This is a genomic window from Terrabacter sp. AAH1 (assembly GCF_054456855.1).
In genome coordinates, this window is the sequence record NZ_JBTJJV010000001.1 from 621,437 (window position 1) to 734,484 (window position 113,048).

The 113,048-nt window shown below is 71.4% G+C and carries 102 protein-coding genes and 1 tRNA gene (2 of these 103 running past the window's edge); 39 read left to right on the top strand and 64 right to left on the bottom strand.

Annotation, left to right across the window (positions count from 1 at the left end; translation table 11 throughout):
- Positions 1-440, top strand: partial view of a 4-hydroxybenzoate 3-monooxygenase gene (locus ACXR8F_RS02940; RefSeq protein ID WP_458798654.1) — the 3' end only. The gene continues 769 nt to the left of window position 1, outside the view; the window shows 440 of its 1,209 coding nt (coding positions 770-1,209); its start codon lies off the left edge, out of view; it ends in the stop codon at positions 438-440.
- 4 nt (positions 441-444) lie between these two features.
- On the opposite strand, the gene ACXR8F_RS02945 is transcribed toward ACXR8F_RS02940, so the two are convergent.
- Complete coding sequence (locus ACXR8F_RS02945; RefSeq protein WP_458798655.1) at positions 445-1,005, bottom strand: TetR/AcrR family transcriptional regulator; 561 nt, start codon at positions 1,003-1,005, stop codon at positions 445-447.
- Positions 1,006-1,101: 96 nt separating this feature from the next.
- Here ACXR8F_RS02945 and ACXR8F_RS02950 point away from each other — a divergent pair, with 96 nt between their 5' ends.
- The 3 genes from ACXR8F_RS02950 (at position 1,102) to ACXR8F_RS02960 (ending at position 2,328) form a co-directional block, all read left to right on the top strand.
- Positions 1,102-1,284, top strand: a complete 183-nt coding sequence (locus ACXR8F_RS02950) for a hypothetical protein (protein WP_458798656.1) — start codon at positions 1,102-1,104, stop codon at positions 1,282-1,284.
- Between the two features lie 309 nt (positions 1,285-1,593).
- The gene (locus ACXR8F_RS02955; protein WP_458798833.1) at positions 1,594-1,836 is read left to right on the top strand and encodes a metal-sensitive transcriptional regulator; all 243 of its coding nucleotides are present in this window, start codon (positions 1,594-1,596) and stop codon (positions 1,834-1,836) included.
- Positions 1,837-1,962: 126 nt separating this feature from the next.
- A complete protein-coding gene (locus ACXR8F_RS02960; protein WP_458798657.1) occupies positions 1,963-2,328 on the top strand; it encodes a YciI family protein in 366 nt (121 codons plus the stop codon).
- A gap of 74 nt (positions 2,329-2,402) precedes the next feature.
- On the opposite strand, the gene ACXR8F_RS02965 is transcribed toward ACXR8F_RS02960, so the two are convergent.
- Complete coding sequence (locus ACXR8F_RS02965) at positions 2,403-3,779, bottom strand: adenylate/guanylate cyclase domain-containing protein (RefSeq protein WP_458798658.1); 1,377 nt, start codon at positions 3,777-3,779, stop codon at positions 2,403-2,405.
- An 81-nt stretch (positions 3,780-3,860) separates the two neighbouring features.
- Between ACXR8F_RS02965 and ACXR8F_RS02970 the strand changes: the two genes are divergently transcribed.
- Both ACXR8F_RS02970 and ACXR8F_RS02975 read left to right on the top strand, forming a co-directional pair.
- Positions 3,861-4,925 (top strand): maleylacetate reductase, encoded by a 1,065-nt coding sequence (locus ACXR8F_RS02970; RefSeq protein ID WP_458798659.1) that lies wholly within the window; start codon positions 3,861-3,863, stop codon positions 4,923-4,925.
- A gap of 76 nt (positions 4,926-5,001) precedes the next feature.
- A complete protein-coding gene (locus tag ACXR8F_RS02975) occupies positions 5,002-5,574 on the top strand; it encodes a DoxX family protein (RefSeq protein WP_458798660.1) in 573 nt (190 codons plus the stop codon).
- 186 nt (positions 5,575-5,760) lie between these two features.
- Here the strand turns inward: ACXR8F_RS02975 and ACXR8F_RS02980 are convergent, their stop codons facing one another.
- Complete coding sequence (locus tag ACXR8F_RS02980) at positions 5,761-6,921, bottom strand: fatty acid desaturase family protein (protein ID WP_458798661.1); 1,161 nt, start codon at positions 6,919-6,921, stop codon at positions 5,761-5,763.
- 31 nt (positions 6,922-6,952) lie between these two features.
- On the bottom strand, positions 6,953-8,083 hold the full coding sequence (locus ACXR8F_RS02985; RefSeq protein WP_458798662.1) for a flavin reductase family protein: 1,131 nt from the start codon (positions 8,081-8,083) through the stop codon (positions 6,953-6,955).
- 86 nt (positions 8,084-8,169) lie between these two features.
- Here ACXR8F_RS02985 and ACXR8F_RS02990 point away from each other — a divergent pair, with 86 nt between their 5' ends.
- The gene (locus ACXR8F_RS02990; RefSeq protein WP_458798663.1) at positions 8,170-9,393 is read left to right on the top strand and encodes a PucR family transcriptional regulator; all 1,224 of its coding nucleotides are present in this window, start codon (positions 8,170-8,172) and stop codon (positions 9,391-9,393) included.
- A gap of 95 nt (positions 9,394-9,488) precedes the next feature.
- On the opposite strand, the gene purU is transcribed toward ACXR8F_RS02990, so the two are convergent.
- From purU to glyA, 7 genes are read right to left on the bottom strand one after another with little or no spacing between them, the layout of a single operon-like run.
- Positions 9,489-10,376 (bottom strand): formyltetrahydrofolate deformylase, encoded by an 888-nt coding sequence (purU, locus tag ACXR8F_RS02995; RefSeq protein ID WP_458798664.1) that lies wholly within the window; start codon positions 10,374-10,376, stop codon positions 9,489-9,491.
- 39 nt (positions 10,377-10,415) lie between these two features.
- Positions 10,416-11,819: an L-serine ammonia-lyase gene (locus ACXR8F_RS03000; protein WP_458798665.1), complete on the bottom strand. Its 1,404-nt coding sequence runs from the start codon at positions 11,817-11,819 to the stop codon at positions 10,416-10,418.
- Complete coding sequence (locus ACXR8F_RS03005) at positions 11,819-12,496, bottom strand: sarcosine oxidase subunit gamma (protein ID WP_458798666.1); 678 nt, start codon at positions 12,494-12,496, stop codon at positions 11,819-11,821. Before ACXR8F_RS03005 ends, ACXR8F_RS03000 begins: the two co-directional genes overlap by 1 nt.
- Complete coding sequence (locus ACXR8F_RS03010) at positions 12,489-15,479, bottom strand: FAD-dependent oxidoreductase (protein ID WP_458798667.1); 2,991 nt, start codon at positions 15,477-15,479, stop codon at positions 12,489-12,491. The genes ACXR8F_RS03005 and ACXR8F_RS03010 overlap by 8 nt, the downstream gene beginning before the upstream one ends.
- Position 15,480: 1 nt before the next feature.
- Complete coding sequence (locus ACXR8F_RS03015; protein WP_045191418.1) at positions 15,481-15,768, bottom strand: sarcosine oxidase subunit delta; 288 nt, start codon at positions 15,766-15,768, stop codon at positions 15,481-15,483.
- Positions 15,769-15,789: 21 nt separating this feature from the next.
- Positions 15,790-17,010 carry a sarcosine oxidase subunit beta family protein gene (locus tag ACXR8F_RS03020; protein ID WP_458798668.1) on the bottom strand — a complete coding sequence of 407 codons (1,221 nt, stop codon included), beginning with the start codon at positions 17,008-17,010 and terminating at the stop codon, positions 15,790-15,792.
- 2 nt (positions 17,011-17,012) lie between these two features.
- On the bottom strand, positions 17,013-18,329 hold the full coding sequence (glyA, locus tag ACXR8F_RS03025) for a serine hydroxymethyltransferase (RefSeq protein ID WP_458798669.1): 1,317 nt from the start codon (positions 18,327-18,329) through the stop codon (positions 17,013-17,015).
- Positions 18,330-18,479: 150 nt separating this feature from the next.
- Between glyA and ACXR8F_RS03030 the strand changes: the two genes are divergently transcribed.
- Positions 18,480-19,139 carry a GntR family transcriptional regulator gene (locus tag ACXR8F_RS03030; protein WP_458798670.1) on the top strand — a complete coding sequence of 220 codons (660 nt, stop codon included), beginning with the start codon at positions 18,480-18,482 and terminating at the stop codon, positions 19,137-19,139.
- Between the two features lie 29 nt (positions 19,140-19,168).
- Here ACXR8F_RS03030 and ACXR8F_RS03035 read toward each other — a convergent pair whose 3' ends face one another.
- Positions 19,169-20,680, bottom strand: coding sequence for a PucR family transcriptional regulator (locus tag ACXR8F_RS03035; RefSeq protein ID WP_045191415.1), 1,512 nt, complete (start codon positions 20,678-20,680; stop codon positions 19,169-19,171).
- Between the two features lie 154 nt (positions 20,681-20,834).
- Between ACXR8F_RS03035 and ACXR8F_RS03040 the strand changes: the two genes are divergently transcribed.
- The 3 genes from ACXR8F_RS03040 to ACXR8F_RS03050 all read left to right on the top strand — a co-directional run bounded on the left by ACXR8F_RS03040 (position 20,835) and on the right by ACXR8F_RS03050 (position 24,593).
- Complete coding sequence (locus tag ACXR8F_RS03040) at positions 20,835-22,415, top strand: purine-cytosine permease family protein (protein ID WP_458798671.1); 1,581 nt, start codon at positions 20,835-20,837, stop codon at positions 22,413-22,415.
- Between the two features lie 96 nt (positions 22,416-22,511).
- Positions 22,512-23,330 (top strand): creatininase, encoded by an 819-nt coding sequence (locus ACXR8F_RS03045; protein ID WP_458798672.1) that lies wholly within the window; start codon positions 22,512-22,514, stop codon positions 23,328-23,330.
- 12 nt (positions 23,331-23,342) lie between these two features.
- Complete coding sequence (locus ACXR8F_RS03050; protein WP_458798673.1) at positions 23,343-24,593, top strand: M24 family metallopeptidase; 1,251 nt, start codon at positions 23,343-23,345, stop codon at positions 24,591-24,593.
- 83 nt (positions 24,594-24,676) lie between these two features.
- Here the strand turns inward: ACXR8F_RS03050 and ACXR8F_RS03055 are convergent, their stop codons facing one another.
- The 13 genes from ACXR8F_RS03055 to ACXR8F_RS03115 form a co-directional block, all read right to left on the bottom strand.
- Positions 24,677-25,369 carry a lysozyme family protein gene (locus tag ACXR8F_RS03055; RefSeq protein WP_458798674.1) on the bottom strand — a complete coding sequence of 231 codons (693 nt, stop codon included), beginning with the start codon at positions 25,367-25,369 and terminating at the stop codon, positions 24,677-24,679.
- A 201-nt stretch (positions 25,370-25,570) separates the two neighbouring features.
- The gene (locus ACXR8F_RS03060) at positions 25,571-27,292 is read right to left on the bottom strand and encodes a glycerol-3-phosphate dehydrogenase/oxidase (protein ID WP_458798675.1); all 1,722 of its coding nucleotides are present in this window, start codon (positions 27,290-27,292) and stop codon (positions 25,571-25,573) included.
- The gene (gene glpK / locus ACXR8F_RS03065; protein WP_458798676.1) at positions 27,289-28,863 is read right to left on the bottom strand and encodes a glycerol kinase GlpK; all 1,575 of its coding nucleotides are present in this window, start codon (positions 28,861-28,863) and stop codon (positions 27,289-27,291) included. Before glpK ends, ACXR8F_RS03060 begins: the two co-directional genes overlap by 4 nt.
- On the bottom strand, positions 28,860-29,585 hold the full coding sequence (locus tag ACXR8F_RS03070; RefSeq protein WP_458798677.1) for a TSUP family transporter: 726 nt from the start codon (positions 29,583-29,585) through the stop codon (positions 28,860-28,862). The genes glpK and ACXR8F_RS03070 overlap by 4 nt, the downstream gene beginning before the upstream one ends.
- A gap of 33 nt (positions 29,586-29,618) precedes the next feature.
- The gene (locus ACXR8F_RS03075; protein WP_458798678.1) at positions 29,619-31,046 is read right to left on the bottom strand and encodes an NAD-dependent succinate-semialdehyde dehydrogenase; all 1,428 of its coding nucleotides are present in this window, start codon (positions 31,044-31,046) and stop codon (positions 29,619-29,621) included.
- 42 nt (positions 31,047-31,088) lie between these two features.
- A complete protein-coding gene (locus tag ACXR8F_RS03080) occupies positions 31,089-32,204 on the bottom strand; it encodes a M24 family metallopeptidase (protein ID WP_458798679.1) in 1,116 nt (371 codons plus the stop codon).
- Positions 32,194-34,512, bottom strand: a complete 2,319-nt coding sequence (locus tag ACXR8F_RS03085) for a glycoside hydrolase family 31 protein (RefSeq protein ID WP_458798680.1) — start codon at positions 34,510-34,512, stop codon at positions 32,194-32,196. Before ACXR8F_RS03085 ends, ACXR8F_RS03080 begins: the two co-directional genes overlap by 11 nt.
- Positions 34,513-34,514: 2 nt before the next feature.
- Complete coding sequence (locus ACXR8F_RS03090) at positions 34,515-35,330, bottom strand: carbohydrate ABC transporter permease (RefSeq protein ID WP_045191410.1); 816 nt, start codon at positions 35,328-35,330, stop codon at positions 34,515-34,517.
- A 10-nt stretch (positions 35,331-35,340) separates the two neighbouring features.
- Positions 35,341-36,297, bottom strand: a complete 957-nt coding sequence (locus ACXR8F_RS03095; RefSeq protein ID WP_045191409.1) for a carbohydrate ABC transporter permease — start codon at positions 36,295-36,297, stop codon at positions 35,341-35,343.
- 1 nt (position 36,298) lies between these two features.
- On the bottom strand, positions 36,299-37,624 hold the full coding sequence (locus tag ACXR8F_RS03100; protein ID WP_045191408.1) for an ABC transporter substrate-binding protein: 1,326 nt from the start codon (positions 37,622-37,624) through the stop codon (positions 36,299-36,301).
- A 34-nt stretch (positions 37,625-37,658) separates the two neighbouring features.
- Positions 37,659-39,080: a hypothetical protein gene (locus ACXR8F_RS03105; RefSeq protein WP_458798681.1), complete on the bottom strand. Its 1,422-nt coding sequence runs from the start codon at positions 39,078-39,080 to the stop codon at positions 37,659-37,661.
- Entirely contained in the window at positions 39,077-39,976 is a 900-nt protein-coding gene (locus ACXR8F_RS03110; RefSeq protein ID WP_458798682.1) for an aldolase, read from the bottom strand. Before ACXR8F_RS03110 ends, ACXR8F_RS03105 begins: the two co-directional genes overlap by 4 nt.
- A gap of 121 nt (positions 39,977-40,097) precedes the next feature.
- Positions 40,098-41,027 (bottom strand): PfkB family carbohydrate kinase, encoded by a 930-nt coding sequence (locus ACXR8F_RS03115; protein ID WP_458798683.1) that lies wholly within the window; start codon positions 41,025-41,027, stop codon positions 40,098-40,100.
- A gap of 115 nt (positions 41,028-41,142) precedes the next feature.
- Here ACXR8F_RS03115 and ACXR8F_RS03120 point away from each other — a divergent pair, with 115 nt between their 5' ends.
- Positions 41,143-41,979 (top strand): DeoR/GlpR family DNA-binding transcription regulator, encoded by an 837-nt coding sequence (locus ACXR8F_RS03120; protein WP_458798684.1) that lies wholly within the window; start codon positions 41,143-41,145, stop codon positions 41,977-41,979.
- A gap of 119 nt (positions 41,980-42,098) precedes the next feature.
- On the opposite strand, the gene araA is transcribed toward ACXR8F_RS03120, so the two are convergent.
- The 8 genes from araA to ACXR8F_RS03160 form a co-directional block, all read right to left on the bottom strand.
- Entirely contained in the window at positions 42,099-43,619 is a 1,521-nt protein-coding gene (gene araA / locus ACXR8F_RS03125; protein ID WP_458798685.1) for an L-arabinose isomerase, read from the bottom strand.
- Complete coding sequence (locus ACXR8F_RS03130) at positions 43,616-44,302, bottom strand: L-ribulose-5-phosphate 4-epimerase (RefSeq protein WP_458798686.1); 687 nt, start codon at positions 44,300-44,302, stop codon at positions 43,616-43,618. The genes araA and ACXR8F_RS03130 overlap by 4 nt, the downstream gene beginning before the upstream one ends.
- On the bottom strand, positions 44,299-46,065 hold the full coding sequence (araB, locus tag ACXR8F_RS03135) for a ribulokinase (protein WP_458798687.1): 1,767 nt from the start codon (positions 46,063-46,065) through the stop codon (positions 44,299-44,301). The genes ACXR8F_RS03130 and araB overlap by 4 nt, the downstream gene beginning before the upstream one ends.
- Positions 46,062-47,093 (bottom strand): LacI family DNA-binding transcriptional regulator, encoded by a 1,032-nt coding sequence (locus ACXR8F_RS03140; RefSeq protein WP_458798688.1) that lies wholly within the window; start codon positions 47,091-47,093, stop codon positions 46,062-46,064. The genes araB and ACXR8F_RS03140 overlap by 4 nt, the downstream gene beginning before the upstream one ends.
- Complete coding sequence (gene yjfF / locus ACXR8F_RS03145) at positions 47,090-48,094, bottom strand: galactofuranose ABC transporter, permease protein YjfF (protein WP_458798689.1); 1,005 nt, start codon at positions 48,092-48,094, stop codon at positions 47,090-47,092. The genes ACXR8F_RS03140 and yjfF overlap by 4 nt, the downstream gene beginning before the upstream one ends.
- Positions 48,091-49,266, bottom strand: coding sequence for an ABC transporter permease (locus tag ACXR8F_RS03150; RefSeq protein ID WP_458798690.1), 1,176 nt, complete (start codon positions 49,264-49,266; stop codon positions 48,091-48,093). Before ACXR8F_RS03150 ends, yjfF begins: the two co-directional genes overlap by 4 nt.
- Entirely contained in the window at positions 49,263-50,858 is a 1,596-nt protein-coding gene (locus ACXR8F_RS03155; RefSeq protein WP_458798691.1) for a sugar ABC transporter ATP-binding protein, read from the bottom strand. The genes ACXR8F_RS03150 and ACXR8F_RS03155 overlap by 4 nt, the downstream gene beginning before the upstream one ends.
- A 130-nt stretch (positions 50,859-50,988) precedes the next feature.
- The gene (locus ACXR8F_RS03160; RefSeq protein WP_045191399.1) at positions 50,989-51,981 is read right to left on the bottom strand and encodes an ABC transporter substrate-binding protein; all 993 of its coding nucleotides are present in this window, start codon (positions 51,979-51,981) and stop codon (positions 50,989-50,991) included.
- A gap of 278 nt (positions 51,982-52,259) precedes the next feature.
- On the opposite strand from ACXR8F_RS03160, the gene ACXR8F_RS03165 reads away from it, so the two are divergent.
- From ACXR8F_RS03165 to ACXR8F_RS03180, 4 genes are all read left to right on the top strand, one after another.
- Entirely contained in the window at positions 52,260-54,812 is a 2,553-nt protein-coding gene (locus tag ACXR8F_RS03165; RefSeq protein ID WP_458798692.1) for an alpha-L-arabinofuranosidase C-terminal domain-containing protein, read from the top strand.
- Positions 54,813-54,821: 9 nt separating this feature from the next.
- On the top strand, positions 54,822-56,300 hold the full coding sequence (locus ACXR8F_RS03170) for a family 43 glycosylhydrolase (protein WP_458798693.1): 1,479 nt from the start codon (positions 54,822-54,824) through the stop codon (positions 56,298-56,300).
- Positions 56,301-56,376: 76 nt separating this feature from the next.
- Positions 56,377-57,372, top strand: a complete 996-nt coding sequence (locus tag ACXR8F_RS03175; protein WP_458798694.1) for an aldose epimerase family protein — start codon at positions 56,377-56,379, stop codon at positions 57,370-57,372.
- Between the two features lie 153 nt (positions 57,373-57,525).
- Complete coding sequence (locus ACXR8F_RS03180; RefSeq protein ID WP_458798834.1) at positions 57,526-59,778, top strand: heavy metal translocating P-type ATPase; 2,253 nt, start codon at positions 57,526-57,528, stop codon at positions 59,776-59,778.
- A gap of 22 nt (positions 59,779-59,800) precedes the next feature.
- On the opposite strand, the gene ACXR8F_RS03185 is transcribed toward ACXR8F_RS03180, so the two are convergent.
- The 6 genes from ACXR8F_RS03185 to ACXR8F_RS03210 form a co-directional block, all read right to left on the bottom strand.
- Positions 59,801-62,152 carry a hypothetical protein gene (locus ACXR8F_RS03185; RefSeq protein ID WP_458798695.1) on the bottom strand — a complete coding sequence of 784 codons (2,352 nt, stop codon included), beginning with the start codon at positions 62,150-62,152 and terminating at the stop codon, positions 59,801-59,803.
- Positions 62,153-62,270: 118 nt separating this feature from the next.
- Positions 62,271-62,975, bottom strand: coding sequence for a peptidoglycan-binding protein (locus ACXR8F_RS03190; RefSeq protein ID WP_458798696.1), 705 nt, complete (start codon positions 62,973-62,975; stop codon positions 62,271-62,273).
- A 121-nt stretch (positions 62,976-63,096) separates the two neighbouring features.
- A complete protein-coding gene (locus ACXR8F_RS03195; protein WP_458798697.1) occupies positions 63,097-64,776 on the bottom strand; it encodes a glycoside hydrolase family 13 protein in 1,680 nt (559 codons plus the stop codon).
- A 55-nt stretch (positions 64,777-64,831) separates the two neighbouring features.
- Positions 64,832-65,656: a carbohydrate ABC transporter permease gene (locus ACXR8F_RS03200; protein ID WP_458798698.1), complete on the bottom strand. Its 825-nt coding sequence runs from the start codon at positions 65,654-65,656 to the stop codon at positions 64,832-64,834.
- 5 nt (positions 65,657-65,661) lie between these two features.
- The gene (locus ACXR8F_RS03205; protein ID WP_458798699.1) at positions 65,662-66,567 is read right to left on the bottom strand and encodes a carbohydrate ABC transporter permease; all 906 of its coding nucleotides are present in this window, start codon (positions 66,565-66,567) and stop codon (positions 65,662-65,664) included.
- A complete protein-coding gene (locus tag ACXR8F_RS03210) occupies positions 66,564-67,928 on the bottom strand; it encodes an ABC transporter substrate-binding protein (RefSeq protein ID WP_458798700.1) in 1,365 nt (454 codons plus the stop codon). Before ACXR8F_RS03210 ends, ACXR8F_RS03205 begins: the two co-directional genes overlap by 4 nt.
- Before the next feature lie 235 nt (positions 67,929-68,163).
- On the opposite strand from ACXR8F_RS03210, the gene ACXR8F_RS03215 reads away from it, so the two are divergent.
- From ACXR8F_RS03215 to ACXR8F_RS03245, 7 genes are all read left to right on the top strand, one after another.
- On the top strand, positions 68,164-69,198 hold the full coding sequence (locus ACXR8F_RS03215) for a LacI family DNA-binding transcriptional regulator (RefSeq protein ID WP_458798701.1): 1,035 nt from the start codon (positions 68,164-68,166) through the stop codon (positions 69,196-69,198).
- A gap of 187 nt (positions 69,199-69,385) precedes the next feature.
- Positions 69,386-69,967, top strand: a complete 582-nt coding sequence (locus ACXR8F_RS03220; RefSeq protein WP_458798702.1) for a hypothetical protein — start codon at positions 69,386-69,388, stop codon at positions 69,965-69,967.
- Between the two features lie 59 nt (positions 69,968-70,026).
- Positions 70,027-70,476 carry a MarR family winged helix-turn-helix transcriptional regulator gene (locus tag ACXR8F_RS03225; RefSeq protein WP_458798703.1) on the top strand — a complete coding sequence of 150 codons (450 nt, stop codon included), beginning with the start codon at positions 70,027-70,029 and terminating at the stop codon, positions 70,474-70,476.
- A 211-nt stretch (positions 70,477-70,687) separates the two neighbouring features.
- On the top strand, positions 70,688-70,900 hold the full coding sequence (locus tag ACXR8F_RS03230; RefSeq protein WP_458798704.1) for a hypothetical protein: 213 nt from the start codon (positions 70,688-70,690) through the stop codon (positions 70,898-70,900).
- Positions 70,901-71,071: 171 nt separating this feature from the next.
- On the top strand, positions 71,072-71,443 hold the full coding sequence (gene trxA / locus ACXR8F_RS03235) for a thioredoxin (protein WP_045191387.1): 372 nt from the start codon (positions 71,072-71,074) through the stop codon (positions 71,441-71,443).
- A 71-nt stretch (positions 71,444-71,514) separates the two neighbouring features.
- A complete protein-coding gene (locus ACXR8F_RS03240) occupies positions 71,515-71,925 on the top strand; it encodes a DUF302 domain-containing protein (RefSeq protein WP_458798705.1) in 411 nt (136 codons plus the stop codon).
- 17 nt (positions 71,926-71,942) lie between these two features.
- Positions 71,943-72,209: a metal-sensitive transcriptional regulator gene (locus ACXR8F_RS03245; RefSeq protein ID WP_045191385.1), complete on the top strand. Its 267-nt coding sequence runs from the start codon at positions 71,943-71,945 to the stop codon at positions 72,207-72,209.
- Between the two features lie 157 nt (positions 72,210-72,366).
- On the opposite strand, the gene ACXR8F_RS03250 is transcribed toward ACXR8F_RS03245, so the two are convergent.
- The 4 genes from ACXR8F_RS03250 to ACXR8F_RS03265 form a co-directional block, all read right to left on the bottom strand.
- Positions 72,367-73,656 carry an MFS transporter gene (locus ACXR8F_RS03250; RefSeq protein ID WP_458798706.1) on the bottom strand — a complete coding sequence of 430 codons (1,290 nt, stop codon included), beginning with the start codon at positions 73,654-73,656 and terminating at the stop codon, positions 72,367-72,369.
- On the bottom strand, positions 73,656-74,465 hold the full coding sequence (locus tag ACXR8F_RS03255) for a sulfite exporter TauE/SafE family protein (RefSeq protein WP_458798707.1): 810 nt from the start codon (positions 74,463-74,465) through the stop codon (positions 73,656-73,658). The genes ACXR8F_RS03250 and ACXR8F_RS03255 overlap by 1 nt, the downstream gene beginning before the upstream one ends.
- A gap of 115 nt (positions 74,466-74,580) precedes the next feature.
- The gene (locus tag ACXR8F_RS03260; RefSeq protein WP_458798708.1) at positions 74,581-74,748 is read right to left on the bottom strand and encodes a hypothetical protein; all 168 of its coding nucleotides are present in this window, start codon (positions 74,746-74,748) and stop codon (positions 74,581-74,583) included.
- Positions 74,749-74,871: 123 nt separating this feature from the next.
- A complete protein-coding gene (locus ACXR8F_RS03265; protein WP_045191382.1) occupies positions 74,872-76,251 on the bottom strand; it encodes an MBL fold metallo-hydrolase in 1,380 nt (459 codons plus the stop codon).
- A gap of 190 nt (positions 76,252-76,441) precedes the next feature.
- On the opposite strand from ACXR8F_RS03265, the gene ACXR8F_RS03270 reads away from it, so the two are divergent.
- Positions 76,442-77,176 (top strand): DUF2202 domain-containing protein, encoded by a 735-nt coding sequence (locus ACXR8F_RS03270; protein WP_458798709.1) that lies wholly within the window; start codon positions 76,442-76,444, stop codon positions 77,174-77,176.
- Here the strand turns inward: ACXR8F_RS03270 and ACXR8F_RS03275 are convergent, their stop codons facing one another.
- Positions 77,177-78,397, bottom strand: coding sequence for a sensor histidine kinase (locus ACXR8F_RS03275; protein ID WP_458798710.1), 1,221 nt, complete (start codon positions 78,395-78,397; stop codon positions 77,177-77,179).
- Complete coding sequence (locus ACXR8F_RS03280) at positions 78,394-79,125, bottom strand: response regulator (protein WP_458798711.1); 732 nt, start codon at positions 79,123-79,125, stop codon at positions 78,394-78,396. Before ACXR8F_RS03280 ends, ACXR8F_RS03275 begins: the two co-directional genes overlap by 4 nt.
- 140 nt (positions 79,126-79,265) lie before the next feature.
- On the opposite strand from ACXR8F_RS03280, the gene ACXR8F_RS03285 reads away from it, so the two are divergent.
- Positions 79,266-80,546, top strand: coding sequence for an amidohydrolase (locus tag ACXR8F_RS03285; protein WP_458798712.1), 1,281 nt, complete (start codon positions 79,266-79,268; stop codon positions 80,544-80,546).
- Positions 80,547-80,617: 71 nt separating this feature from the next.
- Here the strand turns inward: ACXR8F_RS03285 and ACXR8F_RS03290 are convergent, their stop codons facing one another.
- Positions 80,618-81,409 carry an SDR family NAD(P)-dependent oxidoreductase gene (locus ACXR8F_RS03290; RefSeq protein WP_458798713.1) on the bottom strand — a complete coding sequence of 264 codons (792 nt, stop codon included), beginning with the start codon at positions 81,407-81,409 and terminating at the stop codon, positions 80,618-80,620.
- A 121-nt stretch (positions 81,410-81,530) separates the two neighbouring features.
- Between ACXR8F_RS03290 and ACXR8F_RS03295 the strand changes: the two genes are divergently transcribed.
- Entirely contained in the window at positions 81,531-82,025 is a 495-nt protein-coding gene (locus tag ACXR8F_RS03295; RefSeq protein WP_458798714.1) for a MarR family winged helix-turn-helix transcriptional regulator, read from the top strand.
- Positions 82,026-82,114: 89 nt separating this feature from the next.
- On the opposite strand, the gene ACXR8F_RS03300 is transcribed toward ACXR8F_RS03295, so the two are convergent.
- A tRNA-Tyr gene (locus tag ACXR8F_RS03300) sits at positions 82,115-82,195 on the bottom strand.
- Between the two features lie 137 nt (positions 82,196-82,332).
- Between ACXR8F_RS03300 and ACXR8F_RS03305 the strand changes: the two genes are divergently transcribed.
- A complete protein-coding gene (locus ACXR8F_RS03305; protein WP_045190851.1) occupies positions 82,333-82,827 on the top strand; it encodes a YajQ family cyclic di-GMP-binding protein in 495 nt (164 codons plus the stop codon).
- Positions 82,828-82,911: 84 nt separating this feature from the next.
- On the opposite strand, the gene ACXR8F_RS03310 is transcribed toward ACXR8F_RS03305, so the two are convergent.
- Positions 82,912-83,700, bottom strand: a complete 789-nt coding sequence (locus ACXR8F_RS03310; protein ID WP_458798715.1) for a DUF4031 domain-containing protein — start codon at positions 83,698-83,700, stop codon at positions 82,912-82,914.
- Positions 83,701-83,841: 141 nt separating this feature from the next.
- Between ACXR8F_RS03310 and ACXR8F_RS03315 the strand changes: the two genes are divergently transcribed.
- Both ACXR8F_RS03315 and ACXR8F_RS03320 read left to right on the top strand, forming a co-directional pair.
- Positions 83,842-84,132: a WXG100 family type VII secretion target gene (locus tag ACXR8F_RS03315; RefSeq protein WP_045190853.1), complete on the top strand. Its 291-nt coding sequence runs from the start codon at positions 83,842-83,844 to the stop codon at positions 84,130-84,132.
- Between the two features lie 296 nt (positions 84,133-84,428).
- Positions 84,429-87,623, top strand: a complete 3,195-nt coding sequence (locus ACXR8F_RS03320) for a hypothetical protein (RefSeq protein WP_458798716.1) — start codon at positions 84,429-84,431, stop codon at positions 87,621-87,623.
- A 280-nt stretch (positions 87,624-87,903) separates the two neighbouring features.
- Here ACXR8F_RS03320 and groL read toward each other — a convergent pair whose 3' ends face one another.
- The 3 genes from groL to ACXR8F_RS03335 form a co-directional block, all read right to left on the bottom strand.
- Positions 87,904-89,535, bottom strand: a complete 1,632-nt coding sequence (groL, locus tag ACXR8F_RS03325; protein ID WP_045190855.1) for a chaperonin GroEL — start codon at positions 89,533-89,535, stop codon at positions 87,904-87,906.
- Positions 89,536-89,749: 214 nt separating this feature from the next.
- On the bottom strand, positions 89,750-90,169 hold the full coding sequence (locus ACXR8F_RS03330; protein WP_458798717.1) for an HIT family protein: 420 nt from the start codon (positions 90,167-90,169) through the stop codon (positions 89,750-89,752).
- 73 nt (positions 90,170-90,242) lie between these two features.
- Positions 90,243-90,809 carry a hypothetical protein gene (locus ACXR8F_RS03335; RefSeq protein ID WP_458798718.1) on the bottom strand — a complete coding sequence of 189 codons (567 nt, stop codon included), beginning with the start codon at positions 90,807-90,809 and terminating at the stop codon, positions 90,243-90,245.
- Between the two features lie 162 nt (positions 90,810-90,971).
- Here ACXR8F_RS03335 and ACXR8F_RS03340 point away from each other — a divergent pair, with 162 nt between their 5' ends.
- Positions 90,972-91,838 carry an MBL fold metallo-hydrolase gene (locus ACXR8F_RS03340; RefSeq protein WP_458798719.1) on the top strand — a complete coding sequence of 289 codons (867 nt, stop codon included), beginning with the start codon at positions 90,972-90,974 and terminating at the stop codon, positions 91,836-91,838.
- 104 nt (positions 91,839-91,942) lie between these two features.
- On the opposite strand, the gene ACXR8F_RS03345 is transcribed toward ACXR8F_RS03340, so the two are convergent.
- The 7 genes from ACXR8F_RS03345 to ACXR8F_RS03375 all read right to left on the bottom strand — a co-directional run bounded on the left by ACXR8F_RS03345 (position 91,943) and on the right by ACXR8F_RS03375 (position 98,830).
- Entirely contained in the window at positions 91,943-92,947 is a 1,005-nt protein-coding gene (locus ACXR8F_RS03345; protein WP_458798720.1) for a type IV toxin-antitoxin system AbiEi family antitoxin domain-containing protein, read from the bottom strand.
- Positions 92,948-93,183: 236 nt separating this feature from the next.
- Positions 93,184-94,293 (bottom strand): P1 family peptidase, encoded by a 1,110-nt coding sequence (locus tag ACXR8F_RS03350; protein WP_458798721.1) that lies wholly within the window; start codon positions 94,291-94,293, stop codon positions 93,184-93,186.
- Entirely contained in the window at positions 94,290-94,754 is a 465-nt protein-coding gene (locus tag ACXR8F_RS03355) for a GNAT family N-acetyltransferase (protein WP_045190859.1), read from the bottom strand. Before ACXR8F_RS03355 ends, ACXR8F_RS03350 begins: the two co-directional genes overlap by 4 nt.
- Before the next feature lie 136 nt (positions 94,755-94,890).
- Complete coding sequence (locus tag ACXR8F_RS03360; protein ID WP_386054151.1) at positions 94,891-95,190, bottom strand: DUF3263 domain-containing protein; 300 nt, start codon at positions 95,188-95,190, stop codon at positions 94,891-94,893.
- 185 nt (positions 95,191-95,375) lie between these two features.
- Positions 95,376-96,737 (bottom strand): pyridoxal phosphate-dependent decarboxylase family protein, encoded by a 1,362-nt coding sequence (locus ACXR8F_RS03365; RefSeq protein WP_458798722.1) that lies wholly within the window; start codon positions 96,735-96,737, stop codon positions 95,376-95,378.
- 63 nt (positions 96,738-96,800) lie between these two features.
- Complete coding sequence (locus tag ACXR8F_RS03370) at positions 96,801-97,448, bottom strand: HAD family hydrolase (protein ID WP_045190862.1); 648 nt, start codon at positions 97,446-97,448, stop codon at positions 96,801-96,803.
- A gap of 215 nt (positions 97,449-97,663) precedes the next feature.
- Complete coding sequence (locus tag ACXR8F_RS03375) at positions 97,664-98,830, bottom strand: N-acetylglucosamine-6-phosphate deacetylase (RefSeq protein WP_458798723.1); 1,167 nt, start codon at positions 98,828-98,830, stop codon at positions 97,664-97,666.
- 44 nt (positions 98,831-98,874) lie between these two features.
- Here ACXR8F_RS03375 and ACXR8F_RS03380 point away from each other — a divergent pair, with 44 nt between their 5' ends.
- The 3 genes from ACXR8F_RS03380 to ACXR8F_RS03390 all read left to right on the top strand — a co-directional run bounded on the left by ACXR8F_RS03380 (position 98,875) and on the right by ACXR8F_RS03390 (position 102,981).
- Positions 98,875-99,552 (top strand): uracil-DNA glycosylase, encoded by a 678-nt coding sequence (locus ACXR8F_RS03380; protein WP_458798724.1) that lies wholly within the window; start codon positions 98,875-98,877, stop codon positions 99,550-99,552.
- Complete coding sequence (locus ACXR8F_RS03385) at positions 99,549-100,367, top strand: SGNH/GDSL hydrolase family protein (protein ID WP_458798725.1); 819 nt, start codon at positions 99,549-99,551, stop codon at positions 100,365-100,367. Before ACXR8F_RS03380 ends, ACXR8F_RS03385 begins: the two co-directional genes overlap by 4 nt.
- 241 nt (positions 100,368-100,608) lie before the next feature.
- On the top strand, positions 100,609-102,981 hold the full coding sequence (locus ACXR8F_RS03390; protein ID WP_458798726.1) for an immune inhibitor A domain-containing protein: 2,373 nt from the start codon (positions 100,609-100,611) through the stop codon (positions 102,979-102,981).
- A gap of 135 nt (positions 102,982-103,116) precedes the next feature.
- Here ACXR8F_RS03390 and gabT read toward each other — a convergent pair whose 3' ends face one another.
- The 4 genes from gabT to ACXR8F_RS03410 all read right to left on the bottom strand — a co-directional run bounded on the left by gabT (position 103,117) and on the right by ACXR8F_RS03410 (position 106,004).
- Complete coding sequence (gabT, locus tag ACXR8F_RS03395) at positions 103,117-104,454, bottom strand: 4-aminobutyrate--2-oxoglutarate transaminase (RefSeq protein WP_458798727.1); 1,338 nt, start codon at positions 104,452-104,454, stop codon at positions 103,117-103,119.
- Positions 104,455-104,650: 196 nt separating this feature from the next.
- Positions 104,651-105,091, bottom strand: coding sequence for a VOC family protein (locus ACXR8F_RS03400; protein WP_458798728.1), 441 nt, complete (start codon positions 105,089-105,091; stop codon positions 104,651-104,653).
- Between the two features lie 5 nt (positions 105,092-105,096).
- Positions 105,097-105,606 (bottom strand): SRPBCC family protein, encoded by a 510-nt coding sequence (locus ACXR8F_RS03405; protein WP_458798729.1) that lies wholly within the window; start codon positions 105,604-105,606, stop codon positions 105,097-105,099.
- Between the two features lie 2 nt (positions 105,607-105,608).
- Entirely contained in the window at positions 105,609-106,004 is a 396-nt protein-coding gene (locus ACXR8F_RS03410) for an ArsR/SmtB family transcription factor (protein ID WP_045190870.1), read from the bottom strand.
- Between the two features lie 199 nt (positions 106,005-106,203).
- On the opposite strand from ACXR8F_RS03410, the gene ACXR8F_RS03415 reads away from it, so the two are divergent.
- Genes ACXR8F_RS03415 through ACXR8F_RS03430 form a run of 4 tightly spaced genes read left to right on the top strand, consistent with a single transcriptional unit; the run spans position 106,204 to position 109,304 of the window.
- The gene (locus ACXR8F_RS03415) at positions 106,204-106,599 is read left to right on the top strand and encodes a TOBE domain-containing protein (protein ID WP_458798730.1); all 396 of its coding nucleotides are present in this window, start codon (positions 106,204-106,206) and stop codon (positions 106,597-106,599) included.
- Positions 106,596-107,435, top strand: coding sequence for a molybdate ABC transporter substrate-binding protein (gene modA, locus ACXR8F_RS03420; RefSeq protein WP_045190872.1), 840 nt, complete (start codon positions 106,596-106,598; stop codon positions 107,433-107,435). Before ACXR8F_RS03415 ends, modA begins: the two co-directional genes overlap by 4 nt.
- 37 nt (positions 107,436-107,472) lie before the next feature.
- The gene (locus ACXR8F_RS03425) at positions 107,473-108,258 is read left to right on the top strand and encodes an ABC transporter permease (protein ID WP_458798731.1); all 786 of its coding nucleotides are present in this window, start codon (positions 107,473-107,475) and stop codon (positions 108,256-108,258) included.
- Complete coding sequence (locus ACXR8F_RS03430) at positions 108,255-109,304, top strand: ABC transporter ATP-binding protein (RefSeq protein WP_458798732.1); 1,050 nt, start codon at positions 108,255-108,257, stop codon at positions 109,302-109,304. Before ACXR8F_RS03425 ends, ACXR8F_RS03430 begins: the two co-directional genes overlap by 4 nt.
- Here the strand turns inward: ACXR8F_RS03430 and ACXR8F_RS03435 are convergent.
- Together ACXR8F_RS03435 and ACXR8F_RS03440 are read right to left on the bottom strand one after the other, a co-directional pair.
- Positions 109,292-110,575, bottom strand: coding sequence for an MFS transporter (locus tag ACXR8F_RS03435; RefSeq protein WP_458798733.1), 1,284 nt, complete (start codon positions 110,573-110,575; stop codon positions 109,292-109,294). The two genes, ACXR8F_RS03430 and ACXR8F_RS03435, sit on opposite strands and share 13 nt — an antisense overlap.
- A gap of 143 nt (positions 110,576-110,718) precedes the next feature.
- On the bottom strand, positions 110,719-111,615 hold the full coding sequence (locus tag ACXR8F_RS03440; RefSeq protein ID WP_458798734.1) for a peptidoglycan DD-metalloendopeptidase family protein: 897 nt from the start codon (positions 111,613-111,615) through the stop codon (positions 110,719-110,721).
- 132 nt (positions 111,616-111,747) lie between these two features.
- Between ACXR8F_RS03440 and ACXR8F_RS03445 the strand changes: the two genes are divergently transcribed.
- Both ACXR8F_RS03445 and ACXR8F_RS03450 read left to right on the top strand, forming a co-directional pair.
- Entirely contained in the window at positions 111,748-112,893 is a 1,146-nt protein-coding gene (locus ACXR8F_RS03445) for an acyl-CoA dehydrogenase family protein (RefSeq protein ID WP_045190876.1), read from the top strand.
- A 25-nt stretch (positions 112,894-112,918) separates the two neighbouring features.
- Positions 112,919-113,048, top strand: partial view of an SDR family NAD(P)-dependent oxidoreductase gene (locus tag ACXR8F_RS03450; protein ID WP_045190877.1) — the 5' end (the start) only. The gene runs 647 nt beyond the window's last position; only the first 130 of its 777 coding nucleotides appear in the window; its start codon is at positions 112,919-112,921; the stop codon falls past the right edge of the window.

Below are 113,048 nucleotides of genomic sequence, written 5' to 3' on the forward strand. Positions count from 1 at the left end.
ACGGTTTCACCCTCAAGGAGGGGCCGATCACCGACCGATCCGTGCTGCGCTTCCGCAGCTTCGTCTGCGAGCCGATGCGCCACGGCAACATGCTGCTGGCGGGCGATGCGGCCCACACGGTGCCGCCCACGGGCGCCAAGGGGCTCAACCTCGCCCTCGCCGACGTCAAGGTGCTGGCCGAGGTGCTCGAGCAGGCGGTGCGCACCGGCGACAAGGACGTGCTCGACACCTACAGCCCGCGGGCCCAGTCGCGGGTGTGGAAGGCCCAGCACTTCTCCTACTGGATGACGAGCATGCTGCACTCGGTCCCGGGCGCCACCGACTTCGACCGTCGCCGCCAGCTGGGCGAGCTGGCCATGGTGACCGGCTCGGAGGCCGGTTCCCGGTTCCTGGCCGAGGCCTACACGGGCTGGCCGGAGCGCGCGTCGGGTCGCGGCTGAGCGGTCAGGTGCGCTCGACCCCGCGCAGCAGCAGGGTGACCACCCCGTCGGCCCAGCCGCGCCGGGCCCGTCCGTGCCGGAGCAGCTCGCCGAGGTAGGCGCCGAAGGCGAGCCCCGCCAAGGCATCGGCGTCGACGTCGGGTCGCACCTGCCCGTGCCGGATGTCGGAGTCGATCTCTTGCTGCAGCTGCGCCAGCCGCGCGCCGAGCATCCTGCGCAGAGCTGACGCGAAGGCAGGGTCGGAGCCGGCCAGCACGGCGGCGACCGCACCGCGACCGACCTGCTCCTCGACGAGCACACGCACCTGCTCGAGCAGCCAGCGCAGCTTGTCCGTCAGGGGCAGGTCCGCGTGCGGCAGGGAGGCCTCGGTCATCCGGTCCAGGGTGGCTGCGATGAGGGCGTCACGGTCGCGGTACCGGCGGTAGACGGTCGTGCGGGCGACCCCGGACCGGGCCGCCACCCCGTCGACGTGCACTGCCTGGGGGCCCTGCTCACGCATCAGCTGCAGGGCGGCTCCGGCGATGCGCTCGTCGACGGTGGCGTCGCGCGGTCTTCCGGCGGGCACCACGCACCTCCTCGGGAACAAACGACGCCTCAAATTCGCTACACCAAATGTAGCGTAATTGAGCTGCGGTGAGACACCGCGGAAGGAGTGGCACCCATGCCCCCCACCACGACCCTCGTCTTCGGCGCAGTGGCGATCCTCGTCGTCGTCGCCTGGTTCGTGTTCGGCGTCATCGACGGGACGCGCGCGGAGCCCGACCACGACTCCCGCAGCGACCCCCGCAGCGACCCCCGCACCGACGCCGGCACCGACCCGTCGCACCAGAGAACCGGCGGCTGAGCACCCCTCGCGCGGGACGGCGGGGCCGTCGGGGACGGGTGCGGGGACACCGCCCCCGACGGCTGACCGGGACGGCCCAGGGGAAGCCGTGGACCGGTCGGCACGAGCGGCATGTCAGGGGAAACATGATCACTCGAGGCGCGGGAAGAGGTCGCCAGCCCGCAGCGTACAGATACCCCATGAGGTATGTGCATGGAAAGGTTAATACCCCTTCGGGTATGTTCGTCAAATCGGGCTACGATCTCGTCCGTCTCCCTCACGCCCAACCCCACCCAGGAGCCTTTCGTGGTCACTCTCAACAGCGAAGACATGACGCCCGTCCTCAACCGGCTCCGTCGGGCCCAGGGGCAGATCGGCGGCGTCATCCGCCTCATCGAGGATGGTCGTGACTGCCGCGACGTCGTGACCCAGCTCGCGGCGGTCAACCGCGCTCTCGACCGCGCCGGGTTCGCCATCGTCTCCTCAGGACTGCGCGAGTGCCTGGCCTCGCCCGAGGGCCTCACCTCCGAGGACCAGGCCACGATGGAGAAGCTCTTCCTCACGCTCGCCTGACGGTCCGGGGCACCGCTCGTCGTACTCTCCCCGGAGACGTGTCGATTCCGGGCACGGTCGTTCGTGTAGCAGGTGTCGACGCGGTCCGGAGTCACCCGGGCCGCCACTGAGCGAAGGAGCAGACGCATGGCCGAGTACCTCCTGTACTTCAACCAGCAGTGGGTGGGCGACCACCCGGAGGAGTGGTTCCGAGGACGCGGGCCGCTGGCCATGGGCGTGGTCAACGACATGAAGGCCGCAGGCGTGTACGTCTTCGCCGGTGGCCTCGAGGAGGAGGACGGCCCCGTCTACCACGCCGACCCCGACACCGACAGCGGCACGGCGATGGTCACAGACGGCCCCTACGTCGAGACCAAGGAGTGGCTCGGCGGCTTCGCGATCGTGGACGTGCCCGACGACGCGACCGCCACGATGTGGGGCGCCAGGATCGCCGAGGCGTGCGGCTGGCCCCACGAGGTCCGCCGCTTCAAGCCCCAGCCGCCTACAGGTTGAGCGGTTCGAGGTGAAAGCGCGTCGCATCTGACGCGCTTTCACCTCGAACCCGGCGGGTGGCTCCGGGCGCGCGGCTACGGCACGCCGGCGACGGCATACAGCTTCCAGCTGCCGGGGACGCCCTTGAGCCGATGGCTCCCCCGGTCGCTGAAGGTGATGCCCGAGCCCACGACGAGGTCGGTCACCGTGCCCGACGCGAGGATCTCGCTCGGGCCGGCGAGGGCCATGACCCGGGCGGCGAGGTGCACGGCGATGCCGCCGATGTCGTCGCCGACGCGCTCGATCTCGCCCGTGTGGGCGCCCTGGCGCACCTCGAGCCCGATGAGGTGCATCGAGTCACGGATGCGTGCGGCACAGAGCAGCGCCCGCGCCGGACCGTCGAACGTCGCGAGGAAGCCGTCGCCCGTCGTCGCGACCTCGCGCCCCCGGAAGGCCGCGAGGTTGCGACGCACGATCTCGTCGTGGGCCGCCCGGAGCCCGAGCCAGCGGTCGTCGCCGAGCCGCGCCGCGAGGTCGGTCGAGCCGACGACGTCGGTGAAGAGCACGGTGGCGAGCTCGCGCTGCGTGGGGATCTCGGGCGACGTGCTCGGCGCCGCGCTGAGGAACTGCGCGACCTCGCGCAGGACGTCGTCGTTCTGCGGGGTGTAGAAGGGGTAGCAGTCGGCGCCGGGCAGCTCGTGCAGCGTCGCGGCCGGCAGGTGCTCGGCGAGGTAGCGCCCGAAGTCCGCCCGGTAGTGCACGTTGTCGGTGCGCTGCAGCACGAGCGTGGGGACCGAGATGGCAGCGAGGACGGCGCGCACGTCGAGCTTCGTCACCCACTCGTACATCGTCGAGGCGGCGCCCGGCGGCATCGCCAGGCGCTGGTAGCGCAGGAACCACTCCTGCCAGCGCGGGTCGTGGGCGATGGTCGGCGCGGTGACCTCGAGCATGCGGGCGTCCTGCCCCCACCAGGTCGAGTAGCGCTCGAGCAGGATCGCGTGGGCGCTCTCCGGCATACCGATCGGGTAGTCGGGCGCGCGCAGCCAGCGGGCGTAGGAGTTGACGAGCACGAGCTGGCGCACCCGCGCGGGATAGGTCGCTGCGAGCAGCATCGCCATCGGACCGCCCTCCGTGTCACCGATGACGACGGCCTGCTTCGAGCCGACGGCGTCGAGCACGAGCCGTGCGTCGTCCATCCACTGCTCGAGGGTCGGCAGCGAGCGCAGCGAGACGGGGTCGGAGACGCCGGTGCCGCGCTTGTCGAAGCAGATGACGCGGCCCAGGCGGCCGAGCCGGCTGAAGTAGTGGGCCAGGGAGGGCTCGTCCCACATCGCGTCGAGGTTGGTGCTCCAGTTCGTGACGAAGAGCAGGTCCCGAGGCCCCTCCCCGAACACCTGGTACGCGACGTAGCCGTCGACCGACTCGACGTATGTCGTCTGCGGGCGCATCCCTCCCCCTGCGTCGTGGTCCACGCCCAGTCTGCACCTTCGGGAAACGCCGGGTGGGTGTCATCGCACGCCTTGCGACGCCGTCGACGTGCCACCCTTGCAGCCATGACCGACGCGAACGCGCCCGACGCCGCCGACGTCGCCGACCACCAGGGCGTCGCGACCCGTGTGCTCATCGGACCGGGGGCGCTGCGGCACGTCCCGTCCGAGGTCGGACGCATCGGCGCGCGGCGCGTGCTGCTCGTGACGACGCCGTCGGCGGCCGCTGCAGGTGACGCGCTCGCCGCCGCGCTGGGCGGGCGGCTCGCGGCACGGTTCGACGGCCCGAGGGTCCACACGCCGGTGGACGTGACCGAGCGCGCCCTCGCGATCGTCACCGACCACCGAGCCGATGCCGTCGTCGCGGTGGGCGGAGGTTCCGCGGTCGGGCTCGGCAAAGCGCTCAGCGCGCGCACCGGCATACCCCAGGTGGCCGTGCCGACGACGTATGCCGGGTCGGAGGTCACGCCCGTCCTCGGCGAGACCCGGGGCGGGGTGAAGACCACCCGCCGCGACCCCGCGCTCGCCCCGGGGACCGTCGTCTACGACCCGGAGCTGACCCTGTCGATGCCGCGCGGGCTCACCCTGACGAGCGCCCTGAACGCGCTGGCGCACGCCGTCGAGGCGCTCTGGGCCCCCGACCGCACACCGGTGAGCGACGCCCTCGCCACGGAGGCCGCCCATGAGATCGTCGCGGCGCTGCCCGACGTGCTCGCCGACCTCGGTGACGTGCGCGCACGGTCCAGGGTCCAGGCCGGTGCGTGGCTCGCCGGGACCTGCCTCGCGCAGACGCGGATGGGCCTGCACCACCAGCTCGCCCATGCTCTCGGCGGCACCTTCGACCTGCCACACGCGGAGCTGCACGCGATGCTGCTGCCGCACGTCATGGACTTCGACCTGCCGGCTGCCCCCGATGCCGCCGGTCGCCTCGAGCGCGCCCTCGGCACCGACCCCGTACGCGTGGTGCGCGGACTCGCCGACGCCCACGAGGGTGCGCGCCGACTTCGCGAGCTCGGGGTCCCTCGGGCGGCACTGGCGGGCGTGGCCGAACGCGTGGTCGCAGCGCCCTACCCCAACCCCCGACCGCTCGACCTCGGGTCGGTGACCGAGCTGCTCGAACGCGCCTGGTGACACGGGCCATCCCGGATCTACGCTGGAAGGCGCAACCTGTCTCCGAGGAGCTTCGGCAGTCGCAGGAGGGGTGGTCATGAAGCGGAACGCGGTCGAGCTGCGTGACGTCGGCCTACTGGCACTTCGGCTCGGCTTCGGCGCAGTGATGATGGCGCACGGCGCCCAGAAGCAGTTCGGCGCCTTCGGCGGGCACGGGATCGAGGGGACGGCCGCGTTCTTCGACGAGGTCGGTTTCAGACCCGGCCGGCTCAATGCTCGGCTCGCGGCCGCCTCGGAGCTCGGTGGCGGCGCCCTGCTGGCCGTAGGCCTCGCCACCCCTGCGGCCGGGGCAGCCGCAGCCGGAACGATGCTGGTCGCGGGGTCGATCAGCCGCGAGCACGGCTTCTTCGCGCAGGAGGGCGGCATCGAGTACCAACTGGTCCTGGCCCTGGTGGGGGGCGCGTTGGCCCTGACGGGGTCGGGTCGTCTGTCGCTCGACCACAGCACTCGGCACGTCGTCGACAAGCCGTGGATGAGGGTCTTCGCCGCGACGTCGGTCGTCCCGGCTGCCGTCTTCGTGGTGTCCCGTCGTGAGAGGGCTTTGGCGGCGACTGCTGAGGATGACGACGCGCAGGCGAGCGACCAGCCGGGGTCCGCGTCGCAGGCGTAGGCGCTCGGTTCACGTCTACAGGCGGCGCGCCGAACCGGCACCTCGACGTGACCGCTCTCAGCCCTTCTCCGCGCCCGGCTTTGGGGCCTTCCCTCAGCGGTCGGTCATCCGGGAGTGCTCGCTCTGCAGTGCCGTGAGCGGATGCACCGCGTGAGCCCGGCGCTGCCGTTTCCCGGTGAGCACACCTCAGGCGGCGGCCGAGGACGTCGTGTCGGGTCGCGTGGCCATCGGGACGACCGTGGCCCGGCCCCGGCGCAGGAGGCCGTTGGGAAGCGACAGGCGGAAGACCTTCTTCCACGCGGACGCCACCTGACGCGGGAGCGAGCCCGTCGTGTAGGTCAGGCCGTACCTCCGGAAGAGCTCCTGCACCTGCGGGGCGATCTCCTGGTAGCGGTTGCTCGGCAGGTCGGGGAAGAGGTGGTGCTCGATCTGGAAGCTGAGGTTGCCGGTCATGAAGTGCATGGCCTTGCTGCCGCTGATGTTGGCCGAGCCGAGCATCTGGCGCAGGTACCACTCGCCGCGGGTCTCCCCCACGATCGAGCGTCGCTCGAAGGTCTCGACGCCCTCGGGGAAGTGGCCGCACATGATGACCGAGTGGGTCCAGAGGTTGCGGATGAGGTTGGCCGTGGCGTTGGCCGTCAGCGTGCTGAGGAACGACGGGCCGGACAGGAGCGGGTGGATGACGTAGTCCTTCGTCATCTGGTTGCGGATCTTCTTCAGCGTCACCTTGGCGCGCGCCCGGAAGTCGGGGTCCTGGCGTCGCTCCTTGGTGGCGAGGTTCTTGCCGAGCTCGAGGTCGTAGGCCGCGATGCCGTACTCGAAGAAACAGGCGTTGACGAAGTTCCACAGCGGCTGCGCGGCGTAGAGCGGCACCCAGCGCTGGTCCTCGTCGACGCGCATGATGCCGTAGCCGAGGTCGTTGTCCTTGCCGATGACGTTCGTGTACGTGTGGTGCAGCTCGTTGTGCGAGTGCTTCCACTGCTCCGAGGGGCTGGCGTTGTCCCACTCCCACGTCGTCGAGTGGATCTTCGGGTCGCGCATCCAGTCCCACTGGCCGTGCATGACGTTGTGCCCGATCTCCATGTTCTCGATGATCTTGGCGACGGCGAGGCCGGCGGTGCCGACGAGCCAGGCCGGCGGGAACATCGACACGAGAAGGACTGCGCGAGAGCCGAGCTCGAGCTTGCGCTGGGTGGCGATGACCTTGCGGATGTAGGCCGCGTCATCGGCGCCGCGGGTGTCGATGACGGACTGACGGATGGCGTCGAGCTCGACGCCGATCTGCTCGATGTCCGCGGCGCTGAGGTGCCCGATGGGGTTGTGGGCCTTCTTCTGCAGGACGGTCATGGTGACTCCTCTTGGGGTCTGGTCTCAGTGGTCAGTGGTCGATGACGCAGGCGCCGGCGGCTGCGGAGATGCACGTCTGGATCGGGACGCCCTGGCCCTCGGTCTCGCCCGGCGTCGCCGTCGTGACCTCGCCGGTGCGCAGGTCGCGCACGGCGCCCTCGCGCAGCGGCAGCACGCAGCCGAAGCAGATGCCCATGCGGCACCCGGACGGCATGAGCACGCCGGCGGCCTCGGCAGCATCGAGGATGGGTGTCGCGCCGTCGGCGTCGACCGTCGTGTCGGAGCCGGTGAAGTCGACGGTGCCGCCCTCGCCGACGACGAGCGTCGTCGCCCGGAACTGCTCGGTGAGCAGGCCCAGCCCGCGCTGGTCGTGGTGTCGCTGGAGGGCGTCGAGGAGCCCGCCGGGGCCGCAGGCGAGCGTCGTCCGCTCGAGCAGGTCGGGCACGAGGATGTCGAGGTCGTCGACGTCGAGCACGCCGTGCTCGTCGTCGTAGCGGGCGACGAGGCGGATCAGGCCTGCCTCGTCGAGGGCCCGGAGGTTGTCGATGAAGATCGAGTGCGGCTCGCTCGGCGCCACGTGCACGACGACGATGTCGTATGCCGCCGCGCGGGGCAGGCGTACGACGCCCCCATCGGCGACGGGGAAGAGGTTGCGCAGCATGCCGATGACCGGCGTGACGCCGGAGCCGGCCGTGACGAAGAGGAACTTGCCCCCATCGGTGGGCAGCACGAACTCGCCCTGCGCCTGCTCGAGGTGCACGAGCGTGCCCGGTCGGGACTCGCGCACGAGGTGGTTGCTGACCAGGCCGTCGGGCACGGCCTTGACGGTGATGGAGATGTTGCCGTCGGCGCGCGGGCCGTGGGTGAGGGAGTAGGCCCGCCACTGGCGTACGCCGTCGACGTCGACGCCGACGCGTACGTACTGCCCCGGCACGTGGCCGGCCCAGTCGGCGCCCGGGCGGATGACGACGGTGGCCGCGTCGACGGTCTCGGGGCTGACCTCGACGATGCGGCCGCGCAGGTCGGCACCGGGGCGCAGCGGGTCGAAGAGGTCGAGGTAGTCGGCCGGCAGGAGGGGCGACGTCGCGCGCTCGGCCAGGGCGACGATCCGTCGGCGCAGCGACGGTCGGGCGGCTCGGGTCGAGGGTGCTAGCAGGCTCATGTCTCCAGCATGACTGACAGACAAGGGTAAGATCCTGACCGCAGGGCGTGAAGAGTGTGGGAACTCTTGTTCGGAGGGAACAGTTGATGGCGTCAGAGCCTGCCCGGGCGACCGCTCGAGGCGCAGCAGACCTCCAGCTCGACCACGCCGTGCTCCGCCAGCTGCGTGAGCGCCTCCCCGCCATCGCTGCGACCACGGTCGCGGCGGTGGTCGACGAGGTCCCCGACTACCGCGGGGCGCTCGGCGGGGTAGCGGGCGACACCATCGAGCGCGCCGTGCAGATGGCCATCGCCGGCTTCCTCAAGCTCGCGGGCGGGGGCCGGGACGTCGACGCGAGCACGCCACTGGGCCCCACCCGCGAGGGCGCGTACGCCCTGGGGCGCGGCGAGGCGCGGGGTGGACGGTCGATGGACAGCCTGCTCGCGGCATACCGAGTCGGGGCGAGGGTGGCGTGGCGCGAGCTGGCCGCCGCCGCGGCCGACGCGGGGCTCACGGCAGCGACGATGGCGAAGTTCGCCGAGCTGCTCTTCGCCTACATCGACGAGCTGTCGGCGGCCAGCGTCGCCGGGCACACCGACGAGCTGACGACCAGTGGCCGCGTGCGAGACCGCTACCGCGAGCGGCTCGGTCAGCAGCTGCTCGCCCGTGCCGGTGCCGACGTTCTCGCCGCGGCCGCTGACCGCGCCGAGTGGACCCCGCCGGCGTCCCTGACCGCGGTGCTGCTGCCGGCAGCCGAGGCCCGCCGCGCCGTCGCCTCCCTCCACGCGGACACCCTCCAGGTCGGCGAGGACCTGCAGGGCATCGAGGACGCCGACCCCGACCACCCGCTCACCCTGCTGCTCGTCCCCGACGCGGACGGCACGGGGCGTCGGCACCTGCTGCGGCAGCTGCGGGGGCGCCACGCCGTCGTCGGGCCACCGCGCCCCTGGGCGGAGGCGCGGTCCTCCTACGACCGCGCCCTGCGAACGGCGGCGCTGGCGCGGCCGTCGCGCACCGGCGCTGCGGTGGACAGCGAGCGGCACCTGGCCGACCTCGTGCTGACAGCCGACACCGAGGCGCTGGCCGACCTGCGCGACCACGCCCTGGCCCCACTCGCCGATCTGTCGCCCAGCACGCGGGAGCGGCTCGCCGAGACCTTGCTGTCGTGGCTGCTGCACCAGGGCCGCCGCGAGGAGGTGGCCGCCGCCCTGCACGTGCACCCGCAGACCGTGCGCTACCGGATGGGGCAGCTCCGCGAGCTCTACGGCGACCGTCTGGCCGACCCAGCGGTGGTGCGTGAGCTCGTGCTCGCTCTCTCCCCGACCCGGTGACCCGCCCTGCTTGGCCGCGCGACCGACGGCCGGTCAGCGCACGATGACGCCATCGATCGGCCTGGGCCACCTGCGGGTCGTCGGGTTGGTCCGCGTCAGAGCAGCACGACGGTCCGGTTGCCGTGCAGGATGACCCGCCCCTCGCAGTGCCACTTCACGGCGTTCGACAGGGCCCGGCACTCGGTGTCCCGTCCCGCGGCCACGAGGTCCTCGGGTCCGAACGAGTGGTCGACCTCGCGCACCTGCTGGGAGATGATCGGGCCCTCGTCGAGCTCGCTGCTGACGTAGTGCGCCGTCGCGCCGACCGTCTTGACGCCGCGCTCCCACGCCTGGTGGTACGGCTTGGCCCCCTTGAAGCTCGGCAGGAACGAGTGGTGGATGTTGATGGCCCTTCCGGTGAGCTGCTCGGTGAGGTCGTCGCTGAGGATCTGCATGTAGCGCGCGAGCACGACGAGCTCGATCTCGAAGCGGTCGACGAGGTCGAGCAGCCTCGCCTCCGCCGCCGGCTTGGTCGCGGCAGTGACCGGCACGTGGAAGAACGGGATGCCGTGCCACTCGACGAGCGCTCGGTGGTCGGGGTGGTTGGACACGACGGCAGCGATCTCCATCGGCAGCTCCCCGACGCGGGAGCGGAAGAGCAGGTCGTTGAGGCAGTGCGCGAACTTCGACACCATGACGAGGACCCGCCGCTTCGCCGAGGCCTCACGCAGCTCGAAGCGCATGCCGTGCCGCTGCGCCACGGCGGCGAAGGCCTCGCGCAGGGCGTCGACGCCCGGGTCGGACTGGTCGCCGGCGATCGCGAAGTGCACGCGGAGGAAGAAGTGCCCGCCGCGTACGTCGTCGAACTGCTTGAGCTCGTGGATGTCACCGTGCTGGTCCATGAGGAAGCCGGACACGGCATGGACGAGGCCGGGGGCCTCGGGGCAGTCGAGCGTGAGGACGTAGCCCACCTGCTGGGTGACGGCACTCGTGACGGTGCTCATGCGAGACTCCTCTCGTGGACGGGCCTGACGGCCCGCGTGTCAGCACTCGATGACGTTGACGGCGAGGCCACCTCGCGACGTCTCCTTGTACTTGATCTTCATGTCGGCGCCGGTCTCGCGCATCGTCTTGACGGCCTGGTCGAGGGTCACCTTGTGCTCCCCGTCGCCCTGCATCGCGAGCCGCGCCGCGTTGACGGCCTTGACCGAGGCGATGGCGTTGCGCTCGATGCAGGGGATCTGCACGAGGCCGCCGACCGGGTCGCAGGTCAGTCCGAGGTTGTGCTCGATCCCGATCTCGGCCGCGTTCTCGACCTGTTCCGGTGTGCCGCCGAGCACGGCGCACAGGCCCGCTGCCGCCATCGAGCAGGCCGATCCCACCTCGCCCTGGCACCCGACCTCGGCGCCCGAGATCGAGGCGCCCAGCTTCACGATGATGCCGACAGCCGCTGCGGTGAGGAGGAACTCGACGATCCCGTCGTCGTCGGCACCGTCGACGAAGCGGGCGTAGAAGTGCAGGACGGCGGGGATGATGCCGGCGGCCCCGTTCGTCGGCGCGGTGACGATGCGACCGCCGGAGGCGTTCTCCTCGTTGACGGCCAGGGCGTAGAGGTTGACCCACTCCATGGCCCACAGCGGGTCGGGCATCGCCCCGCCCGTCGCAGCTCGCATGTCTGCCTCGTGGCGTCGGAGGCGGTCGCGCAGCTCCGGCGCCCGGCGACGCACCCGCAGGCCGCCGGGCAGCGTGCGCTCCTCGCGGGCGCAGCCGCTCTCGACGCACTCCTGCATGACGCCCCAGAGGTGCAGCAGCCGCTCGCGCACCTCGTGCTCGGGACGCCAGGCACGCTCGTTGGCCATCATCACGCCGGCGATCGACATCCCGGTGGCGCGACAGCGCTGGAGCAGCTCGGCCCCGGTGCTGAACGGGTGCGGCAGCGGGGTGGTGTCGGTGACGACCCGGTCCGCACCGATCGCCTCGTCGTCGACGACGAAGCCGCCACCGACCGAGTAGTAGGTGCGAGCACGGAGGGAGCGCCCTGCCTCGTCGAAGGCCTCGAAGGTCATCCCGTTGGGGTGTCCCGGCAGCGCGCGCCGACGGTGCAGCACGAGGTCCTCGTCGGGGTCGAAGTCGACCCGGTGGGTGCCGTCGAGGGCGAGCTTGCGGTCGGCCCGGACGGCCTCGACCCGCACCACCGCGTGCGACGTGTCGACGGTCTCGGGGTCCTCACCCTCGAGCCCCAGCAGGACGGCGCGGTCGGAGCCGTGCCCGTGGCCGGTCGCGCCCAGCGACCCGTAGAGCTGCACCTGCACCCGCGCCGTCCGGTCGAGCAGGCCCGAGTCGGCCAGCCCGGCGGCGAACCGCCGGGCTGCCCGCATCGGACCCACCGTGTGCGACGACGACGGCCCGATCCCCACCGAGAACAGGTCGAGGGCGCTGAGCGACATCAGCGGTACTCCCGCATCCCGTCGAGCAGCCAGCGCACCACGTGCGTCGCGAACGAGGCGCGCGGCATGACCCGCCACGTGTCCTCGCCCGTGCGCCACAGGATGACTCCGGTCGAACCGAGCAGGGTCGCGACGGCCGCCCCGACCGGGAACACGCGGGGGTGCAGGTCGAGTTCACAGCTCTTCTCGAGCACGGACCGTGCCCGTGACCCGGACAGCTCGAGCGTCGTGCGGTTGGCCGACACGTCGACCGCCTGCCCGCGCTCGGAGCCCAGGGCCTCGGCCAGCCCGCCGGCATACGCCTCCGGGGAGACGCCGCTCTCGGCCTCGTCCGGGCCGACGGCCAGGAACTCGTCGGGCGAGAGCCAGAGCACGGCGAGGCCGTTTCCGTCTCCGGCACCCGCGACCTCGCCGACGCGTGTCGGCAGGTCCAGGCCGAGCGTCTCGGTGAGGGAGCCGTCACGACCCGGCGTCGCGCGGATCGCGACCTGGGTCAGGAACGGGACCTCGCGGAGTCGCGCCGCCGCACCGGACCCGCGCCGCATCTCCTCATCGAGTCCCTGAGCGGGGCTGCGTCGCAGCGCGAGCACCCGGGCCCGGTCGACCGGCGGCACGTGCACCGCGACCTCGACCGTGGTGTCCTCCGGTGCCGTCATCGTCATCGTCTGCTCAGCCATCTCGCCTGGCCCCTTCCTTGTCGTAGAGCACCGCGTCGGCCACCTCGACCTCGGCGAAGCGTCCTTCGAAGGACGCGATGAGCGTCTGGCCGATCCGGTCCCGGCCGGCCTTGACGAGCGCGAGGCCGAAGGATCGGCCGAGCGCCTGGGAGTGGTAGCTCGACGTGACGTGACCGAGCATCGGGATCGGGCGCGAGGGCAGGCCCTCACCCGTGTAGTCGCCCAGCGCGCCGGGCTCGACGAGCTGCGCGCCCTCCGGCAGGCGCAGGCTCCGGTCGAGGGGCAGCACGCTGACGAGCTGCTTGCGGTCCGCGGCGCGGTGGGAAGACCTCGAGTAGGAACGGTTGCCGACGAAGTCCTTCGTCGTGGAGACGATCCAGCTCATCCCGAGGTCCTGCGGGGTCACGGTGCCGTCGGTGTCCTGACCGACGATCGGGTACGCCTTCTCGGCCCGCAGCACGTGCATCGTCTCGGTGCCGTAGGGCGTGATGTCGAAGTCCGCACCGGCCTCGGCGACGTCCTCCCACACCTGCAGGCCGTACCAGGTCGGCACGTTGATCTCGAAGGCGAGCTCACCCGAGAAGGTGATGCGGCAGATACGTGCCGGGATGCCCGAGGCGAGCACCGTCTCGCGGAACTCCATGAACCCGAAGCCTTCTCGCGTCACGTCGAGATCGGGCGCCATGCGCGCGATGACCTCGCGCGACCGGGGGCCGACGACGGCGATCGTCGACCACTGCTCGGTCACCGACGTGCACACGACGTCGAGGTCGGGCCACTCGGTCTGCAACCATTCCTCGAGCCACTCGAGCACGCGGGCGGCTCCGCCGGTCGTCGTCGTCGCGAAGTAGCGGTCCTCCGCCAGGCGCAGCACGACGCCGTCGTCGAACACCATGCCGTCGGGCTTGCACATGACGCCGTAGCGAGCCTTGCCGACGGCGAGCTTCTTGAACGCGTTGGTGTAGAGACGGTTGAGGAACTCCCCTGCGTCGCCGCGGATCTCGATCTTTCCGAGCGTGGTCGCGTCCATGAAGGCGACGCCCTCGCGGGCTGCGCGGCACTCGCGGGCCACGGCGGCGTCCATGTCCTCGCCCGGGCGGGGGTAGTACCACGGCCGCTTCCACTGGCCGACGTCCTCGAAGAGCGCGCCGTGCGCCTCGTGCCACGGGTGGATCGACGTCGTGCGTGCGGCGTCGAAGAGGTCGCCACGAGAGCGACCGGCCAGCGCTGCGAAGGCGACCGGGGTGAACGGGGCCCGGAAGGTCGTGTTGCCGATCGCGCCGGGCGTGGGCCGTGCCGCGCCCGCGGCGGGACCACCTGCGGTCTCGTCCTGGCCGGGCTGGCCGGGCGGGATGGCACGCGTGTCGTCACCCGACAGCACCCGCGTCAGCAGGCCGATCGTGTTGACCGCCCCGATCCGGCCCTGGTCGACGCCGGTGCTGATCGACGTGTAGCGCTTGACGTGCTCGACCGAGCGCATGCCGGCGCCGGTGGCGCGCAGCACGTCGGCGGCCGTGTTGTCGCGCTGCAGGTCGACGAAGTGCGTGGCATAGCCGCCCTCGCGCCCCTCGACGACCCACAGCTGACGGGTCCGCCCGGCGCGGGCGACCCGCTCCTCTGCGACGGCGTCGGCCCCGATCGCGGTGCTGCGCGATGCGGCCGAGAACCCTGCGGCGCGGGCTGCAGCGAGGCCTGCGGCATCACCCTCGGCCCGGCAGCCGTCGGTCCAGTACGTGCCGCGAACAGCACCGGCCAGGTGCTGGTTGCGCACGGCCGCGGCGGGCACGAAGCCGGCGAGGTCGTCGTCCCAGTGCAGCGCGCCCTGGCGCTGGCTGTGGAGGCTGACGTTGGGCGTCCAGCCGCCGGAGACCGCGACGAGGTCGCAGACGACCCGCTCGGCGTCGCCGACGAGAGCGCCCTCGGCGTCGATGCGAGCGACCCAGGCGCCCTCGACCGACGCGTCCCCGTCGATGCCGACGACGGCGTATCCGGTTCGCACCCTGAGGCCGGCGGCCTGCGCGGCCGACGCGACGACCGGGCTCGCGCCCTCGTCACGTGCGTCGAGGACCTGCACGGATGCACCCGCCTCGAGCAGCGCGTGCGCGGCGGCGTAGCCGGAGTCGTTCGTCGTCACGACGACCGCCTCGCGGCCGGGCAGCGCGGCATACCGACGCACGTAGGTGGTGACGGACGACGCGAGCATCACACCGGGAACGTCATTGTCGGCGAAGACGATCGGCCGCTCGAAGGCTCCGGTGGCCAGGACGACCTGGGCGGCCGTCACGTGCCAGATGCGCTGCCTCGGTATGCCGTCGCGCGCGGTCCCGTCGAGGTGCTCGGCGCGCTTCTCGACGGCGATGAGGTGGTTGTTGTCGTAGCTTCCGAAGGCGGTCGTGCGGATGAGGACGCGCACCTCCGGTGCGGCCTCCAGCTCGGCGCGGACCTGCTCGACCCACTGCGCAGCGGGCACGCCCTCGACGACCTCGGCGGGCGAGGCGAGGAGGCTGCCACCGAGGCGGAAGTCCTGCTCGAGGAGCACGACGCGCGCGCCGGTCGCTGCGGCAGCCCGCGCGGCGGCGAGGCCCGCGGGGCCGGCACCGACCACCGCGACGTCGGCGTGGACGTGCATCTTGTCGTACTCGGCGGGGTCGGGCTTCTGGTCGAGCACGCCGATGCCGTCGAGCAGGCGCACGTCCAGGCCGGGCACGAGCTCGAGGGTGGTGGCCGGGAGCATCGACTCGTCGTGGTCGCCGTGGACGAGCACGAACGCGTTCGGCTCCTCGACGCCCGCGGAGAGGATGCCGCGCGGGCGGCCGCGGTAGATGGAGTCGCCCACCCGTAGCCGGCCGTTCGCGACGAGGGCAGAGGCGACGGTGTCGCCTGCGAAGCCCGTCAGGGTGGCGCCGTCGACGACGAGCACGACGGGCGTGGAACGGTCGATGGCCCCACCGGCGTCGATGCGCCGGGTCTGGTCGGCTGCCATGTCAGGCTCCCTTCTGGGTCTCGGAGCGGGTCTCGCCGGTGCGGTAGACCGCCGAGATCTCGTAGGTGCGGGTGTCGCGGACCGCGTTGAACCACTTGCGGCAGCCGGCGGAGTGGACCCACCGCTCGGCGTAGTCGCCCTTGGGGTTGTCGCGGTAGAAGAGGTACTGCGCCCACTCCTCGTCGGTGAGGGCGTGCGGGTCCTCGGGGTAGGCGACGTGCGCCTGGCCGCCGTAGCCGTACTCGGTCTCGGGGCGGGGCCCGCAGTTCGGGCAGTCGATGATGAGCATCGGGGTCTCCTTGCGTGACGGTCAGTGGGCGACGGCTGCGGCGCCGTGCTCGTCGATGAGGGCGCCGCTGACGAAGCGGTCGAGGCCGAAGCCCCGGTTGAGCTCGTGCGGCTCGTCGGTGGCGATGGTGTGCGCGTAGGCGAAGCCGGCTCCGGGCACGGCCTTGAACCCGCCGGTGCCCCAACCACAGTTGACGTACATGCCGTCGACGGGCGACCTGCCCATCACCGGCGAGGCATCCATCGTCACGTCGACGATCCCGCCCCAGGTGCGCAGCAGGTGGGCGCGCGAGAAGGCGGGGAAGAGCTCGACGGCCGCCGACATCTGGTGCTCGATGACGTGGAACGAGCCGCGCTGGCCGTAGCCGTTGTAGGAGTCGATGCCGGCCCCCATGACGAGCTCGCCCTTGTGCGCCTGCGACACGTAGACGTGCACGTGGTTCGACATGACGACGGTGGGGTGGATGATCTCGTGCAGCTCGGAGACGAGGGCCTGCAGGGGGTGCGACTGGATCGGCACGCGGAAGCCGGCGAGCTCGGAGAGCACCGAGGTGTGCCCGGCCGCGCACAGCGCGACCTTGCCCGCGTTGATGCGGCCCCGGCTGGTCTCCACGCCGGTGACCCGCCCGCCGTCGATGACGAAGCCCGTCACCTCGCAGTTCTGGATGATGTCGACGCCGAGCTCGCTCGCGCGACGGGCGTAGCCCCAGGCGACCCAGTCGTGCTTGGCGATGCCGGCGCGCGGCTGGTACGTGCCGCCCATGACGGGATAGCGGATGTCGTCGCCGATGTTGATGATCGGGCACAGCTCCTTGACCTGCTGGGGGTCGACCCACTCGGCGTCGACGCCGTTGAGGCGGTTGGCCTCGACGCGGCGCACCGAGTCGCGCACGTCCTGCAGCGTGTGGGCGAGGTTGAGCACGCCGCGCTGCGAGAAGAAGACGTCGTAGCCGAGCTCCTCCTCGAGGTTCTCCCACAGCTTGAGCGAGTGCTCGTAGATCGCGGCCGACTCGTCCCACAGGTAGTTGGACCGGATGATCGTCGTGTTGCGGGCCATGTTGCCGCCGGCGATCCAGCCGCGCTCGAGCACGGCGACGTTGGTGATGCCGTGCTTGCTCGCGAGGTAGTACGCGGTCGCGAGGCCGTGGCCGCCGGCGCCGACGATGACGACGTCGTAGCTGCGCTTCGGCTCGGGGTTGGCCCAGAGGAAGTCCGGGTGCTCGGGGAGCTCACGCTGGTTCATGGTCACTGCACCTTCTCGAGGGTCGGGTAGAGGGGGAACCGGGCCGCGAGGGCGTCGACCCGCTGTCGCAGCGCGGAGAGCGTCGCCTCGGAGCCGTCGCCGGCGAGCGCCGTGGCGATGACGTCGGCGACCTCGGTGAAGGCGGCCTCGTCGAAGCCGCGGGTGGCGAGCGCCGGCGTACCGATGCGCAGGCCCGACGACACCATCGGCGGGCGCGGGTCGAACGGCACGGCGTTACGGTTGACGGTGATGCCGACGGAGTGGAGGAGGTCCTCCCCCTGCCGGCCGTCGAGCTGCGAGTGGCGCAGGTCGACCAGGACGAGGTGCACGTCGGTGCCACCCGAGACGACCCCGATTCCCGCGTCGGTGACGTCGGGCCGGGTGAGGCGCTCGGCGAGGATCGACGCGCCTGCGAGCGTGCGCCGCTGGCGGTCGCGGAACTCGTCGCCCGCGGCGACCTTGAAGGCGACGGCCTTCCCGGCGATGACGTGCTCGAGCGGGCCGCCCTGCTGGCCGGGGAAGACGGCGGAGTTGATCTTCTTGGCGATGTCGGCGTCGTTCGTGAGGATGATGCCGCCACGGGGGCCACCGAGCGTCTTGTGCGTCGTCGACGAGACGACGTGGGCGTGCGGCACCGGAGACGGGTGCAGGCCGGCGGCGACCAGCCCTGCGAAGTGGGCCATGTCGACGAAGAGGTACGCGCCGACCTCGTCGGCGATGCGCCGGAACGCCGCGAAGTCGAGGTGCCGCGAGTACGCGGACCAACCGGCGACGATCATCTTCGGCCGGTGCTCCTTGGCCAGCCGCGCGACCTCCGTCATGTCGACGACGTGGGTGTCCTCGCGTACGCCGTAGGCCACGACGTCGTAGAGGCGGCCCGAGAAGTTGAGGCGCATGCCGTGCGTCAGGTGACCGCCGTGGGCGAGGTCGAGACCGAGGATCGTGTCGCCCGGCGTGAGCAGCGCGTGCATGACGGACGCGTTCGCCTGGGCCCCCGAGTGCGGCTGGACGTTGGCGTGTGCCGCCCCGAAGAGCGCCGTGACCCTCTCGATCGCGAGCGACTCGACGACGTCGACGTGCTCGCACCCGCCGTAGTAGCGGCGACCCGGGTAGCCCTCGGCGTACTTGTTCGTCAGCACCGAGCCCTGCGCCTGCATGACCGCGAGCGGGGCGAAGTTCTCCGAGGCGATCATCTCCAGGGTTCCCTGCTGGCGCCGGAGCTCGGCCCCGATGGCGGCGGCGACCTCGGGATCGAGCTGCTCGAGGTCCTCGTCGAGCAGCGTGCCGGCGGCGGTCGGGGTGATGGTGAGCTGGGACATGAAGCCCTCCGGAAGTTGATGTCCTTGTTGTCGATGACTGATATATCATCGGGATCGCAATAGTATGTTTGCCGGGACGGGTCGTCAACGGTCTGTCCGGAAAGATCGACGATGTCGACCACACACCGTGGCCACCGACCGGGAGGAACCATGACCTTGACGGCGCCGGCACTGGCGTACGGCTCACTCGCCGAGCAGGCCTACCACGTGCTGCGCGACCGGCTGGTCATGCTCGACATCGCACCCGGCGCCCCGATCAACGAGGCGCAGCTGGGCAGCGACCTCGGCATCGGCCGCACCCCGATCCGCGAGAGCCTCAAGAAGCTCGAGCTCGACCACCTCGTCGTGTCCTATCCGCGGCGGGGCACGTTCGCGACGCAGGTCGACATCACAGACCTCGCCGCGATCTCCGAGATGCGCCACGTCCTCGAGCCGCTCGCCGCGCGGCGGGCCGCTCTGGTCGCGCGCGCGGACATCCGTGCCGAGCTCGCCGAGAAGGCGCGGCAGATCGGGTCGATGGGCGACGAGCCCGAGGACAAGCGTCCGCTGATGGAGTACGACATCGACGTGCACCGGCTCATCTACCGCGCCGCCGAGAACCCCCACCTCGAGGAGACCCTCGTCCGGCTCGACAACCTGGCGACGCGCATCTGGTGCCTCGTGCTCGAACGGCTGCCGTCCGTCTCGGAGCACATCAAGGAGCACGTGGCCCTGCTCGAGGCGATCGTGGCCAAGGACGCCGACCGCGCCGCCGAGCTGGCCGCGTCGCACGTCGAGCACTTCGAGGAGGCGGTCCGCGCCGTCCTCTGACGGCCCCGCCCAGCCGGCCGGCACCGCGGTCAGGAGCGCAGGTCGTCGCGCAGCTGGGCGCCTCCGCGCACGAGCCGGAGCGCGAGCGCCAACGCCGCGAGCTGACCCCGCCCTCGCGGGTCGCCACCGAGCACCTGGAAGATCCGGCGGAGCCGCTTGTGCAGGGACTGCCGCTCGAGGAAGAGGAGCTGCGCCGACTCGGTCGCGTTGCAGCCGGTGGAGATCCACACGTCGAGGGTGCGCACCAGCTCGCCGCCGGACCGCTGGTCGAGCCGCACCAGCTCACCGAGCGCCTCCTCGACGAGGGCGTCGACGACACTGCGCGACAGCGACCTCTCGGCCATCCGCTCCACGAGGTAGTCGGACGCGTCGTGGACGGCGGCCGTGCCCTTCGCCGACCGGCCGAGGCGCCACGTCGCGCGCGCCTCCGCGAGGGAGAGCGAGGCCTGCCGCACGGTCGGGGCCGTGGGGCCGAGTGCGCCCGTCAGACCGGTGCCGGCGATCGCGGCCCGCAGCGCCGTGAGAGCCCGCGCCCGCTCGGCCTGCGTCGCTGCCTGGAGCGGCATGAGGATCTCGAGCCAGTCCGCGTGGGCGACGACGAGCGAGGCCGGCAGGGCACGGCGGGTGCGCTGCTCCGTGTCGATGCGCCCGTCGGCCGGGCGCCGCACCACCGCCATGACGAGGGGCCGCTCGGGGTCGATCCCACCCGCCTGGCACAGCTCGAGGAGGCGCTCACCTCCCCCGCCGGCGCCGATCAGCCGCACGAGCTCGTCCTCGGCGAGCCTGACCAGGCTGGGCCGGCTGTGCCGGGCGAGCGCCAGCGCGACGATGCTGCGCACCCTGGCGAGCACCGTCTCCAGGGTCTCCCGGGTCTGCACGTCGGCCACCGGGCTGCCCAGCAGCTCGAGGTGGGCGACCCCGATCCCGCTGACCGACAGCTCGACCCCGAGCGGCTCGGCCTCCGCGTCCGGCTCCGGACCGGCCTGCCCGAGCAGGCCGCCGCGGGTGTCGAGCACCCGTACGTGGACCCCGAGCGTCTCGGCGATGACGCCCAGCAGCGGCTCGAGGGCCGTGCCGGAGCTCGCGAGCCGCTCCGTGAGGGCCTGGGAGAGCTGGTCCGCGACGCGGAGGGCTGCCACCTGCGCCGAGACGATGCGGCGGTTGACCTCCTCGGCCACCTCGACGAACGGGACCACCTGACGCAGCTCCAGCAGCGGCAGACCGGCCTCCTCGGCGGCGGCGACCAGCTCGGCAGGCAGGTGCCGGCCCGACCCGGCCGTCTCGACGGCGAGCGCGGCGACGCCCCGTGACGCGAGGCTCCAGACGTACTCCACCTGGGCCGCGGGCTTGAGCGCGAGCAGCGCGACCCCGCCGGTGAGCAGCAGCTCGCCGCCGGACAGCAGCGGCGCGATCTCGAGCACCTCGCTGGAGTGCACCCACCGCACCCGGGCCGTCCCTACGCCGCGCTGGGCAGCGACCACCTGCGGCGCGCCGGGGGCGAGGGCGCCACTGTCGAGGATCTCGCGCAGCAGAAGGGACATAGCAGTCACCCTCGCAGTGGTGGTGACACTTTGTCACCTGGTCGGGCCGTGAGAGGAGACAGTGTGAGTCTGGAAGGGACGGAAGGCAGATCCTACCGTTGTCGCAGCCGGCCATTCATCCTCAGGGGTTTTCAACGACGAAAGCAGTCCCCACATGAGCCTTTCCACCAAGAGTCACTCGGAAGACGTGACCCATTCCGTAGAGGACGTGCTCCAGCCAGTGCCGGAGTCCGCCCGAACGACCAAGGTCTCCGGACAGTTCTGGATCTGGGCCGGGGCGAACGTCGCTCCGATCAACTGGATCCTCGGCGCGCTGGGCATCCAGCTCGGTCTCGGCTTCGCCGACACGATGACGGTTCTCGTCGTCGGCAACATCATCGGCATGGTCGGGTTCGGCTTCTTCGTGCTGCTCGGGCAGAAGACCGGCGCCACCGGCATGCTGCTCGCCCGCGGTGCGTTCGGCCGGCGCGGCGCCTACCTCCCCGCCGCCATCCAGGCCGTCGTCGCGGTCGGGTGGTCGGCCGTCAACACGTGGGTCATCCTCGACCTCGTCATGGCGCTCTTCGCCAAGATCGGCTGGGTCGACCCGGACGCGTCCAACCTCGCCTGGAAGATCGGCGTCGCCGCCGTGATCATGAGCATCCAGGTCGGCATCTGCTACCGCGGCTACAGCGCCATCGCGAAGTTCGAGCGCATCACGATGCCCCCGACGATCCTCGTCCTCGTCGTCATGTCGGTCATCGCCTGGACCCAGCTGCCGATCGACTGGGGCTACGCCGGCCCTCCCGGGAAGGTGCTGACCGGCGGAGAGCGGTGGGCCGCCATGTCGGGCATCATGACCGCGATCGGGATCGGCTGGGGCATCGGCTGGTTCACCTACGCGCCGGACTACTCGCGGTTCGTCTCCAAGCGCATCCCGCCGTGGAAGCTCTACCTCACCTCGGTGCTCGGCCAGTTCCTGCCCGTCGTCTGGCTCGGCGTGCTCGGCGCCAGCCTGGCGACGATGCACGGCACCGCCGACCCCGGTGAGCTCGTCGTCAAGAGCTTCGGCGCGATGGCGATCCCCGTGATCCTCCTCGTGATCCACGGACCCATCGCGACGAACATCATCAACCTCTACACGTTCGGCGTCGCGTTCCAGGCGCTCGACATCCGCATCGGCCGCAAGAAGCTCTCGGTCATCGTCGGCTGCCTGTCGATGTGCGCCGTCATCGGCTTCCTCTTCGCCGAGGACTTCGCGACGCTGCTCGACGGCTGGATCATCGCCATCGCGGCCTGGGTCGCGACGTGGGGCGGCATCATGGCCGTGCACTACTTCGTCTTCGAACGCCGCCACAAGACCTTCGGCTACCTCTTCGTCAACCCGCGCGACACCCGCCTCAAGGCCGTCAACTGGGCGGCGATCGTCGCCTTCGTCTGCGGCCTCTTCATGACGTGGGTGTTCATGTACGGGGGTCTCCCGGCCTTCCAGGGCCCGGCGGCGACGGCCATGGGCGGCGTCGACCTGTCGTGGCTGGCGGGCACGCTGACGTCCGGGCTGCTCTACCTCGCCCTCGGCTACCCGCGCTTCCGCGACCGCATCCACCACGGCGTGCCGCTGGGCATCAGGACCGACCTGGCCGACGAGGACTACCTCCGCGACCACGGCGACGCGTGCGCGCACGACGCAGACCACGCGTACGCCCCCGGCCGACCGGCCACGACCCCGACCGAGGTCTCTGCGCCCGCGCACTGACCCCCCGTCACCGGCGCGCGGTGGGTGGGAACGCCCACGCCCACCCACCGCAGCGCTGGACCCTGCCCGCACCCCCGGACCCGTTCAGGAGCAGCCATGCCCACCACCGTCCTCATGGAGGAGCTCGACGCCTTCACCTACCGCGAGAAGATCGGTGGCGGTGCGCCCGTCATCGTCCCGGTCGGCGCGATCGAGCAGCACGGGCCCCACCTCCCCCTGCAGACCGACGTGCTGCTCGCCAAGGCCATGAGCACCCGACTGGCCGAGGCCGTCGACGGCATCGTGGCGGCGCCCGTCACGTACGGCTACAAGTCGCAGCAGCGCTCGGGCGGTGGCAACCACCTGGCCGGCACGACGAGCCTCGACGCGGCCACCGTCATCGCGATCGCCCGGACCCTGACGCTCGAGTTCGCGCGCCACGGGGCGCGGCAGGTCGTCTTCCTCAACGGCCACTTCGAGAACTACCAGTTCCTCTACGAGGGCGTCGAGCTCGCGACGACCGAGCTGCAGCAGCGAGGGCAGGACGTGTCGGCGATCCTGCTGTCCTACTGGGACTTCGTCGACGAGGAGACGATCGAGGAGATCTACCGCGGCACGTTCCCCGGTTGGGACGTCGAGCACGGCGGCGTGCTCGAGACCTCGCTGATGCTGCACCTGCACCCCGAGCTCGTCCACCTCGATCGCGTGATGGACCTCCCGGCAGCACAGCTGCCCCGCTACGACCGCCTCCCGGTCCGCCCGGAGCTCACGCCCATCTCCGGATGCCTCTCCTCCGCAGCCGCCGCCTCCGAGAGCGCAGGCCGTCTGCTGCTCGACCGGACGTCAGCCGCGCTCGCCGAGTCGATCGGCGCCGAGCTTCGCACCACCCCTGACCTGATCCCGGCCAACGCCACCCCCGGATTCACCACCCCCTGAAGGAGATCCACCATGTCCATCGCCACCCCCGTCACGTCGGTCAGCGAGCTCGAGCGGCTCAAGGAACTGCACAACGGCACCAAGGTCCCCCTGACCTTCTCCGACGCCGAGTTCGAGCGCCGCCTCTCCGGCCTTCGCCAGATCATGGCGACCAAGGGGCTCGATGCCGTCGTGCTGACCTCCTACCACGGCATCAAGTACTACTCCGACTTCCTCTTCACCTACTTCGGCCGGTCGTACGCCCTCGTCGTCACCCCGACCGAACAGGTCAGCGTCACGGCCAACATCGACGCCGGCATGCCGTGGCGTCGCAGCTACGGCGAGAACATCGTCTACACCGACTGGCGCCGCGACAACTTCCAGCACGGCGTCCAGGAGGCCCTCGCGCAGCGCGGCATCATGCCGCGCCGCGTCGGCGTCGAGTTCGACACCCTCTCGCTCGACGCCCACGCCAAGCTGCAGGCGGTGCTCGGCGGCGCCGAGCTCGTCGACGTGGCCCAGGACGCGATGCGCCAGCGGATGGTCAAGTCCGCAGAGGAGATCGAGGTCATCAAGCACGGCGCCCGCATCGGCGACCTCGGCGGCGAGGCCATCCGCGCCGCGATCCGCGAGGGCATCAGCGAGTACGAGGTCGCCCTCATCGGCACCGAGGCGATGGTCCACGAGATCGCACGCACCTTCCCCGACAGCGAGATCCGCGACACGTGGGTCTGGTTCCAGTCGGGCATCAACACCGACGGGGCCCACAACTGGGCGACCACCCGCACGCTGCAGCCCGGCGACATCCTGTCGCTCAACTGCTTCCCGATGACCTCGGGCTACTACACCGCCCTGGAGCGCACCCTCTTCCTCGGCGAGCCCGATGCGCGGTCGCTCGAGCTGTGGGAGATCAACGTCGAGGTGCACCGCCGCGGTCTCGAGCTGATCAAGCCCGGTGCCGTCTGCAAGGACATCGCCGCCGAGCTCAACGAGATCTACGTCGGACACGGGCTGCTGCCGAACCGCACGTTCGGCTACGGCCACTCGTTCGGCGTCCTGTCGCACTACTACGGCCGCGAGGCCGGCCTCGAGCTGCGCGAGGACATCGACACCGTGCTCGAGCCGGGCATGGTCGTGTCGATGGAGCCGATGATCACCGTCCTCGACGGCGAGCCCGGCGCGGGCGGCTACCGCGAGCACGACATCCTCGTCGTGGGCGAGGACGGCGCCGAGAACATCACGAAGTTCCCGTTCGGCCCCGAGCACAACATCATTCCCTGCTGACGCGGCGCACCGACAGGCGCCCGGTCCTCCGCTGGCGGAGGGCCGGGCGCCACCGCAGTAGGGCCGGGCTCAGCGGCCGGCTCTCAGCGTCGCGCGGCCGCCCGGGCATAGTCGTCGGCGATGTCGAGCACGCGCCGGACGTACGCGTCGGAGGCGTTGTAGCCGAAGACCGCTCGCGCCCAGGCACGCCCGTCGCTCAGGTCGACCCCGCCGGCGCACAGGTGCCGTGCCGCGCCCCACGCGGCGTCGTCGATGTCAGTCGGGTCGGCGACGCCGTCCGCGTCCGCGTCCGCGCCGAACCGCTCCCACGAGCTCGTCAGGAACTGCATGGGTCCCACGGCGTGGTCCCACGTGGGGTCCCCGTGCAGGCGTACGCCGGCGGCGTCAGGTCGTAGGGGCGCCACTCCTCCCTCGCCGTCGAGAGCAGGCCCGACGATGGGTCGGGAGGTCCGACCGCTCTTCAGCAGTCGTCCGCCACCGAGCGTGCCGTGCACCGACTCGACCCGGCCGACGGCGGCCAGCGTCGTCCAGCCCACGTGGCAGTCCGGGAGGTCAGCCACCGCGAGGATCGAGGCCCGCCCGTAGGCCCGCAGCGCCACGACGGGGATGCCGGTGCGCGACGAGATGCGCGACACCCAGATCGGGTCCGGTTGGACGGACAGCGGGGCGGCCCCCTTGCCCCCGCGCCGCCCAGTTGCCCGCTCGGCCGGTGCGGTCAGCGGCGTCGTGTCGACGACGTCGACGAGTGAGCCCGTCGCCGGCTGTTCGATCGGCATCTGGAGCCCATGACCGACGACCCACGCCGTGCCGAGGACGGCCAGGCCCACGGACACCCCGCCGCCCGGGACCCGTCCGAGCCGTCGCCGCCGGCCCGCCGGTCTGCCGGTCGCTCTCGATCCTCGACCGCGCACCCGGCCGAGGATACGCAGCGCGTCACCCGGCGCGCCGGAGGCGCGACCCAGTGTGGTGCACCGACGTCAGCCTCGCGGCCGCCCGTCGCCGTGGAGGGTGCGGGGATCGGCGGCAGCCCGTCGCACGGCGTCGGCGTCCAGGTCCTCGGCGTGGGTCTGCGAATCCCGCTCGGCGCGCACCCTGTCGGCGTACGCCCGCACCTCCGCCGTCGTCGTCGCCTCGTCCCAGCCCAGCAGAGGTGCGACGAGAGCCGCCACGCCCGACGACGCACCCACCCCGCGGTCGGCGACCTCGATCGAGATGCGGGTGCGCCGGGTGAGCACGTCGTCGAGGTGCAGCGCACCCTCGTGGGTGACGGCATACCGGATCTCGGCACGCAGGTACTCGTCTGCGCCGGCGAGGGGCTCGCGCAGGCTCGCGTCCTCGCGGGTCGGCTCGAGCACCTCGGCGACGAGGCTGCCGTAGCGGTCGAGCAGCCGGCGCAGGCGCCAGGTCGGAAGGGACCACTCGGCCGCCAGGGACTCGAGGGAGTTGCTCAGCGCCTCGTAGCCCTCGGCCCCCAGGATGGGCGTCCGGTGCGTGACGGACGGCGCGACGGGACGGTCGAGGTCGCGCACGGCTGCGTCGACGGCGTCGCGGGCCATGACCCGGTAGGTCGTGTACTTGCCGCCGGCGACGCTGACGAGGCCCGGCAGCGGTCGGGCGACGGCGTGCTCGCGCGAGAGCTGGCTCGTGGCCTCGGACTCCCCCGACAGCAGTGGCCGGAGGCCGGCGTAGACGCCGAGGATGTCGTCGTGCGTCAGCGGGGTGGTCAGCACCGAGTTGACTTGCGAGAGAAGGTAGTCGATGTCGGAGCGGCTGGCAGCCGGGTGGGCCTTGTCGAGGTTCCAGTCGGTGTCGGTGGTGCCGACGAGCCACTGGTTGCCCCACGGGATGACGAAGAGCACGGAGGTCTCGGTGCGCAGGATCAGGCCGGTCTCGGAGTTGATCCGGTCGCGCGGCACGACCAGGTGCACGCCCTTCGACGCCCGCACGCGGAACCGACCCCTCGTGTCGGCGAGCTCCTGCACGTCGTCGGTCCACACGCCGGTGCAGTTCACGACGACGGACGCGCGGACGGTCGCGCGCGCCCCCGTCTCCACGTCGCGCAGCTCCGCGCCGACGACCCGGCCGCCGTCGCGGACCAGACCCTCGACCTTCGTCGAGGAGCGGACGACGGCGCCGTAGTGCGCCGCCGTGCGCGCGACTGTCAGGGTGTGCCGGGCGTCGTCGGCCTGCGCGTCGTAGTACTGCAGCGCACCGACCAGCGCGTCGGGTCGCAGCGCCGGGCACAGGGCGCGTGCGCCGGTGCGGCTGAGATGGCGGTGCCGCGGCACGCTGCTGCGACCGGCAAGGGCGTCGTAGAGCGCGAGTCCCGCACCGACGTAGGGCCGCTCCCACACCCGGCCCTTGAGCGGGTAGAGGAACGGCACCGGCCGCACGAGGTGCGGCGCGAGCCGGGTGAGCATCAGCTCACGCTCGTGCAGCGCCTCGCGCACGAGGGTGAAGTTCAGCTGCTCCAGGTAGCGCAGGCCGCCGTGGAAGAGCTTGCTCGACCGCGACGAGGTGCCACTCGCGAAGTCGCGCATCTCGACGAGGGCGGTTCGCAGCCCGCGGGTCGCCGCGTCCAGCGCCACGCCCGCGCCGGTCACCCCTCCCCCGATGACGAGCACGTCGAAGGCGCCGTCCTGGAGCTCGCCCCACGTGGAGGCCCGGTGGGCAGGGTCGATGCGGTCGCGTACGTTCACGACGTCTCCTTGACGAGGGGTTCGGGCTGGGGGTGGGGCACGGGTTCGGAGGTGGCCCAGCCGAGCGACCGGTCCACGGCGTTGTTCCAGCCGCTCCAGCCGATGGTGGCGAGCGTCGAGCCGGGGTCGGGCTCCCACCGCCGACCGACACGGCGCACCCGGGCCACGGCCTCCGGGCTGTCCCACACGCCGACCGCGAGGCCGGCGGCGAACGCTGCGCCGAGCGCGGTCGTCTCGGTCACCTCGGAGGCGACGACCGGCACCTGCAGCACGTCGGCCTGCAGCTGCATGAGCAGCGAGTTGGCGACCATTCCGCCGTCGACCTTGAGCTCGTCCAGGTCACGGCCGGTGTCGGCACGCATCGCGTCGGCCACCTCGCGCGTCTGGAAGCACGTGGCCTCCAGCGCCGCCCGCACGAGGTGCGCCCGTGAGGTGTAGGCCGTCAGGCCAGCGATGACGCCGCGGGCGTCGGGTCGCCAGCGCGGGGCGAAGAGTCCCGAGAAGGCGGGCACGACGTAGGCGCCCCCGCTGTCGGGCACGCTCGCCGCGAGCGTCTCCACCTCGGCGACGTCGCGGACCAGCTCCAGGCGGTCACGCAGCCAGTGGATGAGGGCGCCGGCCACGGCGACGGCCCCCTCGAGCGCGTAGTGCGGCGGCCTCTCGCCCAGCTGGTAGGCGACCGTCGTGAGCAGCCCGTGGTCGCTGCGGACGATCTCCTCACCGGTGTTGGCGAGCAGGAAGCCGCCGGTGCCGTAGGTGCTCTTGGACGAGCCGGGCTCGAAGCAGGCCTGCCCGACGAGGGCGGCGTGCTGGTCACCCAGCGCGCCGGCCACGGGAACGCCCGGCAGGGGGCTCCCGGGATGGCCGGTGCCGTAGACCTCGGACGAGCTGCGGATCGCGGGCAGCGCCGCCGGCGGCACGTCGAGACGGTCGAGCTGCTCGTCGCTCCAGGCGAGAGTCCGCAGGTCCATGAGGAGCGTGCGCGACGCGTTCGTGACGTCGGTGACGTGCACCCCTCCGTCGGGGCCGCCCGTGAGGTTCCAGACGAGCCAGGAGTCCACCGTGCCGACGAGCAGGTCACCCGCGCAGGCTCGTTCACGGGCTCCCGGCACGTGGTCGAGCACCCACGCGATCTTCGGCCCGCTGAAGTAGGTCGACAGCGGCAGCCCGGTGATCGCGCGCACGCGCTCGACGGTGGCCGGGTCGTCGGCCAGACGCGCACACACCTCGGCCGTACGCGTGTCCTGCCACACCACTGCCGGGTGCACGGGTTCGCCGGTCGCCGGGTCCCACACCACGACGGTCTCGCGCTGGTTGGTGACGCCGCACGCCGCGATGTCGGCGGCCTCGAGTCCCGCGTCGCGCAGGGCCGCCTCGACGACGTGGACGGTGTTGCGCCAGATCTCCTCGGCGTCGTGCTCGACCCAGCCCGGCGCCGGGTAGTGCTGCCGGTGCTCGGTCTGCGCGCTGCCGACGACGGTGGCGTCCGCGTCGACCACCAGACAGCGGGTGCTCGTCGTCCCCTGGTCGATGGCGGCCACGTAGGGCGGGCGCCCGCGACGCGCGCTCACCACGCCAGCACTCCCTTCACGACCGTGAAGGCCGCGCCCGCGAGCGCCAGCCCGATGGCGAGGTGGCGGGCCATGTCGTGGTCCACCCGTCGCGAGAGCGCCTCCCCGCCGAGCAGCCCGACGAACAGTGCACCGAGCGAGACGAGGAGGGCGGCCGGTGACACCCGCGGCAGGCCGCCCTTGGCTGCGAGCGACGCGAGGTTGGTGAAGATCGAGAAGAACTGGAAGGTCGCGACGAACTTGCGGTGCTCCCACGAGGTGCTGACGGCATACAGCACGATGGCCGGGCCGCCCACGCCCGCAGTGACGTTCATGAAGCCGCTCGCCCCGCCGGCGACGACCGCGCCCGACGTGCCGCGCAGCACGCGGGCCCGGTCGCTGAGCACCACGGCGGCGAGGGCGACGATGACCGTCAGCCCGATGATGACCATGAGCTGCGGCGCGGGCACGTTGCGCGCGACCCAGGCCCCGGGCGGGATCGCGAGCAGCGCGGGCACGGCCAGCAGCAGGCCCTTGCGCCACTCGGTCCCGCGCCACTGGGCGACGAACACGACGGCGCTGACGATGAGCCCCAGCAGGTTCGAGAGCACGACGCCCTCGAACGGCCCGGCGACGAGCACGAGCAGCGGCGCGCAGACCAGCGCGAAACCGATGCCGGTCACCCGCTGGGTCAGCGCCCCGGCGATGACGCCGAGGGGCAGGAGCACGAGCTCGGTGCTCATGCCGTCGCGTCCTGGTCGGTCGTCATGGCGGGGTCAGAGCCCGAGGGCGAGGTAGCGGACGTCCTCGAACTCCTCGAGCCCGAGGGCGGCACCCTCACGGCCGAGGCCGGACTGCTTGACGCCACCCATCGGGGCGAAGGCCACGGACGGCAGTGCGTTGTTGACGCCGACGATGCCGGCCTCGAGGCGCTCGGCCGTGCGCCAGCACCGCGACACGTCGGCCGACCAGACGTAGGCGGCCAGACCCATCTCGGTGCGGTTGGCCCGCGTGACGGCGTCGTCGTCGTCACGGAACCGGAAGACGGCGGCGGCGGGGCCGAACACCTCCTCGGTGGCGAGACCGGCGGTCGTCGGCACGTCGGTGAGCAGCGTCGGTGCCACGAACGTCCCTGCGGTCGGCAGGTCGCGCTCCTGGGTGACGCGCTTGGCGCCGAGCGAGATCGCCTCGTCGACAAGGGAGTTCACGGCATCGACTCGCGACTGGTCGATCACGGGACCGAGGTCGGGCAGCGGGTCGGCCAGGCCGTCGCCGATCGTCATCGCGTCGACGCGAGCTGCGAGGCGCCCCACGAACTCGTCGTGCACGTCCTCGTGCACGAGGAAGCGGTTGGCGGCGATGCACGACTGGCCGGTGTTGCGGAACTTGGCGAGCATCGCCCCCTCGACGGCCGCGTCGAGGTCGGCGTCGTCGAACACCACGAAGGCGGCGTCGCCACCCAGCTCGAGCAACGGGCGCACGATCCTGCGCGAGGCGGACGCCATGATCTCGCGGCCGACCTGCGTGGACCCGGTGAACGACACGGCGCGCACGGCCTGGTGGTCGAGCAGGGCCTGGGTCACCTCGCGGGCGGGGCCGTGCACGAGGTTGACGACGCCGTCGGGCACGCCGGCGTCGACGAGGGTGCGGATCAGCTCCGTCGCCGCCAGCGGGGCCTTCTCCGACACCCGCGCGACGACCGTGCAGCCGGCGGCGAGCGCCGGGGCGAGCTTGCGCGCCTGGATGGAGCACGGGAAGTTCCACGGCGTCAGCGAGGCGACGACGCCGACGGGTCGGCGCACGGTGAGGTGGCGCCGGTCGGCGGCCTCGTGCGGGATCACCTCGCCGTGGGGACGGCGCGCCTGCTCGGCGAACCAGCGGAAGTACTCGGCGCTGAAGGCCACCTCGCCGACAGCCTCGGGCAGCCGCTTGCCGGCCTCGCGGGCGAGCGTCGCGCCGATCGTCTCGGCGCGTTCGGCGAGCAGCCGGGACGCCTCGAGGAGGATGTCGGCACGCCGCCGGGCGGGCAGCTCGGACCATTCGCCGAAGGCTCCCGCTGCGGCGTCGGCGGCACGACGGGCGGTGTCGGGTCCGCCCCAGGCGACCTGCCCGACGACGGTCCCGTCGGCGGGGTTGGTGACCTCGAGGGCGGACTCGCCCTCCTCCCAGGTGCCGGCGACGAGGTTCTTCGCGATGGTGGGCACTGCAGTCTCCTTGCGTTCAGGGTTTCCGTACGTCATGGGGCGTCAGCGGACGAGCACGCCAGGGCGGCGGCGACCGCCCACCTCGACCGTGGGCCAGGCGTCGTCGTGCACGAGGGTGCGCGGACCGTCGTCGAGCACGAGCGTCGTGTCCTCGACCTTCCAGCCGGCACCACTCGGGTTCCAGGCGACGACGGCACCGTCGCCGAGCACGACGTCGCTCGTCGTGTGCGCGGGGAACTCCCGAGGCACGAAGCCGCTGAGGCCGCCCTGGTGATGGCGGTGCCACTCGTCGGGGTCGAAGCCGTTGCGGCCGTATGCCGCAGCGCCGGCACCCACGACGTCGCCGAGTCGCGCACCCACTCGGCTCTCGTCGAGGAAGGCCTGCTCGACGGAGAGCAGCCGGCGGTAGGCGTCCTCCTGCTGCGCATCGAGGGAGGCGAAGGACACGATGCGGCTCACGCTGGCGACCAGCCCGTGCCGCCGTCCGCAGGCGACGAGCAGCGCGAGGTCGCCGACGGGCTCGCCCACGGGCAGCGGGTGCCGGTGCGCCTCGAGCCGGTCGGCACCGCCCACGAGCAGCACGATGGGGTCGAGCTCGCGGTCCAGCAGCTCGCGGGCGAACGCTCCGGCCGCGGCGTAGCCGGTGGTGCTCGGCGTCAGTCCCTGCGCTGCAGCGGTGGCGGCAGCGGCCGCGTCGCGGCACACGTCGGCAAGGCGGCTGCGCTGGAGTCCGGTGAGCTGTCGGCGGGCTGCCGCCAGGTCGGCCCCGACGGGGACGGCGCCGGACGGGGGCCGGTCGCCCGCGACACGGGAACCCGTGGGGAGCTTCCCGTCACGGCCCTCCCACCATGGCACGACCTCCCACCGCGTCTCGCACGCGTCGTCGAGGCCGGCGAGCTCCATATCGCGCAGCCGCGGCGCCTCGATGGCGTTCGTGACGACGGTGAGGCCGACGGCGCCCGACGCCGGCACGTGGACGATGACGTCGAGGCACGCGGTGTCGAGCGTCTGCGGCACGTTGACCCGGGCGCCGAGGAGCCAGGTGAGGTTGGCCGGCTCGCGCAGCACGACGGTGTCGACGCTGTGGCTGCGCGCCAGCTCGGCGAGGCGGGCGAGCTTCTCCTGCAGGTCGCCCCACCTGCCTTCGTCAGCCCCCATGTCGCACCACCGGTCCGGCGAAGGATGCCGGCTGTTCGTCGAACCCGACGAGGCCGTCGGTGGCGTCCGCGCCGTCGGGCGCCCCGGCGCCGTATGCGTGGAGCGTCCAGGGCCGCCCGTGCAGGTCGTCGACCGACCGGACGGACTCGTCGACGTCGACCCGGGGGATCGTCGCTCCACCGCGCACGAGGACGGGCATCCGGTCGAGCGGCACCGTGACGGTGTGGAAGGCCGGACCGGCATACCTCGTGTCGTCGTCGAGGTCGAACCACTCGCCCTCGGGCACGTAGAACGTGCGGCTGACGGGGGCGTCGCCGTCGTCGAAGACGGGCACGACGAGCAGGTCTCGGCCCAGCAGGAAGCTGTCGTCGACGCTGCGCGCGACCCGGTCGTCGGAGTGGTGGAAGCCGAGCGGCCGCATCACGGGCCAGCCGTTCGCCGCGGACTCGCGGGCCACCTGCCAGAGGTAGGGCAGCAGCGAGTAGCGAAGTCGCACCCACTCACGCGCGATGTCGAGGGCCCGGTCACCGAAGGCCCACGGCTCGCGGGGGCGCAGCCCGTGGGCGCGCATGAGCGGCGACAGCGCACCCAGCTGGGTCCACCGCACGTAGAGAGCCGGCGTGAGCTCGGGCCCGAAGAAGCCGCCGATGTCGTGGCTCCAGAAGCCCGGGGCGCTCATCGCGTACGACAGCCCACCACGGACCGTCGCCTGCATGCCGGCCACGGTCGACTCGGCGTCGCCTCCCCACTGACCCGGGTAGCGGTGCGAGCCGGCCCAGCCGCTGCGCCCCCAGACGAGCGGTGCCCGTCCCGTGAACTCCCGGATGGCGTCGGACACCGCGGCGTTGTAGCGCAGCGGGTAGAGGTTGTGCGCCTGGTTGGCGGGGGTGCCGTCGTAGAGGGCGACGTCGTCGGGCAGCGCCTCGCCGAAGTCGGTCTTGAACACCGCGACCCCGTCGTCGAGGAAGGCGCGGTGCTTCTCCTGCCACCAGCGCTTGGCCGTCGGGTTGGTGAAGTCGATGAGAGCGCGCATGCGCCCGTCGGGGGTCGGCGTCTTGACGATGCCGGCGAGCGTCCCGTCGGTGCGGCGCACGAGGTAGCCCTCGCGCTCGGCCTCGTCGAAGAGCGGAGAGGCCGGGTCGAGGTAGGGCAGCTCCCACACCGAGAGCCGAAGGCCGAGGTCGGCGAGGTCCTCGACGAACTGCTTGCGGTCGCCGAACCGGTCGGTGTTCCAGATGAAGTCGGTGTTGAGCCGGTCGACGACGAGCCAGTCGGGGTCGAGGTGCAGCACATCCATCGGCACCTGGTGGCGCCGGGTGCTCTGCGCGACCTCGAGCATCTCCTCGCTCGAGTGGTAGCGGCAGCGGCCCATCCAGTAGCCGAAGGCCCACGGCGGCGGCACGTCAGCACGCCCGGTGAGCTCGGTGTAGTTCGTCAGTCGTGCACCCGGGTCGGGGCCGGCGAAGACGTAGAGGTCGATCGCCCCGTCCTCGATGCCGAGGGAGAGCACGGAGGGTCGGGAGTGCCCGACGTCGGCGTTGACGACGGCCCCCGTGTTGACGAAGCCGGTGTAGCCGCGGCTCGAGTGCCAGACCGGGACCGGCTTGTATGCCATGCCGGTGCCGGTGCCGCAGGCGTCCTCGCTGCGCAGTCGCAGCAGCTGGCCGTTCTTCACGAGCCGACCGAACTGCTCGCCGAAGCCGAGGACGTCCTCGTCGGAGCCGAGCTCGAGGTTGAGCGTCGTCGTGCCGCCGGTGGCGACCACGGACGGGGCGGTGAGCAGGCCTGCGACCTGGCGCAGGCGGTCTGCTGTGCGCAGGATGGTGGCGCCGCCGGCCTCGTCGACGAGACGCAGGGTGAAGGGTGCCCGTCCGACCTCCAGCCGGAGGTTTCCGGTCGTGAGGACGACGTGGGTCTCGTTCTGCTCCAGCGCGATCCGTTGAGGCGCCGGCGCCGGATGGGCCACGATGCCCGTCGAGGTGCCGTCGTCGGCCAGCGCGGATGCGCCGCTCGGTCCCACCGTGAGTCGGAGGCAGTCGGGCCGCGGGGCAGTGACCCTGAGCTCGAACGGCGTGACGTCGGTGGGCGGCAGCTCGATGTCGGGGAGGTTGGGCATCTGCGTCTCGACACCCTGGTCCTCGAGCGGCTCCCCCGTGAGCCAGCCCGGCATGACGCCCAGCTGCACACCGGGCAGCCCGTCCACGGCGAGCGTGGCCGTGGTCCCCTGCGCGTCGACCCGGGCGTCGCGCACGCGGCGGAGCAGGACGGCGCCCGTGGACGCGGAGGAGGACGGAGTCTCGTGCGTCATCGTCAGCCCTTCACGGCGCCGGCCGTGATGCCGGCGACGAAGTAGCGCTGCAGGAACACGTAGGCGATGACGATCGGCGCGGAGGCGACGACGACGCCGGTGAAGAGCAGCGGGTAGTCGGTGAGGAACTCGCCCTGGAACGAGAGCAGCGCCACGGGGATGGTGCGCTTGTCGGCCTCGTTGATGAACAGGAGCGGGTAGAGCAGGTCGTTCCAGTGGATGACGAACAGGAAGATCGCGGTCGCCGACAGCGAGGGCACCGAGACCGGCACGACCACCGAGCGGTAGGTGCGCCAGGGCCCTGACCCGTCGACGGCAGCGGCCTCGAAGAGCTCCTTGGGGAGGGTCTTGAGGAAACCCGTGAGGATGAACACCGCGATCGGCAGGGTGACGACGATGTTGATGAGCACCAGGCCGAGCAGGGAGTTCGTCAGGCCGAACGTCTCGAACTGGACGTACTGCGGGATCATGTTGGCCTGTGCGGGAACCGCCATGCCGAGCACGATGAAGCCGAACAGCAGCGCGCTCTTCCAGCCCGTCGTGCGGGCGATGCCGTAGGACGCGAGGCTCGCCACGAACAGCGTGAGCGGCACGGACAGCCCGGTGACGATGACGCTGTTGCGGAAGGCGACACCGAGACCGGAGTCCTTGACGACCTTCGAGTAGTTGCCGCCCTGCCAGTCGGTGGGTGGTGTGAACGGTGAGGCGAAGAGGTCCTGGCTCGTCTTGAAGGATCCGAAGATCACGACGACGAGCGGGACGATGACGAGCACGGCATACACGCCGAGGACGACGCGTCGGGACAGGTTGTAGGTCATGGGACTCTCCTCACGCGTCCGGGCTGCTGGCCTTGACGGCACGGCGCTGGATCCAGGTGATGGCGGCGATCAGGGCCATGAAGACGAGCGACTCGGCTGCGGCGTAACCGAACTGGGAGTTCGCGAAGCCCGAGTAGATGCGCGTCGACAGGATGTCGAGCGAGCCCTTCGGCGGGTTGCCGCCGAGGCCGAGGATGAGGTCGAAGGCCTTGAACGACTGCACCGTCGTGTACGCCATGACGACGGCGGTGGCCGGAGCCACCATCGGCAGGGTCACGTGGCGGAACTGCTGCCACCTGCTGGCCCCGTCGGTCTGGGCCGACTCGTAGAGCTCCTGCGGGATCTGCTGCAGACCGGCGATGAAGATGATCATCATCTGGCCGACGTGGAACCACACCTGGGTCAGTGCGACCCAGTAGATGGCCTGCCCGTCGTTGCCGAGAAAGGCGCTCTGGAACCGGTCGAGCCCCACGGCGCCGAGCACGGAGTTGACGAGCCCGAAGTTCGGGTCGTAGACGAACTTCCAGATGAACGCGACGGAGACGCTCGACAGGATGGTCGGGAAGAAGAACACCGACCGCAGGGCCACGGACGACTTGCTGTTCTTCGTCAGGAAGACCGCCAGTGCCAGCGAGAAGACCGTCTGGAACACGACGACCACCAGCATGAACTTGAGGTTGTTGCCGAGGGCGTTCCGGAACAGGTCGTCACCGGTGAAGATCTTCACGAAGTTGTCGACGCCGACGAACTGCGCGGTGGGGCTGAAGCCGTCCCAGTCGGTGACCGAGTAGACGACGCCCTGGATCGTCGGGATGACGAAGAAGGTGATGTAGAGGACGAGGGCCGGCACGGGGAAGAGCCAGAGGGCGGGGTGTGCCGCCATCGGGTTGCGACGCCCGTCCGGACGCTCGGGCTCGGGACCGGTCGGGGCTTCGGGGGGACGCTCGGAGGTCAGTGTCGTGGACATGTCACTTCCGCTTCTGGTCGACGACGCCCTGGGCCTGGGCCGCAGCCTGGTCGGGTGACGTGCCACCGACGACGGCGACGCACGCCGCCTCGACGGCCGCCCTGATGTCGAGGTTGTTGAACTGGAAGCGGGGCGCGAGCATCGTCTTCTTCTCGAGCCACGCGGCGTTGTGCTTGAGGTCGGCGTTCGTGTACTCGACGTTCTTGACCGTGACGTGCTGCGCGGTGCCGTTGGCGTAGACGGCGGCGTTGACCGGGTCGGAGAGGAACTGCACCCACTTGAGGGCGGCGTCCTGGCCCTTGCCGGCCGAGTTGACCCCGAGGATGAAGGTCGCGTTGTAGATGCCCTCGTACTTCGCCTTCGCCGCATCCACCGTGATGGGCGCGACGAGCCCGATGGGGAACTTCGCGCCGAGCTTGCGGACGGCGCTGATGTGGAACGAGCCCGTGGCGAGCATCGCCGCCTTGCCGCTCGCGAAGAGCTGCTGCAGGGGCTCGCTGCTCGTGCCGGTCGAGTTGGCCTCGAAGAACGGTGCGAGCTGCTGGTACTGCTTGAGTGTGGCGATGAACCAGTCGTCGGTGACCTTGCGGGTGCCGGCCTCGATGTCGGCGAACGCCGTGTCGGTGGGCATGTTGTTCATCACCATCGAGTTGATGAGCTGGCCCGAGTTGGCCGGCTCGCCGCCCGGCCACGCGATCGGCGTGAGGCCCTTGCCCTTGAGGGTCTCGCACAGCGCGAGGAAGCCGTCCCAGTCCTTCGGCAACGAGCTGACACCCGCAGCCTCGAAGGCGGCCTCGTTGTAGATCGGCATGTTGAAGACGAGCTGGTAGGGCAGGCCCATCTGCGCCCGGGTGTCGGCCTGGCCCGTCTTGATCAGCTCGGCGAAGTAGTTGTCGACGAACGGCTGGGCACCGAGACCGGCATACAGCCCGGCCTTGTTCATGTTGACGAACTGGGCGCCGCGGAACGCGGTGAACGCCGTCCCGATCTTGCCGCCCTTGATCTTCTGGAGCGCGGTGCTCTGGTAGTCGTTGGACGGCGCGATGTCCTGGGTGACGTCGGCCTGCGGATTCGCCTTGCGGAACGAGGCGATGAGCGTGTCGAAGACGGCCTTGTCCTCGGCGCGCCAGTGCGCGAACGACACCGGGCCGGTGGCCTTGGAGCTGTTGACGGGCGGCAGCAGCTGTGCCGCCGAGCCGGCCGCGGTGCCCCCGGCACCACGCGAGGTGATCGTCGGGCCCACGCACGCGGTGAGGGCTCCCCCGACGCCGAGGGCGCCGAGGCCGTGCAGGAACCGACGGCGGTCGATCTTGGGCGTGTCAGACATCGTTGTCTCTCCTTGGGGTCCTGCGAGGGTGCTACTACCAGTCCACGACCGAGATCCCGACGAGGTCGGCGGCGGCCCGCAGCTGCGGACGCACGTCGGACCACGCGAGAACGGTGTGGTGGGGGAAGCCGCCGGTCACCAGACCGGTGACGAAGGTGGACGCGTCGCCGTCGAGGCGGACGGCGGCGGTGTTGCCCTGGAACCGGTTCGGCTCGGGCATCGACTCGCCGGCGGCGAGCAGCAGCCGGAGCTGCCCGGGCCGCTCGGGGTCCTCGGTGAGCCGGGCCATACAGACCGGGCCGGTGCGCAGGGGGAAGTTGCCCGCGACGCCGAGCTTGCGGTTGCAGTGGGTCGACTGCGTGGCGTCATCGGGGTCGGCGGCGAGCGACGTCGCGGCCGCACCGCAGTGCCAGAGCCGCACGACGTTCTGCTCCGCGTCGAGCTCCACGGTGTCGACGAGGTAGGTCGTGCCGGATCCCAGCGCCTCCATGAGCAGCATCGTCACGGCGCCGTAGACATCGCGCTCGCACGCGGTCGGCGTGCCCTCGTCGGCGACGCGGGAGAGCGACGAGCACGGGCAGGCACCGAGCTGGGTGGGGAACTCAGGCCAGCAGCGGATCGCCATGCCCGACAGGGTCTCCCGGTCGCGCCAGCCGCGCATGGCCGTCGTGATGCGTGCCGAGGCGAGGGCCTGGCCGGCGTCGACGGAGGCGAGGCTGGGCTGGGCCTCGACGGCCGCGTCGTGCTCGGCCGCCGCGTCCGCGTCGCTGACGCAGCCCACCTGCTCGAACATGGCCTCCACGGGCACCTGCTCGACCTCGATGCCGAAGAGCCTGCTCAGCAGGTCGCCGTCGTACTGGCTCGGCGTGAAGCCGGGAGGGGCGTCGCCGACGAGGCCGAGCCGGCGACCGCGCAGCGACTCCAGCGCCGGCTCGACGTCGGCGCGCTCGCTGCGCTCGCGGGTGTCGGTCGGGGCGGGGACCACCTCGGGCAGCCGCCCCGCGAGGGCGGCCTCGAGGACGCTGCGGGTCTCGGGCTCGTCGGGGTTTCCGTAGACGAGTCGCGGCGTGCGCCCGGCGTGCACCACGAGGGCGTGGCCGAAGAGGTTCGCGCCGCACATCGAGTTGAGCCAGAGGCGGTCACCGACCGGACCGGGCTCGCGGAACGACCACAGCAGCACGGGCTGCTCGAGGTCGCCGTAGAGCTCGAGGGCGGGGGTCGCGTCGGAGAAGGAGGCGCAGACGTTCACGACGAGGTCGGCCGAGCCGTCGACGTACGCCTTGGCTGCCGCGACGTCGTCTGGCGTCATCACGAGGGCGTCGGGTCCGCTGACCTCGGCGCCGAGCTCGACGAGCAGGGCACGCGCCTCGCCGGCGAGCCGTTCGGCGACGTCGACCGCGAAGGTCGGGCGTGCCGTGGCCACGAGCGTGACCTTGGGGGCCTGCGTGGTGCTCATCGCCCGACTGCCTCGTCGACGATCTGGCCGAGCCGCTGCAGGCGCGGGATCGACACCTCGCGGAGGTCGCGCTCGATGTCGTCGCTGCCGATGACCGAGGCCCACACGGCACGGCCGGCGAGGAAGCCGGATGCCCCCTCGTGGCAGGCGAGCTCGACGGCGTGCGGGAACAGCTCGGCGGGGACGCCCGACGACAGCACGACCCAGGGCGACGCGACGGCCTCGGTGATCTCGGCGCAGGCGCGGCGGATCTCGTCGTCGGAGCCCTGCCCCTTGAACGGCACCTCGGCCTTGTAGAGGTCCGCCCCCAGCGACCCCAGCTCGCGCGCGGCCTCGATGACGCACGCGTCCCAGTCCCAGGCGCCGCCGGCGCGCGGGGCCTTGGCCACCGGCTCGATGATGCTGACGAGGCCGGCGGCGCGGCAGCGCTCGACGAACTCCTCGACCATCTCGACCCGCGTCGCCGCGGCCTCGTCGGGGCGGTGGATGACGAGCAGCTTCATGGCGACCGCTCCCTGCTCGCGCACGGCGGCGGGGTCGACCGCGCGGTCGATCTCGACCGAGGTGACGAACTCGCCGTTGCCGGCGATGAAGTGGTCGGCGGCCGCGATGAGGCCGCAGGTCGGGGCCACGGCGCCCGCGTCGACGACGGCGTCGAACGCGAACTGCTTGTCGACGAGCACGGCCGACGCGTGGGGAGTCAGCACGCGGGTGGCGGCGACCTTGAAGTCGGTGAGCTGCTGGTCCGTGACGGGCGCGTCCTGGTGCTCGGCGAACATCGCGCGCATGGCCTCGCGCTGGTCGACGGCGAGCATGGCGAAGCCGCCGCTCGGTCGTGCCACGTCCTCGAGCCGGAAGCGTGTCCCGGTCGCGGTGTCGGGGTTCGTCTCGGTCATGGGTTCTCTCCTGCGGGTCGTGGCGTGGTCGGCGTGGTCGGCGTGGTCGGCGTCGTGGGTGAGAGGGGTGAGGTGGCGGGGATGACTGGGCGGATGTCGTTGTGGCCCAACGGCGTCCGGCTCAGGCCGAGGGTGCCGGCTCGGGCTGGGCCTCGGCCTGCCGGGTCTCGAGGACCTGGAGGACCTCGGGCAGCTGTGGGATGCGTGAGCGCCCGTCGAGCCCACGACACGACAGCGCTGCCGTGACGTTGGCGAAGGCGAGCTGTTCGGGGAGGGGGAGGCCGCGGACGACGGCCGCGACGAGGGCGCCGTGGAAGACGTCGCCGGCACCGAGGGTGCTCAGCACGTCGACGGCGTGTGCGGCGGCATACGCCCGCCGGCCGTCGGCCGCCAACGCGTGCGAGCCGCGGGCGCCGTCGGTGGCGACGACGACGTCGCAGCCCTGCTCGAGCGCCAGGGCCAGCAGATCGTCCACCGGACGCTCGCCGTGGAGGCGCTCGAGGGCCTCGACGGTGGGCACGTAGAAACCGACGCCTCGAGCGTCGAAACCGGGGATGTCGTTGCCGGCGTCGACGGAGAGCACCTGACCCTCGCGCAGCAGCCCTGACTCGTGGACCGGCTGCCAGCCGGCGTGGTCGGCGTGCACGACGGGGGCGGCGGCGATGAGCTCGACGCCGGCGGAGATGTCGATGCGCGGGGCCGGCCGGTTGCAGATGGCGCGGCTGCCGCGCTCTCGGTCGACGACGACGACGCTGGCGGCGGTGGCCACGCCCGGCGCCACGGTGACGCCGCTGACGTCGACGCCCTCGGCGGCCAGCCCGTCGAGGACCGCCCGCCCGTTGGCGTCGTCGCCGACGGTGCCGACGAAGGCGCTGCGCACGCCGAGGCGCGCTGCGGTGACGGCCGACGTCGCAGCGGGACCGCCGCCGGCGTAGGACACCTCGTCCGCGACGACGCGCTGGTCGGGCCCGGGGAAGCTCGGGACCAGGGCGATCGCGTCGAGGGTGGCGACTCCGACGAAGACCGCCTCGACAGCCTGTGTGCTTGCCATGCGTCCTGCACTCCTTCGTGCGTCCCAGTTGATGTTGATACCCTAACAGCGGATGTTGGAAAGTCAACAGATTCTGGTCGGTAACTCACGTATGCTGAGCGAGTGGGAGTCGTCGATGAGTGAGTCAGGGGCCGAGCTGAGGGCCGAGCTGGGGGCCGATCAGGGGGCCGAACCCGGTGCCATGCGCTACGACACCGCCCCCGACCGGCGGCGCAGCATCCTCGAGCGCGTGGAAGGCACCGGTTTCGTCTCGGTCACCGAGCTCACGCGACGTCTCGGCGTCTCGGACATGACCGTCCGCCGCGACCTGCGCAAGCTCGCCGAGCAGGGCAAGGTGCGCATCGTCCACGGCGGCGTCAGCGCACTGAGGCAGTCGCTCCACTCCCCCGCCTTCACCGGACGCGCGGAGGAGAACGCCGACGCCAAGCAGGCCATCGGGACCCTCGCCGTCGCGACCCTGCCGGCAACCGCGACCGTGGCCATCGACGCGGGCACGACGACGTATGCCGCCATGCAGGCGCTGCCCGAGACCTTCCGTGGGACGGTCGTCACCCACTCCGTGCCGGTCATGCAGCTGGCCCTCGCGCGGGGGCTCAGCCGGCTCGTCGGCCTCGGCGGCGAGCTGCTCCCCGACAGCCAGGCCTTCGTCGGTCCGCGCACGGTCGAGTCGACGCGGGGGCTGCGGGTCGACACGCTGTTGCTCGGGGCTGCCGCGGCCGACGAGCACGGCATCTACGTGTCCACCGACAACGAGCGACCGACCAAGCTCGCCCTCATGGCGATCGCGCAGCGCACGATCCTGCTCGTCGACTCCAGCAAGTTCACGACCACGGCGCCGGTGCTGCTGTGCGACTGGTCGGCCATCTCGGGGGTCGTGAGCGATGCGCCGCCGCCGGCCCACCTGGCCCACACGCTGCACGACCTGCCCGAGGGCGTCCTGGTCGCCGGCTGACCCCGCGGCTCGACCACACGAGCCCAGAAGGGCTCCGGGGGCCTCCGGGTGTTAGTCCGGTGGCGCGGGCGGTACGCGGTTGACGCCCGCACCACCGGGGCTCTGGGGTTCGCCGCTCGTCAGAGGCGGGCGGCGAGGCGGTGGTAAGCCGCGCTCCAGCGCAGCTCCTGCCGCACGCTCTCGGGCGTCGAGCCGTCGTCGATGACGACCAGCTCGGTCGAGGTCATCTCGGCGAGGTCGCGGAACTCCTCCGTGCCCACCGCCGTGGACAGCACCGTGTGGTGCGGCCCGCCTGCGAGCAGCCACGACTCGGCCGAGGTCGACAGGCTGGGGCGCGGCTCCCACACGGCGCACGCCACGGGGAGGCGGGGCAGCTCCTCGTCGGGCTCGACGACGTCGATCTCGTTGAGGGTCAGGCGGAATCGGCCGCCGAGGTCACTCATGCCGACGACCACACCGGGGCCGGGCGCTGCGGTGAACCGCAGGCGCACCGGGTCCTCGCGGCCACCGATGCCGAGCGGGTGGATCTCCAGCGACGGCTGCCGCGAGGCGATCGTCGGGCAGACCTCGAGCATGTGCGCGCCGAGGATCTTCTCCTCCCCGGGCACGAGGTGGTACGTGTAGTCCTCCATGAACGAGGTGCCGCCCGGCATTCCCTTCGCCATCGCCTTCGTCGCGCGCAGCAGCACCGAGGTCTTCCAGTCGCCCTCGCCGCCGAAGCCGTAACCGTCGGCCATCAGCCGCTGCACCGCCAGGCCGGGCAGCTGCCGCAGCCCGCCGAGGTCCTCGAAGTTCGTCGTGAATGCGCCGAACCCGCCTTCGGTGAGGAAGGTCCGCAGCCCGGCCTCGACGCGTGCCCCGTAGCGCAGCGACGCGTGGCGCTCGCCGCCGCGACGCAGCTCGGGCACGACGGCGTACGCGTCCTCGTACTCCGCGACCAGCGTGTCGACCTCGGCGTCGGCGACCGCGTCGACGACCTCGACGAGGTCGTTCACGCCGTACGTGTTGACCGAGACCCCGAAGTGCAGCTGCGCCTCGACCTTGTCGCCCTCGGTGACCGCGACGTCCCGCATGTTGTCGCCGAACCGGGCCAGCCGCAGGCTGCGCAGCTCGGCCACGCCGGCAGCCGCCCGTCCCCACGCACCGACCCGCTGGAGCACGGCCGGGTTGCTCACGTGACCGGCCACGATCTTGCGGGCGATCCCCAGCCTCGCCCCGACGAACCCGAACTCGCGGTCGCCGTGCGCGGCCTGGTTGAGGTTCATGAAGTCCATGTCGATGCTCGACCACGGCAGCTCGGCGCCGGCCTGCGTGTGCAGGTGCAGCATCGGCTTGCGCAGCGCGTCCAGCCCGGTGATCCACATCTTGGCGGGCGAGAACGTGTGCATCCAGGTGACCACGCCGATGCACTCGGGCGCCGCGTTGGCCTCGAGGATCGCGGCGTGGATCGCGGCGGCGTCGGCGAGGATCGGCCGCCACACCACCCGCGCCGGCAGCACCGCGCTCGCGTCGATCTCCTTCGCGATGGCCTGCGACTGCTCGGCCACCTGGCGCAGCGTCTCCTCGCCGTAGAGGTGCTGGCTGCCGGTGAGGAACCAGACCTCGCGCTCGTCGCTGCGTGCCGGGTGCGTGCTCGTCATGGGGTGTCCTTCTGTCCGTAGACGTTCTGGTAGCGGTCGAACAGGGAGTCGACGTCGGTCGGGTCGATGCGGATGGGCTCGCCCAGCTGTCGGGCGATGTGCATGGTGCGGGCGACGTCCTCGCACATGACGGCCGCCTTGACGGCGGAGCGGGCGTCCTTGCCGATGGTGAAGACACCGTGCTGCTTCATGAGCACGGCGGCCGACTTGCTGGCCGTGAGCGTCTCGACGATGCCGCGCCCGATGGAGTCGTCACCGATGAGCGCGAAGGGCCCCACGGGGATCTCCCCGCCGAATTCGTCGGCCTGCATCGTCAGGGCGCAGGGGATCGGCTCGCCCCGGCTCGCCCAGGCCGTCGCGTACGTCGAGTGCGTGTGCACCACGCCGCCGACGTGCGGCAGGTGCCGGTAGACGTACGCCTGGGCGTCGGTGTCGGACGACGGTGCGTGCTCGCCCTCGACGACCCGGCCGTGCAGGTCGCACAGCACCATGTTCTCGGGCGTCAGGTCGTCGTAGGCGACACCGGACGGCTTGATCACCATGAGGTCGCGGCCAGGGACCCTCGCCGAGACGTTGCCGGCCGTCCAGATGACGAGCTGGTAGCGGGTCAGCTCCGCGTGCAGGGCGCACACCTCGCGCCGGATCAACGCGATGGTTGCGTTCACATCGGTGAGCACGCTCACGCCGCCTCACCTCCTGCGCGGACCTCCTGGGCGGTCGGGGCGGTCGGGGCGGTCGGCCCGGGCGCCTGGCGCACCTCGTCCTTGCCGGCGATCGCCTTGCGGCGCAGGGACTTCAGCCGCTTCATGACGTCGTTGCCGCCTCGACCGAAGTGGTCGTGCAGCCGCACGTACTCCTCGAAGAGCAGGTCGTATGCCGCCGCGTCGCCTTCGCGGGGCACGAACGCCGCCCGCTCGACTCCCCCCATGGCCGCCGCCGCGGCAGCGACGTCGGGGAAGGCACCCGCCGCGACGGCGGCGTGGATCGCCGAACCGAGGGCCGGGCCCTGGGCGGAACGGATGACCGACAGCGGCAGCCGCGTGACGTCGGCATAGATCTGCATGAGCAACGGGTTCTTCGCGAGGCCGCCGGCGATGACGAGCTCGGTGACCGGGACGCCGCTGTCGCGGAAGGTCTCGAGGATGACGCGGGTGCCGAAGGCGGTCGCCTCGAGCAGCGCCCGGTAGACCTCCTCGGGTCGGGTCGCCAGGGTCTGGCCGACGACGAGGCCCGACAGCTCGTGGTCGACGAGCACCGACCGGTTGCCCGAGTGCCAGTCGAGCGCGACGAGGCCGTGCTCCCCCACCGCCTGGGTGGACGCCTTCTCGGTGAGCAGCTCGTGGGCCGACAGCCCGCGGGCCTCTGCCTCCGCGGCATACCCGGCCGGGAAACCCGTGCGGGTGAACCAGCCGAAGATGTCACCGACCCCGGACTGTCCGGCCTCGTAGCCGTAGAGGCCGTCGACGATGCCGCCGTCGACGACGCCGCACATGCCGGGAACTTCGCGCAGCACGTCGCTGCTCATGACGTGGCAGGTCGAGGTGCCCATGATCGCCACCATCTGGCCGGGTGCCGTCGCCTGCGCGGCGGGGGCGGTCACGTGCGCGTCGACGTTGCCGACGGCCACCGCGATCCCCTCGGGAAGACCCGTCCACGCCGCAGCTTCCGCAGTGAGCCGCCCTGCGGCAGAGCCGAGCTCACCGATCGGGTGATCGAGCTTGTCGTCGACGAACGAGGCGAACCCCGGGTTGAGCGCTGCGAGGTAGTCCCTCGACGGGTATGCGCCGTCCTGACGGATGCCCTTGTAACCGGCCGTGCACGCGTTGCGCACGTAGTCGCCGCAGAGCTGCCACACGATCCAGTCGGCCGCCTCGACCCAACGGTCCATGGCAGCGTAGACGTCGGGGTCCTCCTCGAGAACCTGCAGCGCCTTGGCGAACTCCCACTCCGAGCTGATCAGGCCGCCGTAGCGCTGCAGCCACGGCTCACCGCGCTCGGAGGCGAGGGCGTTGATGCGGTCGGCCTGCGCCTGCGCGGCGTGGTGGCGCCACAGCTTGACCCAGGCGTGCGGGCGGTCGGCCCACTGGGGCAGCTCGCACAGGGGCACACCGTCGGCGGTCGTCGGCAGCACCGTGCACGCGGTGAAGTCGGTCGCGATGCCGATGACGTCACCCGGGTCTATCCCGGCAACGGCGACCGCCGCCGGCACGGCGTGACGCAGCACCTCGCGGTAGTCCTCGGGCACCTGCAGCGCCCAGTCGGGCGGCAGCGCGGCCGTCCCGGGGACGGGGAGGCGCTCGGTGACGACGGCGTGCGCGTACTCGTGGACGGCCGAGCCGAGTTCGGCGCCGTCGGACACCCGGACGACGAGGGCTCTCCCCGAGAGAGTCCCGAAGTCGACGCCGACGACGTAGGTCGGCCTTACGCCGGTGGCCTGCTCGTTCATGTCGTGCTGCTCCTGGTCCGGCCCGGCGGCGCGGTGCTCGCGCGGACGATGAGTTGGGGGTCGATGAGGCTGGGCACCTGGTCGGTCTCGCCCGAGATGGCTGCGGTGAGCATCGCGATGGCCTCCCGGCCGATCGCGGAGAAGTCCTGGCGCACCGTCGTGAGCGGCGGGATGAGGTACTCCGCCTCGGGCACGTCGTCGAAACCGACCACGCTGACGTCGTCGGGGACGGCGCGGCCGGCCTCGTGCAGGGCGCGCAGCACCCCGATCGCCATCTGGTCGTTGGCGGCGAAGACCGCTGTCACGTCGGGCTTCTCGGCGAGCTCTAGCCCTGCGCGGTAGCCGCTCTCGGCGGACCAGTCCCCCGCCACCGGCTCCATCGGCCGGTGACCCGCCGCGACCATCTCGGCACGCCAGCCCTCGGCGCGGGCACGGGCCTCGGCCCAGTCGAGCGGACCGGTGACGTGGGCGACCTCGACGTGACCGAGGTCGATGAGGTGCCGGGTGGCCAGCCGGGCCCCGGCGACGTTGTCGACGCCGACGGTGCGCCGCGCCCGCGTGAGGTCGCCCTCGACGATGACGAACGGCAGCCGCGCGCTGCGCGAACGCGCCACCTCGAGCGCCTCGTCGTGGCCCGCGATGACGACGATGCCCTCGACGGCCAGCCGGTCGAGGTGGTCGACCGCGGCGTCGAAGCCCTCACGGGTCATCTCGGCGAGCGACACCGACGAGGCGAAGAAGCCGGCCTCGCGAGCCGCCGTGTTGACGGTGCGGTGCACGCTCGTGGGGCCGAAGAGCGTCGAGGCCGTCGTGATGATGCCGATCGTCCCCGACCGGCCGCTCACCAGGGCCCGGGCCGCCGTGTTGGGCCGGTAGCCGAGCCGCTCGATCGCCTGCAGCACCCGGTCGCGGGTCTCGGGTCGGATGCTCGAGGCCCCGTTGATGACACGCGACACCGTCTGGTGCGAGACGCCGGCCAGCCGTGCGACGTCCTGCATCACGGGAGCGCGCGACACGGTGTCGCTCACGAGGCCCTCCTCGTGAACAGCCGCTGCATCACGATGAAGAGCAGGAGCAGGGTTCCGATCGCGATCTTTGTCCACCATGAGCTCAGCGTGCCTTGGAACGAGATCAACGTCTGGATGACACCCAGGACGAGCACGCCGAGGAGCGAGCCGAGGACGAAACCGACGCCACCGCTCAGCAGGGTGCCGCCGATGACGACGGACGCGATGGCGTCGAGCTCCATCCCCACGGCATGGAGGCCGTAGCCGGAGAGCATGTAGACGGAGAAGAGCAGCCCGGCCACCGCGGCACAGAGCCCGCTGATGGCGTACGCGGCGACCTTGACGCGGTGGACCGGCAGACCCATGAGGGTGGCCGAGCTCTCGCTGCCGCCGATCGCGTAGACCGTGCGCCCGAAGCGCGTGCGGTGGAGCACCCACACGGCCGCGGCGACGATGACGAGGGCGATGACGACGCTCCACGTGATGACCACCCCACCGGGCAGCTCGATCGTGCCGGTCGCGAGGGCTCGGAAGAACGGGTCCTTGATCGAGATCGACTCCACACCGATGACGAAGCACAGGCCGCGGGCGAGGAACATCCCGGCGAGCGTGACGATGAACGGCTGGATCTCGAAGTGGTGGATCACCAGCCCCATGAGCACCCCGAGACCGGTGCCGACGGCGAGGACGAGCAGGATGACGAGCGGTGCCGGGATGCCGGCGCGCAGCGTCGCCGCGGCCAGCATCGTCGAGAGGGCGACCACCGCCCCGACGGAGAGGTCGATGCCGCCGGTGAGGATGACGAACGTCATGCCGACCGCGAGGACGATGAGGAACGCGTTGTCGATGAAGAGGTTCGCGAAGACCTGGCCCGACGTGAAGCCCTCGTAGCGGACCGAGCCCACGCCGAAGAGCAGGACGAACAGCACGAAGGTTGCGACGACGGGGAGCACGCGGCCGGGGATGCCGGGGACCTTGGACAGGCCGGGGACGCGGTGCCTGGCCGGAGTGGTCGTGGTCATGACTGGGTCACCTTCTGCTTGGTGTCGGGCGCGTCGACGGCGTCGGCGACCGGGCGGTCCGCGACACCATCCGGCTCGGCTGCGTCGTGGTCGGCCGGGTCCTGTTGCGCCGCAGGGCTGTCCGCGTCGGCAGACGGTTGCGTGGCGGGGTGGCCGGCGGGCCTGCGCCGAGCGAATCGGGCCCGCATCTTGGGCGCCTGCAGCAGGCAGACGGCGATGACGACGAGCGCCTTGAAGACGAGGGTGACCTCGGGGGCGATGCCCATGGAGTACACGGTCGTCGTCAGCGTCTGGATGATGAGGGCGCCGACGAGAGTGCCCGACAGCGAGTACCTCCCGCCGGCGAGCGACGAGCCACCGATGACGACCGCCAGGATCGCGTCCATCTCGATCCACAGTCCGGCGTTGTTCGCGTCGGCGGCGCTGACGTTGGAGCTGATCATGAGGCCGGCGACCCCGGCACACACGGCCGCGAAGACGTAGACGGTCCAGATGATCGTCCGGGACCGCAGGCCCGCCAGGCGGCTGGCCTCGGGGTTGATGCCGACCGACTCGATGAGCAGGCCGAGCGCGGTGCGCCGGGTGACGAGCGCGACGGCGACGAGGGCCGCGAGCGCGATGAGGATGGAGATCGGGAAGAGGAGGAACCCCGCGCCGATCTCGCGGAAGAAGTCGTTGCGCACCGTGATGATCTGGCCGTCCGTGACGAGCATGGCGATGCCGCGCCCGGCGGTCATCAGCACCAGGGTGGCGATGATCGGTTGGATGCCGAGCAGCGACACGAGGAAGCCGTTCCACAGGCCCAGCACGAGGCACAACGCCAGCGCCACCCCGATGCCGGTCAGCGCGGCCGCCGGACTCGTGGGGTCGCTCGAGCCCGCGATCGTCGTGCACGCGACGGCTCCGGCGATGGCGGCGACCGCACCGACGGACAGGTCGATGCCCCGGGTGGCGATGACGAGCGTCATGCCCAGGGCGATGAGCAGGGTCGGCGCGCCGTTCTTGAGGATGTCGACGAGGCTGCCGTAGAGGTGCCCGTCCTGGAGCCGCACCGACAGGAACCCGGGGTTGCGCGCGGCGTTGGCCAGCAGCAGCGCGACGAGGGCGACGACGGGCCAGAGCAGGCGGCTCCCCCGCATCCGCTGGGCGAACGTGGCGGTTGCTGCGCTCATGACGCCACCTGCTCGGTCCGGGCGGCGGTGCCGACGCGCGGTGCGGCGGTGGCGTCGGTCTCGGCGATGAGTCCCATGATGTCGTCGACGGTCGCGGAGGCGTCCAGCTCGGCGACCTTCGCGCGGTCCTTCAGCACGATGACGCGGTGCGACAGGCGGGCCACCTCCTCGAGCTCGGCTGAGATGTAGACGACCGCCATGCCCTCGGCAGCCAGCTGCGCGACGAGCTTCTGGATCTGGGCCTTGGCGCCGATGTCGATGCCGCGCGTGGGCTCGTCGAGGATGAGCAGCCGCGGGTTCGTGACGAGCCAGCGGGCGAGGAGCACCTTCTGCTGGTTGCCGCCCGAGAGGCGCCCGACGATCGCGTCGGGGTCGGCGGGGCGGATGTCCAGGGTCTCGATCCAGCGGGCGACGAGCTCGTCCTTGGTGCGCCGTGGGATGGGCCGGGCCCACCCGCGCGCGGCCTGCATCGCGAGGACGAGGTTGTCGCGGATCGACAGGTCGGCGAGGATCCCCTCGCCCTTGCGGTCCTCGGAGCAGAACGCGATCCCCGAGGCGATGGCGGCGCGGGGCGTGCGCAGCGAGACGTCCTTGCCGCCCACACGCACCGATCCGGAGTCGGCGCGGTCGGCCCCGAAGAGCAGCCGGGCCAGCTCGGTGCGGCCGCTGCCGAGCAGGCCGGCGAGTCCGACGACCTCGCCGGAGCGGATCGTCAGGTCGAACGGGGCGATCGAGCCGCGTCGGCCCAGCCCGCTGGCCTCGAGGACCGGCGGCGCCCCGGAGGTGCCGGACCCGGCGTCCTCGGCGAGGCGCTCGACCTCCTCGAGCACCCCGAGCTCGCGGCCGATCATCGCCGACACGAGCTGGAGCCGGGAGAGGTCACGCGTGAGGTGCTCGCCGACGAGTCGGCCGTTGCGCAGGACCGTCATGCGGTCGGCGATCTCGTAGACCTGCTCGAGGAAGTGCGAGACGAAGAGGATGGCCACCCCCTGGTCGCGCAGGTGGCGCATGATGCGGAAGAGCTCGGCGACCTCGTCCTGGTCGAGGCTCGAGGTGGGCTCGTCGAGGATGAGCACCTGCGCGTCGACGGCCACGGCCCTGGCGATGGCCACGAGCTGCTGGATCGCGATGGGGTGCTCGGCGAGGGTCGAGGCCGGGTCGATGGTCAGGCCCATCCGGCCGAGCAGCTCCGCGGCGCGGGCCCGGGTGCCCGGCAGGTCGATGGCCCCGAACCGGCGCGGCTCGCGCCCGAGCACGATGTTCTCCGCGACCGAGAGGTTCGGGCAGAGGTTGACCTCCTGGTACACGGTGCTCACACCGGCCTCCTGGGCCGCCGCGGGTCCCGCGAAGGCCACGCGCTCGCCGCGCAGCTCCGTCGTGCCGGACGTGGCCGTGTAGACCCCGGTGAGCACCTTGATGAGGGTCGACTTGCCGGCCCCGTTCTCACCCATGAGGGCGTGCACCTCACCGGGGAGGAGGCGGAAGTCGACGTCCGCGAGGGCCGTGACCCCCGGGAACTCCATCGTGATCCCGCGCATCGCGACGACGGGGTCGCCGGTCGGGGCGGTCGTCGGTCTCGGCGTGTCGGTCATGACGTCCTGTCCTTCGCTTCCGGGTGTCGGGTGGACGGCCCCCGCCACCACACCCGGAGGGTGGCGGGAGCCGTCGATCGGGCGAGGCGCGCGGCCCGGCGTGTGGGCCGCGCGACCTCGGGTCGGGGGCTCAGTACTTGCGGGAGGGCAGCGCCGTCTTGGCCTGCTCCTGGGTGAACGTCGTCTCCTCGGTCACCACGCGCTCGGGCACGGACTCACCGGCCACGACCTTCTTCGCGAGGTCCATGAGCTGGTCGCCGAGCAGTGGGCTGCACTCGACGATGTAGTTGATCTTGCCGTCGGCGAGGGCCTGCATGCCGTCGTGCACGGCGTCGACGGTGATGATCTTGATGTCCTTGCCCGGAACCTTGCCGGCGGCCTCGATGGCCTCGATCGCTCCGAGACCCATGTCGTCGTTGTGGGCGTAGACGACGTCGATCTTCGGGTTGGACTTGAGGAAGGCCTCCATGACCTGCTTGCCACCGGACCGGGTGAAGTCACCGGTCTGCGACGCGATGACCTTGATCTGCGGGGCCGCCTTGATGGCGTCGGCGAAACCCTCCTTGCGGTCGATCGCCGGTGCTGCGCCCGTCGTGCCCTGCAGCTCGACGACGTTGACCTCGCTCTTGCCCTCGCTGTCCTTGACGAGCCACTCGCCGGCCTTCTTGCCCTCGGCGACGAAGTCGGAGCCCAGGAAGGTCTTGTAGAGCGTCTTGTCCTCGGAGTCGACCGCCCGGTCGGTGAGGATGACGGGGATGTTGGCGCGCTTCGCCTCGAGCAGCACGGTGTCCCAACCGGTCTCGACGACGGGGCTGAAGGCGATGACGTCGACCTTCTGCTGGATGTAGCTGCGGATCGCCTTGATCTGGTTCTCCTGCTTCTGCTGCGCGTCGGAGAACTTCAGCTCGATGCCGGCGGTCTTGGCCGACTCCTGCACGTTCTTGGTGTTGGCAGTGCGCCAACCGGACTCGGCTCCGACCTGCGCGAAGCCCATGACGATCTTGTCGCCGCCCCCGGCGCCGGCGCCGGACGCACCGGCCGCGGCCCCGCTGGAGCTGCCACAGGCCGCGAGGGCCGCGACGGCGACGGCACTGACGGCCACCGGAAGGATCTTCTTCAGCACTGGACTTTCCTCCAAGCTCAGGACGCCCTCATTGGCGCCGTGGTGCGGCCGACCTCCTCGTCCGCCGTGGCCGTCAGGCCACTTGAGGCAAGAGTGTGAGCGTTAACATCGCGCCGCGTCAACCCCCCGTCCGAATCTTTTCTGCCCCCTTGACGCATGCGGAGTGGCTGCTATGTTAGCGCTCACTTTCGTGAGCAGGGCTGCTCCTGACCGGTGCTGCCCCGCGCGCGGAGGACACCCGGACCAGCCCCCTTCCTTTCCACGAAAGGCCCCACCCCATGACACACGCACGTGTCGTGGCGGGTCTGGCGACCGGCGTCCTCGGCGTCGGACTGCTCGCCGGGCTCCCGTCGGCGCAGGCCGCCGCCGGGACCGCCACTCCCGCCCCGCTCGACTACTCCATCACCGTCGACCCGGCGTCCACCGGACCGGCCATCGACGACTCCATGTACGGCGTCTTCTACGAGGACATCAACCGCGCCGCCGACGGCGGCCTCTACGCCGAGCTCGTCCAGAACCGCTCCTTCGAGTACTCGTCGGCCGACAACCGCTCCTACACCGGGCTCACGTCGTGGTCGACGTCCGCCACCGCCGGAGGTGCCGGCACGGCGACGACCGTCGACGACGCCGACCGGCTCGGCGAGCGCAACAGGAGCTACCTGCGCCTCGCCCTCGCGAACCCCACGGGGGCCACCTTCGGCGTGAGCAACGCCGGCTACAACACGGGCGTACGCGTGGAGGCCGGGAAGACGTACGACTTCAGTGTCTGGGCGCGCACCGACGCCGCCGCCGGCACCCCGCTCACGGTCACGCTGCGCGACGGCGGCCGCACGACGGCATACGCGGCCCCGCTGCGCATCGACGTCAAGGGCGACGCCTGGACGAAGTACGGCGGCAGCTTCGTCGCCACCGCCTCGACGACGTCCGGGCGTCTCGGCGTCGAGGCCGGCGGCACCGGCACTCTGCGGCTCGACATGGTCTCGCTCTTCCCCCGCGACACCTACAAGGGCCGCCCGAACGGCCTGCGCAAGGACCTCGCCGAGAAGGTCGCCGCCCTGCACCCCGGGTTCGTCCGCTTCCCGGGCGGCTGCCTCGTCAACACCGGGAGCATGTACGCGTACGACGCGGCGAACGGCTACCCGCGGGCCCGCAGCTACCAGTGGAAGGACACGATCGGGCCCGTCGAGCAACGCGCCACGAACGCGAACTTCTGGGGCTACAACCAGTCCTACGGGATCGGCTACTACGAGTACTTCCAGTTCTCCGAGGACATCGGCGCCCAGCCGGTGCCGGTGCTGCCCGCGCTCGTCACCGGCTGCGGCCAGAACCGTGCCACCGTCGACGACGCCCTCCTCCAGCGCCACATCCAGGACGCCCTCGACCTCATCGAGTTCGCCAACGGTCCCGTGACGAGCGAGTGGGGCGCCAAGCGCGCGGCCATGGGCCACCCGGCACCGTTCGGCCTCAAGCGGATCGCCATCGGAAACGAGGAGAACCTCCCCGACCAGTACTTCGCGAACTTCGTGAAGTTCGAGTCGGCCATCAAGGCCGCGCACCCCGACATCACGGTGATCTCGAACTCCGGGCCCGACGACACGGGGTCGACGTTCGACCGGCTGTGGGACCTCAACAAGGGCCACGGCACCGCCATGCTCGACGAGCACTACTACAACAGCCCGGACTGGTTCCTCCAGAACAACAAGCGCTACGACGCCTACGACCGCCAGGGCCCCAAGGTCTTCCTCGGCGAGTACGCCTCGCTCGACAACAAGCTGCGCAACTCCCTCGCCGAGGCGGCCTACATGACGGGCCTCGAGCGCAACGCGGACGTCGTCAAGATGGCGTCCTATGCGCCGCTGCTGTCCAACATCGACTACGTGCAGTGGAAGCCGGACATGATCTGGTTCGACAACGCCGGCTCATGGGGCTCCACGAGCTACGAGGTGCAGAAGCTCTTCATGAACAACGTCGGCGACGAGGTCGTCCCGAGCAGCGCGAGCGGCTCTGTCGCACAGGCGAAGCCGATCACCGGGGCCATCGGCCTGTCGACGTGGGCCACCGCAGCGAAGTACGACGACGTCACCGTGACCGGGGCCGACGGCACCCGGCTGTTCACGGACGACTTCTCCGGCGACGCGTCACGGTGGACGTCCCTCGCGAACCGCGGCACATGGTCGGTGCAGGACGGCGCCTACGTCCAGTCCGACGCCGCCGCGCAGGACACGCTGGTGCGGGCAGGCGACGTCACCTGGCACGACTACGACCTGAACCTCAAGGCGACGAAGACCGCTGGCGCCGAGGGCTTCCTCATCGGCTTCGGCGTCAAGGACTCCGGCAACTACTACTGGTGGAACCTCGGCGGGTGGAACAACACCCAGGGCGCGGTCGAGAAGGCGGTGGGCGGTGCGAAGCAGACGCTCCTCGCCAAGCCCAACACCATCCAGACGGGCCGCACCTACGACGTCAGCGTCAAGGTGCGAGGCGGCCAGGTCGAGCTCTACCTCGACGGCGCGCTGTGGGGCAGCTTCCGCGACGACGCCGTGACCGAGCCGTTCGCGCAGGTCGTCACCCGCGACGTGGCGCGGCAGCAGCTCATCGTCAAGGTCGTCAACGCCCAGGACGCACCGGCACGCACACGCATCGACCTCGGCACGTCCCGCGTCATGGGCAAGGCCGAGATGACCGTCATCTCCGGCGACCCCGAGGCCCAGAACACCCGCACGGCCCAGCCCGTGCAGCCGGTCACCTCGACCGTCAAGGGCATCGCGTCGACGTTCACCCGCACCTTCGAGCCGAACTCGGTGACCTTCCTCCGAGTCCAGATGAAGTAGGAGACCGCCATGACACACGCACTCTCGCGACGTACCCTGCTGGGCGGCGGCCTCGGCGGGTTCGCGCTCGCCGCAAGTGGCCTCGCACTGCCACAGCTCGCCGGCCGTGCCCTTGCGGCCACCAGTCCACTCACGGACGCCCAGGTGTACGGCGCGCCCACCGTGAGCCCGCTCGTCTGGCAGCGCGCCGACCCGTTCGTCACGCTGCCCGTCTCCGGCACGTACTACTTCACCGGTTCCGTCCCGGAGTACGACCGCATCGTCGTGCGCGGTGCCGACACGATCACCGGCCTCGGGTCCGCCGCCGAGTCGGTCGTGTGGCGCCGTCCCACCTCCGGGCAGATGGGCGGACACATCTGGGCCCCCGAGCTGCACCGCATCGACGGCCGCTGGTACCTCTACTTCGCGGCCGGCGACGCGGGCAACGTCTTCAACATCCGCATGTACGTCATGGAGTCAGCTCTCGCCGACCCGCGGGAGCCCTCGGGCTGGGGCGCGCCACGACAGATCGTCACCCCCTGGTCGTCGTTCGCGCTCGACTCCACCACCTTCGAGCACCTCGGCCGGCGTTACCTCGTGTGGGCCCAGAGTGAGCCCGAGATCGCCGTCAACACGAGTCTCTACATCGCCGAGATGGCCTCCCCCTTCGCGCTCGCGAGCGCGCCGGTGCGCATCGCGACGCCGACACGGTCGTGGGAGGTGCGGGGCTTCAAGGTCAACGAGGGGCCGGCCGTGCTGGTGCGCAACGGCAGGGTGTTCATCACCTTCTCCGCGAGCGCCACGGACTCCCGGTACTGCATGGGCCTGCTGACGGCCGACGCCCGCTCGAACCTGCTCGACGCAGGGGCGTGGAGCAAGGGGGCCGACCCCGTGTTCACGACGAACGAGCAGACGCGGCAGTACGGCCCCGGCCACAACAGCTTCACCGTGGCCGAGGACGGCGTCACGGACGTCATGGTCTACCACGCCCGCGACTACCGCGACATCGTCGGCGACCCGCTCTACGACCCGAACCGGCACGCCCGCGCCCAGCGGCTCTACTGGCACCCCGACGGCACGCCGCTCCTCGGCGTGCCGGTGGGAACGGGCGGCCCGATCGTGCGGCTCTCCCCCGCCGACTCCGCGTCGTCGTTCGTCAGGCACTTCGCCTACGACCTGCGCGTGGACGCCGACGTGCGCGAGCTGGCCGACAGCCAGTTCCGTTTCGTGCCCGGCAGGGCCGGCACGGACACGGTGTCACTGCAGTCGGTGAACTTCCCCGACCGGTTCATGCGTGTGACCGGCACGAGGCTGCGCATCGAACCGGTCGACGAGGCCAGCAGCACGTATGCCGCCGAGGCGAGCTTCCGTCGGCAGCCGGGTCTCGCCAACCCGAGGGGCGTGTCCCTCCAGTCGGTCTCGGCGCCGGGGTCCTACCTTCGACACGACAAGGGTCGCCTCGTCGTGGGCCCGGCCTCGGGGTCGAAGTCGACCTTCCTGCTCAGCTGACGCTCCCCGGGGGCCGGCTCGCGACGTCGCGAGCCGGCCCCTGCCGCACCCGAACCCGACGCCCCCAGGAGACCAGATGACCAGCCCGTCCTCGATCGCGCTCACCGCAGACGGGATCATCCTCGAGGTGGTCACCGCGGGTGCAGCCGTCCGCCGGGTCACCCTGACCGACGAGGACCGACCCCTCGACGTGGTGCTCGGGTTCGGTGACCGCGCCGACTACGGCACGGGCCTCGACTACCTCGGCGCGACGATCGGCCGCTACGGCAACCGGATCGGCGCCGGCCGCTTCTCACTCGACGGCGTGGTGCACGAGCTCGCGACCAACGAGAACGGCAACACCCTCCACGGCGGTCCTGAGGGGTTCGACCGCCGGGAGTGGACGGTCCTGGATCGCGGCGACGCGCACGTCACCCTGGGCCTGCACAGCCCCGACGGCGACCAGGGCTTCCCGGGCGCCCTCGACGTCACCGTCACCTACACCGTGTCACCGGGCAGCGTGCGCATCGACTACCGTGCCACGACGGACCGCGACACCGTGGTCAGCCTCACCAACCACGCGTACTTCAACCTCGGTGGCGAGGGCAGCGGGCCGGTCGACGACCACACCCTCGCCGTGCCGGCCGACACCTTCACCGCCACCGATGCCGCGCTCCTGCCCACGGGCGAGCTGCGCGACGTGACCGGCACGCCCTTCGACCTGCGTGCCCCGCGCCGACTCGGTGACGTCCTGGCGACCGACGACGAGCAGCTGCGGCACGGCGGGGGCCTGGACCAAAACTTCTCGGTCCGCGGCTCGGGACTGCGCGAGGTGGCCGTCCTCCGCGGGGCGTCCGGGCGCACCCTCGTCGTCGAGAGCGACCAGCCGGGCCTGCAGGTGTACTCCGGGGCGCACTTCGACGGCACGATCATCGGACCCGGGGGTACGGCCTACGCCGCCCGCGCGGGAATCGCTCTGGAGACCCAGGGCTTTCCCGACGCACCCAACCACGCCGGCTTCCCCTCGACCGTCCTGCGGGCCGGCGAGACGTACGCCAGCACGACGGCCTGGCGCTTCGGCCACGACGCCTGACGCCGCTTGCTCCTCGGGCCAGGTCGAGGAGCCTCTTGACTGGATACCCCATAGGGGTACCTTGGGAGTATGGACGGCAACCGTGAGGCCCCGACCGCTGAGTCGCGGTCACTGGTGCGCGACCCCGTCTGCGGCATGGACGTCGATCCGGCGATGACTGCGCACCACCACGAGCTGCAGGGCCACACCCACCACTTCTGCTCCGCCGGTTGCCGAGCCACCTTCATCGCGAATCCCCTTCATTTCCTTGGCAGTTCGGAGAACCCCAAGGCGCCAGCCGCCCGACCCGGCGATGACGTCGAGTGGACGTGTCCGATGCACCCGGAGATCCGCAGGCCGGGCCCCGGCTCGTGCCCCATCTGCGGGATGGCGCTCGAGCCCGTCACGGTGACCGCGGGCAGCGGTCCCAACCCCGAGCTGGCCGACATGACGCGACGGTTCGTCGTGGCGGTCGCGCTCAGCGTCCCTGTGCTCGTCCTCTCGATGGGCCGCGATCTCCTTCCCGCCCTGGAGGACGCCATTTCGGCGACGGCCGCCGGCTGGGCCCAGCTCGTCCTTGCCACACCCGTCGTGCTGTGGGCGGGCCGGCCGTTCTTCCAGCGCGGCTGGACCTCCGTTCGCACGATGAAGCTGAACATGTTCACGCTCATCGCGATGGGCACGGGTGTGGCGTGGCTCTTCAGCGTGGTCGCGACCGTCGCGCCCGGGGTGTTCCCGGAGGCGTTTCGCATGGACGGCGCCGTCGCCGTCTACTTCGAGGCGGCCGCCATCATCACCGCACTCGTCCTGCTGGGACAGGTCCTCGAGCTGCGCGCCCGCGAGAGCACGTCCGGCGCCATCCGCGCACTGCTCGACCTCACGCCCAAGACGGCCCGCCGCATCGACCCGACCGGACCCGAGTCCGAGGTAACCCTCGACGAGGTGCAGCTCGGCGACCTGCTGCGCGTCCGTCCCGGCGAGTCGGTCCCCGTGGACGGCACGGTGCAGGAGGGCCGGTCGACGGTCGACGAGTCCATGGTCACGGGCGAGTCGATGCCGGTGACCAGAGTCGAGGGCGACAGCGTCATCGGCGGGACCGTGAACCAGACCGGGTCGTTGGTCATCCGCGCCGAACGGGTCGGCCGCGACACCATGCTGGCCCGCATCGTGCAGATGGTCGCCGAGGCCCAGAGGTCGCGTGCCCCGATCCAGCGGCTCGCCGACCGGGTCTCGGCGGTCTTCGTGCCCGCCGTCATCGTCGTCGCCGTGGTGGCGTTCGTCGTGTGGGCCACCGTGGGTCCCGACCCGCGGCTGGCCCACGGCCTCGTCGTCGCGGTCAGTGTCCTCATCATCGCCTGCCCGTGTGCGCTCGGCCTGGCGACGCCGGTGTCGATCATGGTCGGGGTCGGGCGGGGCGCCTCGCTCGGCGTTCTCATCAAGAACGCCGAGGCCCTGGAGGTCATGGAGAAGGTCGACACCCTCGTCGTCGACAAGACCGGCACCCTCACGGAAGGGCGCCCGTCGGTCACGCACGTCGCAACCGCCGACGGCGGCGACCGCGACGAGGTGCTCCGGCTCGCCGCCGCCGTCGAGCGCGCCAGCGAGCACCCGCTCGGACTGGCTGTCGTCAGCGCCGCACGGGACGCCGCGCTGGACCTTCCCGAGGTCACTGAGTTCGACGCGCCCAGCGGAAAGGGCGTCACCGGCCTCGTCGGAGGACGCCGGGTGCTTGTGGGTAGCAAGGCCTTCCTCACCGCCGAGGGAGTCGACACGGCACGCCTGGACGACCAGGCGGATGCCCTCCGTGCCGACGGGGCCAGCGCCGTCTACGCCGCGGTGGACGGCCGGGTGGCGGGAGTCCTCGCCATCGCCGACCCGGTGAAGGAGACGACTCTCGCAGCCCTGGCCGCCCTGCGAGAGGACGGCATCGCGGTCGTCATGCTCACCGGCGACAACGCGGTCACCGCGAACGCCGTGGCGCGGAACCTGGGCATCGACCGCGTCGAGGCAGAGGTGCTGCCCGAGCACAAGAGCGACGTCGTCAAGGAGCTCCGGTCGGAGGGCCGGGTCGTGGCGATGGCCGGCGACGGCGTCAACGACGCACCTGCCCTCACCGCGGCCGACGTCGGGATCGCGATGAGCACCGGCACCGACGTCGCGATCGAGAGCGCCGGAGTGACGCTGCTCAAGGGGGACCTCACCGGCATCGTGCGTTCCCGGGCCCTGTCGGTGGCGACCATGTCGAACATCCGTCAGAACCTCGTGTTCGCCTTCGTCTACAACGCCGCCGGCATACCGCTCGCCGCAGGCGTGCTCTACCCGACGTTCGGTCTGCTGCTCTCGCCGATGATCGCCGCGGCCGCCATGGCGCTGTCGTCCGTCAGCGTGATCGGAAACGCCCTCCGCCTACGCAGCCAGCGCATCTGACCCGGCGGCCGTCACGGCGCCGTCACGGCGCCGTCGTCGCCCCAGCACTCGTGCCACCACTCGTCGGGGTCGCAGCGCCGTCGGAGGTGGGGGTGGGCGCAGGGTCGCCGGAGGAACCGCTGTCGCCGTCGGCGCTGGGGGCGGGGGTCGACGTCGACGGATCCGGTCCTTCGACACCCCCGTCCTCCGCGGACCCGCCGTCCGGCGGGAGCGCGGGGTCCGTGCCGGTCGCGACGGTCGTGGGCGTCGTGCCGATCGTCGGAGTGGCGCCGCTCTCGCCACCGGCGGCCGGCTCGCTCGGCGCGAGCGGTCCCTGCTCCTTCTCGATGATCTCGAGGATCTGCTGCTTGTACGCGGTGAGCCGTTCGTCGATCTCGGAGAGTGGGACCTCGGCGATGTGAGCACCGAACTCGGCGATCTGCTTCCAGACCGCGGCGATCTGCTGCTGCCCGGCTGCGCTCAGCGGACCGTCGAGGGTGACGAACAGCTGCGAAGCAAGTGCATAGGACAGGCAGTTCACACAGTCGTGGTTGACGGCGCCGGAGAGGTTCTGGGGAACGGCCACGTGGTTGTCACCCGTCACCAGAACGACCTGGAAACCGACCGCCACCGCGGCGCAGTTCTCGCAGCTGGAGAAGGCGTACGCCTCGTTGGTGTTGAGTGCTGGGGAGTCGTCCTCGATCCAGACCAGGGCGAACGCCACGTCGTAGCGGATCGTGTTGTCGGTCGTGTTCACGGCCAGTGCCTGGTTGTCTCCGACGTCCGGGGCGAGCGGCTTGTCGAACGGGAAGACCCAGCCTGTGGCCCCTGGCGGGATGCTGTCAGGGCCCGGGCCGGGAGCACCCGGGCCGGCGCCGTGCGGAACCAGCACCATGGCCAGCTGTGGCTTCTCACGAGTCGGGCGCGGGTCGTTCCTGCCCCAGCCCGCCACCACGCTCCCGCGGCCGCCCTGGGCAAGGCCCGTCGCGGAGGGCCGAAGCCCCGGTGACGCCGGAAGGGCCTGGACGGCCTGCACGAGGGTGCCGCCTTCATACGGTTGCACCGGACGGTAGCTCCCCTCCCGCGGCCACCAGGCCCAGGTGAGGCCGGCCACGACGGCCAGTGCGACGACGACGACCACCCCGCGTTGCACCGGCGCGCCACGAGTGCGCCGCATGGCCGCACCGACGACCTGTCGCACCAGACGAGCCAGCAGCACCGCCATGGCCAGGATCGGGAAGGCGACCGCGAGGATCGCCACGCCGCGTGCGCCGACCGCTACGAGGTCGGTGTCGGCCCACGCCCGCGCCAGGGCCTCGGTCTGGGCGCCGAGACTGCGCCACGCGGTGCCGAGGACCCGCGGAAGGGCGATGACCATCGTGAAGACCGAGAAGGCCAGCATCGGCACGACGACGAGCACCCACACGGTCACGACCGCGCGCGCCCAGGGCTTGAGGACCTGCGACTCGGGGTCCTTCCACCGCCAGGGAAGGATGCCGAGCAGGGTCGGCCCGATGCGGTGGAAGAGGTCCGGCACTCCCGTGACGTCGGCGAGCACGTGGTATCCGTCGAAGCGGACCAGCGGCGTCAGCTGCCGCACCATCTGGAGGATCTGCGCCGCCACGACGAGTAGCAGCGCGTCCCAGTGCGTGAGCCACCAGACCCCCGCGGTCGCCACCGCGACCATCGCGTTGAAGTAGAGGCCGCCGAGGTCGGTGCGGACCCGCCCGGCCCGGCCGAGCCGGTAGGAGTCGGTGACGTCGGTGTAGAACGCCGGCCAGACCAGGTAGATGCCCGCCCCCATGACACCCGGGGTTGCGCCGCCTCGTCGGGCGGCCGCGGCGTGCCCGAACTCGTGGAAGCCGGCCGACAGCACGGTGACGAGCACGACGACGAGCAGCAGGCCCGGCTGGTCGAACGCCTGGTACGTCGCGGACGCCAACCCCTCGTGGAACAGCACCCACCAGCTGACGGCCAGGAAGACCGCCACGACGAGCGCCACGAGCACGGGGTGGAACAGCCGGGCGAACGGTGCCGTCAGGCGCCGCGTCAGGTCGGGGTCGCTCACGGCGTACTTGAACCGCAGGGCGAGCAGCGGGTCGGACTTCTTCAGCTCGGGCTGCCTGCCGTCCGCGCGCGCAAGCAGGCCCAGCGGTCGCAGCTGCTCGTCGACCAGGGTGCGCACGTTCTCGCCGGTCACGGTGCGCCCCTGCACCGCGGTGATGTGGGCACCCAGCTCGTCATAGGACCGCTGACCGTCGACCGACGCCAGCACCAGGTAGAGCAGTGGCGTGAGCTGGAAGGTCTGGCCGTCCTGCCTCCGCACGAGTGACGGCGGCACCCGGTAGCCCGACCCGGCCATCTCGCCGATCAGCTCGACGCCCTCGGCTCGCACGGGTGCAGCCAACACAGGCGGGTCGCCTTGGGGCGCAGCGATTCCGGACGCGGCGGGGAGCGACGACTCCACGCCGTCGTTCCCCGGCGTCCGGCCGGACAGGATCGTCACGTGCCGGCTACTGCGTGATGTCGGAGGTCTGGTCCGACGTGGCCTCGGCAGACCCGGTGATGTCCTGGTTGATGATCGCGTCCTGCTGCGACACCGCCACGGCGTCGCTGCCGACCGAACCGACGTTCGCGGCGACCGCGGCGTCGATGGGTGCAGCGACGTTGGCGTTCGCCGCGACGGCGCCGTTGATGGGCGCGGCCACGTCGGCGTCGGCGTCCACGTTGACGTTGACGTCGAGCAGGTCGCCGTCGAGCAGGCCGCCGCTGGTGACGCTGCCCGTCGGGTCGGTCGTCGGGTCGGTCGTCGGCTCGGTCGCACCCTCGGTGGCTGTGCCCGTCGGGGCGCTGCCGTCGGTCGCGGGCGCGGCCGAACCGCCGTCGACGACGTCGTTGCCCTGGTCGATCCCGCTGTCCTGCGTGGCGTTCGCGGTGGCGTCGGTGTCGAGGCCCTGGTCGATGAGCACGCCCTGGTCGCTGAGCGCCTGTGCAGTCGAGTCGACGGAGAGGATGTTGGCTCCGACCGCGGCGTCGATCGGTGCGGCGACGTTGGCGTTCGCGGCGACGGCGAGGTCGATCGGGGCTGCGGCGTCGATGGCGAGGTCGATGTCGGCGTTGAGGTCGAGGATCGAGACGACCTCCTTGTCGGGCAGCGCGGTCGAGGTCTCGGCAGCGAGCTCCTCGGCCGACAGGCCGGCGGTCGGGTGGTCACTCATCGCAGGTCTCCGTTCTCGGCGGGCCGTCACTTGGTTGACGTCGGTCAGGCCCGTACCCGTCCGATTTGTCCTGCAACCACGACCCCCCGCCCGAGACGACTCGTCGGGTCGTTGTCGACTGCTACTCCTCGCGCGCAGGGCGGAACCAGGCAGCAGCCTCGGAAGACAGCTCGGCGTATGCCGTCCGGCCCGTCTCGCTCCCGGGCTCGCTCCCGGGCTCGCTCGTGAGCAGCAGCTGTCCCGGCACCGGAACCGGGCGCGCGGAGAGGTTGACCATGCACTGCCACCCCTCCGAGCGCTCGAACCGCAGCACCTCCGCATCCCCGGTGTCGATCCACGCGAAGTGCTCGTCCTGAACCAGACTGCGACGCAAGGCGATCGCCTGCCGGTAGAGCTCGAGCGTGCTGCCGGCGCGTCCGCTCTGGGACGCGGCGGCATACGCCCCGAACCACGCGGGCTGCGGCAGCCACGAGCCGTTGTCGCCGAAACCGAACGAGCTGCCCTCGGGGGTCCACGGCAGGGGAACACGGCATCCGTCGCGGCCCTTGAGCTGGTGACCGGTGCGCTCGTGGACAGGGTCCTGCAGGACGTCGGCCGGCAGGTCGGCCGCCTCGAGCAGGCCCAGCTCCTCCCCCTGGTAGAGGTAGGCCGACCCGGGCAGCGCGAGCATCAGGACGGTGGCGGCCCGTGCCCGGCGGGCAGCGACCTCCGGGTCCAGCGGCACGAGGGTCCCGTCGCTGCTCAGCCACGCATCGAGGTCGGTGCCGACCGGCAGCGCGTACCGGGTGGCGTGGCGGGGCACGTCGTGGCTCGAGAGCACCCACGTCATGGCCCCGCCGATGGAGGTGTGCTCCTCGATCGACCGGCTGATGACGGTTCGGAGCTGGTCAGGGTGCCACTCGGCCTTGAGCAGCGAGAAGTCGAAGACCTGGCCCAGCTCGTCCGGCCGGCCGTAGAGGTAGGTGCGGCTCGAGGTGGGGGTCCACGTCTCGGCCACGGCCATCCGCGGAGGGTCGTACTCGTCGAACACCTTGCGCCAGGAGCGATAGATCTCGTGGACCTCGTCGCGGTCGTAGAGCGGGTCGGAGCCGTCGAGCGGCAGCACGCGGTCGAGGTCGGGCTGGCTGCGCAGCGGGTGCGACAGGTCCTTCGCGAGGGAGTGCGCCACGTCGATGCGGAAGCCGTCGACCCCCCGGTCGGCCCAGAAGCGAAGGGTGTCGAGGTAGTACTCGCGCACCTGCTCGTCGTCCCAGTTGAGGTCGGGCTGCTCGCGGGCGAAGAGGTGGCAGTACCACTGGCCGTCGTCGGTGCGCTCCCAGGCCGAGCCCCCGAAGTGAGACTGCCAGTCGGCGGGCGGCTCGCTGCCTCCCGGGCCGGTTCCGTCGCGGAAGATGTAGCGCTGCCGTTCGGCGGAGCCCGGGCCCGCCCGGAGGGCCTCGAGGAACCAGGGGTGCTGGTCGGACGTGTGGTTGGGGACGATGTCGACGATCACCTTGATGCCGCGCTCGTGGGCATCGGTGACCAGCGCGTCGAAGTCGTCGAGGGTGCCGAGACGTGGGTCGACGTCGCGGTGGTCGGTGATGTCGTAGCCGCCGTCGGCCAGTGGCGAGGGGTAGAAGGGGCTCAGCCAGATCGCGTCGATGCCGAGCTCGGCGAGGTGGGACAGCCGGCTGCGGACGCCGGGCAGGTCGCCGATCCCGTCACCGTTCGCGTCGGCGAAGCTGCGTGGGTAGACCTGGTAGACGACGGCGGTGCGCCACCAGTCGCGGTCGGTCGTGGCGCTGGGCGGGGTCATCGACATGACGGGGAAGCTCCCTGTACTGGCGGGGGTGGGTGGGGTGGTCGGCCTGCCGCGCTCAGCCCTTGACGGCGCCGGCGAGCATGGCCCGGATGAAGTACTTCTGGAAGAGGAGGAACACGAGGATCGTCGGCGCCATGATGAGCAGCGCGCCGGCGTTGAGCAGCACCACGTCGGTCGAGTGGGCTCCGACGAATCCCTGCAGCGCCCCTGCCATGGTCCGCTTGTTCGGGTCGTCGATGAGCACGATCGCGAGCAGGAACTGGTTCCACGTGCTGAGGAACATCAGCACGCCGAGGGAGGCCAGCGCGGGGACGGCGAGCGGGAGCTGGATGTGACGGAACGCCTTCCACGGCCCGGCCCCGTCGATCGAGCTCGACTCGGAGATCTCCGCCGGCACGGACTGGAAGTGCGTGCGCATCCAGAAGACGGCGAAGGGCATGTTCAGGCCGATGAGCGGCAGGATGAGGCCGAGCTGGGTGTTGAGCAGGCCCAGCTGCTGCATCTGGTAGTAAAGCGGCACGACGACGATCTCGTAGGGCAGCGTCAACCCGAGGAGCAGGAGCAGGAAGAAGACGTTGCCGAAGGGGATCCGCAGCTGGGCGATGGCGTACGCGGCCATCGCGGAGATGAGCATCGCAATCGGCACGACGCCGACGACGAGCACGGCGCTCGACTGGACGAGGGTCGTGATGTTGGCGACGTTCCAGGCGTCGACGAAGTTGTGCCACTGGGGGTTCGTCGGGAACGAGATGCCCGCGGGCGCGCTCCCCTGCGGCTGGAGGGCCGCCGAGAACATCGACAGGAGCGGGAAGACGGAGAAGAGCGCGGCTGCGGTGAGCAGAACGGTCTTGAGCGCGGTGTCGCGCAGTCGAGCGAGCACGGGGATCACTTCTCCCTGAAGAAGCGCTGGATGGGCAGGATGACCGCGAGCACGATGAGGCTCAGCACGACGGCGAGCGCCGACGACTGGCCGATCCGGTTCTCGGTGAAGGCGAGCTGGTAGACCTGCACGCCCGGCACCTGCGTCGAGTAGCCGGGACCGCCCTGGGTCGACATGAAGACCACGTCGAAGCTCGCGAGAGCGGCGATGATGGTGATGGTGACGCAGACGCCGATCTCCTGTCGGAGCCCGGGGAGGGTGATGGCCCGGAACTGGTGGTAGCGGTTGGCGCCGTCGAGCGAGGCCGCCTCGTAGAGGCTCCCGTCGATCTTGCCGATGCCGGCCATGAGCAGCAGCGTGCAGAGGCCGGTCGCGAGCCAGGTGCCGATGATGCCGACGGCAGGCAGCGCCCACGTGAAGTCGCCGAGCCAGGCCCGCGTCAGCGAGTCGAGGCCGAGCGCCCGCAGCAGTTGGTTGACGGCGCCGCCGGGCGAGTACATCCACGTCCAGGCGATGGCCGAGGCCGCCCCGGGGATGATCTGCGGCAGGAACATCAGGGTGCGCGCCGCGCCGCCCGCCCACTTCGACCGGATCTCGCGCACGATCGAGGCCACGACGAGCCCGAGCAGCACCGGCAGGAACGTGAAGAAGATGATGAGGATGAAGGAGTGCACGATCGAGGCGAGCAGCTGTGGCTCGGTGAAGACCCGCGTGTAGTTGGCGAGGCCGACCGGCTTGCTGACGTTGATGCCGTCCCAGTCGAAGAACGAGTACTGGACGGCCGTGATGATCGGGTAGAGCTCGAACACGGCATACATGACGAGGGCGGGGAGGGCGAAGAGCCAGCCCGCCCAGCGAGCCCTCGACCTGACGCCGAGGTCCACGCGAGACAGGACACCGACGCCGGTCATCGCTTCAGCTCCTCGTCGTACTTGGTCTGCACGCTGGTGAGGAACTGCTCGGGCGTCGAGCTGCCCTCGAAGAGCAGCTGGCTCTCCGGCGTCCAGGCCCGGTTCGAGATCCCGGCCGTCGCGTTCTGCACGAAGGGCACCTGGCCACCCGCCGCGGAGACCTCGCCGAAGGCCTTCGTCACGTCACCGAGCACCGAGCCGCTCTTGATCGTCGGGGCCGTCTGTGAGCTGAGGCCGCTCGGCATGAAGCCGTTGTCGACGGCGATCTGGCGAGCCTCGTCGCTCGAGAGGAAGTCGAGGAAAGCGGCAGCAGCGTCCTTGTTCTCGGACTTGGACGGGATGCCGAAAGCGGTTGCGGCGTCGGACATCGCGGCGACCTGGCCGTCGGCCGTCGCAGGCGGCATCGGGAAGAATCCGACCTGACCGGGCATCGTCTTGTCGAGGTTCGCCGCGTCCCAGTTGCCCCACGGGAAGAAGAGGCCCTTGCCGGAGGCGAAGAGCGCGTCGGCCGCGGTGGCGTCGAGGGCGTTGACCGAGGCGGGGAAGAGCCCGGCGGAGTTCCAGCCCTGCACCGTCTTGGCGGCGGCGACGGCCTCCGGGGTGTTGATCGTCGCGCCCGGCGCGTTGAAAACCCACTTCGAGACCTTCTCGGGGCCCATGGCGGAGTTGACGAGCAGCTGGAACGGGAAGACGCCACCACCCTCCTTGTTCGCGACGACCATCCCGGTCAGCCCGGCCGCCTTGGCCCTGTCCATGTAGCCGGCGAGCTCGTCGACCGTCTTCGGCGGGGCCGTCATGCCGACCTGCTGCGCGAGCTTCTTGTTGTAGTAGAGGCCCGTCATCGTGAAGCCGCTCGCCTTGGCGTAGAGCGAACCCGAGCCGGCCACGCCGTCCTTCGCGCGGAACTGCGCGAGCTGCGAGGCGGGCAGCTTGTCCCAGCCGTATGCCGTCGCGTAGGCGTCGAGGTTCGTGAGCAGGTTGTTCTTCGTGCCCGCTGTCACGGAGATGACGCGCACGAGGTCGGGCGGGGTGGCCGAGGCGAGCTGCCGCGGCTGGTTCTGCGTCGTCACGTTGTCGGGGTCGTAGGTCGGGGTGATCGTCACGGTGGGGTGCTTCTTGGTGAACGCGGCGATGAGCGCGTCGTCAACGGCCTTGAGGCCCTGGCCGTCGTAGAGCCTGAGCGCCACGGGCTGCGAGCCGACCGAGGTGCTGACAGTGGTCGGTGTCGCGTCGGCCGCCGCCGCGTCGGACGCGGCGGGCCCGGGGGCGGAGCAGCCGGCAGCTCCGGCGACGGTGAGGGCGCCAAGCGCCACGACGACGGATCGACGGGTGGGACGGGAACGGTGACCTGCGTGCTGCATGGATTCCTCCTGCGTCGTTGAAGGAGCCGGCCACCTCGTGTCGCCGACCACTGCCTCATCCAGAGGCGGGATGGAAGCGCTGGAAACGCTTCCATTTCCGATGGTGATGGCAGTCGAGGGCTTCTGTCAATGCGAGGCTCCGGACTTCAAGACGGCTGTGTCTCCCCACCATGGCGCGCCACGCGTGCCGAAGGCCCGCTGCATGGATGCGTTTCCAGTGACGTACGGTGTACCCGTGGACGACTTGATCGCATCTCGCGCCCCGTCGAAGGTGACCCTGGTCGACATCGCCCGGCTGGCCGGCGTCGGCGTCGGTACCGCGTCGCGGGCCCTGAGCAACGCCAAGAACGTCGCCCCCGCCACCCGGGCGCGCGTCCTGCGCGTGGCCGAGGAGCACAACTACGTCGTCTCTCCCGAGGCGTCCAGGCTGGCCAAGGGCAACACCGGGCGCGTCGCCCTCGTCGTCCCCCACCTGTCCCGCTGGTTCTTCGGGTCCGTCGTCGAGGGGCTGGACTCGGTGCTGCGCGAGGCCGAGCTCGACGTGCTGCTCTACCAGGTCGGCGACGCCCGCGACCGGCGCGACTTCTTCGACCGGCTCCCGGCCCGCCGCAAGGTCGACGCGGTCGTCGTCGTCGGCTTCCAGGTCGAGGACGACGAGCGCACGCGCATGGAGACCATGGGAGTTCACATCGTGGCCGCGGGCGGCCAGTCGGCGGCCTACCCGTCCGTGCACATCGACGACTACGAGGCCAGCCGGCAGGCCGTCGACCACCTGCTCCATCTCGGCCACACGCGCATCGGCATGCTCGAGGCCGTCGACCCGGACCAGCCCAACCTCAGCGCAACCCGCTCGCCCGCCTACTACGACGCGCTCGAACGCGCCGGCATACCGGCGGACCCGACCCTCGTCGTCACCGCGCCCTGGGGCGGGGAGCACGGCGCCGCCTCGATGGGGCGGCTGCTCGGGCATGCCGAGCCACCGACCGCGGTGTTCGCCCACTCCGACGAGGTGGCCCTGGGCGCCATCCGCACCCTGCGACGTGCCGGGCTGCGTCCCGGAGACGACGTGTCCGTGGTGGGGATCGACGACCACCCGATGGCCGAGCTCACCGACCTCACGACCGTCCGGCAGCGGCCCGTCGAGCAGGGCGTCATCGCAGGCCGGCTGGTCCTCGACCTCCTCGGGGGCGGGGTGGCACCGCAGGCCTCCACGACCCTGCCCACCGAGCTGGTCGTTCGGGGCAGCACGGCCCCACCGCGTCGCCGCTGAGAGCCTTGACGTGGGGTAGTGCGAGATCGCATCATCTAGGTACTGCGATTTCGCAGCATCTCGTCGGCGAGACCTCGAGGAGCCCCCTGTGTCCACCACACGCACCAAGCCCGTCACACTGCCCCGCCACTCGAGCCCGAGCGACGACCCGGGGGTCACTGGGTCCGTCGCGAGAACGATGGCGCGGATGGCACGAGGGCGCGTGCTGCTCGGGAGCGGCGCGGCGTACGCCACGTTCGCGACCGTCTTCTTCACGACCTCCCTGCCGTTCACCATCCCCCGGGTCGAGGCCGTATGCCGGCAGGCGCCACCCGACGTGCGCTTCGCTCCCAGCGCCACGGACGTCCTGCGCTTCCTCGACGCGTGCGGGGTCGCGGGCCGCGAGAGCTACCGCAACCTGCAGCTGGCGGACCTCGCCTACCCCGCCGTGTTCGGCCTCTTCCTCGCCACGGCGCTGGCCTTCGTCATCTCCCGACTCACGCGGCCCGACTCACGGCTTCTCGCCCTCTCGGTCCTGCCGCTCCTCGGCGCCGCCTTCGACTACCTCGAGAACGCCTGCGCCTGGCTGGCGCTCGCGGCCCACCCCGAGCCGAGCGTGGCGAGTTCCCTGTTCGGCCTGGCGTCGGGGGCCAAGAACATCGCCTCCTGGGCGGCGGGCCTCGTGCTCGTCGGGGTCGTGGTCCTGCTCCTCGCGCGCACGACCCGCGACAGGTGGCGTGCGTCCCGAGGCGGAGTGGGCGCGGTCCGCGACGACGCTGGCCGACAGTGATGGCACGAGAGAGCTCACCTCCCGGCCCGTCGGGCCGAGGCGAGAGCGGGGCGCCGGAGGTGCCTGAGGGGCTGTCCAACGTGCTCTTCGACGTCTGGCTGGTGTCCCGGGCCGCAACCGCCCTCATCGACGAGGCCATCCGGGAGTCGGGCCTCGACGCCGACGAGTTCGCGATCTACTCGATCCTCGCCTCGACACGCGGGATGACGCCGAGCGAGCTGGCGCGCTGGATGGCCGCCCCGCCGACGACGGTGTCCAGCTACATCAAGCGGTTCGAACGACGCGGCCACGTGCGCAAGGCCGCTCACCCCGAGGACCGAAGGTCATACCACGTGCTCCTGACCGCCGACGGCGAGGCGGCTCACCTCGCCGCGGGAGCGCGGTTCCTGCCGCTGCTGGGCGACGTCCAGAGCCGGCTCGGGCGCGCGGGGGCGGACACCCATCGGCGGCTGCGCAGCCTGCACGAGTGTCTCGCCACCCTCGACGGCGAGCGGCACCAGGAGCGGTGACCCGACCCGCGCGAACCCGTACGCCGTCGAGGCGTGGACGTCGCGCTGCACCAAGAGCGTCAGACGCGAGAGAGAACGCGCGGGCCGGGCAGTCCCGAGAACCGAGGATCTATGTCGAGTGCTATAGATTTGGTGTACCACGCGTGCCATCCTTAAGCAAGAGGGCGAATGGACCACGACCCTCGACGGCCATCAGGTCAGGAGGTCCACCGTGACCGCACAGCACCCCGATCCCCGTGTCGACGTCCCCGAGGCCGATCGGCTCGAGCAGCAGACCCCCGCAGGGGCACCCGAGCCCGGCGACCGGTCCTCCGACGCTGCGGCACCACCCACGTCGACGGACACCGCGGATGTGGCAGACCGGCTCGAACAGCTCGAGGACGTGCCGTCGGAGGACGACGAGGACTACCCGCACGAGGTCTAGGACGCCTTACCCGGCGCGGGGCCAGCCCCGGGTCGCCGAGGATCTCCCACGTTCCCCATGCCCCAGGCCGCATGCCGTCAGGCGCGGGAATGTTGGCGCGACCGGCTGGGTTGTATACCCCATAGGGTATATTGGTGTCCGAGAGAAGCCGTTCCTGTCCAAGGAGATTCAATGTCCACGCAGAACTTGACCGCCGCCGACTTCGAGTCGTCCATCACCCGCGAGGGCATCACCCTCGTCGACTTCTGGGCCTCGTGGTGCGGGCCGTGCCGCATGTTCGCCCCGGTCTACGAGGCCGCGTCCGAGAAGCACCCCGACATCGTCTTCGGCAAGATCGACACCGAGGCGGAGCAGCAGCTCAGCGCCGCCGCCGGCATCACCTCGATCCCGACCCTCATGGCCTTCCGCGACGGTATCCTCGTCTTCAGCCAGCCGGGCGCGCTCCCCGCCGCCGCGCTGGAACAGGTCATCACCGCCGTCCGCAACCTCGACATGGACGACGTGCGCGCGAAGGTCACTGCGGCGCAGCCGGCCGACGCCTGAGCCCCACCAGCAGCCACCAGGCCGTGCGCTGCGCCCCAGGACGCGCCTGCGCCCGAGATCAGGAGAGAGACATGGACTACACGCTCACCACCACCGTCGAGGCGGACTTCGACGTGACCCTCGCCGAGACACGGGCCCGGCTGGCTGAGGTCGGCTTCGGCGTCCTCACGGAGATCGACCTCGCGTCCACCCTCAAGGCCAAGCTCGGCGTCGACATCGCCCCCCAGGTGATCCTCGGCGCCTGCCGGCCACCACTGGCTCACGCCGCCCTCGAGGCAGAGCCGTCCATCGGCGTCCTGCTGCCCTGCAACGTCGTCGTCCGCTCGATCGGCGAAGGCCACACCCTCGTCGAGGCTATGGACCCGGCGACCATGGTCGAGCTCACCGGCAACGACCGGCTCGCAGACATCGCCGCAGACGCACACGACCGACTGGCCCAGGCACTCCAGGCGCTCACGGCGTCGGGCGCACGCCGGCCATGAACCAGAAGGAGACTCGCATGGTCACACCGACAGCAGAGGAGATGGCGCCGATCCTCAACCGGCTCAAGCGCGCCCAGGGTCAGCTCGGAGGCGTCATCCGCCTCATCGAGGAGGGCCGCGACTGCCGCGACGTGGTCACCCAGCTCGCGGCCGTCAACAAGGCGCTCGACCGGGCCGGCTTCGCGATCATCTCGACCAACCTGCGCGAGTGCATGGCCTCGCCCGAGGGCCTGCAGGACGAGGACCAGGCCGCTCTCGAGAAGCTCTTCCTGAGCCTGGCCTGAGCCCCCGCATCACGACACACCAGCGGCGACCCCGGTGGGTGGGTCCGGACTCATGCGCATCAGGCGCGCCCACGCCGAACGCGTCGCTCCAACGCTGGGGGCAGTCCACCGCTCGACGACCGACGACCGTGACGGGCGGCGGACCGGGATCTCCGTATCAGGTGTCAGATCGATGGCGGGTCTCGTACATCCGCACGGCGACAAGCAGCCCCGAGAGCGCGGTGAGGGCCGCAACGACCCAGACTGCGGCGCGTACCCCGAGGGCGTCGGCCACGACACCGGCCAGGACCGCCCCGGCGGCGAAGCCGGCGTCGCGCCACAACCGGTAGGCACCCACCGCCCGGGCTCGCCACGCGGGGTGTGCGACGTCGCCGATCGCGGCGAGCAGGGTCGGGTAGACCATGGCGGTGCCTGCGCCGAGCAGGGCCGCGGCGAAGGCCCAGAGGGCGAACGAGTCGACGGCGGCGATGACGGCGAGCGCGACGGCCTGCACGAGCATCCCGGAGGCGATCATCCACTTCCGACCGACGTGGTCCGACAGGCCGCCGGTGACGAGCTGGCCCAGCCCCCACACGGCCGGGTAGATCGCCGCGAGGATGCCGATCTGCGACACGGACAGGCCGACGCCGGCGAAGAGGATCGGGAAGACGCCCCACGCCAGGCCGTCGTTGAGGTTGTTGACCAGTCCGGCCTGGCTCGCTGCCGACAGGGCCGGCTCTCGGAAGCTGGTCTGGGTGAACACCTGCCGGCTGGTCAGCGCGTCGTGGAGGTGGTCGTGCCGACCGTCCGGGCGGGCGCTGTGGCCGGCCGCCTCGAGCCGGGCGTGCCCGCGGGTCTCCTTGACGGCCAGGGTCGAGAGCCCCAGCCCGAGCGCTGCATAGGCGATGCCGAGCAGGAAGGGCGCCGGGCGCAGGCCGTGGGCCTGGGCGATATACCCGGTGGCCAGAGCGGTGCCCGCGACGGCGGCATACCCGGCGGCCTCGTTGAACCCCATCGCGAGGCCGCGCCGGGCGGGGCCGACGAGGTCGATCTTCATGACGACCGTGGTCGACCAGGTCATGCCCTGGCTGACGCCGAGCAGCACGTTGGCCGCGACGACCCAGCCCCACGTCGGGGCCCAGATGAGCAGCAGCGGCACCGGGAGCGCGACCAGCCAGCCGGCCACGAGGACCGGCTTGCGGCCGAACCGGTCCATCCACGAGCCGGCGACGTAGTTGGTCAGCGCCTTGGCGAGGCCGAAGACGAGGATGAAGGCGAGCCCGGCGGTGAATCCAATCAGCCCGAAGACGTCCTTGCCCAGCAGCGGGACGACCGTGCGTTCCTGGCCGAGCATGCCGCCGACGAGGGCGTTGACGGCCACGAGCGTCCCGAACTGGGCGAGATTCTGTCGGAGCCCCAGCACGATCCGGGGCTCGCCACCGGTCTGGCGCGTGCGCTGGAACGACATCAGCCGATCAGGCCCAGTGACCGGACGCCCGTGTACAAGGCGACGACGACGAGCAGCGTGGCGAACGCGATGGTGAGGTGCCGCGGGTTGGCCCGGCCGGCGAGTCGACCGCCGACGAGGCTGCCGACGACGGCGGCAGCGGTGAAGACCCCGATCATCGACCAGTCGAGGTGACCCGCCCCGGAGCCGAGCCTCGCGGCGAGCGCCGTGGCGCTGTTGACGCCGATGACGAGCAGCGAGGTGCCGACAGCCACCGGCATGGGGAAGCCGAGGGCCAGCACGAGGGCGGGGACGAGCGCGAAGCCGCCGCCGACGCCGAAGAAGCCGGTGAGGAGCCCGACGATCGTGGCTGTCACGAGGACCTTGGCGGCGCGCGGGCAGGCGCAGCTGAAGGGGCGCAGCGTCATCATCGGCTCGCCGGTGGGGTCGATGGCGTGGCCGAGCTCGCGGGGCGCCTTGACGGCGCGACGGACCATCAGGGCCGCGACGAGGAGCATCAGTGCCGCGAATGCGGTGAGCAGCGTCGTGGGTCTCACGGAGGTCGACAGCGCGGATCCGGTGAAGGAGCCGGCGGTGCCGAGCACGCCGAACATGAGCCCCTGGCCGAAACGGACGCGCTTGGCGCGGGCGTGCGGCACCAGGGCGAGCAGGGAGGTGAGCCCCACGATGACGAGCGAGCTCGTCGTGGCCGTGCGCGCGTCCTGACCCAGGACGTAGACGAGGGCGGGGACGGTCAGGATGGAGCCCCCGCCACCAAGGGCTCCGAGCGACAGTCCGATGGCGATCCCGAGCGGGATGGCGATCAGCATGCGAGGCGGTCCTCTCGTGGTGGTCGGCGTCGGGAGACGTGGTGGCCCCCGGCGCGCCACCGGTCAGCGGCTCGTGCGGCTGGCCGGCGGCGCGCGCCGTGTGCGGGTCGCGGGCTCAGCGGTTGAACAGCCGCGAGAGGAAGCCGCCCGAGGCGGACTCACCCTTCTCGTGGCCGTCGCAGCGCTGGGCCGGGGGGACGTTGCGCATGACCTGGTCGACGTGCTGGCCGCAGCCGGCCCAGGTCGTCTTGCCGCAGGTCCGGCAGGTGGCGGGTCGACACATGATGGTTCTCCTTGGTGTTTGCCGGCGGGTGCCGGGGACGGGTGATGCGCGGGTGGCGCGGGGGGCGGGGTGGCGCGGGTTCCGAGCGGGACGGGCGTATGCCGTGTGGCGGGCCGGCGCGGGTCAGGAGGCGCTGGCGTGCGCGAGGTCCCAGGCGCCGTAGCCGCCGAGGATGTCGGAGACGTCCGCGAAGCCGCCGGCGCGCAGCAGGCTCGCCCCGACCGAGCTGCGCCAACCGCCCGCGCAGTAGACGACGACGGGGCGCTCGGCGTTGAGCTCATGGGACCGGAGGCCCAGCTCTGCCAGCGGGATGTGGCGGGCGCCGGGCACCATGCCGGACTCGATCTCTCCGGCGTTGCGGATGTCGACGACCTGCACGTCGGCGCGCGCCGTCGCCTCGTCGACGTCGGCGACCGACAGGCGGCTGGCCCGGTCGACCTGGTCCTGGTGCGTCAGGAAGTACTCCTCGACGTCCGCCACGTATCCCACGACGTGGTCGTAGCCGATGCGGGCGAAGCGGGTGGCGACCTCCTGCTCCTGGCCCTCGGGGGCAACGACGACGATCTCGTTCTCGGGCGAGAAGACCATGCCGACGGTCTCGGCCATCCGGCCGTCGACGGGCACGTTCACCGAGCCGCGCAGGTGCGCCGCCGCGAACTCCTGCACGTCGCGCGCGTCGTGGATGCGGGCGCCGCGGGCCAGGGCCGCCTCGACCTCGGCGCCATCGAGTGCGGGCACGCTCGCGTCGAGGTCGCGCAGGTCGCGGGACTGCTTGTTGAGCGTGGCGTTGTAGGCGAAGTAGGCCGGTGCCGTGGGCTGCCCGGCCGTCACGACCTCGAGGAACTGCTCCTCGGTCATCGGCTGGCACGCGTAGTTGAAGCGCCGCTGCTCACCGATGGTCGACTGGCGCTCGGTCGAGAGGTTCTTGCCGCAGGCCGAGCCCGCCCCGTGAGCGGGGAACACGCGTACGTCGTCGGGCAGCCCCATGAGCTTGCGCTGGACCGAGTCGTAGAGCATCTGCCCGAGCTCGGTCGCCGTGACACCGACGGAGGCGAGCAGGTCGGGGCGGCCGACGTCGCCGATGAAGAGGGCGTCTCCGGTGAGCACGCCGTAGGCGACCTCGTCGTCGGCGTGTTCGCGGACGAGGACCGAGATCGACTCGGGCGTGTGGCCGGGCGTCGTCATGACCTCGAGGGTCACGTCACCCAGGGAGATCCGCTCCCTGTCGGTGAGCGAGCGCACCGGGAAGTCGGCGACGGCCGCGTCTCCGTAGCCGATCCACGCGCCGGTGGCCCGGGCCAGCTCGAGGTGCCCGGAGACGAAGTCGGCGTGGAAGTGGGTGTTGATGATTCCGACGATCGTCAGGCCGCGCGCTTCGGCGTCGGCCAGGTACTCCGCGACGTCGCGTCGCGGGTCGACGACGACGGCCAGACGGCTCTTCTCGTCGGCGATGAGATAGGACGCCTGCGACAGGCAGTCGAGGTAGTACTGGGTGAAGATCACGGTTCCTCCAGGTGTGGCGGGAAGTTCTGGACCACCATAACAGATACCCCTAGGGGTATCGAGAGAACGGGTCTCGCGGCCGACACGGAGGCTTCACACCAGGCCCCGTTCACCCTTCACGCACGACGCGTTGACTGAAGGTGTGAAGGACTCGGACCACCCGAGCCCACCGTCCGGGAAGGACAGGACCATGAAGACGTGGATGACCCGCCCGCTGGCTCTCGCCACCGCAGCCGTCGTCGTGGGGGCGGGCGCCGGGATCTCTGCCGCCGCTGCCTCCGGAGGCGTCGCCGGGGTACCTCCGGAGGCCGCCGCTGCGGTGAGCAGCGCCACCGCGGCCGACGCAGCCCTGACGCAGCTGCTGCGGTTCGGCAGCGAGGAGGAGCGGATGGCGCGCGACCTCTATGCCGCCTTCGCCGCACGCTACGGCGAGGGGACGCCCTTCGCGTGGATCTCCGCGAGCGAGCAGCGCCACCTCGACGCCATGGGCACCCTCCTGACGAGGTATGCCGTCACGGACCCCGGGTCGGGCAAGGCCGCCGGGACGTACGCCGACGCGACGATCCAGTCGCTCTACGACCGCTGGCTGGCGCAGGGCAACGCGTCGCTCGCCGCCGCCTACCAGGTCGGCGTCGCCCTGGAGCAGCGCGACATCGCCGACCTGCGGACCGCGGTCACGAAGACGACCGCCTCGGACGTGCGTCAGGTCCTCACCCACCTGCAGCGGGCGTCGGAGCACCACCTCGCCGCCTTCGAGGCCGCGGCAGCGGGCCGCACCGTCACGGGGCCGGGCGCCGGCATGGGCCCGGGTGCCGGCATGGGCCCGGGTGCCGGCATGGGCCCGGGTGCGGGCATGGGGCCGGGCGCCCGGGTGGGTGCGACCGACCGGGACGGCACGTGCCCGATGTGGGACGACGCCCGCTGACTACCGCCGTCGCCGGTCGACCGCAGGACCGGTCGGGTCGGACGCCGCGACGGGACGCGGGGCGGCGGGGTGCGTCGCTGTGCGGTGCGTCGCGGCGGGGTGCGTCGCAGTGGGGTGCGTCGCGGCGAAGAGGGGCAGAGCCGCGGTGAAGGTGGAACCGCGACCGCGCCCGGCCGACGCGGCGGTGAGCTCGCCGCCGTGTGCGCGCACGATGCCCCGGGCCACGGTCAACCCGATGCCCGAGCCGGACTCGGCACCCACGCTCCGGCGCCCGGGCACCCGGTAGAAGCGCTCGAACACCCGCTCGAGGTCGGCCGCGTCCAGGCCCTCGCCGGTGTCGGACACCTGCACCAGCGCCTGCCCGTCACGCCGCGTGCACGTCACGGCGATGCGGCCCCCCGGGGCGGTGGCGCGAATGGCGTTGCCGACCAGGTTGGTCACAACCTGCGCGAACCGGTCCGGGTCGACCAGGGCCACGACCGCGTCCGCGGCCGGAGCGTGCAGCTCGAGCCCGGCGTCCTGCGCCTGCGGACGCATCCGTTCCGCTGCGCGGCGCACGAGCGTGCCGAGGTCGTGGGGCCTGACGGCGAGGTCCAGCCGTCCCTCCTCCGCGCGCGACAGCGCCGAGAGGTCGTCGGCCAGGCGCCGCAGCCGGCGGACCTCGTCGCCGACGCTCCCGAGCGAGGCCGGGTCGCGAGGCAGGACGCCGTCGATCATGCCCTCGACGTAGCCGTCGATCACGGTCAGCGGGGTTCGCATCTCGTGCGCGAGCTCCCCGAGCAGGCGGACACGGCGGGCCTCCGCGCCCGCCATGGCGGCGCCGAGGCGGTTGAGGTCGGTGGCCAGCTCGGCGAGCTCGGCCTCGTGCGGCACCGACACGACCGTGGCGTAGTCACCGCCTGCCATCCGGCGCGCCGCACGGCCCATGGCGCCCAGTGGACGCAGGAGCCGCCAGGCGGCGAACGCCCCGAACGTCGCGGCGGCCACGCTGCCGAGGAGCGCTCCGACGAGGAGGGCCTGGTCCACCGAGTCGGCGAACTGCGTGCGCAGTGAGGCCTCCCCCGCGCGCCCCATGCCCATCCCGGTGCCCATGCCCGCGCGGTTCATCGAGCTGTCGAACAGCGTGGGGGCCAGCTGCCGCACGATGACGAAGGTCGCGACGGTCCCGATGAGTGCGACGACCAGGTGCGAGAGGACGAGTCGTGTCGACAGGCGGTTCATGACGCTCCCTCCAGGACTTCGGGCAGGAAGCGGTAGCCGACCCCCCGGACGGTGCCGATGACCCGTGGGTCCGCCGCGTCGTCGCCCAGGGCGCGCCTCATGTTGCGGACGTGCACGTCCACGACTCGCTCGTCGCCGAAGAAGTCGTAGCCCCAGACCTGTTCGAGGAGCTGCCCGCGGGAGAAGACGCGACCGGGACTCCGGGCCATCGCGGCCAGCAGGTCGAACTCCAGGGCGGACAGGTCGACCGGGACGCCCCTGCGATGCACCTCGCGCCGGTCCTCGTCGATGGACAAACCCTCGAAGGCGAGCACGGCGACGGCGCGGCGCGCGGGGCTCGCGTCGCCGGTCGTCGCCGCATCGCGCGGTGCTCGGCGCAGCACGGCTTTGGCTCGCGCGACGATCTCACGCGGGCTGAAGGGCTTGGTGACGTAGTCGTCGGCACCCACGCCCAGGCCGACGAGCTTGTCCACCTCCTCCGACCGGGCCGTCACGAGGATGACCGGCACCTGCGATTCCTGGCGCAGGGTGCGCAGCACCTCGATGCCGTCGACATCGGGGAGGCGCACGTCGAGCAGCACGAGCGAGGGGCCTTCCGAACGCACCAGACGCAGCGCATCGCCACCGGTGCCGGCCTCCGTGACGCTGAACCCGTCGGCCTCCAGGTAGGCCCTCAGCACGGCGCGGATCTGCGGCTCGTCGTCGACCACGAGGACCTGTCGCTCCATCGGTGCCCCCTTCCAGGGCCTGCTCCGTCCCGTTCCCCATGATACCCGCTGGGGTATGCCGTCATGAGCAGTTCGACGCCTACGGTGCCCCATCCGTGACATCGTGGATCGGCCCCGGTCCCGCTCCACCAGGAGGCACGATGACCAGCTCGCCCTCCGCAGCCACGACGGTCCTGTCCGACCTCGGAGGGTGCCGGCCGTGGCAGGAGGACTTCTACCGCCACCTGCACCAGCACCCGGAGCTGTCCCACCAGGAGCACGAGACGGCAGCTGCCGTCGCCGAGCGGCTGCGCGGGAGCGGCTACGAGGTGACCGAAGGCATCGGCGGCACCGGCGTCGTCGGGATCCTGCGCAACGGCGACGGCCCCTCGGTGCTGCTGCGCGCCGACATGGACGCCCTGCCGGTCGAGGAGGCGACCGGGCTGCCGTACGCGAGCACGGCCACGGCGACCGCCGGCGACTCCGCCGAGCCGGTGCCTGTCATGCACGCCTGCGGCCACGACGTGCACGTCACCTGCCTGCTCGGCGCCGCCGACCTGCTCGCCCGCCACCGCGATGCATGGAGCGGCACGGTCGTGGCGCTGTTCCAGCCCGCCGAGGAGCTCGGCGACGGCGCCCGCCGGATGGTCGACGACGGGCTGGCCGGGGTCGTGGGCCCCGTGGACGTCGCCCTCGCCCAGCACGTGCTGCCCGGCGTCGCCGGCACCGTGGGCACCCGGTCGGGAGCGGTGCTGTCGGCCGCCGACAGCATGCGCGTGACGGTGCACGGGCGCGGCGCCCACGGCTCGATGCCGCAGGCAGCGGTCGACCCGGTCGTGCTGGCCGCGATGATCGTCGTGCGGCTGCAGACCGTCGTCTCACGCGAGGTCGCGCCGACGACGCCGGCCGTCCTCACCGTCGGCAGCATCCAGTCCGGCACGAAGAGCAACGTCATCGGCGACCGCGCCGTCCTCGAGCTCAACGTGCGCACGTTCGACGAGCGGACCCGCGCGTCGGTGCTCGAGGCGATCCGCCGCATCGTCGTCGCGGAGTGCCAGGCGTCCGATGCGCCGGGCGAGCCCGAGTTCGAGCTCTTCGACCGGTTCCCGCCCACGGTCAACGACGACGCGACGACGCAACGGGTCCGCACCGCCTTCGCCGAGCACTTCGGCGAGCTCGCGACCGAGCTGCCGCTGCAGAGCGCGAGCGAGGACTTCAGCGACCTGCCCACCGCGCTCGGCGTCCCCTACACCTACTGGGGCATCGGCGGCACCGACCCCGACGCGTACCGCGCGGCCGTCGAGGCGGGCACCGTCGCCAAGGACGTGCCCGTCAACCACTCCCCCTTCTTCGCGCCCGTCGTGCAACCGACGCTCGACACCGGCACCTCGGCCCTCGTCGTCGCCGCGCTCGCCTGGCTCGGACACCGAGCGGCTCGATGAGCCCGACGTCGTGGGCGTGGTCGCCCTGCGCTGTTACGCACGTGCTGCGAACCAGGGTCGGGCCGCCCGCATCAGAGGATGGACGTGAGCACTCCGCCGTCTGCGCGTACCGCGGCGCCGTTCGTCGCGGATGCGAGCGGGCTCGCCAGGTAGACCGCCAGACTGGCGATCTCTGACGGGTCGATGAAGCGCTGCAGCAGTGACGTCCGGTTGCCGGCGACGATGGCGCTCTTGAGGTCATCGACAGGAATGCCCTGTGCCTGCGAGATCCGGCTGACCGCGTCAGCGACGCCGTCCGAGTAGGTGGGTCCGCCAAGGATCGTGTTCACCGTGACCTCCGTGCCCCGCGTGCGCTTGGCGAGGCTGTTGCCGAGGGCCAGAACTGCCGCCTTGGTCATCCCGTAGTGGGCCATGTCAGCGGGAACGTTCACCCCGGACTCGCTGCTGATGAAGATGATCCGCCCCCAGCCCGTGGCGAGCATCGCGTCGAGGACGTGACGAGAGAGCCGGACTCCGCTCATGACGTTGACGTCGAAGTAGCGCTGCCAGTCCGCGTCGGAGATCGCCTCGAACGGCGTGACGTCGAACTGCCCCACGTTGTTCACGAGCACGTCGAGGTGCCCCAGCCGGTCGAGCATGCGCTGCACCTGGGTCGCATCCGCGAAGTCAGCGGTCAGTGCGCTCACGTCGGCCCCGGGCACGAGCCCCCGAAGGCGGTCCACCGCCGCGTCGACACGACCCGCGTCCCGGCCGTTGATGACGACCGAGGCGCCTTCCGAGAGCATGGCCTTCGCAATCGCGAACCCGATGCCCCGCGTCGAACCACTCACGAAGGCGCGCTTGCCCTGTAGCTGCATGTCCATGCTTCTGTGCCTGCTCCCGATCGACCGCGGACTTGCTTGGTCAAGTCATCGACGACGTTATCACTTGCTCAGTCAAGTCATGGATCGGCGGTTCTCCCACGCCCTGTCCTACGCTGCTGGCATGTCAGACGCCGGCCACCCCGCATCGCTCGAGGGCGAGGACCTGGAGACCTGGGCCGCGCTGGCCACCGTCCTCGAGTGGCTACCGCCCGCCTTGGACGGACAGCTGCAGCGAGCCGTGGGACTCACCCACTTCGAGTACGGCATCCTCTACGCGCTTGCCAACGCGCCGGACCGCCGGCTGCGCATGAGCGTGCTCGCCGGCTACGCCAACAGCTCGCTGTCGCGCCTGTCCCGTGCCGCCACCCGCCTGGAGGCCAAGGGACTGCTGCAGCGCACCCCGGACCCGAGCGACGGGCGCTACACCCTCGGCATCCTGACTGCCGCCGGTCATCGCACGTTCGAGCAGGCAACCCCCGGTCACGTGGAGACGGTGCACCGGCTCGTCCTCGATCGGCTCACCCAGCCACAGCGGCGCCAGCTCCGCGACATCAGTCACCGCATCACGCGAGCCATCCGGGCCGACCAGGGCTGGCAGCCGCCCGAGACCGCGTAGCTCGCGCCATCGACCGGCGATCAACCCCCTGGCACATGCAAGAGGCCCTGTCCTGCGTCTCCGCTGGTCAGGGCCTCTCGGGCACTGGGTGGCAGGTGAAGGATTCGAACCTTCGAAGCTTTCGCGACGGATTTACAGTCCGCTCCCATTGGCCGCTCGGGCAACCTGCCGTGGTGCGTCTGGAAGGATAGCAAGAGATCGGGCGGGCTCCGAATCGGGATCTCGACGACGCTTTCTGCGTGTCTGCACACCCTTCAGCGCCACGCCCGACAGACCAGCCACCAGCACTCGGAAGGACCCAACACCGATGGCCGACTCCTCGTTCGACATCGTCAGCAAGTTCGACAAGCAGGAGATCGCGAACGCGGTCAACAGCGCCAGCAAGGAGATCGCGACTCGCTACGACTTCAAGAACGTCGGCGCCTCCGTCGATCTAGCCGGCGAGGTGATCAAGATGAAGGCGAACACCGAGGAGCGCTGCCTGGCCGTCCTCGACGTCGTCCAGACGCACCTCGTCAAGCGCAAGGTGAGCCTCAAGCACCTCGACGTGCCGGAGGCCGGACCTCGCCTCTCCGGCAAGGAGTACCACCTCGACGCCCCGCTCAAGGAGGGCATCTCGCAGGAGAACGCGAAGAAGATCAACAAGCTGATCCGCGACGAGGGTCCCAAGGGCGTCAAGAGCCAGATCCAGGGCGACGAGCTGCGCGTCTCGAGCAAGAGCCGAGACGACCTCCAGGCCGTCCAGCGCATGTTGCGCGAGGCGGACCTCGACGTCGCACTCACCTTCACCAACCAGCGCTGATGCGCGGGCTCGCTTGGCACGCAAGCGAGCCCACAACACCAGACCACGTATGCCGTCCACCCCGGTGGGCGGCATACGTGCGTCTCAGAACGGGCGGGTGAGACCTCGCAGGTCGGGGAAGACCTCGACCGCGAGCGGCCACCAGAAGAGATGGCCGCAGAGCTCTGCGTACTCCTCCGGGGTGACCCAGCGCGTCTCGTGGATGCCGTCGTCACCGTCGTTGATCTCGGGTCGCACGTGCTCGAGCCTCGTGCGGAAGACCTGGAGGTAGGGCTTGTCGCGCGTGAAGAGGTTGTCGTCGGTGCGGGGCGTGAATCTCTCGTAGCCGCAAGGGAGCACGTCGGGGTGACGCAGACGCAGTCCGGTCTCCTCGTACGTCTCGCGCACGGCGTTCTCGACCGGCGTCTCGTCCTCCTCGCGCCAGCCCCCGGGCGAGCCCCACTCCCCCCGCCGGACGCTGTGCACCGCGACGAAGTCGCCGCGGCGGTCGCGCACGAACACCATGGCGGCCAGCACCCGCGCGTGGTCGAGGGGGTCGTCGGAGGCCACGAGGTCGACGTCGCTGGCGCCGTTGGGGAACGACACGTCGAGGATGCGGCGCACGCCCCGGTCTCGCTTGCGCTTGCGCAGCCGCAGGCCCGAGGCGTTGAGCCGTCGCGCGAGGTCGACACCGGTCGTCGGGATCGCGCCCGCATCGACGGCCGACTGCCAGCGCGCCTCCGGCACGTCGTAGTGGTCGCCGTCGAACGAGCGGGGGTGCAGCTGCGCGGTGCGTGCGACGGCGTGCAGCTCGTCGTAGGAGGTGTCGCTGACCAGGTGCGCGAAGAGCCGACCGTGCGCAGGCCAGATGGGCTCGTCGATCCACACGGTCATGGGTCCGAGCCTAGGCCAGCCGCCCGACACCGCCGAGCCCGTCGCCGCCTGTGGATGACGACGGCCGCGTGCCGACCGCTCGACCTAGCCTCGGACGAACGCGGCCACCACCGGGTCGGCCACCGATCGAGGAGTAGACACATGTCCCGTTCCGTCGTTGACACCGAACGCATCGCCGCGGCAGCCGGCGACATCCACCGGCTCGCCGACACCATCACGTCGAGCACCGCTGAGCTGCGCGGCCGGCTCGCCGGCATGGGCGCCGACTGGCAGGGCCCGGCCAAGGTCGAGTTCGAGCGCGTCATGCACGACTACCAGCGCATCCAGGCCCAGATGACCGAGGCGCTCGCCGACGTCGGTCGCCTCACGCTCAAGGCCTCGACGGCGTACGCCGAGCACGAGAACGCGACCAGGGCCCTCTTCTCCCGCTGAGCCGCCCCACCGGTCGGTCCGCCCGGTCCCGGATGCCCGTCCCCCCGGCCGCCGCTGACCCCTCCCCGTCAGCGGCCGACCGGTAGGAGCCCGACCCCGGCACCCCCCAGCCGGTCCGGTATGCAGGACCCGAGGGGGCGGCCCGCGGCGATCAGGCGTCCGGCCCCCCTCGGCACAGCGGTCCGATTGAGGCGACCTTCACCCGAATCCGCCCCGTGCGCCCGTCTTGTCGGGATACTCGTTCCACGCCCATGCCACCCCAACGGGGCGCAGTGCTCTAGCAGCTGCGAGGTGCCATGCAGGGTCCGACGAGGACTGAGTACCACCGACGTGGCCTGCGCGCGGAGCGAAGGCGACTTCGCGGCTCGATCTTCTCGTTGGCGCTGCTCGTCCCGTTGCTCTGGCTCGGCGCGCTGGGCACGCCGACGCACGACGAGCTCGTGGCGGCGACCGGCATCTCGAGCGTCCTCGTCACGGCGATGATGACCTACGTCCTCGTGTCGATCGAGCGCAGCGCGGGACGCGACGCCGACTCCTGGTGGTCCGTGGCCCGGATCCCCCAGCTCGTCTTCGGGGTCGACCTCATCGTGCTGGTGATCTGGGCCGCCCCGTGGGCTCGGAATGCGCTTGTGGCTGGCAGCTCGGGGCAGTGGCTGCTTGTCGTCTCGGGGTGGATGATCACCATCTCCCTGGTCATTGGAGTCGTCGCGCTCGTCCGGCTCGACCTTCGCGTGACGATCGACCAGGTGGAGGCACGCTCGGAGCAGCGACGGGCCGCAGCAGCAGAAAGCGCCCGACCGGACCAGGCCGATCCCTCTCGTGCGACGGAAGACGCAGGCCGGAGCGATGTCGCCGGGGGCGGGGAGCCGGCAGCGCACGGTCGCGAGGTCGTCGCCTGCTCCGGAGGCGGGATCCGCGCCTCCGCCTTCGTCCTCGGTGGGCTCAACGCGATGCAGGACCGCGCCATCCAGGACCCGAAGAGGCCTGAACCGAGCCTCGTGGCGGTGAGCGGTGGCAGCTACATGGCCGCAGCCATGGGACTGCTGCGTGGCTGGTCCCCGACGGGATCCCCCGACGGCTCTCCGAAGGTGCCGTGGACCGCTGCCTTCAGTCTCCGATCCCCGGAGCTGCAGCGTCTCCGGCGGCACACCCGCGACTTGGTCGAACCTCGAGCCGAGGTCGTCTCGGCCTTCTTCCAATGGCTGCTCGGGGCCCTGGTCAACCTGTCGGTGCTGTTCGGCGCCGTGACACTGCTCGGCTCCGTCATGGGCTGGGTCACGAGACGGGCCTCCGCGTTGTCGTACGCCCGGTCGCAGCTGACGTGGGCGATCCCCTCGTGGGTGCTCTGGCTGCTCGCCGGGCTGGCCGTGGGAATCGTGCTCGCCACCATGAACGTGTGGATCCGGCAGACCCGACGCGACGCGCCCAGGGACCCCGACGCCCGGACGGTGTCCGGGCCGGGCGCCGAGAGCACCCGGCGCGGTCTCGGCCTCGCGCTGCTGGCCACCGCGTTCGTCTTCGTGGCCGTCCCCGGCGCCGTCACGGGGCTGAGCGCCCTCGCCGCCAACAACCAACCGACGCCGGCGGTCGCGCGCGTGATCCACGTCATCGGACTGACGGCGGAAGATCAGTGCGACCGGGCCGCTGCTGAGTCCGTGCTCCTGGCCGCCAGGGCCGCCCGGGCGGACGCAACCCTCAGCCCGGGCGAGAAGAGGTCCTTCGACGCCGGTGCCTGTGGCTTCGTCACCACCGTCACTCTCTCGGGGAACCTCGAGGAGTGCGTCTCCGGCGCGGTGGCAGCCTGTCCACGTTCCGACGCGCAGTGGCGCGCACTCGGGGCGGCGACGCTCGACGCGGCGGGTGAGGTCAAGCGCACCGGCGTCGCCCAGTGGGCACTGCTAGGGGCGGTCCTCAGCTCCGTCGTAGGGCTGATCCGCGGCGGCATGATCTCTCCGGGAGACGGCGAAAGCCGCCTCGTCGGTCGGCTGAAGCGCACCGTCTTCGCCTGGGTCCCCATGCTCCTGTTCGGCCTCGTCCTGCTCTGGGTCGTTCTCGTCGCCGTCTTCGGCATCGTGACGGACCCGAGCTCGATGAACAGGGGGTGGCGTTACGCGTTGCCGCTGGCCGGGCTGGTGTGCGCGATCTGGGTCGATGCCAACGTCACCTCGCTGCACGGCTACTACCGCCGACGCCTCGCCCACGCCTTCGCGGTGCGTCGGACGCCTCCCGGGTCAGCTGGGGAAGGCGTCGCACCACTGGACGAACAGGCGTACTACTCCTTCGCCGACCTGCGTCCAGACCGTCAGGCAGGCCCCGCTATCCCGTTGTCCATCGCGACCACGGCGAACATCCGCGCCTACGACGAGGCGCCGACCCGCCGGGGTGGCATCCCGTTCGTCTTCTCCCCTGACGTCGTGGAGCTCGCGCTGCCCGACGACGCGCCACACCGCCTCGACAGTGCCGCCTACGCTGCTTTCGCCGGACGCGGGAGGACGACGATCATGTCGGCCGTCGCCATGAGCGGCGCAGCCGTCAGCCCGATGGCGGGACGCTACTCGAAGGCGATGTCCCCCTTCCGGCTTCTTCTCACCGCCCTCAACATCCGCGTCGGCGTCTGGGTGCCGAACCCGCTGTGGTTCGGCGACGAGTCGATCCGGACCACGACGGTTGGCGAGTACCTCACCCGCTGGCCGGCGGCGCCGTGGCTCGACAGCCGGCCGGGCATCGGCCAGGTCCTCAACGAGGCCGCCGGTCGGGGCTCCCTCCTCGACCGCTGGATCTACCTGACCGACGGCGGCCACCTCGACAACACCGGCCTGGTGGAGGCCGTCCGGTCCCTGCAGCGGCCGTCCAGCCACACAGGGCAAGCATCGGAAGGTCAGCCGGCAGTGGGCGGCACGGTGATCGTGTTCGACGCGAGCAACGACCGCGAGGGCACCTGGGCCGCTGTGGGCGATGCGCTGTCGGTGATCGCCTCGGACCTCGGCGTCGTCCTCACCCTCGACGACGAGGCATTGCGCGGCACCATGCCGGGAACGAGCGCGGACCAGCGCCCTGCTGCCCGGTGGTGGCGCAGCACGCCGAGCGACGCGCCGCCCGACTACGCCCGCATCTACGTCGCTCCGGAGGCGGGCATCCGCGTGCTCGTGGTCAAGGCGGTCCGCCCCGGAGACCTGGCCTCGGTGGTGCTCCCCGAGGCCGTGCGCTCGTTCGCGATGCGACATGCCGACTTCCCTCGCGCGGCGACCACGCGTCAGGACTTCGGCGACCTCGAGTTCGAGGCCTACCGGCAGCTCGGCTGGTGGTGCGCGACCGAGGGGCTGCGCCTCCTCGACCGCGTCGGGCCGATCGCCTCGGCCCGGGATGGGTCAGCGGAGTCGTCGCCGACCGAGACGTCGGCCGGCTCGCCTGCGCGCGGCACGCCGCAGCGCGGCTCGACCGAGCCCGGATCATCAACGGGTGGCGAACCGGACGACCCCGGCACCGCCTGACCTCAGCGGAGCCGCGCGCCATGTCGTGCTCCACACCCGGTACCCCGAGGGGCGTCAGTGTTGCCCACGAGGCAGACGCCGAGCCGTCGCTTTCGCGGTGGCCTGCCGCTGACATCATGCGCCCGGCCGGGCCAGCGACGTCCGGCCGGGCCCCGCGCCGCGCCCGCAGCCACGCAGGCCGGCCGGCGACGCCGTCAGCCCCGAGGACCGCATGCCGAAGGGCGGCTCCCCGTGGGGAACCGCCCTTCGGACGTGACTGCGTCGCGTGGGGCAGCTGGGCTCAGAAGCCCATGCCGCCCATGCCACCCATGTCGTCGCCACCCGGCATGGCCGCAGCGGCCTTCTCGGGCTTGTCGGCGATGACGGCCTCGGTCGTGAGGAACAGTGCGGCGATCGACGCGGCGTTCTGCAGCGCCGAGCGGGTCACCTTGACCGGGTCGATGATGCCCGCGGCCAGCAGGTCGCCGTACTCGCCCGTGGCGGCGTTGAGGCCGTGGCCGGCCTCGAGACCGCGCACCTTCTCGGCCACGACTCCACCCTCGAGACCGGCGTTGATCGCGATCTGCTTGAGCGGGGCCTCGGTCGCGACGCGCACGATGTTCGCGCCGGTCGCCTCGTCACCCTCGAGCGAGAGCTCGTCGAGCGCCTTGGCGGCCTGGATGAGAGCGACGCCACCACCGGCGACGATGCCCTCCTCGACGGCAGCCTTCGCGTTGCGGACGGCGTCCTCGATGCGGTGCTTGCGCTCCTTGAGCTCGACCTCGGTGGCCGCGCCCGCCTTGATGACGGCGACGCCGCCGGCGAGCTTGGCGAGGCGCTCCTGGAGCTTCTCACGGTCGTAGTCGGAGTCCGACTTCTCGATCTCGGCCTTGATCTGGGCGATGCGGCCCTCGATCTGCGAGCGGTCCTCGGCGTCCTCGACGATGGTCGTCTCGTCCTTGGTGACGACGACCTTGCGAGCCTTGCCGAGCAGGTCGAGGGTGGCGTTCTCGAGCTTGAGACCGACCTCCTCGGAGATGACCTGGCCACCGGTGAGGATGGCGATGTCGGTGAGCATGGCCTTGCGGCGGTCGCCGAAGCCCGGGGCCTTGACGGCGACGGACTTGAACGTGCCCTTGATCTTGTTGACGACGAGGGTCGCGAGGGCCTCACCCTCGATGTCCTCGGCGATGATCAGCAGCGGCTTGCCGGACTGCATGACCTTCTCGAGCAGCGGGACGAGGTCCTTGATGCTGCCGATCTTGCTGTTGGCGACGAGCACGTAGGCATCGTCGAGGACGGCCTCCATGCGCTCGGTGTCGGTGACGAAGTACGCCGAGATGTAGCCCTTGTCGAAGCGCATACCCTCGGTCATCTCCAGCTCGAGACCCATGGTGTTGGAGTCCTCGACGGTGATGACGCCTTCCTTGCCGACCTTGTCCATCGCCTCGGCGATGAGACCGCCGATCTCCTCGTCGGCCGCCGAGATGCTGGCGGTCGAGGCGATCTGCTCCTTGGTCTCGATCTCCTTGGCCTGCTCGAGCAGACGGGCGGAGACGGCCTCGACGGCCTTCTCGATGCCGCGCTTGAGGGCCATCGGGTTGGCACCCGCGGCAACGTTGCGCAGGCCCTCCTTGACCATGGCCTGGGCGAGGACGGTCGCCGTCGTCGTGCCGTCACCGGCGACGTCGTCGGTCTTCTTGGCAACTTCCTTGACGAGCTCCGCGCCGATCTTCTCGTACGGGTCGTCGAGCTCGATCTCCTTGGCGATCGAGACACCGTCGTTGGTGATCGTGGGGGCGCCCCACTTCTTCTCCAGCACGACGTTCCGGCCCTTCGGGCCGAGGGTCACGCGGACGGCGTCGGCGAGGATGTTCATCCCACGCTCGAGCCCGCGACGCGCCTCTTCGTCAAACGCAATGGTCTTGGCCATTCGGGTGGTTCCTCCCACGCGAATCGAAAGGTGGTGGGCCGCATGACGCCCGCGACGGACGGGACCGGTCTTCCCAGCTCACGTCGCTGCGAACCCGGCCCCTCGGCAGGCGGCCCATATTTCTGTCACTCCCACGGGGAGAGTGCTAACGCCATTATTGGCACTCTCGGGGTGCGAGTGCAAACAAAACGACGCACCCCCGGGAGGCCGGGGCTCACCCGGCAGGCTCGAGCGCCGCGGCGAGCCGGGCGGCATACGCGGCGGACTCCTCCTCGGAGGCGTACTTCGTGCGCGGCCAGAAGAAGCCGCGCAGGCCGTCGCCCCTGGTGCGCGGCACCACGTGCACGTGCAGGTGCGGCACCGACTGGCTCACCACGTTGTTCATCGCGACGAACGAGCCCTGTGCCCCGAGCCCGCCGACGACCGACGCCGCGAGGCGACGCGCGGCGCCGAGGAGTCCGGCGTGCAGGTCGTCGGGCAGGTCGAGCAGCGTGTCGACGTGCACGCGCGGCACCAACAGGACGTGGCCCTTGAAGACGGGCCGCCGGTCGAGGAAGCCGACGAAGTCCGGCTCGTCGAGCACCCGGTCGCTGGGCAGGTCACCGGCGACGATCGAGCAGAAGACGCAGTCCATGGCGACAGGCTGCCACGCAGCGCGGCCCCCGTCGCGCAGGCGTCGACGGGGGCCGCGGTGCGGTGGCGCCGGGTCAGCAGATGATGAGCAGGAAGCAGCCGCCGTCGGACGGCGTCGGGCTGCTCGTGGGGGTGGGCTTGGGCGAGCTCGGCTTCGGCTTCGGGCCGCCCTTGGTCGGCGACGGGCTCGGAGCCGCGGTCGACGACGACGGGGCCGGTGACGTGGGCGCGGGGGCCGGCGGCGGCGCCACCGTGGAGGTGGACGTCGGGTCGGGCGCCGGCGCCCGGGTCGTCGGCACGGTCGACGTGGCATCCGAGGCAGGCTGGACGACTGCGGTCGCGTGAGCCTGGGTCGAGGACGTGCCGGGCGTCGCCGCGGTGCTGGACGTGCCGGGCGCGTCGGCCGTGCCGTCGGACGTGCCCCAGCCGTCCTCCGACGGCGTCTCGGCGAAGTCCGAGCCGGGCACGTCGGGGAAGACGCCGGCGCTCATCGCCTCGTCGCGCCAGCTGTCGCCGGACCAGAGTGCGACGGCTCCGGTGGCGAGCAGGGCGAACGCGGCCAGAGCTGCCGCGATGACGACTCGACGACGACGTCGACCACGCGGTCCGGGCCGGAAGTCGGTGGAGGGCTCGAAGGACATGGCTCACCAACGTAGAGGAACCGGGCCGGGATCGCCTGTCCGGAGCAACCGCCGGGCAGCGGCACTACGGTGGGACCGTGCCCGAGGAGACATGGATCACACCGAGGACTCCGTCGTGACCGTCGGCGGGGGCGCGGCCGCCCCAGGACGCAGGGTGGGCACGTGACGGCCACCCACGGCTTCGTCGAGGTGGCCGACCGGGTCTTCGTCGCGCGCTACCGGCAGTGGGACGTCAACGTCGGCCTCGTGCTCGGCCGCGACGGGGCCGTCGTCATCGACACCCGCGCCAGCGACCTGCAGGGCCGGCAGGTGCTCGACGACGTGCGCCGTCTCGGGCGTGACATCGAGGTGCGCCACGTCGTCAACACGCACGTCCACTTCGACCACACCTTCGGCAACGCGGCGTTCGACGTGGCCACGGTGCACGCCCACGACAACGTCGGGCGCACGCTCGCCGAGTCCGCCGAGCAGGTCAAGGAGGCCCTGCGCGCCGACCCGGCCGGCGCCCCGGAGTACGGCTACACCGAGCGCGACGCCGCCGAGGTGCTGGCCACGCCCGTGCGCGGCCCGGACCGCACGTTCGGCTCCCACGCGACCATCGACCTCGGCGACCGCGTCGTCACCATGGCGTATGCCGGCCGCGGCCACACCGACGGCGACGTGGCCGTCACCGTGCCCGACACCGAGGCGGTGTTCCTCGGCGATCTCGTCGAGGAGAGCGCCCACCCGTCGTTCGGCAGCGACTGCTACCCGCTCGAGTGGGCCGACACCCTCACCTCGCACCTGCTGCAGTCCGACGATGGCGCCGTCGTCCTGCCCGGCCACGGCCGGCCGGTCGACCTCGGCTTCGTGAGCCGGCAGCGCGACGACATCGCCGCTGTGGCAGCCGTGGTCCGCGAGCGCCGCCTGGCCGGCGGGTCGCTCGAAGAGGCGTTGCGCGACGCCGACCCGCGCCTGCCCTACCCGCTGGCCGACCTCGAGTCGGCGATCCGCCGCGGGTGGGAGCACCTGGCCCCGCTCGCCCCGTGAGCTCTGAGGGCTCTGAGGGCTCTGAGGGCTGACGCCCCCGCGGCCGCACTCGGTGAAGGCTTGTGCGGTGGATCGTCGGCGCCTGGTGCCGGAGATCCACCGCGCTAGCACGCCGGGCGTCGCGCGAGGTCCACCAGCGGCAGGGAACCGACCGGGCAGTCAGGTGAGCACGGCTCGGCGCCGCGCCATCCCCGACCGCCCAGCAGTCTCGCGAGCACCGCCGCGGTGCGGCATGGTTGCGCGACGTGCACCCACCCGAGCCGCACCGTCGTCTCGCCCGAGATCGCAGCGTCGACGTCACGCTCCAGGTCCTGCCACCGGACGTCCGGCGCGGAGTGGACGAGGCGACCGTCGAGCTCGACCACGGTGCGCTGCTCGGGGTACTCGACGTCGCGGTATCTCGGCCCGCGACTGGTCACGACCCGTCGCTGGCGCCGTCCGGTGGGCAAGGCGTGCGGACGTTCGACGTCTCGGACGAACCGTCGCTCCAGGACCGAGCGCACGCCCACCGAGACGTCGCTCAGCACCTCGACCAGCAGCCGCCGGTGCCGGAGCCGGGAACGACTACGGACGACGGCCAGGAGCCGCTCCGGCGTGGTGCGACCCTGCTGGCAGGCGTCGGCGAGCACCGCGACCGCGTCGGACTCGCGACCGACGGCGTCCGCGACATCGACCAGCGCCTCGTCGAGCCGCAGTCGAGGTGGCGACAGGTGCAGGAGCGCCACTGCGGCGAAGTTCGAGCGGCGCGTGAGCACGACACCCGCGGGCGCCTTGACGTGACGATCACGGTCGACCGCCACATGGATGGTGAGCTCCTCGGCGGCGCCCGGTCTGCCGACGCCCGGGCCGCTCCCGAGGCCGTGCACTCGGAGGGCGGACGGCCCAGCCAACGCTGCGGGCTCGACCGCAAGCAGCGCGGCCCACGCCTGCTGCCGCCAGGGCAACGGGCCGGTGTGGGTCACGTAGACACCTGGGTGGACCACCGCCCACTCGCGGCGCCGGAGAAGTCGCTCGATGTCGTTGTCGGTCGCCCCGCACGCCAGCGCCTGTCTCCGGGCCACGACACCATCCTGCACGCGCAGCAGCTGCTCGATGGCAACGGTGTCCATTGCGCGACAGTGACTGCCTCGCCGGCACCGACGCCACGCGTCGCGAAGGGTTGTGGACGAGCCGGCATCTGGCTCTGGGGATGTGGATCCAGCTGCGGCTGGGCACCAGACCTCCTCGGCGCGGTGGATCGTCGGCGCCTGGTGCCGGAGATCCACCGCGATCCGCCTTGTCCGCGACGACGAGTGGCGACGAGTGGCGACGAGTGGCGACGACCACCTTGTCCGCAGCGGCGAGGTCAGAGGCTCCGCGCCGAGGGGAATGCGTCGGACCACGACCGCAGGGCGATGCCCCCGTCAGCCGTGCGGTCGACCGAGGTCGCGGCGAGCAGCGCGTGCACGATCGCTCGCGCGACGCAGTCGGCACCGGCCTCCATGAGCACCGTCAGCCCGATCGGGTCGGGCGCGGGTCGCTCCCCCGTCGACAGGGCGAACAGGGTGTCGCCGTCGAAGAGCGTGTGGACCGGTTTCAGCGCGCGGGCGAAACCGTCGTGGGCGATGCCGGCGGCCTTCTGGCACTGCGCCTTCGAGAGCGTGGCATCGGTCGCGACGACGCCGATGGTCGTCGCCAGTCCGGGCAGTCCCGCGACGCGGCCGGGCAGCGCCTCGGCCACCTCGCGCGACGCCGCGAGCTCGGCGTCGTCCGGTCGGCCGACGTGGGCCAGCTCGGCGGCGAGACCCAGCCCGACGGCATACGGCAGGCCGGTCACGGGGTCGACGGCCGACCCGACGGCGTTGACGGCCACGAGCGCGGCGACCGTGACACCCGACTCGAGCACGACGCTCGCCGAGCCGATGCCGCCCTTGAAGCCGCCGACCTTGGCGCCCGTGCCGGCGCCGACGCAGCCCTGGACCACCGCGTCGGACGACGCGCTCGCGTATGCCGCCCTGCCGTCCTCGGCGCTGGGCGTGTTGCGCCACGTGCCGCTGCGTCCGAGGTCGAAGAGGATCGCTGACGGCACGATGGGCACGCGCTGACCCGGCTCGGCCGTGGGCCAGCCGAGCCCGTCGTCCGCGAGTGCAGCCATGACGCCGTCGGCTGCGGCGAGGCCGAAGGCGGAGCCGCCGCCGAGGACGACCGCGTTGACCCGGTCGACGAGGTTGCGGGGGTCGAGCAGGTCGGTCTCGCGCGTGCCGGGGCCACCGCCGCGCACGTCGACCCCGGCGACGACACCGTCGTCGGGCGCGACGACGGCCGTCACCCCGGTCAGCCAGCCCGGCTCGTCGCGGGTGCAGTGGCCGACGCGCAGGCCCGGCACGTCGACGAGCGAGTTCGTCGGGCCAGGGGCCTGGCCGGGGCCCTGCCCTGGTCTCGGGGCGGGCCCCGGGCCGGAGAGGGGGTCGGTCACTGCGGGTCCCGCAGGTCGAACTCCATCAGCCGGCCGGGCGAGGTGAACCCGAGCCGCTCGTAGAACTCCTGGGCCCGGTCGTCGGGCGCGTTCAGGCGGATCCACTTCACGTCCGTCGTGCGCGACCACTCGATCATCGCCTCGGTGAGGGCGCGGCCGACACCACGGTCGCGGCACCCGGGGGCGACGAAGAGGCCACCGACGTGCAGCCACGAGACGTCGCGGCGCCCGGGCCACGGCAGGGCCCGGATGCGACGGGTCTCGAGGATGCCCGCGTGCTCGCCCCGGCTCTCGGCGATCCACGTGGGGCGGTCGGGCCGCTCGGCGAGCCATGCGTCGACGAAGCGGTCGAGGTAGCCGGTCTCGGACGGCATACCGAGCTCGCGGGCAAACTGGAGGTGCAGCGCGGCCACGATCAGGGCGTCGTCGGCCGACGCGCGACGGATCGTCACCTCAGCCATGAGGGAAGTGAACCACGCAGGAGGTGCGCAGGCACCCAACCCGGACGACTCCGACGACCCGGGCGCGGCGGTCGGCCGTCGAGGCCGTGGTGGGTCTCGGCGGCAGGTCGGTCACGTGGCTGCCGCTGGACCCGGGTCAGACGTTGATGCCGAGGCGACGGGTGGTGCGCGCCCGCTGACGGCTGGCGCGCATGCGTCGCAGCCGCTTGATGAGCATCGGGTCGGCCTCGAGGGCGAGCGGGCTGTCGAGCAGCGCGTTGAGCACCTGGTAGTAGCGCGTGGAGCTCATGTCGAAGAGCTCCTTGATGGCCTGCTCCTTCGAGCCGGCGTACTTCCACCACTGGCGCTCGAACGCCAGGATCTCGAGGTCGCGAGCGCTCAGGCCGTCCTCGGACTCGGGGCGGTGCGGCTGCGCCGTGGCGTGGTCTGTGCTCATGGTCCCGTCTCAGTGCGGTCGTGCTCGGTCCTACGTGTGTGCGTCGGCTCCGGTCATCACCCTAGGTGCAAATGACAGGGGTGTCATTCAGATCGGGCGTGTTGGCGGCATGTCGTCGACCGCCGTCCGGCGAGGGGCGGAACATAGGCCTCAAAAGGCACATCCGCCCCATCTGTGACGCCTCGTCAGGCCATCGTATCGAGGATGGCGTTGACGTCCTCCTTCGTCGTGTGCGGGTTGACGATCGCGAAGCGGGTCAGGGTCTCGCCGCGGAAGGTCGTCGGCACGACGAAGGCGAACTCCTCGGACAGCAGGCGGTCGGTCCACGCCTGGTAGTCCTCGGGCGTCCAGCCCAGCCGGCGGAAGACAACGACGGAGAGGTCGGGCTCGCGCACCGCCTCGAGGTAGGGACGGCGTGCGATCTCGTCGGCCGCGAACCGCGTCACCTCGATGGTGCTCTCGATCGCCTCGACGTAGGCGTCGGTGCCGTGGACCGCGAGGGAGTACCAGAGGGGCAGTCCGCGGGCGCGCCGGGTCAGGCCGATCGAGTAGTCGGTCGGGTTCCACTCCGCCGACTTCGTGATGACGTCGAGGTAGCCCGCGTCCTGCGTGTGCGCGATCCGGGCCAGCTCGGGCTCGCGGTAGATGAGCGCGCAGCAGTCGAACGGGGCGAAGAGCCACTTGTGCGGGTCGACGATGAACGAGTCGGCGTGCTCGATGCCGGCGAAGAGGTGTCGCACCGACGGCGCCGCGAGACCGGCCCCGCCGTAGGCCCCGTCGACGTGCAGCCAGATGCCGAACTCGCGACAGACCTCCGCGACCGAGGCGAGGTCGTCGACGACGCCGAAGTTCGTCGTGCCGCTGGTCGCGACCACTGCGAAGAACGTCTCGGGACCGTTCTCCTCCAACGTCTTTCGCAGCTCTGCGCCGGTGAGTCGGAGCTTGTCGTCGACGGCGACGCCACACACCTCGGCGTCCATGACGGCCGCCATCGAGACGACGGACGAGTGGGCGTTGTCGGTGGCCGCGATCCGGTAGGGACGGGCCCCGCTGCCGCTCGCCGTGGCACGCGCCCGTGCCGTGTGCCGTGCCACCACGAGCGCCGACAGGTTGCCGACCGTGCCGCCGGGCACGAAGACGCCGCCGGCCGACTCGGGCAGCCCGGCGAGGTCGCTGATCCACCGCAGCGCCTGGTTCTCGGCGTAGACGGCGCCGGCTCCCTCCATCCAGGAGCCCCCGTAGATGGACGAGGCGCCGACGACGACGTCGAAAGCCGCGGCCTCACGCGTCGGCGCGCAGGGGATGAACGACAGGTAGCGGGGGTGGTCGGTCGACAGGCAGGCCGGGGCGAGGGTGTGCTCGAAGAGCTCCATCGCCCGGGTCGAGCCGAGGCCCTCGCGCGTGATGGTCTGACCGGCTTCCGACGCGAGGTACTCCTCGGTCTGGGCGCCGTCGAGTGGGATGGGGTCCATGAGGAGCCGCTCGCGGGCGTAGCTGAGGACCTTGTCGACGGCGACGTGGTCGGCGTCCTTCTCGAAGCTGTGCACGCACAGATGCTAGGCCCTGCGCGCCCCGCCCCCGACCGGGGATTGCGGCGCGCGGCGGCCCCGTCAGCCGATCAGGGTGGAGCGCAGCTCGTCGGCCGTCGTGACGACCGCCGACGGGCGCACGGCCTCGAGCGGCTCGGGCAGGCCGGCGCCCCACGTGACCGCGACGGTGTCCATCCCCGCCGCCTTGCCCGCGAGCACGTCGACGACGGCGTCACCGACGTAGACGGCGCCGTTGGCGCTGCGGCCCATCCGCTCGAGGGCGAGCAGCAGCGGCGTCGGGTCGGGCTTGTGCCGCTCGGTGTCCTCCATCGCCACGAGCACCTCGACGTGCTCGGAGATGCCGAGGATGTCCATCGCCTGCTCGGCCGACTCGCGGCGCTTCGACGTGGCCACCCCGACGGCGACCCCGGCCGCGCGCAGGTCGGCGAGCACCGCGACGACGCCGTCGTAGTCGCGGATGAGGCGCTCGGTGTTGTCGGCGTTCCACTGCAGGTACGTCGCGTAGAGCTCGTCGGCGTGCTCGGGCGAGTGGTCGCGGAACGCGCCGATGAGCGGCCTGCCGATCCACGAACGGATGACGTCGGGGTCCTCCTCCCGCCCGATCACGGTGCGGAACGCGTACTGGTACGACTCGACGATGAGGTTGATCGTGTCAGCGAGCGTGCCGTCGAGGTCGAAGACGGCGGTGGACCAGCGTGGAGACGTCACCGGGCGAGCCTAGGGCAGCCCTGCCGGGACCCGGGCCCGCGGCCGTATGCCGGTCGGTTCGGCCCCGCCATCGGCTTTCGGCGTCGTCGACCCGGTGACGTCGGCCCGCATCATCGCGATGTTCGAGCGTCGCGGCTTCGAGCTGATGGGCGCCTACAACAGCCCGCTCATCCACTCGGCCGGCCAGCTCGCGGTGCTCCGGAGACGCTGAACGGTCAGCCGAGCCAGGCGCCCCGGCGCAGCACACGGGTGGGCCGGGCCGCGTCGTCGACGACGACGAGGTCGGCGCGGGAGCCCACGGCGAGCGCGCCGCGGTCGGCCAGGCCCAGCGCTCGGGCAGGGGTGCGCGTGCCGGGGCGGACGGCATACGCCAGCGGGATGCCCGTGCCGAACGCCCGCGCGACGATGTCGCCGACGTGGCTCGTGCCACCGGCGATCGATCCGGGGGTCGTGCCGTCGGGATCGCTGCGCAGGCGTGCGACGCCCCGGTCGACGACGACCGGGAGACCACCGAGGACGTACGCGCCGTCCCCCACTCCTGCGGCCGCCATCGCGTCGGAGACGAAGGCGACGTGGTCGGCGCCGACGAGGTCGAGGACCGTGCGCACCGTGTCGTCGGACAGGTGCGCGCCGTCGGCGATGAGCTCGACCGTCACGCGGCCGCGCGCGGCCGAACGCATCAGTGCCGGGGCGGCGCCCGGCTCACGGTGGTGCCACGGGTCCATGCCGTTGAAGAGGTGGGTGGCCAGGTCGGCGCCGGCCGCGACCGCCTGCTCGACCTGGCCGAACGACGCCGTCGTGTGGCCGATCGCGGCGTGCACCCCGGCCGACGTCAGCCAGTTCACGAGGTCGAGGCCGTGGTCGCGCTCGGGGGCGAGGGTCACCTGCCGCACGTGCCCGCGACCGAGCGAGAGGAGGCGCTCGACCTCGGCGAGCGTCGGGTCGCGCAGGAGGGCCGGGTCGTGGGCTCCGCAGCGCGCCTCGGCGAGCCACGGGCCCTCGAGGTGGATCCCGTCGACGAGCCCGTCGTCACAGAGCTCGGCGAGCATCGCGACGCCGCGCTCGAGGTCTCGAGGGGCCATGGTGACGAGGCTCGCGAGCAGGCTCGTCGAACCGTGCTCGTGGTGGTGCCGCGCCGCGGACGCCGCCGCCTCGTCGTCGAGGTCGGTGAACGCCGACCCGCCGCCGCCGTGGCAGTGGAGGTCGACGTATGCCGGCAGCATCGTCCCGCTCACCCGCTCGGCGCCGAGGGCCTCCCTCGGCGGTTCGGTGCCGGGCTCGATCGGGGTGACCGCCACGATGCGCTCGCCGACCGCGCGGACCAGCACGTCGGGCAGCACGGCGTCGTCGACGAGGGCGGGACCGCGCAGCGAGAGGTTCATCGGGGTCGATTCTGTCGCACGACGGGCAGGGGTAGCGTGTGGCCGTGCCGGCGCGACCCCTCTCTGAGCTCGTCCACCCCACGTGGGTGCCCGCCCTCGAGCCGGTCGCCGACACGATCAGCCGCCTCGGCGAGTTCCTCCGCGCCGAGGTCGCCGCCGGGCGCGGCTACCTGCCGTCGGGAGAGAACGTGCTGCGCGCCTTCTCGCTCCCGCTGCCCGACGTGCGGGTGCTCGTCGTCGGCCAGGACCCCTACCCGACCACCGGCCACCCGGTGGGGCTCAGCTTCAGCGTGGCGCCCGACGTGCGCCCCGTGCCGCGGTCGCTGCAGAACATCTACCAGGAGCTCGGCACCGACCTCGGCCTGCCGACGCCGGCCAACGGTGACCTGACGCCATGGTTCGAACGAGGCGTCATGCTGCTCAACAGGGTGCTCACGGTGCAGCCGGGACGCTCGGCCAGCCACCAGGGCAAGGGCTGGGAAACCGTGACGGCACAAGCCATCTCGGCCCTCGTCGGACGCGGCGGTCCGCTCGTCGCGATCCTCTGGGGACGGCAGGCCCAGTCGCTCGCGCCCATGCTGGGGAGCGTGCCGCGCATCGAGTCGGCGCACCCGTCGCCCCTGTCCGCCCGCTCCGGGTTCTTCGGGTCACGCCCCTTCAGCCGCACCAACGACCTCCTCGCCCAGCAGGGCGCCCCACCCATCGACTGGAGGCTGACATGACCCAGCCCGCCCCCGGCGGCTCCCGACCCACCGTCTGGACCCGCTTCGTCGCGATCGGCGACTCGTTCACCGAGGGCATGTGCGACGACGACCCGTCGTTCGGCCACGACGGCGAGTTCGCCGGCTGGGCCGACCGGCTCGCCGCCCACCTGTCCGAGATCGCCCGCGCCGAGGGGCTCGACTTCGGCTACGCCAACCTCGCCGTCCGGGGGCGCAAGCTCGCCGACGTCGTCGGCCCGCAGCTCGAGGACGCGCTGGCCCTGCAGCCTGACCTCGTGAGCATCGTCGGCGGCGGCAACGACATCCTTCGGCCCAAGGCCGACCTCGACGGGCTCGCGGCCCGGCTCGAGGCGGCCGTGGCCCGCATCCGCGCGACGGGCGCCGACGTGCTCATGGCCACACCCGTCGATCCGGCAGATGCCCCGCTGGTCAAGGCAACTCGCGGTCGCGCCGCCATCCACACGGCCAACATCTGGAGCATCGCGCGGCGCAACGGCGCCCACGTGATCGACCAGTGGGGGCTGCACGCCCTGCGCGACTGGCGGATGTGGGCCGACGACCGCATCCACATGACCACCGAAGGGCACCGGCGCGTGTCGCTCGCAGCCCTCGAGTCCCTCGGGCACACGCCGTCCGAGACCGACTGGGCGACCCCGCTCGACCCCGCGCCCCCGATCGGGCGGCGCGAGGCGCTTCAGGCCAACGCGCAGTGGGCCAAGGAGTACGTCGGCCCCTGGGTGCACCGACGCCTCACCGGCCGCTCGTCCGGCGACCACCGGCAGGCCAAGCGTCCCGACGTCGCGCCGCTCGACTGAGGCTGCGAGGCGCACGGCATACCGCTGGATCTTCGGAACATGTCCGGAACGTCCTGAGGATCTCCTGAAATTTTCCGATTGCACCTCTGGTGCGAAGTAGGTCGCAGGTGGTTAGGTCTCCCTCGGGTCACGCGCCGGGGGCGCCGGCCCTCCATCCACCACTCAGCGTGCGACTCCCGATCGGGTGCCGCACGTGATTGCGCACTGACGGCCACCCGCGCCGTCGAAACAAGGAGGTTTCGTGCGTAGGACGTCTGTGGGGCTGCTCAGCCTCGCCCTGGCCGCAGGGATGGGGGTGTCCATCGGAGCCCCGATGGTCGGCGCCCTCCCCACCGCCAGCCCGAACAACGTGCACGCCGGCGACGCCGCTGCACCGGCCGGCTCGGACGAGTTCTCGAGCCCGCAGCAGGACAAGGCCCGCGCCCTCAAGGAGCGCGCCCTGACCGAGGTCCTCGACGGCAAGGCAACCACCGTCAAGCAGGGTCGCAGCACCGTCGCCAAGATCTCCACCGGCAAGAAGGGTACTGGCGCGACCGACGAGTACGTCGAGGTCGGTCGCACGGGCACCGACAAGATCTTCGTCGTGCTCGCCGAGTTCGGCAACCAGCGCAGCGACAGCTATCCGGACGTCGACTCCGACCCGAACACCCCCGGCCCGACGACGTTCGACGGCCCGCTGCACAACGCGATTCCCCAGCCCGACCGCACGCTCGACAACTCGACGAACTGGAACGCGAACTACAGCCGCGACTACTTCCAGAACCTCTACTTCGGCACCGGCGGCACCATCGGCGCCGGTGGCGCCCAGGAGACCGTCAAGCAGTGGTACGAGCGCCAGAGCTCGGGCCGCTACAGCATCGACGGCCAGGTCTCCGACTGGGTCAAGGTGCCCTACAACGAGGCCCGCTACGGCCGCGACGTCTGCGGATCGCACGTCTGCACCAACACGTGGGCCCTCGTGCGCGACGCCGTCAACCAGTGGGTCGCCGACCAGACGGCCAAGGGCCAGACCGACGCCCAGATCAAGGCGACCCTCGCGACCTACGACCAGTGGGACCGCTACGACGCCGACAACGACGGCAACTTCAACGAGCCCGACGGCTACATCGACCACTTCCAGATCGTGCACGCGGGCGGCGACCAGGCCGACGGCGACCCCATCCAGGGCGAGGACGCCATCTGGTCGCACCGCTGGTTCGCCTACTACAACGGCGCCGGCACGACCGGTCCGGCCGGCAACCTCAACGGCGGCACCCAGATCGGCACCACCGGCATGTGGGTCGGCGACTACACGATCCAGCCTGAGAACGGGGGCATGTCGGTCTTCACGCACGAGTACGGCCACGACCTCGGCCTGCCCGACCTCTACGACACCGCGACGGGAGCCGACAACGGTGTCAACTGGTGGTCCATGATGGCGCAGAGCCGCCAGGCCGGCCCGAAGGACAAGTCCATCGGCTCGCGCGGGTCGGACTTCGGCGCCTGGGAGAAGCTCTTCCTCGGCTGGCTCGACTACAAGTACATCCCGGCCGCCACCGCTGCCGGCACCACGGTCGACCTCGGCCCGCACGAGTACAACTCAGCCAAGAAGCAGGCCGTCATCGTCGGGCTCCCGAAGAAGACCGTCGTCACGAAGCTCGCGGCTCCCTTCGAGGGCAGCAAGACGTGGTACGGCGGCCGCAAGGACGCCACCAACGCGACGATGACGCGCTCGGTCCCTCTCGCTGCCGGCAGCTCGACGCTCACGTTCCAGACGAACTACTTCATCGAGGACTGCACCTGCGACTTCGCCTACGTCGAGGTCAACGACGGCTCCGGCTGGGCGACGATCCCGGGCAGCATCACCGGCACCGAGAACAACGGCATCACCGGCACGACCGACGACAAGTGGGTCCCCGCCTCGTTCGACCTGTCCGCCTGGGCGGGTAAGACGGTGAGCCTGCGCTTCCGCTACGCCACCGACCCGGCCTACACCGAGCGCGGCTTCTTCGTGGACGCCATCAAGCTCGTCTCCGGCGGTGCCACGGTGTTCGAGTCCGGCGCCGAGTCGGGCACCGAGGGCTGGACCCTCGACGGCTTCTCTGCAGCAGGCGCCGAGACGACGACGCAGTACAGCAACTACTACATCGCGTCACACCGTGACTACGTGTCGTTCGACCAGTACCTCCAGAGCGGGCCGTACAACTTCGGCTGGCTGAACACGAAGCCCGACTTCGTGGAGCACTTCCCTTACCAGGACGGACTGCTCGTCAGCTACTGGGACCTCTCGCAGGCCGACAACAACACGGGCGTGCACCCGGGCGAGGGCGAGATCCTGCCCGTCGACGCCAACCCGGCGCCGGTGCCGCTCGCGGACGGGACGGTGCTGCGTCCGCGTATCGCCGGCTACGACGCCCCGTTCTCGCTGGAGACGTCGGACTCGTTCACGTACCACAAGAACAGCGTCGGCTACCGGATCACGGGCAAGGCCGCCCAGCCGGTCTTCGACGACAGCAAGCAGTACTGGTACTCGAACACCCCGACCACGGGTGTGAAGGTCCCGAACAACGGTGTCAACATCGGCATCACGGGCCAGAACGGCACGTCGATGACGGTCAAGGTCTGGAAGCGCTGACGCGCAACCCCTTGCGACACAGAGAGGCCCGCCCCTTCGTGGGGGCGGGCCTCTCGCCGTTCCAGGGCGTATGCCGGGTGGTTCCGTTGCGCTGCCAGGCAACCGGACGGCATACGCCCTGTGGCTTGTCGTGCTTCAGACGGACTGGGCGAAGGCCTTCTCGAAGATGTCGAGGCCCTCGGAGAGCAGCTCGTCGCTCGCCGCGAGCGGCGGCAGGAACCGGAAGACGTTGCCGTAGGTGCCGCACGTCAGGGTGACGAGGCCCTCGGCGTGGCAGGCCTTGTTGACGGCGCCGGTGAGCGCGGCATTCGGCGTGAGGTCGCCCTCGCCCTTGACGAGCTCGACCGCGAGCATCGCGCCGCGGCCGCGGATGTCACCGATCTGTGGGTACTTCGACGCCAGCGCCTCGAGCCGCGGCACGAAGAGAGCTTCGACCTCCTTGGCGCGGCCGCAGAGGTCGTCGGCCTTCATCGTCTCGATGGCGCCGAGCGCCGATGCGCACGCGACGGGGTTGCCGCCGTAGGTGCCGCCGAGGCCGCCGCCGTGGACGGCGTCCATGATCTCGGCGCGTCCCGTGACGCCCGCGAGCGGCAGGCCCCCGGCCATGCCCTTGGCGGTCGTGATGAGGTCGGGGACGACGTCCTCGTGCTCGCTCGCGAACCAGTCGCCGGTGCGGCAGAAGCCCGTCTGCACCTCGTCGGCGATGAAGACGATGCCGTTCTCGCGGCACCACTCGGCGACCTGCTTGACGAATCCCGGTGCGGGGACGATGAACCCGCCCTCGCCCTGGATCGGCTCGAGGATGACGGCGGCGAGGTTCTCCTCCCCGACCTGGGCGTGCACCTGCGACACGAAGACGTCGAACGACTCCTTGGCGCAGTCGGCCGGGCCGCCCGGCCAGCGGAACGGGTAGCTCATCGGGGCGCGGTAGACCTCGCCGGCGAACGGGCCGAACCTGTGCTTGTAGGGCATGTTCTTGGCCGTCAGGGCCATCGTGAGGTTGGTGCGGCCGTGGTACGCGTGGTCGAACGCGACGACGGCGTTGCGGCCGGTGTAGTGGCGGGCGACCTTGACGGCGTTCTCGACGGCCTCGGCGCCGGAGTTGAACAGGGCGGTGCGCTTCTCGTGGTCACCGGGCGTGAGGTCGTTGAGGGCCTCGGCAACCTCGAGGTACTCCTCGTAGGGGGTCACCATGAAGCACGTGTGGGTGAAGTCCTGCACCTGCGCGGTGACGCGCTCGACGACGCGCGGTGCGGCGTTGCCCACCGTCGTCACGGCGATGCCCGAGCCGAAGTCGATGAGCTGGTTGCCGTCGACGTCGACGAGGATGCCGCCGCCCGCCCGCTCGACGTAGACGGGCAGGCCGGTGGAGACGCCGGCGGACACGGCCGCCGTCTTGCGCTTCTGGAGCTCGACGGACCGGGGGCCGGGGATCGCGGTCGTGAGGACGCGCTGCTGGGGGACGCTGCTCATGCGCGTCAGTATGCCGTCGCCGGGCCGCCCGGGGGAACCCGCCCCGTCGCGCCTGTCATCGCTCGATCCGCAGCCGAACGACGCGTTCGGTGGCGAACTCAGCGGTGGAACACTGCCCTCGCCACCGAACGCGTCGTTCGAGAGGGCCTTCACCCGGCCGGCGGCACACCTTGTCGCCGTGCCGCCGGCCCGTCGTTCACAGCTCGACGCCTGCTCCGAACCGGCCCCGGTGCTCGACCGGGATGAGCGGCTTGTCGGCGCGGGCCCTGATCTGCTGGACCGCCCACGTGTTGCCGTCCGGGTCGGCGAACCCGAAGAACGTGCCACCGTCGCGGGGGTCGATGGTCTGGACCTCCGAGCACTCGACGCCGCGTCCGACGAGCTCGGCGCGGGCCGCCTCGGCGTCGGCGACGACGAGCTGAACGCCCTTGAGCGAGCCCGGGGCCATCTCCTGCTGGGCGGGGATGTCGCCGACGACGATCGAGCACCCGGAGCCGCGCGGCGTCAGCTGGGCGACGTGCATGTGCTCGTTCTTCGTGTCGTGGTCGAGGGTGAACCCGACCTGGTCGCGGTAGAAGGCGATCGCGGCGTCGAGGTCACTGACCGGGACGATGACCACCTCGAGGGTCCAGTCCATGGCCTTCAGGCCTGCGCGGAGGCGGTCGATGCGGCGGCGGTCGATGCGGAGGCGACGAGCTCGTCGAGGCGCTCGTAGCCCTCGACCATGCCCTTCTCCATGCCGCTCTCGATCATCATGTCGCGGCCCTCGACGGTCGGGCCGACACTGTGGCCCTCGAGCCGGCAGCGGCCGTCGCCGAGGTCGACGAAGCGCATGAACTCGATGGCGACCTCGTCGGGTGCGCCCTCGAACTCGAACGTCTGGATCGCCAGCTCGTCGTCGCGGACAGTGTGGAAGGTGCCGTGGAAGCCGTAGACGTTGTCGCCGTCGCGGTGGGTGTAGCGGTAGCCGCCGCCGGACGTGAAGTCCCAGCGCTCGATGTCCATCTCGTAGCCGCGCGGGCCGAGCCACTGGCGGACGAGCTCGGGGTCGCGATGGGCGTTGAAGACGGCCTCGACCGGGGCGTCGAACTCGCGCGTGAAGTCGATCCACGGCTTGCCGGAGGGGGCGTCGATGTTCAGTGGGTGGCTCATGGCTACTGCTCCTTGTGGGTGTGCTGGTTCGTGTTGGTGTTGGTGTTGGCGTCGGTGTTGCCTGACGTGGTGCGTTCGAGGAGCGCGTCGAGGCTGCGGAACCGCTGCTCGGCGAGGAGGCGGTAGCGGTCGATCCAGGCCGTCATGGCCTCGAGCCGCGCGGCCTCGAGGTGGACGGGGCGGCGCTGGGCGTCGCGGGTCCGGCTCACGAGGCCGGCGAGCTCGAGCACCTGGATGTGCCTGCTGACGGCCTGCTTGCTGATCTCGAACGGTTCGGCGAGCTCGTTGACGGTCGCGGGCCCTCGGCTGAGGCGGGCGATGATGGCGCGCCGGACCGGGTCGGCCAGGGCCGCGAAGGCGCGGTCGAGGTCGGCGTCCGAGACCGGCGTGAGGATCATTGTCAACCAACTCCTTGATCAATCGATAGATTGATTACACGCCCGCCGCGCCATGGTGTCAACCCCTCCTTCCCATCGAGAAAGCGATCCGTCCGGACGGATCGCTTTCTCGATGAGGACGCTCGGGGGCGCCTGAGGACGCTCAGCTGCGCCCGCGAACAGCCGCGTGCTCCGCAGATGCGGAGGTAGAGTGCTTCCCATGCCGCATCTGCGCATCACCGAGGCCGCCGCGCTGCTCGGCGTCTCCGACGACACCGTCCGCCGCATGGTCGACTCGGGCCGGCTCGACGGCGGCACCGACGACGCCGGGCGCCGCACCGTCGACGGGGCTCAGCTGGCAACCGTCGCACAGGAGCTGGCCCACCCGGCGGCCGTGGGCGCCATCGGCAGCGCCTCGGCCCGCAACCGGTTGCGCGGCATCGTCACGGCGATCACCAAGGACACCGTGATGGCCAAGGTCGAGCTGCAGTGCGGGCCGTTCCGCATCGTCTCGCTCCTCTCGAGCGAGTCGGTCGACGACCTCGGCCTCGAGGTCGGTTCGGTCGCCGTCGCGAGCGTCAAGTCGACCCACGTCGTCGTCGAGGTGCCCGTATGAGCGCGACCGCGCCGAACCGCCCGCGCCCCCGACCCTCCCTCGGCGCGACCGTCACGGTGGCGGTCCTCGCTCTCGTGCCCCTCGCGCTCGCCGCCTGCGGCGCCGGCACCGACTCCACCGGGAGCACCGGACGCCAGGGGTCGTCCGGTGCCCCGGGGGCCCAGGCGCAGCGACTCGAGGGGACCGTCACGGTGCTGGCTGCCGCGTCACTCACCGAGTCGTTCGACCGGCTGAAGGCTGACTTCGAGGCCGCCAACCCCGGCGTCACCGTCGAGACGTCCTACGGCTCGAGCAGCACCCTCGTCCAGCAGGTCAACAACGGCGCACCCGCGCAGGTCATCGCGCTCGCCGGCGCCGCCGCAGCCGAGCCCCTCGACAAGAGCCTGGTCAAGCAGACCCGGACCTTCGCCACCAACGTGCTCGAGATCGCCGTGCCGCCGGGCAACCCGGCCGGTGTCACGTCGGTCAACGACCTCGGCAAGCCCACGGTCAAGGTCGTCCTCTGCGCCGACACCGTGCCCTGCGGCAAGGCCGCCCAGGCGACCTTCAGGAAGGCGCGCATCGTGCCCAACGTCGTCAGCAAGGAGGTCGACGTCAAAGCCACCCTCGCCAAGGTGAAGCTCGGCGAGGCCGACGCCGCCGTCGTCTACCACTCCGACGTCGTCGCCGCGAAGGACGCCGTCACGGGCGTGGCCATCCAGGTGCCGTTCAACACGCGGCTCGACTATCCCGTCATCCGGCTCGCCGACGACGCCGCGACCAAGGCGTTCGTCGCCTACGTGCTGAGCGCCCAGGGCCTGGCCACGGTGCAGTCGTTCGGGCTCGGCGCGCCCTGACCGGCCGAGCCGGTGTCGGCCGGAAGGATGCCGTGACATGAGGTATGCCGGCCGGTGGCGCACCCGCCTCGCCCTCGGCGTCCCGGCGGGGCTGGCCCTCCTGCTCCTCGTCGTGCCGCTGGCTGCGCTCCTCGTGCGGGCGGACTGGGCACGCATCCCGGCGGACCTCGCGACACCGACCGTCCTTCCGGCGCTGCGGCTCTCGCTCACGACGACGTCGTGCACCGCTGCGCTGTGCCTGCTGCTCGGCACTCCCCTGGCCTGGTTCCTCGCGCGCTCGGACCACCCGGCGACGAGCTGGCTGCGTGCGCTGCTCACCGTGCCGCTGGTGCTCCCTCCGGTGGTCGGTGGCGTGGCCCTGCTCATGGCGTGGGGCCGCAACGGGCTGCTCGGTCAGCACCTGGCGCCGTTCGGCGTTCAGATCCCGTTCACGACCGTGGCCGTGGTGCTCGCCGAGACCTTCGTGGCCATGCCCTACTACGTGCTCGCCGTGGAGGGCGCGATGCGCGGTCTCGACGCACGTCTCGAGTCGGTGGCCCGCACCCTCGGCGCCGGCGAGCTGCGCTACCTGCGCACGGTGGGAATCCCGCTGGTGCTGCCCGGCATCGCGAGCGGGCTCGCCCTCGCCTGGGCCCGCGCGCTCGGCGAGTTCGGTGCGACGATCACCTTCGCCGGCAACTTCCAGGGCCGCACACAGACCCTCCCGCTCCTCGTCTACGTCGAGCTGGAGCGAGATCCGCAGGTGGCGATCTCGATCTCGATCATGCTGCTGGCCGTCAGCGTGCTCGTGCTCGGGGTGCTGCGTGGCAGGTGGCTGCGGTGAGCCTCGATGCGCGAGTCCGCCTGTCGCGCGGTGCGATCGACGTCGACGTGTCACTTCGGGCCGAGCCCGGCCAGGTCGTCGGCGTCCTCGGCCCCAACGGCGGCGGCAAGACGACGACGGTTCTCGCGCTGGCCGGCATCCTGCGTGTCGCCGAGGGTCACGTCCGCGTCGATGGGCAGGCCTGGGACGACGGGCGTCGCGCCCTGCCCCCCGAGCAGCGCACGGTCGGCCTGATGCTCGCCGACAGCCTCCTCTTCCCGCACCTGACCGCCCTCGACAACGTCGCCTACGGTCCGCGCAGCCGGGGAGTCGACCGCCATCGCGCGCGCGACCGCGCCCGCGAAGAGCTCGGCCGGGTGGACCTGTTGGAGCGCGCCTCCTCCCGCCCGCGCCAGCTGTCGTCGGGGCAGCAGGCCCGCGTCGCCCTGGCTCGAGCCCTCGCGACGGACCCCTCCCTGCTCCTGCTCGACGAGCCCCTCGCCGCCCTCGACCCCGACACGCGCGCGCGCACCCGCAGCGACCTCGCGACCCGCCTGACGGCATACGGCGGCATCACCGTGCTCGTCACCCACGACCCGCTCGACGCGCTCACCCTCGCCGACCACCTCGTGTTCGTCGAGGACGGCCAGGTCACCCAGTCCGGCACGCCGGCGGAGGTGCTCAGCGAGCCGCGCAGCCCCTACGTCGCTACCGTCGTCGGACTCAACCTGTATGCCGGAGAGGGGGACTCGCGGGGGCACGTGACCACCGGCGAGGGCGGCGTGGTCGTCACCACGAGCCCGACCGAGGGCCGGGTCTGGGCGACCATCCCCCCGAGCGCCGTGTCGCTGCACCTCCACCAGCCCGAGGGATCACCGCGCAACACGTGGCGGCTGCGCGTCGCGTCCGTCACCGTGCAGGGCCAGTCGGCGCGCGTCGGGCTCGTCGGCGCCCTGCCGGTCACGGCCGAGGTGACGCTCGAGTCCGTGACCGCACTCGGCCTGCAGGTCGGTCAGCAGGTCTGGGCCGCCGTCAAGGCCACCGAGGTGCGCACCTACCCGCGCTGAGCCTCGGCAGGGTCCACCGTGACGTCCGGCCTGCCCGCGACCCGACGCACGCGGAGGAAGGCGGCGACGGCCGGCAGCTGGACGGCCGCCGCGACGACGAGGGCGAGCGGGATCGAGGTGCGCGCCGCGAGCGCACCGAGCGGAGGGCCGCCGGCGACCTGCCCGATCGCGTTGGCCTGGCTGTTCATCGACAGCACGGTCGCGCGCGTCGAGGACTCGAGGTTGCGGTTGAGCCACGTCGCCTCGATCGGGCCGGCGAACGCGCGGCTCGCGCTGTGCAGCCAGAGCGCGACGAGCACCAGCCAGAGGTTCCCGAGCAGGGCGACGCCGACGACGGCCAGCACCTGCACCACGGCTGCGACGGCGACGGGCGTCCCGGGACTGGCATCGACGACGTGCCGCGGCAACCAGCGACTGCTCGCCAGCGACGCCCCGAGTGAGACGAGTGAGCCGACGAGCGCGAAGGCGGTGAAGCCGATGGCCTCGTCACCGCCGAAGAGCTCCGGCATGTCGAACGCGTCGAGCACCCGCACCTGCCAGAGCCGGTCGAAGACCTCACTGGACAGGCCGACGAGCAGGCTGACGAAGAGGAAGACGCGGACCACCCTGCGGCCACGAGCGATCCGCAGGCCGGCGACGAACTGGCTGCGCAGGTGCCCGAAGGTCTCCCGCTCGTTCCGCGGCGTCGGGCGGAAGTGCCGCTCGGGCATCGTGAGCAGCAGGCCGACGGCGAGGAGCACGAGGGTGGCGCCGGCGACGATGATCGGCAGGCGCAGGGCCACGAGGCCCAGCACGCCGGCGGTCAGCGTGCCGACGAAGCCGAAGGTGAGGTCCAGCTGGGTCTCCCGGGTGAACACCTCGGCCACCTCCTCCTCCCCCACCTCGTCGGTGATCCACGCCTGCAGCGCGCCGGAGGTGAAGGTGTAGCCGATGCCCCACACGACGTTGCCGACGAGCGCCGCGGCGAAGGTGGCGAGCACGCCTTCGACCGCGAAGCCCACCCCGACGAGGAGGAAGCCGATGATCACCGATGCCCGCCGGCTCCACAGGTCGGCGACGAGGCCGGTGGGCACCTCGAAGACGAAGCAGGTCGCCTCGAGCACCGTGCCGACGAGCACCATCTGGAAGGGGTCGAGCCCGACCACGCGGTACTGGAAGACGAGGTTGAGGGTGAAGCAGACGGCATACGCGAAGGCCGCGACGGCCGTCAGCACGTAGAAGGTCGGCGTCGCCGGGGTCTCGCGCAGCGGGCGGCGCAGGAGCCGGAGCACGGCTCGACAGTAGGGCCGTCGGGGGGCGCTCGTCCTCCGGTTTCCGACGACGTGTGCCGGGGCGCGGGTGGTGGCGCGGACGCGGGCGCCGGCGCTCGTGCGCCGACGCCCGCGGTCGGGAGGTGTTCAGCCGGGGTGCCGACTCACGGGAGGTCGAGGAAGGCGTTGCGCAGCAGCGGCTGGTTGTTGACGAAGCCGTAGCTCGCGCACGCGGCCGCGCTGCACGAGACCCGCGAGTCGACGCCGACGCGCATGTCGATGTGCAGGTGGGGGTCGGTGCAGAGGGCGTGGTACTTCGTCCCCACGTAGCCGATGCGCTGGCCCTTGCTCACGGTCTGGCCGACCGCGACGACCGGGGCGGGGCTGTCGTCCATGTGGGCGAAGTACCAGAGGCGGCCGAAGCCGTCCTTGACGGTGACGGTGCTGCCGACGCTGTCGCACCCGGTGCTGCCGGCGCGCACGTTCTTCGTCATGACGGTGCCGCCCACCGGCGAGAGGACCGACGTCCCGGTCGCGGAGAAGATGTCGGCGGCGTTGTAGTCGTGGTGGCAGTTCGTCTTGCTGTCCCAGCACCAGTGCGGCGTGCGGTTCTTGATGTCGGCCTGGTTGACGGCGAGCGGGAAGCGCAGCGAGGCGTCGCCGACGATCTGCGAGGCGTTGTTGTTGTAGACGTTGCTGTTGAGGTTGACCTGGGCGCCGTCGGGGATCTGGTCGTAGGTGCCCCCGAAGTCGCTGTTGTAGAAGACGAAGACGGGCTTGCCGGTGCGGTTCCAGACGGAGGCCGTGTTGTTCTTGACGCACTGGCCCTGGCCGGCGCCGCTGCTGACGAACTCGATGCAGCCGGTGCCGCTGCCGTAGTCGCGCTGGGAGTTGACGAGGTCGACGCGCGAGCCGGCCTGGCCGCTGTTGTAGTAGAGGCAGAACTCGCCGCTCTCGCACACTCCGTTGCGAGCCGTGGCGTTGGCGGCTGGTGCCGCGACGATCGCGGCGGCCGTGAGGGCGGCCAGTGCGACGAGGGCGGTTCCGAGCTTCTTGAACATGTCGGTCCTTCCTGGTGAGCAGTCCGATGGTGCTGGCCCGGCCCATGAGAGCGCCCGGCACTAACAAGCCCCTAACCCCCGTCGACGTCTCACACTTTGGACGAAATGCTCGGACGTCCTAGTATCTAGGCCATGCCAGCGACGAGGCTGATGCCGACCGACGAAGCCACCGACCTCATCGAGCTCACCCGCGAGATCTGCCGCAAGGACCTCGCGCCGAAGGTCGACGAGGCGGAGCGCGCCCGCACCTTCCCCGAGCAGGCCTTCCGCACCCTCGGCCGGGCGGGCCTGCTGTCGCTGCCCTACCCCGAGGAGTTCGGCGGGGCCGACCAGCCCTACGAGGTCTACCTGCAGGTCGTCGAGGAGATCGCCTCGGTGTGGATGAGCGTCGCGGTCGGTGTCAGTGTGCACAGCCTGACGGCATACCCCGTGGCGACGTTCGGCACGAAGGAGCAGCAGGAGGCGCTCCTTCCCGACATGCTCTCGGGCGAGCAGCTCGGCGCCTACTGCCTGTCCGAGCCTCTTGCCGGCTCCGACATCGCCTCGATGACGACCCGCGCGACGCGCACCGACGCCGGCTGGTCGCTCAAGGGCACCAAGGCGTGGATCTCGCACGCGGGCCACGCCGACTACTACACGACCTTCGCCCGCACGTCCGACGACGGCGGCAGGGGCCTCTCGACCTTCATCGTGCCGGGCGACGCCCCGGGCCTCACCTTCGCCGAGCCCGAGAAGAAGATGGGCCTGCACTGCGACCCCGTCTCGCAGGTCATGTTCGACGCCGTGCCCGTCGACGGCGCGCGCCTCATCGGTAGGGAGGGTGACGGCATGAAGCTCGCGCTGTCGGCCCTCGACGCCGGACGCCTCGGCATCGCCGCCGCGGCGACCGGCCTCGCCCAAGCGGCGCTCGACGCCGCTGCCGACTACGCCAACGAGCGTCAGCAGTTCGGCCGGCGCATCGGCGACTTCCAGGGCCTCGCCTTCCTCCTCGCCGACATGGAGGCGGCCGTCACGTCGGCCCGCGCCACCTACCTCCACGCCGCCCGGCTCAAGGACGCCGGCCGCGGGTTCAGCAAGGAGGCGGCCGTCGCCAAGCTCGTCGCCACCGATGCCGCGATGAAGGTCACGACAGACGCCGTCCAGGTGCTCGGCGGGGCCGGCTACACCGAGGACTTCCCGCTCGAGCGCTACATGCGCGAGGCGAAGGTGACCCAGATCTTCGAGGGCACCAACCAGATCCAGCGGCTCGTCATCTCGCGCCACCTCCTCGCCCGCTGACCCCCCGACGCCCGAAAGGCCTGTCATGCAGCTGAACTCGTCCACCGTCGCCATCGTCACCGGCGGCGGCTCCGGCCTCGGCGGCGCCACCGCGCGCCGCCTCGTCGCCGACGGCGCGACGGTCGTCATCATCGACCTCGAGGGGTCCACGGCCC

Bases quoted from the DNA above. Each gene is read 5' to 3' on its own strand.
- ACXR8F_RS03170 (WP_458798693.1), top strand. From the start codon at position 54,822: ATGACACACGCACTCTCGCGACGTACCCTGCTGGGCGGCGGCCTCGGC.
- ACXR8F_RS03385 (WP_458798725.1), top strand. From the start codon at position 99,549: ATGACCCAGCCCGCCCCCGGCGGCTCCCGACCCACCGTCTGGACCCGC.
- ACXR8F_RS03115 (WP_458798683.1), bottom strand. From the start codon at position 41,027: ATGGCAAGCACACAGGCTGTCGAGGCGGTCTTCGTCGGAGTCGCCACC.
- ACXR8F_RS03080 (WP_458798679.1), bottom strand. From the start codon at position 32,204: ATGGGGGCTGACGAAGGCAGGTGGGGCGACCTGCAGGAGAAGCTCGCC.
- ACXR8F_RS03425 (WP_458798731.1), top strand. From the start codon at position 107,473: ATGAGGTATGCCGGCCGGTGGCGCACCCGCCTCGCCCTCGGCGTCCCG.
- ACXR8F_RS03040 (WP_458798671.1), top strand. From the start codon at position 20,835: ATGAGCCTTTCCACCAAGAGTCACTCGGAAGACGTGACCCATTCCGTA.
- ACXR8F_RS03275 (WP_458798710.1), bottom strand. From the start codon at position 78,397: ATGAACCGCCTGTCGACACGACTCGTCCTCTCGCACCTGGTCGTCGCA.
- ACXR8F_RS03410 (WP_045190870.1), bottom strand. From the start codon at position 106,004: ATGATCCTCACGCCGGTCTCGGACGCCGACCTCGACCGCGCCTTCGCG.
- yjfF (WP_458798689.1), bottom strand. From the start codon at position 48,094: ATGACCACGACCACTCCGGCCAGGCACCGCGTCCCCGGCCTGTCCAAG.
- ACXR8F_RS03415 (WP_458798730.1), top strand. From the start codon at position 106,204: ATGCCGCATCTGCGCATCACCGAGGCCGCCGCGCTGCTCGGCGTCTCC.
- ACXR8F_RS02980 (WP_458798661.1), bottom strand. From the start codon at position 6,921: ATGACCGTCCTGCAGAAGAAGGCCCACAACCCCATCGGGCACCTCAGC.
- araA (WP_458798685.1), bottom strand. From the start codon at position 43,619: ATGACGAGCACGCACCCGGCACGCAGCGACGAGCGCGAGGTCTGGTTC.
- ACXR8F_RS03175 (WP_458798694.1), top strand. From the start codon at position 56,377: ATGACCAGCCCGTCCTCGATCGCGCTCACCGCAGACGGGATCATCCTC.
- ACXR8F_RS03150 (WP_458798690.1), bottom strand. From the start codon at position 49,266: ATGAGCGCAGCAACCGCCACGTTCGCCCAGCGGATGCGGGGGAGCCGC.
- ACXR8F_RS03030 (WP_458798670.1), top strand. From the start codon at position 18,480: ATGACCTTGACGGCGCCGGCACTGGCGTACGGCTCACTCGCCGAGCAG.
- ACXR8F_RS03055 (WP_458798674.1), bottom strand. From the start codon at position 25,369: ATGCCGATCGAACAGCCGGCGACGGGCTCACTCGTCGACGTCGTCGAC.
- ACXR8F_RS02970 (WP_458798659.1), top strand. From the start codon at position 3,861: ATGACCGACGCGAACGCGCCCGACGCCGCCGACGTCGCCGACCACCAG.
- ACXR8F_RS03015 (WP_045191418.1), bottom strand. From the start codon at position 15,768: ATGCTCATCATCGACTGCCCGAACTGCGGGCCCCGCCCCGAGACCGAG.
- ACXR8F_RS03305 (WP_045190851.1), top strand. From the start codon at position 82,333: ATGGCCGACTCCTCGTTCGACATCGTCAGCAAGTTCGACAAGCAGGAG.
- gabT (WP_458798727.1), bottom strand. From the start codon at position 104,454: ATGAGCAGCGTCCCCCAGCAGCGCGTCCTCACGACCGCGATCCCCGGC.
- purU (WP_458798664.1), bottom strand. From the start codon at position 10,376: ATGAGCACCGTCACGAGTGCCGTCACCCAGCAGGTGGGCTACGTCCTC.
- modA (WP_045190872.1), top strand. From the start codon at position 106,596: ATGAGCGCGACCGCGCCGAACCGCCCGCGCCCCCGACCCTCCCTCGGC.
- ACXR8F_RS03035 (WP_045191415.1), bottom strand. From the start codon at position 20,680: ATGTCCCTTCTGCTGCGCGAGATCCTCGACAGTGGCGCCCTCGCCCCC.
- ACXR8F_RS02975 (WP_458798660.1), top strand. From the start codon at position 5,002: ATGAAGCGGAACGCGGTCGAGCTGCGTGACGTCGGCCTACTGGCACTT.
- ACXR8F_RS03445 (WP_045190876.1), top strand. From the start codon at position 111,748: ATGCCAGCGACGAGGCTGATGCCGACCGACGAAGCCACCGACCTCATC.
- ACXR8F_RS03345 (WP_458798720.1), bottom strand. From the start codon at position 92,947: ATGGACACCGTTGCCATCGAGCAGCTGCTGCGCGTGCAGGATGGTGTC.
- ACXR8F_RS02985 (WP_458798662.1), bottom strand. From the start codon at position 8,083: ATGAGCCTGCTAGCACCCTCGACCCGAGCCGCCCGACCGTCGCTGCGC.
- araB (WP_458798687.1), bottom strand. From the start codon at position 46,065: ATGAACGAGCAGGCCACCGGCGTAAGGCCGACCTACGTCGTCGGCGTC.
- ACXR8F_RS03330 (WP_458798717.1), bottom strand. From the start codon at position 90,169: ATGGACTGCGTCTTCTGCTCGATCGTCGCCGGTGACCTGCCCAGCGAC.
- ACXR8F_RS03270 (WP_458798709.1), top strand. From the start codon at position 76,442: ATGAAGACGTGGATGACCCGCCCGCTGGCTCTCGCCACCGCAGCCGTC.
- ACXR8F_RS03280 (WP_458798711.1), bottom strand. From the start codon at position 79,125: ATGGAGCGACAGGTCCTCGTGGTCGACGACGAGCCGCAGATCCGCGCC.
- ACXR8F_RS03315 (WP_045190853.1), top strand. From the start codon at position 83,842: ATGTCCCGTTCCGTCGTTGACACCGAACGCATCGCCGCGGCAGCCGGC.
- ACXR8F_RS03010 (WP_458798667.1), bottom strand. From the start codon at position 15,479: ATGGCAGCCGACCAGACCCGGCGCATCGACGCCGGTGGGGCCATCGAC.
- ACXR8F_RS02955 (WP_458798833.1), top strand. From the start codon at position 1,594: ATGACGCCCGTCCTCAACCGGCTCCGTCGGGCCCAGGGGCAGATCGGC.
- ACXR8F_RS02990 (WP_458798663.1), top strand. From the start codon at position 8,170: ATGGCGTCAGAGCCTGCCCGGGCGACCGCTCGAGGCGCAGCAGACCTC.
- ACXR8F_RS03000 (WP_458798665.1), bottom strand. From the start codon at position 11,819: ATGTCGCTCAGCGCCCTCGACCTGTTCTCGGTGGGGATCGGGCCGTCG.
- ACXR8F_RS03285 (WP_458798712.1), top strand. From the start codon at position 79,266: ATGACCAGCTCGCCCTCCGCAGCCACGACGGTCCTGTCCGACCTCGGA.
- ACXR8F_RS03320 (WP_458798716.1), top strand. From the start codon at position 84,429: ATGCAGGGTCCGACGAGGACTGAGTACCACCGACGTGGCCTGCGCGCG.
- ACXR8F_RS03405 (WP_458798729.1), bottom strand. From the start codon at position 105,606: ATGAGCCACCCACTGAACATCGACGCCCCCTCCGGCAAGCCGTGGATC.
- ACXR8F_RS03240 (WP_458798705.1), top strand. From the start codon at position 71,515: ATGGACTACACGCTCACCACCACCGTCGAGGCGGACTTCGACGTGACC.
- ACXR8F_RS03360 (WP_386054151.1), bottom strand. From the start codon at position 95,190: ATGAGCACAGACCACGCCACGGCGCAGCCGCACCGCCCCGAGTCCGAG.
- ACXR8F_RS03090 (WP_045191410.1), bottom strand. From the start codon at position 35,330: ATGACCTACAACCTGTCCCGACGCGTCGTCCTCGGCGTGTATGCCGTG.
- ACXR8F_RS03355 (WP_045190859.1), bottom strand. From the start codon at position 94,754: ATGGCTGAGGTGACGATCCGTCGCGCGTCGGCCGACGACGCCCTGATC.
- ACXR8F_RS03085 (WP_458798680.1), bottom strand. From the start codon at position 34,512: ATGACGCACGAGACTCCGTCCTCCTCCGCGTCCACGGGCGCCGTCCTG.
- ACXR8F_RS03255 (WP_458798707.1), bottom strand. From the start codon at position 74,465: ATGCTGATCGCCATCCCGCTCGGGATCGCCATCGGACTGTCGCTCGGA.
- ACXR8F_RS02950 (WP_458798656.1), top strand. From the start codon at position 1,102: ATGCCCCCCACCACGACCCTCGTCTTCGGCGCAGTGGCGATCCTCGTC.
- ACXR8F_RS03005 (WP_458798666.1), bottom strand. From the start codon at position 12,496: ATGGCTGAGCAGACGATGACGATGACGGCACCGGAGGACACCACGGTC.
- trxA (WP_045191387.1), top strand. From the start codon at position 71,072: ATGTCCACGCAGAACTTGACCGCCGCCGACTTCGAGTCGTCCATCACC.
- ACXR8F_RS03335 (WP_458798718.1), bottom strand. From the start codon at position 90,809: ATGTCCTTCGAGCCCTCCACCGACTTCCGGCCCGGACCGCGTGGTCGA.
- ACXR8F_RS03020 (WP_458798668.1), bottom strand. From the start codon at position 17,010: ATGAACCAGCGTGAGCTCCCCGAGCACCCGGACTTCCTCTGGGCCAAC.
- ACXR8F_RS03070 (WP_458798677.1), bottom strand. From the start codon at position 29,585: ATGAGCACCGAGCTCGTGCTCCTGCCCCTCGGCGTCATCGCCGGGGCG.
- ACXR8F_RS03180 (WP_458798834.1), top strand. From the start codon at position 57,526: ATGACTGCGCACCACCACGAGCTGCAGGGCCACACCCACCACTTCTGC.
- ACXR8F_RS03095 (WP_045191409.1), bottom strand. From the start codon at position 36,297: ATGTCCACGACACTGACCTCCGAGCGTCCCCCCGAAGCCCCGACCGGT.
- ACXR8F_RS03375 (WP_458798723.1), bottom strand. From the start codon at position 98,830: ATGAACCTCTCGCTGCGCGGTCCCGCCCTCGTCGACGACGCCGTGCTG.
- ACXR8F_RS03440 (WP_458798734.1), bottom strand. From the start codon at position 111,615: ATGTTCAAGAAGCTCGGAACCGCCCTCGTCGCACTGGCCGCCCTCACG.
- ACXR8F_RS03100 (WP_045191408.1), bottom strand. From the start codon at position 37,624: ATGTCTGACACGCCCAAGATCGACCGCCGTCGGTTCCTGCACGGCCTC.
- ACXR8F_RS03210 (WP_458798700.1), bottom strand. From the start codon at position 67,928: ATGCAGCACGCAGGTCACCGTTCCCGTCCCACCCGTCGATCCGTCGTC.
- ACXR8F_RS03190 (WP_458798696.1), bottom strand. From the start codon at position 62,975: ATGAGTGACCACCCGACCGCCGGCCTGTCGGCCGAGGAGCTCGCTGCC.
- ACXR8F_RS03105 (WP_458798681.1), bottom strand. From the start codon at position 39,080: ATGAGCACCACGCAGGCCCCCAAGGTCACGCTCGTGGCCACGGCACGC.
- ACXR8F_RS03220 (WP_458798702.1), top strand. From the start codon at position 69,386: ATGGCACGAGGGCGCGTGCTGCTCGGGAGCGGCGCGGCGTACGCCACG.
- ACXR8F_RS03205 (WP_458798699.1), bottom strand. From the start codon at position 66,567: ATGACCGGCGTCGGTGTCCTGTCTCGCGTGGACCTCGGCGTCAGGTCG.
- groL (WP_045190855.1), bottom strand. From the start codon at position 89,535: ATGGCCAAGACCATTGCGTTTGACGAAGAGGCGCGTCGCGGGCTCGAG.
- ACXR8F_RS03310 (WP_458798715.1), bottom strand. From the start codon at position 83,700: ATGACCGTGTGGATCGACGAGCCCATCTGGCCTGCGCACGGTCGGCTC.
- ACXR8F_RS03260 (WP_458798708.1), bottom strand. From the start codon at position 74,748: ATGTGTCGACCCGCCACCTGCCGGACCTGCGGCAAGACGACCTGGGCC.
- ACXR8F_RS03295 (WP_458798714.1), top strand. From the start codon at position 81,531: ATGTCAGACGCCGGCCACCCCGCATCGCTCGAGGGCGAGGACCTGGAG.
- ACXR8F_RS03290 (WP_458798713.1), bottom strand. From the start codon at position 81,409: ATGGACATGCAGCTACAGGGCAAGCGCGCCTTCGTGAGTGGTTCGACG.
- ACXR8F_RS03120 (WP_458798684.1), top strand. From the start codon at position 41,143: ATGAGTGAGTCAGGGGCCGAGCTGAGGGCCGAGCTGGGGGCCGATCAG.
- ACXR8F_RS03155 (WP_458798691.1), bottom strand. From the start codon at position 50,858: ATGACCGACACGCCGAGACCGACGACCGCCCCGACCGGCGACCCCGTC.
- ACXR8F_RS03045 (WP_458798672.1), top strand. From the start codon at position 22,512: ATGCCCACCACCGTCCTCATGGAGGAGCTCGACGCCTTCACCTACCGC.
- ACXR8F_RS03050 (WP_458798673.1), top strand. From the start codon at position 23,343: ATGTCCATCGCCACCCCCGTCACGTCGGTCAGCGAGCTCGAGCGGCTC.
- ACXR8F_RS03110 (WP_458798682.1), bottom strand. From the start codon at position 39,976: ATGACCGAGACGAACCCCGACACCGCGACCGGGACACGCTTCCGGCTC.
- ACXR8F_RS03165 (WP_458798692.1), top strand. From the start codon at position 52,260: ATGACACACGCACGTGTCGTGGCGGGTCTGGCGACCGGCGTCCTCGGC.
- glyA (WP_458798669.1), bottom strand. From the start codon at position 18,329: ATGTCCCAGCTCACCATCACCCCGACCGCCGCCGGCACGCTGCTCGAC.
- ACXR8F_RS03250 (WP_458798706.1), bottom strand. From the start codon at position 73,656: ATGTCGTTCCAGCGCACGCGCCAGACCGGTGGCGAGCCCCGGATCGTG.
- ACXR8F_RS02960 (WP_458798657.1), top strand. From the start codon at position 1,963: ATGGCCGAGTACCTCCTGTACTTCAACCAGCAGTGGGTGGGCGACCAC.
- ACXR8F_RS03400 (WP_458798728.1), bottom strand. From the start codon at position 105,091: ATGGACTGGACCCTCGAGGTGGTCATCGTCCCGGTCAGTGACCTCGAC.
- ACXR8F_RS03195 (WP_458798697.1), bottom strand. From the start codon at position 64,776: ATGTCGATGACCCCGCCCAGCGCCACGACCGACCGCGACTGGTGGCGC.
- ACXR8F_RS03245 (WP_045191385.1), top strand. From the start codon at position 71,943: ATGGTCACACCGACAGCAGAGGAGATGGCGCCGATCCTCAACCGGCTC.